Here is a 105,233-nt window from a genome sequence, read left to right as displayed (position 1 = left end):
TAGGACGCCGCCAAGCAGTTGCACGTTAGTGCAATTATGGAGGATTAGCTCAGCTGGGAGAGCATCTGCCTTACAAGCAGAGGGTCGGCGGTTCGAGCCCGTCATCCTCCACCATTCTTACTATACATAATATGTTTACATATGAGCCGGTGTAGCTCAATTGGTAGAGCAACTGACTTGTAATCAGTAGGTTGGGGGTTCAAGTCCTCTTGCCGGCACCACTTTTATATGATATAATATTCAAGTCTCTTGTAAGAAGAGCCATTAGCTCAGTTGGTAGAGCATCTGACTTTTAATCAGAGGGTCGAAGGTTCGAGTCCTTCATGGCTCACCATTTATATATATGTTGCGGATGTGGCGGAATTGGCAGACGCGCTAGAATCAGGCTCTAGTGTCTTTACAGACGTGGGGGTTCAAGTCCCTTCATCCGCACCATTTCTGCGGAAGTAGTTCAGTGGTAGAACATCACCTTGCCAAGGTGGGGGTCGCGGGTTCGAATCCCGTCTTCCGCTCCAACTATACCATCCACGCCGGGGTGGTGGAATTGGCAGACACACAGGACTTAAAATCCTGCGGTAGGTGACTACCGTGCCGGTTCAAGTCCGGCCCTCGGCATTATAATTTGCGCCCGTAGCTCAATTGGATAGAGCGTTTGACTACGGATCAAAAGGTTAGGGGTTCGACTCCTCTCGGGCGCGCCATGATCTACATGAAATCGGGAAGTAGCTCAGCTTGGTAGAGCACATGGTTTGGGACCATGGGGTCGCAGGTTCGAATCCTGTCTTCCCGACCATTCTTGGGGCCTTAGCTCAGCTGGGAGAGCGCCTGCTTTGCACGCAGGAGGTCAGCGGTTCGATCCCGCTAGGCTCCACTTGATTTCAATATATGATTTGGCGGTGTAGCTCAGCTGGCTAGAGCGTACGGTTCATACCCGTGAGGTCGGGGGTTCGATCCCCTCCGCCGCTACCAAAGGACCTTTAGCTCAGTTGGTTAGAGCAGACGGCTCATAACCGTCCGGTCGTAGGTTCGAGTCCTACAAGGTCCACCACAATACGGAGGAATACCCAAGTCTGGCTGAAGGGATCGGTCTTGAAAACCGACAGGGGTGTCAAAGCCCGCGGGGGTTCGAATCCCTCTTCCTCCGCCATATATATTCTTACATTTTATCATCTTTTATCATCGCGGGGTGGAGCAGTTCGGTAGCTCGTCGGGCTCATAACCCGAAGGTCGCAGGTTCAAATCCTGCCCCCGCAACCAAACAAATATATCTTTTTAAAAAGCGCCCGATGGGTGCAACTAATTAAAATGGTCCGGTAGTTCAGTTGGTTAGAATGCCTGCCTGTCACGCAGGAGGTCGCGGGTTCGAGTCCCGTCCGGACCGCCATTTAAATCATAAGGCTCGGTAGCTCAGTTGGTAGAGCAACGGACTGAAAATCCGTGTGTCGGCGGTTCGATTCCGTCCCGAGCCACCATTTACAAATATATATATATTTTGGCGGTTGTGGCGAAGTGGTTAACGCACCAGATTGTGGCTCTGGCATTCGTGGGTTCGATTCCCATCAATCGCCCCAAATAAAATTGCGGGTGTAGTTTAGTGGTAAAACCTCAGCCTTCCAAGCTGATGTCGTGGGTTCGATTCCCATCACCCGCTCCATTTCTATATCGTCATGGGCCTGTAGCTCAGCTGGTTAGAGCGCACGCCTGATAAGCGTGAGGTCGATGGTTCGAGTCCATTCAGGCCCACCATACCATGACTTTAACGTTCCACAGTAGCTCAGTGGTAGAGCTATCGGCTGTTAACCGATCGGTCGCAGGTTCGAATCCTGCCTGTGGAGCCATATGGAGAAGTACTCAAGTGGCTGAAGAGGCGCCCCTGCTAAGGGTGTAGGTCGTGTAAGCGGCGCGAGGGTTCAAATCCCTCCTTCTCCGCCATGAAGGCCCGTTGGTCAAGCGGTTAAGACACCGCCCTTTCACGGCGGTAACACGGGTTCGAATCCCGTACGGGTCATCCTGAAACCTTGCATATCCTGCAAGGTTTTTTTGTTCTCTAAAACTATATGATATGCATCTGATTTTGTTTTTTATTCTATATTAAATTTATAACAAAAAACGCCATATCTTTTGTTTTTCTTCAGAAAATGAAGTTTTATGTCAATAAATATAAGCGCTTTCTAGAAAGGGCTTTTTTTTATTTCTACGAATAAATAATATAAATGAAAACTATGATGTCAGAAAGGATGATTACATGGCCGCTGCCAGCCCAACAACACATGATGTTTATCTTTTTCACGAAGGCAGTCTGTTTAAAAGCTATCAGCTGTTTGGCTCGCATTATCGCGAGCTGAATGGCCAAAGCGGGTATGAATTTTGTGTGTGGGCGCCTCATGCGTCAGAAGTTCGAGTGGCTGGAGATTTTAACAGCTGGTCAGGTGAGCTTCATGTTATGCGAAAAGTTAATGATCATGGCATTTGGACGTTATTTGTTCCAGGTTTGAAAGACAAGGAACGATATAAGTATGAAATCGTGACAAATAGCGGAGAGACCATGCTGAAGGCAGACCCGTATGCTTTTTATTCAGAAGTAAGACCGAATACGGCGTCTCTTACTTACGATCTTGCAGGGTACAGCTGGCATGATCAAAAGTGGCAGAAGAAGCAGAAAGCTAAAGCAATATATGAAAAGCCGGTTTTTATTTATGAGCTTCATCTTGGTTCATGGAAGAAGCATCCCGATGGCACGCTTTACTCCTATGAAGAATTAGGCCAGTCTCTTGTTCCTTATATCAAAGAGCAGGGATTTACCCATATCGAGCTGCTGCCCCTATATGAACATCCTTATGATCGCTCTTGGGGTTATCAAGCAACGGGGTATTACAGCCCGACAAGCCGATTTGGCACGCCACATGATTTGATGAGATTTGTTGATGAATGCCATCAGGCAAACATCGGCGTCATACTTGATTGGGTCCCCGGACATTTTTGTAAAGATTCGCATGGGCTTTATATGTTTGATGGAGCGCCGCTTTACGAATATCAAGAAGAGCGTGACAGGGAGAACTGGCTGTGGGGCACCGCTAACTTTGATTTAGGAAAACCGGAAGTTCATAGTTTTTTAATTTCTAATGCGTTGTACTGGGCGGAATTCTATCATATAGATGGCTTTAGGGTCGATGCCGTGGCTAATATGCTGTATTGGCCAAATCAGGATAAACGCCATACGAATCTCTATGCAGTTGAATTTTTAAAAAAGCTAAATCAAACAATGCGGGAGGCATATCCGCATGTCATGATGATAGCGGAAGATTCCACCGAATGGCCTCAAGTAACAGGTTCTGTTGAGGAAGGAGGACTCGGCTTTCATTTTAAATGGAATATGGGCTGGATGAATGATGTGCTGAAATACATGGAGACGCCTGCTGAACAAAGGCGGCACTGCCATCAGCTTGTGTCTTTTTCCTTGCTTTATGCGTTTAGTGAACATTTTGTATTGCCATTTTCTCATGATGAAGTCGTGTATGGAAAAAAATCACTTCTTCATAAAATGCCTGGCGACTATTGGCAGAAATTTGCCCAATATCGGCTTTTACTCGGTTATATGACGGCTCATCCCGGAAAAAAACTCATTTTTATGGGATCGGAATTTGCTCAATTCGATGAATGGAAAGATACAGAACAGCTTGATTGGTTTTTGAACTCCTTCCCCATGCATCAAAAAGCAAGTGTTTTTACTCAAGATCTTCTCCGCTTTTATCAAAAAAGCAAAATCCTTTATGAAAATGACCATCGTGCTCAGTCATTTGAATGGATTGATGTCCACAATGAGGAGCAATCCATCTTTTCTTTTATTCGGTATGGCAGACGGCACGGTGAGGCGCTTATCATCTTATGTAATTTTACACCCTCGGTCTATCATCAATACGATGTTGGCGTTCCCTTTCTTACCCAATATATCGAAGTGTTGAACAGTGACAATGAAAAATATGGGGGCTCAGGTCAATTAAATAAAAAGCCGTTGGCAGCCAAACCTGGAGCTGTTCATCATAAACCGTGCTATATCACAATGACAATCCCCCCTTATGGCATTTCAATTATGCGGGCGGTGAAAAAAAGAGGAGAGATAAATGAATGAAAAAACAATGTGTGGCTATGCTCCTTGCCGGCGGGAAGGGCAGCCGTCTCAGCGGATTAACAAAACATATGGCAAAACCGGCCGTATCTTTTGGGGGAAAATACAGGATTATTGATTTTACGCTCAGCAACTGCTCGAATTCAGGCATAGACACAGTAGGCATCTTAACGCAATATCAGCCGCTGGAGCTGAATTCCTATATTGGCATCGGGAGTGCATGGGACCTTGACAGGCACAATGGCGGCGTTACGGTATTGCCTCCTTATGCCGAGTCATCCGAAGTGAAATGGTATAAAGGGACGGCTAGCGCAATTTATGAAAATCTCAATTACCTGAACCAGTACGATCCTGAGTATGTGCTGATCTTATCAGGCGATCACATTTATAAAATGGACTACGGCAAAATGCTTGATTTTCATATTGAAAAGAAAGCGGATGTGACCATCTCCGTGATTGAAGTGGGATGGGAAGAAGCGAGCCGGTTCGGCATCATGAAGACAAATGAAGACGGGATCATCACACATTTTGATGAAAAGCCTAAATTTCCAAAGAGCAATTTGGCATCCATGGGTATTTATATTTTCAATTGGCCGCTCTTGAAGCAATACCTTGAGATGGATGACAGGAATCCGTATTCGAGCCATGACTTCGGCAAAGATATCATTCCTTTGCTTTTGGAGGAGAAAAAGAAGCTTTCCGCTTATCCGTTTAAAGGATATTGGAAGGATGTCGGCACGGTGCAGAGCTTATGGGAAGCCAATATGGATTTGCTGAAAGACCAGTCTGAGCTGAAGCTGTTTGAACGCAATTGGAAGATTTACTCTGTCAATCCAAATCAGCCTCCGCAATTTATTTCGCCTGAGGCGCAGGTTCATGACTCACTTGTGAATGAGGGGTGTGTTGTTTATGGGAATGTGTCTCACTCCGTTCTATTTCAAGGTGTCACCGTCGGTAAGCACGCAACGGTGAAGCGTTCAGTGATTATGCCGGATGTGACAATCGGTGAGCATGTCGTGATTGAGAATGCTATCGTGCCCAAGGGCTTAGTGCTTCCGGATGGCGCAGTGATTAAATCTGAAAAAGACATTCAGGAGGTGCTGCTTGTTTCGGAGGAATTTGTAGAGAAAGAATTGATTTAATTACTGAAGAGGAGGCAGAATCAGTTGATCAATAATCAAATGTTAGGTGTTATAGATGAAACCACATATAAGCATTCTCTTCAGGATTTAACCGCACAACGGTCGCTTGGTGCGATTCCTTTTGCTGGCAGATACCGTTTGATAGATTTTATGCTGTCCAATATGGTGAATGCGGACATTAGGAGTGTGGCGATTTTTCCGAAATATCGCTACCGGTCTCTTATGGATCATCTTGGAGCAGGGAAGGAATGGGATTTGCACCGAAAAAAGGACGGCCTCTTTTTTTTCCGTCACCGCATTTGCATGATGAGTATAATGAATTCGGTTCATTTCGCCAGTTTTCTGATCATCTTGATTACTTTCACAGAAGCACACAGCAATATGCCGTCATCACCAACAGCCATACTGTATGCAACATTCAATTTCAATACGTGCTGAAAAGACATCAGGAGGCGGGCTGTGACATTACCGAGGTCTTTCAGGACGGTCAGTCGCTGCAAATCTATATCATGTCTTCTAAACTCTTGAAGGATCTGATCTACGGACATATTGAAAAAGGATACAGAACCATTCAGGAGGTTGTTGAAAAGGAAGCCTCCGCATTGACCATTTGCCCATATGAATATTCGGGGTATGCAGCTGTTATTGATTCTGTAGAAAAGTATTATACCCACAGTATGGAGCTTATTCAGCCGCGTTTTTGGCAGCAGGTGTTTTTGCCTCAGCAGCCGGTTTATACAAAAGTGAAGGATGAGCCCCCAACGAAATACGGGAAGAACAGCACTGTTAGAAATTCTTTAGTGGCAAACGGCTGTGTGCTTGAGGGGGAGGTCGAAAACTGCATCTTATTCAGGGCGGTGTATGTTGGGAAAGGCACGAAGCTGAAAAACTGCATTATTATGCAAAAAACACAGATTGGTGAGGATTGTTTGCTGGAGCAGGTGATTGCTGATAAAGATGTCAAAATCGGCAATACGACTGAAGCTGCTGGAACGAAGGAGCAGCCGCTCGTGTTAAAAAAAGGTTTGGTGCAAGGAGAGCTGATGAATTCTTGAAGGTGTTATTTGCTGTCTCAGAATGTACCCCGTTTGCAAAATCAGGGGGCCTGGCCGATGTGGCCGGCGCGCTGCCCAAAGTGCTTTCTCGTCTAGGGAACGACGTAGCGGTGATCATGCCGAAATACAGTCAAATTCCTGATCCCTGGAAAAAGCGTATGAAGAAAACAGCTGAATGTACGGTTGCTGTTGGCTGGCGTCAGCAATATTGCGGGATTGACCATTTGGCTGAAGATGGTGTGAATTATTATTTTATCGACAATAAATATTATTTCTCAAGGGATTCCCTGTACGGGCATTTTGACGATGGGGAGCGGTTTGCTTATTTTTCAAGAGCTGTGCTGGAAGCGGCAGAAGCAGTGAGTTTTCAAGCCGATATCATTCATACTCATGACTGGCATACAGCGATGGTCAATTACTTGTTAAAAGAGGAATACAGTAAGCGCCCTTTTTATAAGCAGATGAAAAGTGTGCTCACGATCCATAACTTGCAGTTTCAAGGTATATTCCCGCCTGAGGTGACACATGACTTGCTCGGTCTGGACATGAGTCATTTTCATTATGAAAGATTAGAATGCAATGGATTTGTTAATTTTATGAAAGCAGGGATTCTCGCTGCTGATCATGTAACAACGGTGAGCCCGACTTATAGAAATGAAATTTTAACGCCGTATTACGGCGAGCAGCTTGAGCCAGTTTTGCAGCATAGGGAAAAAGATTTAACAGGGATCTTAAACGGTATTGATGACTCTTTCTATCAGACAGAGAGCGATCCGTATATTGAGATGCATTACGACCCTGAACGTCTTGATTTAAAGGAAGAAAATAAAACGAAGCTCCAGCGGCGTATGGGCCTTCCGGAACGAAAAGATATTCCGCTGATCAGTATGGTAACAAGGCTGACCAAACAGAAGGGGCTTGATCTTGTTAAGAGAATGATGCACGAGCTGCTGGAGGAGAGAGACATACAGCTGATTGTGCTCGGTACGGGGGAGCAGGAATTTGAGGACTACTTCCGTTACATTGAATTTGCATTTCACGATAAATGCAGGGCGTATATTGGGTTTGATGAGCCGCTTGCCCATCAGATTTATGCGGGCTCGGATTTGTTTCTGATGCCGTCGAAATTTGAGCCGTGCGGTCTGGGGCAGATGATCGCGCTTCAATATGGCGCTATTCCGATTGTCAGAGAAACAGGCGGGCTCTATGACACTGTCCGTTCCTACCGGGAGGAAGAGGGCACAGGCAACGGTTTTACGTTCTCAGCCTTTAATGCTCACGATCTGAAATTTACGATCGAGAGGGCGCTGTCGTTTTATCGCCAAAAGGATGTATGGAAGAGCATCATGAAGACCGCAATGAATGCAGATTACAGCTGGAAACAATCAGCCAAACAATATCAGCGCATTTTCGAGCATGTGACAAGGAGTGGACGGGATGTTCTCGAGTAAAGAACGCTTTGCAGCCTTATTTTTAAAGCGTCTGGAAATGACGTGCGGGAAAAGCTTTAAGGACTCTTCCAGGCTTGATCAATATAAAACCTTAGGCAATATGATCAGAGAGTACATCAGCGCTGATTGGATCCAGACAAATGAAAGAAGCAGGTCCAATTCCGGAAAGCAGACATATTATTTGTCGATTGAATTTCTTCTTGGACAGCTTCTTGAACAAAATTTAATGAATCTCGGTATTCGGGATGTAGTGGAAGCGGGTCTGAAAGAGATTGGCATCAGTTTAGACGAGATCCTTTATATGGAGAGTGATGCAGGGCTTGGGAATGGCGGTCTGGGGCGATTGGCAGCTTGTTTCTTAGATTCCTTGGCTTCGTTAAACTTGCCTGGGCATGGGATGGGAATTCGCTATAAGCATGGCTTATTTGAACAAAAAATTGTTGAGGGGCATCAGGTTGAGCTGCCTGAGCAATGGCTGAAAAACGGGAATGTGTGGGAAGTAAGAAATGCTGATCAAGCGGTTGACGTGCCGTTTTGGGGCGAGGTGCATGTGACTGAAAAAAACGGCCGTCTGCATTTTCGTCATGAGCAAGCAACAATCATTACCGCCGTTCCTTATGATATCCCGATCATCGGATACGATACGGGCACAGTCAACACATTAAGACTTTGGAACGCCGAGCCTTATGCGCATTATCACGGCGGCAATATTTTGTCTTATAAACGGGAAACAGAAGCTGTAACTGAATTTTTATACCCTGATGACACGCATGACGAGGGTAAGATATTACGGCTGAAGCAGCAGTATTTTTTAGTATGTGCAAGTTTAAAAAGCATTGTGAACAATTACCGCAAAACGAATCAATCATTATATGGCCTGCATAAAAAAGTAAGCATTCATATTAATGACACCCACCCTGCACTTGCTGTGCCTGAACTGATGCGGATTTTGCTTGATGAAGAAAACATGAGCTGGGAAGATGCCTGGCATATCACGGTACATACAATTTCCTATACGAATCATACGACACTGTCAGAAGCGCTTGAAAAATGGCCGATTCATTTATTTAAGCCGTTGCTCCCGCGAATGTATATGATTATTGAAGAGATTAATGAGAGGTTTTGCAGAGCGGTTTGGGAGAAGTATCCCGATGACTGGAAAAGGATAGAGGATATGGCGATTACGGCGCACGGTGTTGTCAAAATGGCTCATCTCGCAATAGTGGGAAGCTACAGTGTAAACGGAGTTGCCAAAATTCATTCCGACATTTTAAAGGAACGGGAGATGCGTCATTTTCATTTGATGTTTCCGAATCGGTTTAACAATAAAACAAATGGGATTGCCCATAGGCGCTGGCTGTTAAAAGCCAATCCCGGCTTGTCCGCGATGATAACGGATGCGATAGGCGATGAATGGATAAAACAGCCGGAATCCTTGATTCGGCTGGAACCGTACGCTGCTGATCCCGCTTTTATTGAGCAGTTCCAAAACAACAAAAGCAGAAAAAAGCAAGAGCTTGCTGATCTGATTTTTTGCACGGCCGGAGTGGCTGTAAATCCGGACAGCATATTTGATGTACAGGTGAAACGGCTTCATGCGTATAAACGGCAGCTGCTGAATGTTCTTCATATTATGTATTTGTATAACCGCCTGAAGGAGGATTCGGGATTTTCTATTTATCCGCAAACCTTTATTTTCGGAGCAAAGGCTTCACCAAGCTATCATTACGCGAAGAAAATCATTAAACTGATTCATTCCGTTGCGGAGAAAGTAAATTATGACCCGGCGGTGAGGCAGCTGCTCAAGGTCGTTTTTTTAGAAAATTACAGGGTCTCTATGGCAGAGCAGATTTTTCCGGCATCAGATGTAAGTGAACAAATTTCGACTGCAAGCAAGGAAGCGTCCGGTACAGGAAATATGAAGTTTATGATGAATGGCGCGCTGACAATCGGCACGCATGACGGGGCGAATATTGAAATTCTGCAACGGGTCGGAGCTGATTGTGTTTACACATTTGGTTTGAAAGCGGATGACGTTCTTTCCTACCAGGAAAACGGAGGCTACAGATCAAGGGAGTATTATCAGCATGACCGCAGAATCAGGCAAATAGCGGATCAGCTGATCAACGGTTTTTTTGAAGGTGAAGCCGATGAATTTGAATCCATCTATGATTCGCTGCTGCCGCATAATGACGAGTATTTTGTATTGAAGGATTTCAGTTCATACGCGGATGCCCAGGAGCGTATTCAAGCCGATTATCAAGATCGGCGTAAATGGTCAGAGCGTTCGATTTTAAACATTGCCCATTCAGGTTATTTTTCAAGCGACCGGACGATTCAAGAATATGCGAAACACATTTGGAGAATTAAGCCGATGATGTAAAAAAGCCGCTGTTTGAGCGGCTTTTTTTGTTCAAAGATTCATTGAATAGATCGTAAAGGATAAGACAGTTGCAAAGGCACTCCATAAAAAATAAGGCACAAGAAGCCAGCTTGCGGCCCTGCTGTATACTTTTGCAATGATGATTACAACCAGCGCTGTTATGGCGACAAGCAGGCAGTCAATGGATGCGGCAAGGAGATTCTTTTGCGTAAACTGAAAATAACTGAATGCCTGATTAAGCACATAATTGATCAAAAACGCCAGCCAAAAGCTTTTGGCTTTTTTAAATGAACATTTGGCAAAAACAATGGCAGCTGAAAGAGAAATTAGCGCAAACAGGACGGCCCAGATGATGCCGATCGTTGACCCGCTTGGCGTCCAGTCTGGCTTTTTCAGTGAATGATACCAATTTTGGTCGATCGGAAATAGATAGTCTGCGGCTGAAAACAGTGCGTATGTAATGATAAAAACCACGATTGCGCCGATCATCTTTTTCATATATTTCCCTCCGGTATGTATTTATTTTACATATAGCTTTACCCTTTATCTTGGATAGATCAAACTCCTGATATGCGGGGGAGATGATGTAGAGAGCTGCTGTAATGCGGTCATTTATGAAAACACAAAAGAGAACCCCCTTTGCCTGGGGGTTCAATCTCCATGGAGATCGCCAAACGTCGTCATGATGCCTTCTTCATCCAGCTCTTCCTCATAACGTTCATGCGCCCTGCTTGGATACACTGTAATTTCTTTGCCGGTAATATCTGTGGCAATGAAATTCTCATATGATTCTGTATTGCCGATATTTTCTTCGGCATTCATCGTCATATCATCATAGCTGAGCGGCGGATTTTCCATGTCCTGCGGTGTTTCCGAGTTTCCGTATTTTTCAACGTCCTGGTAGGAATCTTCACTGTCGTAAGGCGCTCTGATTTCTTCATCATCGTCAAATTCAAATTGCCCGAAAGGTGTTTCTTCTTCGATCGGACGGTCTTTGGAAACAACATCCTGTGATGAATATTCCGCAAGCGTTGTAGCAGTCGGAAGCGCTTCTAGGCGTTCATAAGGAATTTCCTTTCCGCTGACCTCACAAATCCCGTACGTGCCGTTTTCTATCGCCTTCAATGAATGCTCAATGTCCCGGAGATGCTCCCGTTCATGCAAATCAAGAGCAATGTCTTTTTCGCGTTCATAAAGCTCTGTCGCCTGATCGCCTGGGTGATTGTCATAAGCAGAAAGCTCACCCCACGAATCATATGGAAAAGCGGAATTGAGCTGAAAATGGTCATTGTCTTTGAAGCGGTTCAATATATCTTCTTTCGTTTGTTCAAGTTCCTTTTTTAAATGCTGAAGCTGTTCGTTTGTAAGCAATATGATCGCCTCGTTTCTCTGTAATGCATACCTTTAGTATGGACAGATCGCCTGAGAACTTTCATAAATCCCTTGTGGAGGAATATAGGAGATTTTCCTTATATGGTAAGCGGATACAAGCTTTGCTATCAGTGGAGAAAGAAATTTAAGGTTTGTTTCTTTTTCATTTCTGCAATTAGGTTTATAATAGGTAAGGCAGGCCATTTGGACTGCATGATCTGTGTATTTGACACAATGTAGACACAGGTGTATGGTATTAAAAGCATTTTAAGAATTATGGAGGAATGTCTCATGGTGACAACGGTGCAGCGTACGTTCCGAAAGGAAGTTCTACATGCATTATATAAAGCCAAAGAAGTCAACCATGCTGTCTTAATAAGCTATTCGAGACAAATTGAGTCTCTTGACCCTCTATCATTTTTCAATTACGGAGCAAAAAAATATACAGGCAATCGATTTTTTTGGTCAGAACCTGAAAGTGAATTGACAATAGTCGGTCTTGGCAAAGAAGCTGTTTTCCAGACGAATCAAAAAAACGACGAGCGGTATCGCGAGGTTTTTGAACAATGGGAGCGCTTTAAAAAGACGGCTTTTCATATTTATGAAGAAGAAAAGCTGCAGCATTCTGCAGTGGGACCTGTCTTATTCGGAGGCTTTTCCTTTGACCCTTACGAAGAAAGAGGTACTCAATGGGACCATTTCTCGGAAGGGGATTTCTTTGTGCCTTCGCTTATGCTGACAATGTCTGCTGACGGTTCGTTTTTAACAGTCAACAGATGGGTCAGCGGAGAAGATGATGCAGAAGCTGTTTTGGAAGGCTTAAAAGCTTTTGCAGCGGAATTTATGGTCCCCGATTTAAATCAAGAAGATCAGGCTGTGATGACAGCATCTCAGGAGCTGGATAAGTCTGATTGGCTGAAAGCAATCGAAACGGCAACAAGCCAGATTAAAGAGAATCAATATGATAAAGTGGTTCTTGCCAGAGAGCTGCTGCTCACGTTTGACGGCCCGGTCAAAATGGAACCGGTGCTTAAAACGCTTTTGACCGATCAGCAGACAAGCTATGTTTTTGCAATCGAACAAGAAGGCAAAACCTTTGTCGGCGCATCCCCGGAAAGACTGATCAAAAGAGACGGCAACACTGTCATGTCTACTTGTCTGGCAGGTTCCATAAAGCGCGGCTCCGATGAAGAAGAAGACTGCCGCATCGGCCTTGAATTATTAAACGATGAGAAAAATCTGCTGGAGCATGATATTGTTGTAGGCATGATTTATAACGCTTTTGTATCAAGCTGTTCTGACGTTGAAAAGCCTGACGAACCTGTATTGTACAAAACGAAAAGCGTCCAGCACTTATTTACGCCGATTGTCGGACAGCTTCACGCGTCTGCTTCGCTTTTTGACTTAATTGAGAAACTGCATCCCACACCGGCGCTTGGGGGAGCACCTCAGAAAAAAGCTGTAGAAGTGATCAGAGAGATCGAACCGATGTCCCGCGGCTGGTATGCGGCTCCTGTCGGCTGGATTGACAGTCAGGATAACGGGGAATTTGCTGTTGCCATCCGTTCAGGGCTGATTGAAGGCAGCACAGCACGCCTGTTTGCCGGGTGCGGCATTGTGGAAGACTCTGAACCGCAATCGGAATACGAAGAAACACAGATTAAGTTAAAGCCGATGATCTCTGCACTGGGAGGTGAGAGACGTTGACAGTGAACCCGATTACTCATTACATCGGAAGCTTTATTGATGAATTCGCCCTTTCCGGGATTACGGACGCTGTCGTTTGTCCGGGCTCAAGATCTACACCGCTGGCAATTCTTGCTGCCGCGCATCCGGATATCAACGTCCATATCCAAATTGATGAAAGATCTGCCGGATTTTTTGCATTAGGGCTGGCAAAAGCACAGCAGCGTCCCGTGCTTCTGATTTGCACATCAGGAACAGCCGCGGCCAACTTTTATCCGGCTGTGATTGAAGCCCATTATTCAAGAGTACCGATTATAGTGTTAACTGCTGATCGGCCGCACGAGTTGCGTGAAGTAGGCGCACCGCAGGCCATTAATCAGCACTTCTTATTCGGTAACTTTGTTAAGTTTTTCACAGACTCTGCTCTTCCCGAAGAGTCGCCGCATATGCTGAGATATATCCGAACGCTCGCAGGCCGTGCTGCCGGGGAAGCGCAAAAGCGTCCAATGGGGCCTGTGCACGTGAATGTACCTCTTCGTGAGCCGCTGATGCCCGACCTTTCTGATCAGCCGTTTGAAAGAATGAGAACTGGGCGTCACGTGTCAGTGAAAACGGGTACGCAATCCGTGGACCGGGACTCTCTGTCTGACGTGGCTATGATGTTGAAAGAGGCCGAAAAAGGCATGATCGTCTGCGGGGAACTCCACAGTGATGCTGATCAGCAAAAAATTGTGGAGCTGTCAAAAGCGCTGCATTATCCAATTTTAGCTGACCCGCTGTCTAACCTGCGGAACGGCGTCCATGATAAAACCACCGTTATAGATGCGTATGACTCATTTTTGAAGGATGATGAGCTGAAGTCAGCACTGCGGCCTGATGTCGTGATCCGTTTCGGACCGATGCCTGTTTCAAAGCCGGTTTTCTTGTGGCTGAAGGATGACCCAGCCATTCAGCAGATTGTGATTGATGAGGATGGCGGCTGGAGAGACCCGACACAGGCAAGCGCACATATGATTCACTGCTGCCCGTCTAGTTTTGCCGAGGCGATCATGGCTGAACATACTGGAGTGGACCGAACTTTGGAATGGCTGGAAAAATGGCAGATTGTGAACCAGCGTTTCCGTGAGCATTTGCAAACGATCAGCAATGAAGAGGTTTCATTTGAGGGCAACCTCTACCGAATCCTCCAGCATCTTGTGCCCGAAAATAGCTCGCTGTTTGTCGGAAACAGCATGCCAATCAGGGATGTCGATACGTTTTTCGAAAATCAGGACCGCAATTTCCGTATCTATTCAAACCGTGGCGCAAATGGGATTGATGGTGTTGTCTCTTCTGCCATGGGCGTTTGTGAAGGAACAAAAGCACCTGTGACCCTCGTGATCGGGGATTTGTCTTTTTATCATGATTTAAACGGGCTGCTGGCGGCTAAAAAACTGGGCATTCCGCTTACTGTGATCCTCGTGAACAATGATGGCGGAGGGATTTTTTCATTTTTGCCGCAGGCATCTGAAAAGACACACTTTGAAGATTTGTTCGGCACGCCGACCGGGCTCGATTTCAAGCATGCGGCTGAGCTTTACGGGGGCACGTATTCATGCCCGGCTTCGTGGGATGAATTTAAAGCATCATACGCACCGCAGGCTGATAAGCCCGGCCTTCACATTATAGAAATCAAAACTGATCGCCAATCAAGAGTTCAGCTTCATCGTGATATGCTGAATGAGGCTGTGCGGGAAGTGAAAAAACAATGGGAACTGTAAGCATAACTGTTGCAGACGGCGTCCGCTATGCTGTGACAGATGATCGGCCGAATGCTTCTGATGCCATAGTCTGTCTGCACGGGTTTACCGGCAGCAAACAATCCTGGGCCTTTCTGGACCAGTTGCTGCCTGATTCTCGTGTCATCAAAATTGATTGCTTAGGGCACGGAGAAAGTGATGCCCCGTTGAATGGAAAAAGATATAGCACGAGCCGGCAAGTTTCAGACCTTGCCGAAATATTTGATCATTTAAAACTTCACAAAGTGAAACTTATTGGTTATTCTATGGGGGGAAGGCTTGCATATTCCTTTGCCATGACATACCCCGAACGGATATCAGCGCTTGTGCTCGAAAGCACGACGCCCGGCCTTAAAACCCTCGGGGAACGGAAAGAACGAATCTTGCGGGATCGGAAGCTTGCCGATTTTATTTTGCGTGACGGGATCAAAGCCTTTGTCGACTATTGGGAAGGTATCCCTTTGTTTTCGACGCAGCAGCGGCTTGCTGAAGACGTTCGGCAAAGGATACGGTCGGGCCGTCTGAGAAACAATAACATTGGACTGGCCAACAGTTTAATCGGTATGGGCACCGGTTCACAGCCTTCCTGGTGGAGCCGGTTAAAAGATATTGCGGCGCCTGTGCTTCTCATCTGCGGAGAATGGGATGAAAAGTTTTGCGCCATTAATCAAGAGGTGCATAAGAAGCTTCCATCTAGTAGAATAGAGATTGTTCCTGAAGCAGGCCATACAGTGCATGTGGAACAGCCGCGTTTTTTTGGTAAAATAGTGAGTGAGTATTTAACAAACTTATAACTCGTTCATATGGAAAAATAGAGGAGGTCATATCATGGCTGTAGAATGGAAAACTGAACGTACATACGATGAAATACTGTATGAAACGTATAATGGTATTGCAAAAATAACTATCAACCGCCCTGAGGTACATAATGCGTTTACCCCTAAGACGGTTGCTGAAATGATTGATGCATTTGCTCGCGCGAGAGATGATCAAAACATCGGCGTTATCGTGCTTGCCGGTGCCGGAGACAAAGCGTTTTGTTCTGGAGGAGACCAAAAAGTGCGCGGGCACGGCGGTTATGTAGGCGACGATCAAATTCCGCGTTTAAACGTCCTGGATCTTCAGCGTTTAATTCGCGTCATTCCGAAACCTGTTGTTGCGATGGTATCCGGATATGCGATCGGCGGAGGACACGTGCTTCACATCGTATGTGACTTGACAATCGCTGCCGACAATGCGATTTTCGGACAAACCGGCCCTAAAGTGGGAAGCTTTGACGCAGGTTACGGTTCAGGCTACCTGGCTCGAATCGTAGGACATAAAAAAGCTCGTGAAATCTGGTACCTGTGCCGTCAGTACAACGCGCAGGAAGCGCTGGATATGGGACTTGTCAACACAGTTGTTCCTTTGGAACAGCTTGAAGAAGAAACGATTAAATGGTGTGAAGAAATGCTTGAGAAAAGCCCGACCGCACTTCGTTTTCTTAAAGCTGCGTTTAACGCGGACACAGACGGACTTGCTGGAATTCAGCAGTTTGCAGGGGATGCAACCCTTCTTTACTATACAACTGATGAAGCAAAAGAAGGCCGTGATTCCTTTAAGGAAAAACGCAAACCGGATTTCGGTCAATTCCCGCGTTTTCCGTGATCAGCAGATACGTATGAAACGAACAGCTTGAGCCATTGCGGTCCAAGCTGTTTTCTTTTCAATAAAGTAATTTTACCTCGGAGATGATGACATGCTGACAGAACAGCCCAACTGGCTCCTGCAACGGGCACAGCTAACACCTGAGAGAATCGCTCTCATTTATGGAGATCAAACCGTGACATTTGCTGAATTATTTGCCGCATCCAAACGAATGGCGTCCCAGCTTTCCGCTCATTCTTTTCGAAAAGGGGACACCGCGGCTCTTCTGCTCGGAAACCGGGCGGAGATGGTATATGCCGTACACGCGTGCTTTTTGCTCGGCGTAAAAGCGGTGCTGCTGAATACAAAGCTGTCTAAACATGAAAGGCTGTTCCAGCTGGAGGATTCCGGCGCCCGCTTTTTATTGACGGATGAAAGTTTTGATATGCAGGATTATGAGCATATGATTGAAACCATTAATGTGGATGAACTGGTAAAAGAAGATGCACAGGATATTGAAATTGAGCCATACATGCAAATGGATGCAACGGCGACTCTTATGTATACCTCCGGGACAACCGGCAAGCCCAAGGGAGTTCAGCAAACGTTTGGAAATCATTATTTCAGTGCGGTGTCTTCTGCTCTTAATTTGGGTATAACAGAACAAGACCGCTGGCTTATCACGCTGCCGCTCTTTCATATCAGCGGACTCTCCGCATTATTTAAATCTGTGATTTACGGAATGACGGTCGTGCTTCACCAGCGTTTTTCCGTAAGTGATGTATTGGATTCTATCGACAGGCATCAAGTTACGATTATTTCTGCGGTTCAGACAATGCTGGCAAGTCTTTTGGCAGAAATAAGCTACTGCCCGTCATCCCTCAGATGCATCCTGCTCGGCGGAGGTCCTGCGCCGCTTCCTTTGCTGGAAGAATGCCGAGAGAAAGGCTTCCCCGTCTTTCAATCATACGGAATGACGGAGACATGCTCACAAATCGTTACTCTCTCGCCGGAATTCAGTATGGAAAAGCTCGGATCAGCAGGAAAACCGCTGTTTTCATGCGAAATCAAAATTGAGCGGGACGGAAAAGCGTGTGAGCCGTTTGAACACGGTGAAATTATGGTGAAAGGCCCGAATGTGATGAAAAGCTATTTCAACCGGGAAAGCGCAAATAAAGCATCCTTTCAAAATGGCTGGCTGAAAACAGGCGATCTCGGTTATTTGGACAGTGAAGGGTTTTTATATGTATTAGACAGGCGATCAGATCTTATCATTTCAGGCGGAGAAAATATTTATCCCGCTGAAGTGGAGTCTGTGCTGCTTTCTCATCCGGCTGTTGCAGAAGCCGGCGTTTCAGGCGCGGAGGACATAAAATGGGGAAAAGTGCCCCATGCTTATCTTGTGCTCCATCAGCCTGTCAGCGCTGAAGAACTGACCGTTTTTTGCAAAGAACGATTGGCGAAATATAAAGTTCCGGCAAAATTCTTTGTATTAGACCGCCTGCCGCGCAATGCGTCGAATAAGCTATTGCGAAATCAGCTGAAGGATGCGCGTAAAGGAGAACTGTTATGATCGAAATAGAAAAAATTACGCTTTATCATTTGAGCATGAATCTAAAAAAACCGTTCAAAAACAGTATTGAGACGCTTCAGGAGCGCAAATTTTTGATCGTGGAAGCCATCGATATATCCGGAGTTACAGGATGGGGAGAAGTGTCTGCATTCTCCTCACCGTGGTACACCGAGGAAACGATTGGCACTTGTCTGCATATGCTGAAGGATTTTTTTATTCCTAATGTCGTCGGACGTGAATTCAACCACCCTTCCGAAGTGCCGGACAGCTTGGCGCGCTATAAAGGTAACAGGATGGCAAAAGCGGGGCTTGAATCGGCTGTTTGGGATATTTATGCAAAAAAGAAGGGGATTTCTCTTGCGGAGGCATTAGGAGGGACAAGAGACAAAGTCCCTGCCGGAGTCGTTGTCAGCCTAGCGCCTCTTGAGGATATGCTGAAAGAAATTGAGGCTTATCAAAAAGAAGGCTATCAAAGAATAAAAATTAAAATTCAGCCAGGACAAGATGTGGAATTGGTAAAAGCTATCCGCACCCGATTCCCTGGCATCCCGCTTATGGCTGATGCGAATTCCTCTTATGAACTCAAGGATATCAGCCGCTTAAAGGAGCTTGACGAATATCATTTAATGATGATTGAACAGCCGCTCCAAGCTGATGATATTGTTGATCACCGCCACTTGCAGAAGCATATGAAAACGGCGATTTGCCTTGACGAAAGCATTTGCTCAGCTGATGACGCGAGACGGGCGATTGAGCTGGGAAGCTGCAAAGTAATTAATATCAAGCCTTCTCGTGTCGGCGGATTGACGGAAGCTCTGAAAATCCATGATCTGTGCAAGGAGCACAATATGCCGGTTTGGTGCGGAGGAATGCTGGAGACTGGCATTTCAAGAGCGCAAAACGTGGCGCTGGCTTCCTTGCCTCAATTTACGATACCGGGCGATATTTCGTCATCTTCAAGGTATTGGGATGAGGATATCGTGACCCCTGATATCCGTATCGATAACGGATTTATTTCTGTGTCGAAACAGCCTGGTTTAGGGGTTGAAGTAAATCAGGAAATCATGCGAAAATATGTGACCAAAATGGATGTTTTCACACAGCATGGATGAGAAAAAGGCATTTTATCAATTTGAGAGAATGTGAGTGTGCTGTTAGAGTAAAAGCGTTGAATACATCCCTTCTCGTTTGACCGGCTGCTGAACCAGCCGGTTTTTTTATGCGAAAATATCTTGACAGAAATGGACAAACGCGATAATTTTGCACTAAGGAAACTTTTTGTCCTATATAAACAAAACGTGCTTTTGTCTAATTAAATGTCACATGTCTAAGAAAATACAACATAAGATAAAACAACAGGACATCGATGACAAAGAGGAGGAAACAAATGAAAAAACGAGGAAGGATAGCGGCATTGATCCTTGCATGCCTTGCTTTAACGGGCTGTGGATCAGAGTCTTCCGGTAAAAACTCTGATCAGCGGCTGCAAGTGACGGCAACGACATCCCAAATTGCGGACGCGGCTGAAAAAATCGGCGGAAAGCATGTGAAGGTCACTTCTTTAATGGGACCGGGAGTAGACCCGCACCTTTACAAAGCGTCACAAGGTGATACGAGAAAATTGACATCAGCAGACGTTGTGCTGTACAGCGGCTTGCATCTCGAAGGGAAGATGGAAGACATTCTCCGTAAAATCGGTGAACAAAAACAAGCGGCGGCGGTTGCCGAAGCGATTCCGAAAAGCAAGCTTATGTCTGCGGGAAAAGGGAAGATGTATGATCCTCACGTCTGGTTCAGCATCCCATTATGGATTTACGCAATTGATGAAATCGAAGAGCAATTCAGCAAAGCGATGCCTGAGCATGCGGATGACTTTAAGAAAAACGCACAAGAGTACAAAGATAATTTGCAATATTTAGATAAATGGGCTCGTCAGGAGGTTGCGAACATTTCGGAGAAAAGCCGTGTGCTTGTAACCGCTCATGATGCGTTTGCGTATTTTGGGAAAGAGTATGGATTTAAAGTAGAAGGCCTGCAGGGTCTCAGCACAGATTCAGATTATGGTTTAAAGGATGTACAGGACCTGGTTGAGCTTTTGGCAGAAAAACAAATTAAGGCTGTTTTTGTAGAAAGCAGCGTGTCTGAAAAATCAATTAATGCCGTGGTGGAAGGGGCTAAAGAAAAAGGCCATTCGGTGTCAATCGGCGGTCAGCTCTATTCGGATGCAATGGGTGAAAAGGGGACAAAAGAAGGCACATACGAAGGCATGTTCCGCCATAATATCAACACGATTACCGAAGCGCTTAAATAAGGAATAGAGGTGAAAGAAATGTTTCCTGTTGAGCTGGAAAATGTCACAGTCGCTTATGATAAAAAGCCCGTTCTGCAAGAGATTTCGCTGCAGGTGCCGGAGGGGAAATTAATCGGTATTATCGGCCCGAACGGCGCTGGAAAGTCCACTTTGATCAAAACGATTCTCGGTCTTGTGCCCCGTGCCTCAGGAGACATCTCCATTTACGGCGAAACTTATAAACAACAGCGGACAAGAATCGGATATGTGCCGCAGCGAGGTTCGGTTGATTGGGATTTTCCTACCAGCGCTCTGGATGTCGTGCTGATGGGAAGGTACGGCCGAATCGGCTTGCTGAAAAGACCGAAAAAGGCAGACGCGGAAATGGCTGAAGCGGCTTTGGAAAAAGTTGGCATGCTCGATTATGCGAACAGGCAGATCAGCCAGCTGTCAGGGGGCCAGCAGCAGCGGGTATTCCTTGCCCGGGCACTCTGTCAGGACGCTGACATTTACTTTATGGATGAACCGTTTGCCGGCGTGGATGCAGCGACGGAGCGGGCAATCATGACTCTTTTGGCGGAGCTTAAGGAGAAGGGCAAAACCGTACTTGTCGTCCACCATGACCTGCAAACCGCCGAAGACTATTTCGATTGGATATTGCTGCCTCATTTAAGGAAAATCGCCTTCGGACCGGCGGAGAAAGTATTTACGATTGAAAACCTTCAAAAAACGTATGGAGGAAGGCTGACATTTCTGAAAGATAAAGTGCTGGCAGAAGGTAATAAGGGGTGAGCGCATTGATAGAAAGTTTGTGGCTGCAGCTCCAGCATCCGAATACACAGTGGGTGTTGGCCGGGACGCTTTTGCTCGGTGCAGCAAGCGGCGTGTTAGGGAGCTTTGTGCTGCTTAGAAAACAAAGTTTAATCGGAGATGCGATGGCCCATTCTGCCCTGCCGGGTGTGTGTCTCGCTTTTCTGTTCACCGGAGAAAAATCACTCCCTTTCTTTTTGCTCGGCGCAGCGCTTGCAGGGCTTCTCGGAACATGGCTGATTCAGCTGATACCGCGGCTGTCAAAAACAAAAGAGGACTCGGCAATCGGGATCGTTCTCTCTGTGTTCTTTGGCGTCGGTATTATACTGCTGACATATATTCAGCAGCTGGGGTCGGGAAGCCAAAGCGGACTTGATACCTTTCTGTTCGGCCAGGCTGCTTCATTAGTCAGACAGGATATCATTCTAATTGCGGGAGTATCCGCCGTTTTATTGCTGCTTTGTACTGTCTTTTTTAAGGAATTTAAAATTATCACCTTTGATATCGCATTTGCAAAGGGATTGGGATTGCCGGTACGTTTTTTAAACGGACTTTTGGCCTGTCTTATTGTCTGCGCTGTTGTGATAGGGCTTCAAACTGTAGGTGTCATCTTAATGGCAGCTATGCTCATTACAGCCGCGATTGCCGCAAGATATTGGACCGAGCGTTTAACGGGCATGATCCTGATTGCCGGGATGACAGGCGGGATCAGCGGCGTGTCCGGAACATTGCTGAGTACAACAATGGAGGGCATGGCGACGGGGCCTTTGATGATTTTATCGGCAACGATCATTTTTCTTTTTTCGATGATTTGTGCACCTAAGCGGGGACTGGCTGCTAAAGGGATAAGATTAATAAGGCTGCGTAGAAAAACAAACCGGGAGCAGGTGCTTTTGACGATTTTTGAGCAGTATGAACATAAGGAAATATATGTAACGGAGGAAAGTATACGAAAGAAAAGGCGGCTTTCACCTTCATCATGTCATAAAGTTTTGAATAATTTGGAAAAAGAGAGGTGCGTTGCACGGATTGAAAACGGGGTTTGGAAAGTGACTCAGGCTGGGATAGAAAAAGGTTATCTGACGGCTTTAAAATATCGGATGTATGAAATGTACCTCATGCATGAAATGGATATGGAAAAAGCAGGTGTGGATCAGGATGATTTTGTGCCGGACCGATTGCCGGAGGCTACAAGAGATAGGCTTCTTTCACTTTTGAAGCTGCATGGCAGGATGCCTGTGCTCCGTCAGCCATACCCTGAAATCGAGAAGGGGAAGATTGCCAATGAGCTTTGAAGCGTGGATTATAGTGACGGGCATACTAGTCGGTGTCAGCTGTGCGTTGATCGGAACATTTCTTGTATTAAGGAGAATGGCAATGCTGGCCGATGCCATCAGCCATACTGTTTTGCTTGGAATTATTGGTGCTTTTCTTGTGACAAAAAGCCTTGACGGGATTCCTATGTTCATCGGTGCAGCCGTGTCGGGACTGTTAACGGCATTTTTGGTACAGCTTCTTCACAGCAAAGGGGTTCAATCAGATGCCGCCATAGGCGTTGTTTTTACCTCCTTATTTGCAGTTGGTGTCATTTTGTTATCAGTATATGGAGCGAATGTCCATCTCGATATTGAACATTCATTGATGGGAGAAATCGCTTTTGTGCCATGGAATACGATCACGGTATTCGGAGTGGACATCGGGCCAAAAGCGTTTTGGATGCTGGTTGTTGTGCTGCTTTTCAATATAACGATGGTCAGTGTGTGCTATAAGGAGTTCAAAATTTCTTCGTTTGATCCGCAAATGGCTTTGGCCATCGGAATACCGGTCATGCTGATTCATTACCTCCAGATGGGGATGCTGTCGCTTACGACCGTTGCCTCCTTTGATTCGGTCGGCGCCATATTGGTTGTGGCGATGCTGATTGTTCCGCCTGCTGCCGCCCATCTATTAACGGACCGGCTGCTTTATATGCTGATTATCAGCGCGGCCATCGGAGGGCTGTCAGCTCTATTGGGCTATATCTGCGCAACATGGCTCAATGTTTCCATCTCCGGAGCGATGGCGGCAATGACAGGAGTTTTTTATGCAGGTGCCTTTTTATTTTCGCCGTCAAACGGAGTGATGACGAAAAAGATAAGAACGCTCAAAACAGAAAAAGAAAGAGCTGTTTGATGCCAGCTCTTTCTTTTGATTTTTACAAATCTTGCGGTTTAAACGTTTTGCAGTCTGTTTCCCGGCTGTTTTCGGCAGTCTCGCCAGTATGGCTGACAACATAAATGGCATCGGCTGTGCATCTGTTGCCTTTGTCCCAATAAGAACAGTTGTTGACCTCGCATAGGATTTTCTGGTCCATGCCATCCCCTCCTTATAAAGGTTCAAGCTTAGTATAGCCGGAGGGCTTGGGCCCTATTCTTCCTGCTGGCGGATATACCGTTTATCTTTCATAAACAGCTTCCAGAAGAAGTAGAAGCCTGGGAACAGGATAATGAATGCAACGATATATGTCATAAACAGCGCTCTGAACGTGGCGGGCTCGGTGAAACCGGACATGATCGTCACGTCAGGATAAATCATATAAGGGAGGTGGGCGCGGCCGTACGCGTAGCTTGCCAGGAAATACTGTATCGCAATCGCGACAAGCGCCAGTCTGGGTTTCCCTATCTTTTTGCCGAAGCTTTTGTTAGGCAGAAAAAGTGCTATGCCTGCGATGATGAATGTAATAAACGACGCAATAATCCAGGAAAAATCATTCATCATTCCAGTATAAAGCCAGTTTGCTTCATTCCGCATCGTAAGCATAATGCATACGGCAAATAGGAGCGAAATCGGGCCGGTGATTAAGGCGCTTTTTCTGTACGCCGTATAGGCATCCTGTTCCTCAGCCACATTCGAAACATCCGCCAGCAGCAGGGAGGATAAAAATAAAGTGCTTAAAATCGCAAACCCTATAAATGAATAGGCGTTTGGGCTTGTCAAAATGGTAGACATATTCAAGCTGTATACGCCGTCTGTGTTTTCGATAAATCCACCGTGTGTCACCGGGAGAACCAAAATCAGAACAGCGGGAATAATAAAACCGGAGATGCCGGAAATATATCTGAGCAATTTCCTTTCCTTCGCTGTGTTTGAAAAAACGAGAAATCCGCTTCGGATTGCTAAAAGCAATAAAATAATGCTGCCGGGAATTAATAAAACAGTTCCGAGCACAAACGTCGCACCTGGAAAAAAGCTGAAAAGCGCAACGACGATGGCCACGATAAAGACGTTAGTGACCTCCCAAGTCGGCGACAGAAAGCGGTTTGCGATATCAGTCGCCTTCATATGCTCCTTGTTTAAATAGATCATAGACCAAAATCCCGCTCCGAAATCCATTGTGGCCATGACGGCGTAAATAAACACAAAACCCCAAATAATTGAGATGGCGATCAGAGCGTCAGTTGAAATGTCCATTTGTCGATCTTCCTTCCATTTAGTTTCCTGCTTGCGAAGCTATTAAGACTCCGCCGTATTTAAATCCTCATCCACAGGGTGCTTTTTGAAATAGTAAAGCAGCACATAAACGACAGCTGCGCCCAACACGGCGTAAACAAATGTGAAAAACAGAAAGAGCACACCGATCGAGCCTGTCGTCGTGACGACATCAGATGTTTTCAGCAGATGATAGATGACCCACGGCTGTCTCCCCGTACAAGCGAAAATCCAGCCGAATTCAATTCCGATAATGCTGAGAGGACCGGCCGTCATGAAAATCAACAGCAGCCAGGTTGGAAAACGATCTTTCTTTAATACTTTTCTCCAGACGACACCGATAATGGAATAAAGAATAAGCAGCATTCCGACACCGACCATCGCATTAAATAACGTGTGGATAAAAAGCGGCGGCCATTCGTCTCTCGGAAACGCATTTAATCCTTTTACAACAGTGTCAAAACTGTTGGCTGCCAAAAAGCTTAATGCCCACGGAATCTCGATTGCCCATTTCACTTTTTCCTCTTCCGGATCGGTAAATCCGCCGATTGCAAGCGGGGCATGGGATCTTGTTTCAAACAGGCCCTCTGCTCCGGCGAGTTTTTCCGGCTGATATTCATGCAGCATCTGTGCTGATTCGTGGCCGTTTAAGGCTGTTATCAATGAAAAGATACCGCCGATCGTCAGCGCGAGCAGCAGGGCTTTCCGGTGAAAGCGATAGACGTTTTCTTTTTTTCTCGACCGGATCATTTTGTATGCGGCAACAGAAGCAACGATAAAGGCTCCTGTCATGAAAGCAGACAGAACGACATGGCCGGCGGTTACAAAAAAGCTTGGGTTAAAAAACGCGGCCCACGGATCAACATCAGTTATCTTTCCGTTTATAATTTTAAATCCGGCCGGGGTTCCTTCAAAGGCATGGACATTCGTGATCAGAATGGCAGACGCCGCGGCCCCGATCAGCACAAAGACAACAGCGATAATCCTCATGACCGGCGATAAGCGGTCTGCGGCATATACATAAATCGACATAAACAGGGCTTCGATAAAAAAAGCGTAGATTTCAATTTGGAATGGCAGGGACATGACCCGGCCGATGACTTCCATAAAACCCGGCCATAAAAGCGCGAGCTGAGTACCGGCAATGGTTCCGGTCGGAATGGCGACCCCCAGCAAAACAGCCTGTGCTTTTGTCCATCTTTTCGCCATGATGGCATAATGGTCATCCTTCGTTTTTTGATAGATCAATTCAGCTATTAAAATCATGAGCGGCAGACCGACTCCCAAGGTTGCGAAAATGATATGAAAGCCCATTGTCGTACCAAAAAGACTCCTAGCCAAAACTAAATCATCCACAATAATAAACCACCTTTCTCAAAACGATCTGTATGTAATATGGGTTTATTATTTGCTTCCTCGGTTAGATTATTCTTCCTGTTCTTAAAAGCATGAGGTTTATGAAGCGAAAGATCGGGAAACCTGTAAGGAGATTGACAAAATGTTTGTTAGGATATAAAATAAAACGTAATTATTACGATTTAATAAGGAGAGATAGACATGAAGGAAGGAATTCATCCGAAGAATCACAAAGTAATATTTCAGGATGTAAACAGCGGATACCGCTTTTTGAGCAGGTCTACCAAAACATCGGAAGAAACAGCGGAGTGGGAAGATGGAAACACATATCCGGTTATTAAAGTAGAGGTAAGCTCAGATACTCATCCGTTTTATACAGGCCGCCAGAAATTCAATGAAAAAGGCGGAAGAGTCGAGCAGTTCAACAAAAGATATAACATGGGAAAATGAGGCAGCCGCAGGGCTTGTCTTTTTTTCTGTTCTCAACATCATGCCGATAGGATGACGAAAGGCAGAGGCTGTGATATATTGAAGAAAAAAGACCGGAAAGGAATACCGCTATGAGTCTTCTAAATGATATTCTTGACTTTAATAAAACTTTTATTGAACAAAAAGATTATGAAAAGTATCAGACTTCAAAATTCCCGGATAAAAAAATGGCGATTCTTTCTTGCATGGACACTCGTTTGGTTGAATTGCTGCCGCATGCGATGAATATGCGAAACGGTGACATCAAAATTATAAAGAGTGCCGGTGCGCTTGTTACACACCCGTTCGGAAGCATTATGAGAAGTTTACTGGTTGCAGTGTACGAGCTGAACGCAGATGAAGTCTGTGTAATCGGACACCACGATTGCGGTATGAGCAAAATCAGCAGTGAAAGCATGCTTAATAGAATAAAGGAAAGAGGAATTCCGGAAGAACGCATCGAAACATTGAAGTACTCCGGAGTTGACTTTGACCAATGGTTTAAAAGTTTCGATTCAGTGGAAGCGAGCGTAAAAGACAGCGTGGACGTCATTAAACATCATCCGCTGTTCCCGGAAACTGTGCCTGTCCATGGTTTAGTCATTGATCCTGAGACAGGAAAACTGGATGTTGTCGTAAACGGCTATAACGCTTAATCTTTGCGCTTTTTTTCAGGGACGGGGTCGACACCGCCCGGATGAAATGGATGGCATTTCAAAATCCGTATGAGAGTCAGCCATCCGCCTTTAAGGGCGCCGTGCGTTTTAATGGCTTCGATTCCATATTGTGAACAAGTCGGATAAAAGCGGCATGTTGGCGGCGTCAGCGGCGAGATGAATTTTTGGTACCCTCTGATCAGAGCAATAAATATGGTTTTCATGTGTCTTCAGCTACCTTTCTGATGCAAGTATAAAAAAAATAACGCAGTTTGAAAAGTTATTCGATAATTCTTATCGGAAAGGTATGTTATAATAAAAATACATTTTTAAAAAAGGGAGAGTGCCATTATGCCTTCAGTAGAAAGTTTTGAACTTGACCATAATGCGGTTGTTGCCCCATACGTAAGACATTGCGGTGTGCATAAAGTAGGAACAGACGGTGTTGTAAATAAATTTGATATTCGTTTTTGCCAGCCGAATAAACAGGCGATGAAGCCTGATACGATTCATACACTTGAGCATTTGCTCGCGTTTACGATTCGCACTCATGCTGAGAAATATGATCATTTTGATATTATTGATATTTCGCCAATGGGCTGCCAAACCGGCTACTATCTTGTTGTCAGCGGAGAGCCGACTCCTGCGGAAATCGTTGATCTGCTTGAAGACACAATGAAGGAAGCTGTAGAAATTACCGAAATTCCGGCTGCCAATGAAAAGCAGTGCGGCCAGGCGAAGCTTCATGACCTGGAAGGCGCAAAACGTTTGATGCGTTTCTGGCTGTCACAGGATAAAGAAGAATTGCTAAAAGTATTTGGCTAAATCGAAAAAAGACCTTTTTGCCCGAAAGCAAAAAGGTCTTTTTTGTGACGTTACAGATTTTGTATACCATTTGCTGTAAGCGTTTGCTACTATTGAGGTAAACGACGAAAAGGGTGATGGAATGAAAAAGATGGTCGCTGCAGTACTTTTTTCTGCTGTTTTTTTACTGAACGGGTGCGGATCTGAGGAGAATAAAGCACAGACAGCAGCTGAAACGCCTGAGGTATTAGATGTAAAACTCACCGGACCGGAAAAAGTGAAGACGGGAGAGAATGCTGCTTATGAAGCGGCGGTTTCTTACGGAGATGAAGCGGTGACAGACGCTGATGAAGTGGAGTTTGAGGTATGGAAAGACGGAGAAAAAAACGACAGCAAGATGTTTAAAGCCAAACAGGAAGATGGCGTATATCGATTTGAGACAGAGTTTAAGGAAGATGGCGTATACACTGTGCAATCTCATGTAACTGCAAAAAAACAGCACAGCATGCCGACCTTAAAAGTCCAAGTCGGAGACGCCGATGCTGCCACCAAGCAACCTGAAGAAGATCAATCACACCATCATTGACCTTTTGGGTCTGAACCGGGAGCATTTCCTTCTTGAGGAGGGTCAATCGTGTGTTTCACATTATAGGCTTTTACAGTCGTCCAAACACTTACGAGCAAAACAGCCAGCACAATCAAAATACTTATCGTAATGAGAAGCGTCATGATTCCACCTCCGTTTTCAATAATTGTAACATAGTGGAAGACATTGTGACAGACGGGTAAAATAAAGGTTTTAGCGTACGATATGAAGGGTATACACCTAATATAAACAAGGAGGAAGATAATATGTCAGAACAATTGATTCAAGCCGTGAACAAACAAGTAGCCAACTGGACGGTCATGTATGTGAAACTACATAATTATCACTGGTATGTAAAAGGGAAAGATTTTTTTACACTCCATGAAAAATTTGAGGAGCTTTATAACGAGACAGCAACTTATATTGATGATTTGGCAGAGCGTCTTTTGGCTTTGAACGGAAAACCGATCGCGACAATGAAAGAATCTTTGGAAACAGCTTCTGTAAAAGAAGCGAACGGAAACGAGACAGCAGAACAAATGGTTCAGAGTGTGTATGATGATTTTACAGTCATCGCGGAAGAACTGAAAAGCGGCATGGACTTAGCCGATGAGGTCGGAGACGAAACAACAGGGGACATGCTTCTTGCCATTCACCAAAATATTGAAAAACATAACTGGATGCTGAAAGCTTACCTTGGATAATAGAAAAGAAAGGCCGGATATCTGTGAAGATGTCCGGTTTTTGTTTTGCCTCGCAAAAATAGGCGACAACTAGTCCATTTTTCTGAAAAATCCAATCCGTTCGGCATGCTTTCCATAGAATATGGTAAGGCCGTTTCTGTGAAAGGATGTTGGGATAAATGGATAGAGACTTTGGCATCTTTTCGTTTTTTGCAGTCAGCGTTTCAGCAGCGGGGTTTTTCTTCGGAGGTTTTCAGTACTCACTCCTCATTCTGCTGTCTCTTATGGCAATTGAATTTATCAGTACGACCTTGAAGGAAACGATTATTCACAAACTGGCGTTCAAGAAGGTTTTTGCCCGTTTCGTCAAAAAATTAGTTACGTTGGCTCTGATCTCTGTCTGCCACTTTTTTGACCAGCTGCTGAATACACAGGGATCAATACGTGACTTGGCCATTATGTTTTATATTCTTTATGAATCTGTGCAAATTGTCGTGACAGCCAGCTCTCTCGGTATACCTGTTCCGGAAATGCTTGTGGATCTATTAGAAACGTTAAAAAATAAATTCAGGCGCAAACCGTAACTTTTATCTGTTCGCGGGTCATAATAAAGCCCAGAGCGTCAGTCATTTACATTTTGACAAGAGCTGCGGCCAAAAGCTGTACGAGCTGGTCTATCGTTTCAGATCCGGATGGCGTGCTGGGTTTCCCTTATTTTTTGATAAAAAGCTTCCGAAGAAACGTAACTGTGGTATGATGTATGGAAGATAGCTAGGAACGGATTTGAGGGATAAACATGTACGAGTTTAAAGATTATTATCAGAATACTGTTCAGCTCTCCTTTGACAATCAGCCCTTTTCGGACAGCCCGAAGCATGTCTGGGTCATCTGCCGTTTTGGTGACAAATGGCTTTTGACAGAACATGAGGACAGAGGCTTTGAATTTCCGGGCGGGAAAGTGGAACCGATGGAGTGCGCGGAAGAGGCGGCGCTTCGAGAAGTAAAGGAAGAAACAGGGGCGAGAGTGAAAAGCCTCAAGTATCTCGGACAGTATAAAGTTCTCGGAAAAGAAAAGGTTATTGTGAAAAATATATATTTTGCAGATATAGAGAAGCTTGAAAAGCAAAGCGATTACTTTGAAACGAAAGGGCCGGTTCTGTTTCATGAACTTCCGGAAAACCTGCCCCGCAATAAAAAATTCAGCTTTATTATGAAGGATTCCGTGCTTCCCATCAGTTTGAAAAAACTGAAAGAAGCGGGATGGATCAACTAAAGACCCGGCTATCCGCCGGGTTTTTTATGTTCTGCCCTTCGTCCATTTCTTTTCTAACAGTTCTACGCCCTGATACATCAGGGTGGCAAATACAGCAATGATCAACAGGCTTAAGAAGACGAGTGTAAAATTGAAGACTTGGAATCCGTAAATAATCATGTATCCTAATCCGACCTTTGAAACAAGAAACTCGCCTACGATAACACCGACCCACGATAAACCGACGTTTACCTTCAGTGTTGAAATAATAGCGGGCGAAGATGCGGGAAGAATCGCTTCTTTAAAAATAACCCACTTGTTTGCGCCGAATGTTTTCATTACTTTAATATAGTTTTCATCCACCTCTTGAAAGGCGGTATAAACGACGATGGTTGTGATGATGACACTGATGACCGCTCCCATCGCGATGATGCTGACAAAGCCGGGACCGAGCGCGACAATCAGAATAGGTCCGAGCGCCACTTTCGGCATTGCATTTAAAATGACCAGATACGGATCTAATATCCTGGCAAGCCGGCTGGACCACCATAACAGCGCGGCAAGACACGTGCCCAGGAAAGTCCCCAGCAAAAAGCCAAGCACCGTCTCAAATAAAGTAACCCCGATATGCGATAGCAATGAGCCGTCAGCAAGCTTTTCTATCAGTAAACGCCATACGGCTGACGGCGAGCTGAAGATCAGAGGATCAATCCAGCCCTGTCTGCTTGCGATTTCCCATCCGGAGAAAAAGAGGATAAATATCGCAAGCTGAAAAGAATGCACATTCCATTTCTCTTTTTTCTGTTTCAATTGAAATTGCTCATGCAGCAGATCGATTGTTTCTTTGCTGTTTCTCAAGAGAATTCAGCTCCTTCCATATCGTTTGAAACAGCGTCTGGAAGGATGGCTCCTGCCGGGCGTCAAAAGGCATCATCGCAGCCAATTCTCTAGGGATTGTAAAAATTTGATGAATGGTGCCCGGCTGATTAGAAAATAAAAAGATGGTATCACTCATCGCAATCGCTTCCCCTATATCATGAGTGACAAGCACCGCTGTTTTTTGATATTCCTTTAATGTGCGGAAAACGAGGTTTTCCAAAGACAGTTTCGTTTGAAAATCAAGCGCGGAAAATGGCTCATCCAGCAACAGCAGACTTGGATTTGGGGCTAGAGTTCTTGCAAGCGCGGCCCGCTGCCTCATCCCGCCTGACAGCTCCTTAGGATATTTCTTTTCAACATCAACGAGACCCAGATCCGGCAAAAGACCAAGTGCTGCGGCCTTGTTTTCTTCAGTAAGCGTGTCGGCAATTTTTAAACCGAGGAGCACATTTTCCTCAATGGATTTCCAGGGAAATAAGTAATCCTGCTGAAGCATGTAGCCAATGTTATGTTCTTTTTGATTCGGCTCGCGGCCTTCAATCAGAACTCTGCCTTCCGAAGGTTCAATTAAGCCTGCAATTATGGAAAGCAGTGTTGTTTTTCCGCAGCCGCTCGGACCGAGAAATGAGATGAAATCGCCTTTTTCGGCATCGAAATGAATGTCCTGTACGGCGGTGGTTTTTTCTTTAATAGAAAAATAAGTATGAGTTACATGGTCGACATGTAAAAAAGACATAGATGGCGCCTCCTATTTTTCCGAGGTGACTTTTTCGGCGATGTGTTTGTTCACAAGCTGACTGTATGGTATATGCTTTGGCAGTTCACCCGACTGATCCATAATCGTTTGGAGCAGTTCCCATTCTTTTTCGTTGAGGAGCGGGTCTGGAGAATACGAATTTTGTTTTTTGTAGCGTTCAATGGACGTTTCGATGACATCTGGATCTGTATCGTCAAATTCATTTTTTATCGCTTCTGTGATGTCCTTCGCTGAGTGGTTTTCCACCCACTGCTGCGCTTTATAAATAGCTCTCGTGAATTTGACGGCTGTATCCTCGTTTTTCTTTAAATAGCTTTGTTTTGCCATAAAAGTTGTATAAGGAACCTGGCCTGATTCTTCTCCGAACGAAGCAACGATGTGGCCGATGCCTTCTTTCTCAAAGAGTGAAGCAGTCGGTTCAAAAAGCTGGACATACTCACCGGTTCCGGAAGCAAAGGCATTGGATATATTGGCGAAGTCTATGTTTTGGATGAGTTCAATATCCTTATGCGGATCAATGTGGTGTTGGTTCAGCACATACTCGCCGACCATTTGCGGCATACCGCCTTTTCTTTGGCCGAGAAAAGTCTTTCCTTTCAGCTGATCCCAGCTGAAATTTTCGGCATCTTCTCTTGCGACAAGAAACGTTCCGTCTGTCTGAGTCAGCTGTGCGAAGTTAATGACAGGGTCTTTAGCCCCTTGCGATTCGACATAAATGGATGTTTCTGAACCGACAAGAGCAATGTCCGAGCCGTTTGAAAGAAGTGAAGTCATCGTTTTATCGCCGCCCCAGGTCGTATTGACGTCGACATCAAGGCCTTCATCCTTGAAAAAGCCTTTAGATTCTGCAACATATAAAGGTGCATAAAAAATGGAATGGGTCACTTCGGCTACTTTTACTTTCGTGAGTGTTTCTTCCTGCTTGCAAGCGCTCAGGGCAATGATGAGAAACACACTGCAAACGCAGAAACAGCCCAGCCTTAACCATTTGTTCACATGACAACCTCCTTATTTAGCATCAAGTTAATATCCTTTTTTGCTTTACATATCGTATGATGGGTATAAAAATGTGTGAATGCCTAATCCGGGTTACAGGATTTATTTTTAAAGACAGGAAAGAATAAAGAAAAAAGGAGGCGGAAGCATTGATTGTTGAGAAAAGAAGATTTCCGTCGCCGAGCCGGCATGTGCGCTTGTTTACCATCTGCTACCTTTCAAATGGCTTAAAAGTGAAAGGGCTGCTGGCGGAGCCGGCGGCACCTGGGCAATATGACGGATTTTTATATTTGCGCGGCGGTATTAAAAGTGTTGGAATGGTCAGACCGGGCCGAATTATCCAGTTTGCGTCCCAAGGATTTGTTGTATTTGCCCCCTTTTATAGAGGGAACCAGGGAGGAGAGGGCAACGAGGATTTTGCAGGAGAAGACAGAGAGGATGCTTTTTCCGCTTTTCGCCTGCTCCAGCAGCATCCGCAAGTGAAAAAGAACAGAATTCATATTTTCGGTTTCTCCAGAGGCGGCATCATGGGAATGCTTACTGCGATTGAAATGGGACGGCATGCGGCTTCGTTCGTTTCGTGGGGAGGCGTCAGTGATATGATTCTTACATATGAAGAGCGGCAGGATTTGCGAAGAATGATGAAAAGAGTGATTGGGGGAACGCCGAAAAAGGTGCCTGACGAATACAAATGGCGAACGCCTTTTGACCAAGTGAACAAAATTGAGGCACCCGTTTTATTAATTCACGGAGAAAAAGACCAAAACGTTTCCATTCAGCATTCGTATTTATTTGAGGAGAAATTAAAACAGCTGCACAAGCCTGTAGAGACGTGGTACTACAGTACATTCACACATTATTTTCCGCCGAAGGAAAACCGGCGTATTGTGCGGCAGCTCACGCAGTGGATGAAAAACCGCTGACGGTGAAATATGTTATGATATAGAAAAAAGAGAACGAAAGGGGATTTCAATTTGGGAATGCCTGTTGAATTTAATACATTGATTGTGACAAAAGGAAAAGAAGTTCGCATAGATGAAAATATATTCAGATTAGAGAAAGACGGGTATCGCATTTATCCAATGGAGATTCCGATGGATGTCAGCAAAACAAAATTTGGTGAAAAGTCAGGCACAGCCGAAGTGCAGAAGCTTGAATGGACAGACGGGCGGACAATCATTACGTACAAGCTGACATCCTTGCATACAGTCAATTAAAACAAGCCAAGAGCTTAATTGCTCTTGGCTTTTGCTTTTTTATACGAGAGGCCCGCCTGCTTGAGCGATGGCATCTGTATTTGTGAACTTTTTGAAGTTTTCTTTGAATTCGTTTGCCAGATACACAGCCTTTTCTCTGTATTCCTCTTTGTTATTCCACGTGTTTTCCGGCTGTAGGATATGATCGGGAACATCCGGAACATGAACCGGGATGTGCAGGCCGAAAATATCGTCAGTGGTCATTTGCACTTTTTCTAATTTGCCTTCAATCGCTGCTTTTACCATCGCCCGTGTGTATGAAAGCTTCATGCGTTCGCCTGTGCCGTAGCCGCCGCCGGTCCAGCCTGTGTTGACCAAGTAAACGTCTGCGCCGTGTTCGTCGATCTTTTTGCCGAGCATTTCCGCATATACATGGGCCGGGAGCGGAAGGAACGGTGAACCGAAGCATGTGGAGAATGTCGTCTCAGGAGACGTGACGCCGCGTTCGGTTCCAGCTAGTTTACTCGTATAACCGCTTAAGAAGTGGTACATAGCCTGCTCCTTCGTCAGCTTGCTGATTGGCGGCAGAACGCCGAATGCATCAGCCGTCAGAAATACAATCGCTGACGGGTGGCCCGCAATGCTCGGAGACACAATGTTGTCGATCATATGAATCGGGTAAGCGGCACGTGTGTTTTCTGTAAAGAAGGAATCATCGTAATTGGCTTCACGTGTATCTTCATCTACAACAACATTTTCGAGAACGGATCCAAACCGAATCGCTTTAAAAATCTGCGGTTCCTTTTCTTCGCTTAAATGAATGCACTTGGCATAGCATCCGCCTTCGATATTGAAGACACCGGTATCCGACCAGCCGTGTTCATCATCACCGATCAGTTTCCGGTCAGCATCCGCCGAAAGGGTGGTCTTTCCTGTTCCTGACAGGCCGAAGAAAAGCGCGACATCGCCTTTTTCACCGACATTAGCGGAGCAATGCATGGATAAAATATCTCGCTCAGGCAGCAGGAAATTCATGATGGAGAAAATTGATTTTTTCATTTCTCCGGCATACTCCGTTCCGCCGATTAAAATCGTGCGCTTTTCGAAAGAAACAATAATAAAGGTTTCTGAATGTGTGCCGTCTGTTTTTGGATCCGCTTTGAAATGCGGAGCGGAAAGAATGGTAAACGGCTGTTCGACTGTTTTTTTATCATTGTCTTCAGGGCGGATAAACAGCTGTCTGGCAAATAAATTGTGCCATGCAAATTCATTAACGACGGTGATCGGCAGTCTGTATTTTTCATCGGCACCGGCAAATCCTTCGAAAACAAACAGCTCATCTCGCTGTTTCAGATAGCTGACAACTTTCGTGTACAGCCGGTCAAACGCTTCCTCGGAAATAGGCTGATTCACCGGACCCCAATCAATCTTACTCTTTGTGCTTGCTTCTTCTACAATAAATTTATCCTTCGGCGAACGTCCCGTGTAAGCGCCTGTGGTCGCCCGGACGGCACCCGTGGATGTCAAAATGCCTTCGCTGCGGGAAAGTACTCTTTCTGTAAGCTGAGCTGCAGATAAATTATGCTGCACATTAGGACTTGTTAATAAGGCTTGCAAATCAGCGGTTAAATCAACTGAGTTCATAAGAAACCTTCCTTTATCATTTTATTTGTGTTTTGCTAATTGTGAATTAGTATAACATATATTTTCAAATAGTCTATACTATTTATCGTTTTTTGTGTGTGCATTTCCATTGTTTTCCCTCAATATAGGTGCCTATTTCTTCTGAATCATATTGACATTGCAAACCCTTTTACGATAAGATATTTCATTGAGCGGATACTCTTATCCCGAGCTGGCGGAGGGACAGGCCCTATGAAGCCCAGCAACCGGTTTCTCTATTATTCATTATGTTTAAATTGTGTGAGACAACCAAGGTGCTAACCTGATGCAAGGTTGAATGATTCCTTGAGCGATAAGAGTGAAAGGCACAAAGACCAAACCCTTTCCTCGAACGGAAAAGGTTTTTTTATTTCATAAATATGCCAATTAACATCTCTAATATAAACGTAACATTGTATAAGAGGGAGCGAGTTCCGTATCATATATATAAGGTCTTTCGGGAGGCCTTGTGCAGGAGGAAGCAAATCATGAGTAAAAATCGTCGTTTATTTACATCAGAATCTGTTACGGAGGGGCATCCGGATAAAATCTGTGACCAGATTTCTGACAGCATTTTAGATGAAATTTTAAAGAAAGACCCTAACGCGCGTGTTGCTTGTGAAACGTCTGTGACAACTGGTTTGGTTCTTGTCAGCGGAGAAATCACAACTTCTACGTATGTTGACATTCCAAAAACGGTTCGTGAAACGATTAAAGAAATCGGATACACACGTGCAAAATACGGATTTGATGCGGAAACTTGTGCGGTTTTAACATCAATTGACGAGCAGTCTGCTGATATTGCGATGGGTGTAGACCAAGCGCTTGAAGCCCGTGAAGGCACAATGAGCGACGAAGAAATTGAAGCAATCGGAGCTGGTGACCAAGGTTTAATGTTCGGTTATGCGTGCAACGAAACGAAAGAGCTCATGCCTCTTCCGATTTCACTTGCTCATAAATTAGCCCGCCGCTTGAGTGAAGTGCGTAAAGAAGATGTTCTTCCTTACCTTCGCCCTGACGGCAAAACACAGGTAACGGTTGAGTATGATGAAAATAACAAACCTGTCCGAATTGACGCGATTGTTATTTCAACTCAGCACCACCCTGAAATTACGCTTGAGCAAATTCAGCGCAACATTAAAGAACATGTCATCAATCCGGTTGTTCCTGAAGAATTAATTGATGAAGAAACAAAATACTTCATTAACCCTACAGGCCGTTTCGTCATTGGAGGACCTCAAGGGGATGCGGGGCTTACAGGACGTAAAATCATCGTTGATACGTACGGCGGCTACGCACGTCACGGCGGCGGCGCGTTCTCTGGTAAAGATGCGACGAAAGTAGACCGTTCAGCTGCTTATGCTGCAAGATACGTTGCGAAAAACATCGTTGCGGCTGAGCTTGCAGATTCTTGCGAAGTGCAGCTTGCTTACGCGATCGGTGTTGCACAGCCTGTGTCTATCTCAATCAACACATTCGGTTCCGGAAAATCTTCGGAGGAAAAACTGATTGAAGTTGTGCGCAATAACTTTGATTTACGACCTGCCGGCATTATCAAAATGCTTGATTTACGCCGTCCGATCTACAAACAGACTGCCGCGTACGGCCACTTTGGACGCCACGATGTTGACCTTCCGTGGGAGCGTACAGACAAAGCGGAACAGCTGCGTAAAGAAGCGTTAGGAGAATAATTTTATAGCCGCTTACTGGTTAAGCGGCTTTCCCTTTTTTATCGATGTATCCATGTTTATTTTTTTACATAACTGTGAAACCAAACACTGTTCACAGCGTCTATAAATAGGGGTTCAATGATGACAATTTTAAATATGGAGGCAATACTATGTGTGGATTTGTCGGGGTTTTTAACAAGCATCCGTTAACTCAAACCGCTGATCAAGAAGAACTAATCAAACAAATGAATCAAATGATCGTTCACCGCGGTCCTGACAGTGATGGATATTACCATGATGAGCACGTTGGATTCGGATTCAGACGGCTCAGCATTATTGATGTAGAGAATGGCGGACAGCCTTTATCATATGAAGATGAAAAATATTGGATTATTTTTAACGGGGAAATCTATAACTATATCGAACTGAGAGAAGAGCTTGAAGCAAAGGGATATACTTTCAACACAGATTCTGACACAGAGGTTCTTCTTGCGACTTACCGTCACTATAAAGAAGAAGCGGCTTCCAAGCTGCGCGGCATGTTTGCCTTTCTGATTTGGAATAAAAACGATCATGTTCTTTATGGAGCAAGAGATCCATTCGGCATTAAGCCGTTGTATTACACAACGATCAATGATCAGGTTTATTTTGCCTCAGAGAGAAAAAGTTTAATGGCAGCCCAAAATGATATTGAAATAGATAAAGAAGCATTACAGCAGTATATGTCTTTCCAATTCGTTCCTGAGCCAAGTACCCTTGATATTGATGTGAAAAAAGTAGAGCCGGGTTCTCAGTTTACAATCCGTCCTGACGGTGATATCACATTCAAAACGTATTTCAAGGCGCGCTTCCAGCCTGTTCAGACGGAGGAAGATAAACTTGTCAAAGAAGTCAGAGACGCTATTTATGACTCTGTAAACGTTCATATGAGAAGTGATGTGCCTGTCGGTTCATTCCTATCAGGCGGAATCGATTCTTCGTTTATTGTATCCGTTGCGAAAGAATTTCATCCCAACCTGAAAACATTTTCTGTCGGATTTGAACAGCAGGGCTTCAGTGAAGTTGATGTAGCGAAAGAAACTGCCGCTGCACTGGGCATTGAAAATATAAGCAAAGTCATTTCACCTGAAGAATACATGAACGAGCTTCCTAAAATCGTATGGCACTTTGATGATCCGCTTGCAGACCCGGCTGCGATTCCATTGTATTTCGTGGCGAAAGAAGCGAAAAAACACGTAACGGTTGCGTTATCTGGCGAAGGTGCGGACGAGCTGTTCGGCGGCTACAACATCTACCGTGAACCGCTTTCTCTTAAACCGTTTGAACGCATTCCGTCCGGCTTGAAAAAGATGCTTCTGCACGTAGCGGCCGTTATGCCTGAGGGAATGAGAGGAAAGAGCCTGCTTGAGCGCGGCTGCACTCCGCTTCCGGAGCGTTATATCGGCAACGCGAAGATCTTTGAAGAATCCGTGAAGAAACAGCTGCTGAAGCACTATGATCCGAGCCTTTCGTATCGTGATGTGACGAAGCCTTACTTTACAGAAAGCAGCTCATACAGCGATATTAACAAAATGCAGTATGTCGATATCCACACTTGGATGCGAGGCGACATTTTGCTAAAAGCGGATAAAATGACGATGGCGAATTCTTTGGAATTGCGTGTGCCATTCCTTGATAAAGTCGTATTTGACGTTGCGTCTAAAATTCCTGATGAATTGAAAACAAAGAACGGTACGACAAAGTATCTCCTTCGCAAAGCTGCTGAAGGCATTGTGCCGGATCATGTATTGAACCGCAAAAAGCTCGGTTTCCCTGTACCGATCCGTCATTGGCTGAAAAACGAAATGAACGAATGGGTGCGCAGCATTATTCAGGAAAGCCAAACGGACGCTTATATCCATAAGGATTACGTTCTTCAGCTTCTTGAAGACCATTGTGCCGACAAGGCTGATAACAGCCGTAAAATTTGGACAGTGCTCATCTTTATGATCTGGCACAGCATCAATATTGAAAAACGGTATATGCCTGAAGAGCTGAGCCATCAGCCTAAAGAAGTCATCTTTGCCTAACAGATAAGGCTTTCGATTCGTCGAAAGCCTTGTTATTATACCAGTATTTCTCCATCATCATTGATTACCCTGCACATTCGTGTGAAATATTCAGAAAAATGATGTAATGATATTTTTTTCTAGGGGAGAAGGGAACATGCAAAAACAAAAACAAGAATTGCATCGCGGTCTGGAAGAAAGGCATATTTCTTTGATGTCTTTAGGGGCTGCCATAGGAGTGGGACTTTTCCTTGGCTCCGCATCAGCTATTCAATTAGCAGGGCCGGGTATTTTGGTGGCATATGCCTGCAGCGGCCTGGTTATGTTTTTTATAATGAGGGCGCTTGGGGAAATGGCGATTCAAAAGCCGGTCGCGGGCTCCTTCAGCAGGTATGCGCGTGACTACTTAGGTCCGCTCGCAGGTTACTTAACCGGGTGGAATTACTGGTTCTTATGGGTTGTAACCTGTATGGCGGAAATCACTGCTGTCGGAATTTATATGGGATACTGGTTTCCGGATGTGCCCAATTGGATTTGGGCATTGTCGGCGCTGGTGATTATGACTGGTGTTAATTTCCTGGCCGTAAAGGCGTATGGAGAGCTGGAGTTTTGGTTCGCATTGATTAAAATTGTCGCGATCCTTTCTATGATTGCTGTCGGTTTATTAATGATCATTGCAGGAGTCGGCAATGGAGGCATTGCGACTGGCATCAGCAACTTGTGGAGCAACGGCGGATTTTTTCCTCATGGAATAAAAGGGGTTTTATTGTCACTTCAAATGGTGATGTTCGCGTATTTAGGCATTGAGATGATAGGGGTGACGGCCGGCGAAGTCAAAAACCCGCAAAAATCATTAGCGAAAGCAATTGATACGGTATTTTGGCGTATCTTGATTTTTTACGTCGGTGCTTTATTTGTTATCATGTCCATTTATCCGTGGCAGGAAATCGGATCGCAAGGAAGCCCTTTTGTACTCACGTTTGAAAAAGTGGGGATTCCATATGCGGCAGGCATCATTAACTTTGTCGTTCTGACGGCAGCGTTGTCTTCTTGCAACAGCGGCATATTCAGCACCGGACGTATGCTCTTTAACCTAGCGGAGCAGAGCGAGGCGCCAAAAGCATACGGTAAGCTGACCAAAGGCGGCATTCCGGGTAAGGCCGTACTGGCTTCTGCGGGTGCATTATTAGTCGGTGTGCTGTTAAACTATGTCGTGCCTGCGAAGGTATTTACTTGGGTCACAAGCATTGCGACGTTCGGGGCGATTTGGACATGGGCGATCATCTTACTTTCTCAGATCAAATACCGTAAAGGCATGCAGCCAAAGGATCAAAAACAATTAAAATACAAAATGCCTTTTTACCCATTCACGTCATATTTATCTTTGGCCTTTTTAGCATTTGTCATTATCCTGATGGCTTATAGCCCGGAAACAAGAGTCGCCGTAATTGTCGGTCCGATTTGGTTTCTGATTTTGATAGCCGTTTATTATGGCAAAGGCTTTCATAAGAAAAACGCAGCTGTGTCAACTGAACAACAGATCAGCTGACAAAAAGAGCTCCCGGCGGGCTCTTTTTTGTTTAAGTAAAGCTGCTCATAGAGAGCAGAGAATAGGAATAAGTTTTTTGCAGAGACTGCTTACAGTGGCGTCTTGTTTTTTATGATAAGATAAAAGTCACACAGTTATTTTGACATGTGAACGTTTTATGGAAAATTAAAAACCCGAACTGCATTTGGTTCGGGTCAGCGAAGGTTATCGCTTAAATAATATTTTGAAAAATGGTAAAGTAAAACGAAGATGGTCTTACATTTATTGAAGTGATTTATAATATTGACCCTTTGTTACATATTCAGACCGTATTCTCTGCATGTCTTTTCGGTCTTCATCCGTCAAAGGACGGATGACTTTTGCCGGGCGGCCGAAGGCTAGATGGCCTGGCGGAATGATTTTTCCCGGAGGAACAAGGCTGCCGGCACCGATAAATGCGCCTTCACCGATTTCGGCTCCGTCTAAAATGATTGAACCCATGCCGATTAAGGCGTTCTTGCGGATCACGGCGCTATGGAGTGTAACCTGGTGGCCTATCGTGGCGTCATCTTCAATGAGTAGCGTTCGGTTCGGGCTTTGATGGAGGCAGCTTAAATCCTGGATATTGACTCTGTTACCGATTCTGGTCGGGGCTACATCTCCTCTTATGACAACTGAGAACCAAATGCTGGATTGTTCCCCGATGACCACATCACCGGTAATTGTTGCATTATCGGCTACAAAAGCCGTTGGGTGGATTTCTGGCGTGTATTCCTTATAAGGGTAAATCATATATCTTTCATCCTTCTTTCTCTATTTAATTTTTGTATGAGGTGAACCGCATGTGGACCTGGAAAGCAGACAGACCTGTGGCAGTGATTGTTATGATCCACGGGGCAAGTGAACATCATGGACGGTATAAATGGCTGAGTGAAATGTGGAGATCTTCGGGTTATCACGTTGTAATGGGTGATCTGCCGGGACAAGGGACAACCACCCGGGCCAGAGGTCATATTCGCTCATTTCAAGAATACATTGATGAAGTAGATACTTGGATAGATAAAGCGCGAACCTTTGAGCTGCCTGTTTTTCTTCTCGGCCACAGCATGGGCGGCCTGATTGCGATTGAATGGTTTAAACAGCAGAGAAACCCCCGCATTACGGGAATTATTTTATCATCACCGTGTCTCGGGCTGCAAATTAAAGTCAATAAAGTGCTTGATCTTGCATCAAAGGGGCTGAATGTCATTGCTCCGTCGCTTAAAGTTGATTCAGGATTATCGATTGATATGGCGACACGCAATGAAGATGTCATCGAAGCAGGCCAGAACGATCCCCTCTTTGTGAAGAAGGTTTCTGTCAGATGGTACAGAGAGCTGTTAAAAACTCTCGAGTCTGCCATGGTGCCGACAGAGGCTTTTCTGAGGGTGCCGCTTTTTGTCATGCAGGCCGGAGATGACAAGCTGGTCGATAAAACGAAGGTCATCAAGTGGTTTTCAGGGGTTGCTTCCCACAATAAGTCATATAGGGAATGGGAAGGGCTTTATCATGAAATTTTTAATGAACCGGAAAGAGAAGACGTTTTTAAAGCCGCAAGAGCATTTACTGATCAATATATATGAACTAGGGGGGTGCATGTGTTGACAGTACCGGAACATCCTTTTGGACTGATGGCAAAAGTATATCGTGATATTTTTCCGCTCGTTCATCAAGAGCTGAACATATGGAAGCAAAAATCAGAAGCAATTAAAAACAGTGAATTAAAAGCACAGGCAACCGCAAGCATTCGAGATAAAACGTTTCACTGCGAAGGCGGCGGCATATTGGCCTTATTGTCAGGAAATCATAAGCAGAAATGTGTTGAGTTCATCATCGCATACCAAACGATCAGCGATTACCTGGACAATTTGTGCGACCGCAGCACATCACTTGACCCGGAAGATTTTCGAATGCTTCACACCTCTATGCAGGACGCATTGACAGTGGGAGCTGAACCGCAACATTATTATCAATTCAGGGACGAGCAGGATGACAGCGGATATTTGCAGGAATTGGTGAAAACATGCCAGCGTGTCCTCGGATCTATTGAACACTACGAAATGATTAAACCTTATCTGCTTGAGCTTTGCGGCTATTATTGCGATTTGCAGGTGCATAAGCACGTTGTTGAGCATGAGCGTGTCCCGCGCCTTGAAAAGTGGTTTACCCAATATGAAACAGAGCTTCCCGAGATGGAATGGTATGAATTCTCAGCTTGTGCAGGCTCCACGCTAGGCATTTTCTGTCTTGTCGCATATTCGTTTCAGCCCGATTTTACTGAAAGCACCGCAAAAAAATCCGCAACAGTTATTTTCCTTACATACAAGGTCTTCATATTCTGCTTGATTATTTGATTGACCAGGAGGAGGACTTGCTTGAAGGGGACTTGAATTTCTGCTCGTATTATCAGTCGCATGAAGAAATGATGAATCGGCTGCAGCACTTTATTCAGAAAGCCGATGAACATCTGCACGGCATTCCGCACGAAAACTTCCACCGCTTAATCAACCGCGGCTTGCTGGGTGTCTATTTGTCTGATGATAAAGTGGCGGGCCAGAAGGAAATGGGCCGGCTCGCGAAGAAGCTGATCAAAGCAAGCGGAAAAACCTCCTTTTTCTTTTATATCAACGGCAGAGCCTACAGAAAGTTTCAAAAAATGGCCTGGATGAAAAACTCAAAGAAAAAAGCTCAAATCATTTGCTGATTTGAGCTTTTTTTTCGATAGCAATAATAAACGGCGGGTCATTTTGCTGATTGATAAATCCGTATGTTAAGACGCGGGCTGTTTGCTGATCCAAGTCCCGGCAGAAGTCGAGCACGTCGTTTTTTTCAGCTTTGCCTTCCGGGTGGCCATGATAGACGACCAAAACAATCAGGCCTTCATCTTTCATGATGCTGAGAAGCTGTTCAATTGCTTTGATGGTTGAATTGCCGCTCGTCGTAATCGATTTGTCCCCGCCTGGCAGATAGCCGAGGTTAAACACAGCGGCCGCCACTTTGCCGTGTGTTTCCTGCGGAAGGGATTCAGCAATTTTGTCATGGCTTTTATGAAATAAAGTTGTCCGGTTTTGATAGGTGTCACCGAGCCGCTCCTTCGTATTGGCCACTGCTGATTCTTGTATATCAAATGCGTATACATGGCCGTTTTCACCGATAAGCTCAGCTAAAAACAGGGTGTCGTGCCCGTTCCCCATTGTGGCGTCAACAACGATGTCTCCATCCCCTGCGGCCATTTTCAGCAGCTCTTTACTGTAGGGAAGAATTTTTTTCAGAATCATAAGGCCGATTCCTCCTGAAGACGCTGAAAGAACTTACCTTGGTAGCTGCCGCGGTTTTCAAGTTCTTTATTGATAGCGCCAAGCACTTCCCATTTGTTCACACTCCACATCGGCCCAATCATTAATTCAATCGGCCCGTCACCAGTGATACGGTGTACGATCATTTCTGGCGGGATGATTTCAAGCTGGTCACAGACGAGCTGCACATATTCGTCTTGAGAGAGAAATTCCAGCTTTCCTTTTTCGTATTGTTTCACCATCGGCGTGCCCTTCAGCAGGTGAAGCAAATGGATTTTAATACCCTGGACGTCCAAATCTGCCACTGCTTTTGCCGTTTCCATCATCATATCGCGGTCTTCCAGAGGAAGTCCGTTGATTATATGCGAGCAGACGCGTATGCCGTGTTTTCTTAGCTTTTTCACACCTTCAACGTAGCAGTCAAAGTCATGTGCCCGGTTGATCAGAAGAGCTGTGCGTTCGTGAACTGTCTGAAGCCCAAGCTCCACCCAAAGATACGTGCGTTCATTCAGTTCTGCCAAATACTCAACAACGTCATCCGGCAGGCAGTCCGGACGTGTGGCGATTGAAAGTCCGACCACATCGTCGAGCGCGAGAACAGACTCGAATTTCTCTCGAAGCACGTCAACCGGAGCATGCGTATTGGTGAAAGCTTGGAAATAAGCGATATATTTCCCGTCCTTCCATTTTTCGTGCATGCGGTTTTTAATGTCGTGGAATTGTGTCATTAAATCATCGGCCCGGTTTCCTGCAAAGTCACCGGAGCCCGCAGCGCTGCAAAAGGTACAGCCGCCGTGAGCGACAGTGCCGTCCCGGTTCGGGCAGTCGAAGCCGCCGTCAAGCGCTACTTTAAATACCTTATGCCCGAAATGATCTCTGAGATGATAATTTAATGTATGATAGCGTTTTTCCGTATTTGAATAAGGAAAAGGATTGTTCTGAATCACGATTAATATGCCTCCTTGCGTACAATTGCATCCTAAAATTGTAGCACGCATTTCATATGAGAACAAATGAATATCGACCATAAATTTCTTTATTGAATCATGTCTGATGAGGCTACACTATGGATGATGGATTGTTTCCATTACCAAGAGGAGGGGTTACTGTGGCAACAAGACAATCAGTAGATGAACATCTCCAACAATGTATGCAGGCGTATGATTATGCTGAAGAACAGCTGAAAATCGCTTCTAAACAAGAGCATTATAACGACCAAGAATACAGTGATGCGCAAATGCAGATTGAAAATGCGGTAAATGCCTTGAATAAACTATGGCTGTCATCAAATGATCAGCAGAGAGAACAGCTGTACAGAATGAGACTTCAGCTTCAAGCTTTGCAAAATAATATGATACTGCAGCACCCTCTTGATGTGTAAGAAACGGACCCTTTTGATAAGGGTCCGTTTTTTTGTAAAAAAAGGATTGACTTTGTGCGTCAAAGTATTTATTGTATTAAGTGTACTAATTGAAGTAATACACTATAGACACTGATGAAAAGTCATTTATATATTGAAATTAAGGGAGGCAGTTATGAAACATAAAAAACAAAACAAACGTAACGTGCCAATGCTGATCGCGGCATCTGTGATCGCTTGTTCTTTTTTTCTTGTTCTTGTAATGATCGGTTTTGAATGTCAAAAAAGTATAATTGATCAGTTTTATCTATAAAAGGTTCAGATCGTATAGAAAGTAGGGAAGTAAATGATTCAAATCGATCCAAGAAGCTCAACGCCCATTTACGAACAAATTATTCAACAAATGAAAGAGCTTTGTTTGAAAGGGATCATGAAGCCTGGTGATAAGCTTCCTTCTGTCAGAGAATTGGCGACGATCATTATTGCGAATCCGAATACTGTCAGCAAAGCGTACAAAGAGCTTGAGCGAGAGGGTATTATTGAAACGCTGCGTGGCAGAGGGACCTATATATCGGAAAATGCAAAAACGACACTGGTTGAAGGGAAGATGACGATGATTAAAGAGCAACTCAAACAGCTCATCATCGATGCACATTATGCGGGGGTTGAGCTGGATAAACTGCAAGAATGGATAAAAGAAATCAGCGCTGATGTGAAAGGGGGCAAGAGCGATGATTGAATTAAGACAGCTGTCAAAAACGATTGACGGAAATCAAGTATTAAAAGATGTTTCATTAACAATTGAAAAAGGAGAAATCTTCGGGCTGCTCGGCCGCAATGGGTCAGGCAAAACGACAATGCTTCGCTTAATCCAGCAAATCATTTTCGCCGACAGCGGGACGATTTTATTTGACGGCGTAGAAATCAAAAAGCATCCGAAAGTCAAACAGAATATCATCTACATGCCTGTTCAAAATCCTTTTTACGACAAGTATACATACAAGCAGCTAGTCGATATCCTAAGAAGAATTTATCCGAAATTTGATGTCACGTACGCGAATGAGCTGATGAACAGATATGAAATTCCGGAAACGAAAAAATACCGCGAGCTGTCGACAGGTTTGAAAAAACAGCTGTCGCTCGTTCTGTCGTTTGCAGCGAGACCGGCGCTGATTCTCCTTGATGAGCCGACGGACGGCATTGACGCGGTGACAAGGCATGATGTGCTGCAGCTGATGGTCGATGAAGTGGCGGAGCGTGATACGAGCATTCTGATCACTTCCCATCGCCTTGAGGACATTGAACGGATGTGCAATCGAATTGGTTTTCTTGAAGATAACAGACTGACGAATGTGATGGATCTTGATGAGCTAAAAGAAGAATACATCAAAATTCAAATGGCGTTTGATACAGATGTCAATTTGGCCATCAGAGAGCAAAACATTCCGATGCTCGATCAGGCCGGTGTGTTTTACACGGTGCTGATCCCGAAAAGCGATGAGAAGAACAAGAGCTTTTTGAGAGAGCTGAAGCCAAAAGTGTGGAATGAGCTTCCTGTCAACCTAGAAGAAGTATTCATTGCGAAGTTTGGAGGGAAGCGGAGATGGTAGACCGAGGTCTCCTCTATCGAGAGTGGAAGCAGAATCAAGTGGTGATTGTGTTAAGTATTGTGTTTTTGGTGCTGGCAAATCCTTTAACGATTTATCACTCATATTCTTTAAACGAGTCATGCCTAGCACATTCAGATCCAAAACTGTGTGCATTTTTTGTAGATTACCACATAGACAGCATGATTCAAATCAATTGGGTGATAGGGATTATACTGGCAGTATGTTTGGTCGGGCTTGAACGTTCGAGAGGTACGATGGACTTTTTGTTAGGTCTTCCATATAAAAGAAGCCAAATTTTTCAAACGAAATTTTGGCTAGGCGCAGTTGTCCTTGTGCTTTCGCAATTAGTCGGATTTTTATTAGCATGGCTGCTGATTCTTTTCTTAAAACCTGAACAAGTAAACTTTTTTGAACATGGAAGCATCGGTGTTATGATCACCAGCATTATGTTTTACTCATTAGTAATGGCCGCTGGGACGTTAACTGGAAACGCTTTTGCTCAGTTGTTGACAGCTTTTGCAACTTCTGTATTGCCATATTTGATTATCGTTTTGCCTTTTTCAAATATAGAGATTATCTCAGGGATTCAAATTTGGAAAATGTTACCCAATGTTGAATATTACTTCGATTTTGAAAATAATTTGATGGACTTTTCCCCGATTGCTTATGTGGATTCAAGTTGGGTGGCGGAAAGTAAATACTTATTACTAATCCCTGCAGTGATGAGTATTCTCTTTTATTTCATTGGCTATATAAGTTTTATAAAACAACATAATGAGCGTAATGGATACTTTTTCTTATGGAAAACATTAGATCGACCTATCCAAATCCTTGTCATCGTGTTAGGAATCCTGGGTTTTGGTATAGTGGGGCATTCTGCTGGTGAATCCATAGCGGGTTACATTATCGGAATGATTATCGGAGGAATTGTCGGATTTTTGATCAGTTATTTTTCCATCTTTAAAAAAGTAAGACATTAAGATAACGGCTTAAAGTTTGGAGGGAAGTAAAATGCCGGATTCCGGTCTGCTTTATAAGGAGTGGAAACAAAATAAAGTCGCCTTAGTTATCACCATTTTGGTTTTTATACTAGGTAATCCTTTATCGATTTTAAATATGTATCTTACCTATCAAGGCTGTGTTACTGGAAAAGAAAATTGGGTCGGCCCCTGCGTATTCAGCGTTGATTATTTAAACAGCACATTTATCTCAGTATTTTGGATTTGGGGAGTCGTTTTGGCGGTCAGCCAGCTGGGGATTGAACGAAGCAAGGGCTTGTTTGATTTTACTTTAAGCCTTCCATATACACGCGGGCAGATATTTAACGCAAAGTTTGTGCTCGGCGGAATGATGATTGTGGTTCCGCAATTCATAGGATATGTTTTATCCGTTCTGCTGCTATTGCTTTTGAAACCTGATCAGGCCGTTTATTTTCACAACTACAGCTTGGGAATGATCATTGTCAGCATGCTGGCTTATTCTTTGGTTATGGCTGGCGGAGCTCTGACGGGCAATACTTTTGCACAGCTTTTGGTCTCATTTACCGTGGCCATTTCGCCGTTTTTACTCATCAGCCTGCCTGCGATCAACATCGAGATCCTTTTGGGCGGATCAATAGAGTTTATCCATGGTCCAATACCCAAATGGGTGCAGTATTTCATTCCAATAACCTTTGTAGATACGAATTGGGTTGAGAATTCACCACATTATTTAGTGATTCCGGCTATCATGACTATCATCTTCTATATCATCGGCTATATTAGTTTTGTCAACCTGGCTAATGAAAGAAACGGGTATTTCTTCTTATGGAAGCCGCTTGACCGTCCGGTGCAGATCATCGTCATTATTATAGGAATCATGGGCTTCGGTTATTTTGGTTTTTCTGCAAGCGAGAGCTTTAGCGGTTATGCCATCGGAATGGCTGCAGGAGCGTTAATTGGTTTTTTCATCAGCTATTTTGCGATTTATAAAAAAACAAAACATTTATAAGGGAGAGAGAAAAGATGATTGATGTTCAGCATATTAACCATTCTTTCACGATCGGAAAAAAGGGCCGTGAGAATGAAGTGCCTGTCTTAAAAGATGTCTCGTTGACTGTTGCGAAAGGGGAAATCGCCTGTATCGTCGGACGAAGCGGATCAGGAAAATCAACGCTTCTGAATTTAATATCCGGCTACATCTCACCGACAAAAGGGCGTATTGTGATTAACGGAACTGATGTCACGGGCTTTAATGAAAAGGAATGGGCTACGTTCCGCCTAGAACACTTTGGGTTTATATTTCAAAGCTTTCAGCTCATCCCGGGCTTAACGACGTATGAAAATGTGGAAATGCCGCTGGCGTTAAAAGGGATCAAGCCGTCTGAGCGCAAGCAAAAGGTACAGGATATGCTGAAGCGCGTCGGTCTTGAAAACCATGCTGCTCATTATCCTAATGAACTGTCAGGCGGACAGCAGCAGCGTGTCAGCATTGCGAGAGCGCTGATTTTAAATCCGTCGATTATTTTAGCGGATGAGCCGACGGGAAGTCTAGATTCAGAAACGGAACAGGAAGTGCTTGAATTGATTCAGCAGTTGAACCGTGAGCGGGGCATTACATTTGTGATTATTACCCATGACGATGAAGTGGCTTCAATCGGACACTCAAAATTCCAGCTGCATGACGGTGTGTTAAAAGGGGGTATTACTGTTGAGATTTAAGGATCAGGTTCATTTTATCAGAAGAAACATGAAGAAAAACAGACTTCGCGTCTTTATGACAATTCTTGCGACAACAATGGCGTGTGCGTTTTTGGTTGTGCTGTCGTCGGTTGGATTCGGGATTCAAAAGACAATCACAGATATGACGATGAGCCAGCAAATTGTGACTAAAGTCAGTGTAATGGGCAAGGAAGGGGATAAGCCTATTAAAAAAGCTGATTTAGAGAAGTATGATCATGTAAGGTCAGTTGTAGAAAGAACGCAAGTGTATGAGCCAAACAAAGCAACTTTAGGCAATCGCACAAATGAAAGCTCTAATCTTATCTTTACCAATATGAATGATGAATTAAAGGCCAATATGGAATTAGAAAAAGGAAGAGTCGCAAAGTCGGAAAATGAAATCGTAGTAGGATACGACTTTGCAAAGAGATTATTGACGAAAAAAGAATCTGAAGCATATAACAAAAAAATCGAGGAAGCAAATGGAAACCCCGAAGATATAGAAGAACCAAAGGGTTATACGAAAGACATCCTGAACAAAACGATTGAATTAAGTGTATCGAAAACAGATCCTAAAACAGGGGATGTTACGAAAACAAAAACATATGACTTTAAAATTGTCGGTATGACAAAAAAACCATCTCAAGACTGGATGGAAGATTCAAACATCTTTATTAGTGATCAATTCAAGAAGGATTTTTCGGAATTTTTGGACTTCAAGGGCGGGAATGTTGAAAAAAATGTTGGCGTTTTTGCTGATAAATTTGAGAATGTGGAACAGCTGACAAATGATCTGACAGATGACGGATACTATGTCACATCAGTTACTACCGAGCTTGAAGGAGCCAACACCTTCTTCATGGTCTTCAAAATCGGCCTGATCTTTGTCGGGTGTATCGCGGTTATCATTTCAGCCATTGGAATATTTAACACGATGACGATGGCGGTTACAGAAAGAACGCAGGAGATCGGGATTATGAAAGCGATCGGGGCGAGTCCGTCAATCATTCGCCGAATGTTCTTGATGGAAAGCGCGTATATCGGAATTTTAGGCTGTGTGATTGGAATTATCATTTCTTACGGCGTGAGCTACCTTGTCAACCTGGCCGTTCCGATGATTCTCGCGGCGACAAGCGGAGGCGAAGCGGGCGATCTGAATTATACGTTTTCTTATATTCCGCTCAGCCTTGTCATCATTGCGGTTGTGATTTGCGGCGGTGTCGCTGTGATATCGGGTATGAACCCAGCCCGAAAAGCAACAAAAACCAACGTGCTGACAGCATTAAGAAGAGAGTTGTAATCAGAAAAAGCCGGCTGAACCAGCCGGCTTTTCTGTATAGCGCATCAACAAGATTTGCTATACACTTGATAAAAAAGGAAAAAGTGCGGTGAGTCCATTGTTTAAACTTTTGCTGATAGAAGATGATAAATCGCTGTTTCATGAAATCAAGGAGCGCTTAACGGGATGGTCCTATGATGTATACGGCATACAGGATTTCAGCCAAGTAATGCAGGAATTTGCGTCAATCAAACCCGATTGCGTCATTATTGATGTTCAGCTCCCTAAATTTGACGGGTTTCATTGGTGCCGGCTGATTCGTTCCCGGTCAAATGTTCCGATTCTCTTTTTATCCTCTCGTGACCACCCTGCTGATATGGTCATGTCGATGCAGTTGGGAGCGGATGACTTTATTCAAAAGCCGTTTCATTTTGATGTGCTGATTGCGAAAATCCAAGCGATTTTCCGGCGCGTGCATCATTATAATACGGAGCCGAGCACGATCAAAACATGGTGCGGGGCTGCCATAGACGCGGAGCAGAACCTCGTCAGCAATGACGAAGGCTCTGTTGAACTGACTAAAAATGAAATGTTTATTCTAAAACAGCTAATAGTACAAAAAAACAAGATCGTCAGCCGGGAAGAGCTGATCAGAAGCTTGTGGAATGACGAGCGTTTTGTCAGCGATAATACGCTGACCGTCAATGTCAACCGCCTGCGGAAAAAACTGGACGAACTGCAGCTTGGAACATATATCGAGACGAAAGTCGGCCAAGGCTACATGGCGAAGGAACAGGATCATTTCTATGATTAAAGCATTCCTCATCGAAAGACGAAGCTGGATTGCCGCATTTTTGCTGCAGCAAATTCTGATTTTGCTGATTGCTTTTGTCGATCCGTCTATTCCATTTAAAAATGTTCTTTATATTGTTTATTTGTGTGTCATGATCTTTGTTGTGTTTGTTATTATCCGTTTTCGGAAAGAAACCGCATTCTATAAAAGCCTCGAAGAATGGGAAAATAATCTTGATGTCACAGCCATAAGTGAACCGGAGACGCCGTTTGAAGTGATGATTGAAAATAGCCTCACCGGACAAACGGAACAATTGAAGCAATCTGCATTGCGGAATCGCTTGGCATTAGAAAATGAAAAAGATGAACTGATGGCGTGGATACATGAGGTCAAAACGCCATTAACAGCGCTGCATTTAATCATCGATCGTATGGAAGACCCATCATTAAAATCCCAGCTATCGTATGAGTGGCTGCGCATCCATCTGCTTCTTGATCAGCAGCTTCATCAAAAGCGCATGTCCTTTATCGAAAATGATCTGTCTTTAGAGATGATCAAGCTTAAGCCCTTGATTATCAAAGAGATCAGAGACTTGCAATCGTGGTGTATACAGAAAGGAATCGGTTTTGACATTCAGCTGGAGGCAGAGGAAGTCTTAAGCGATGCGAAATGGCTGGCCTTTATCATCAGGCAGTTGCTGACCAACGCCGTAAAATACAGTGAAGCCGCTGATATTGTGATCAACAGCTATGAAAAAGACGAACGGAAGGTTCTTGAGGTGAAAGATTTTGGACGGGGCATTGACAGGAAAGATGTCTCACGAATTTTTGATAAAGGGTTTACATCTACAACCGATCATCATAATCAGTCTTCTACAGGCATGGGGCTGTATCTGGTGAAGAGAGCCGCAGGACCGTTGCTGATCGATATCGATGTCCATTCAGAGCTTGGGGATGGAACAACCTTTACTTTAACCTTTCCGAAACGAAATCAATTCGAACGTGTTATTAGCGTGTGACGAAAATGTCACATGCTTTTCTTTTTTGTTCGCCTAATCGAAGGAAAAGCCCGGCAATCCTTTTTATAATAACAGTATCCAATATAAAGGAGACTACGGAAATGATGATTTTAGAAGCGAATAAAATTCGAAAAAGCTATGGTAACAAGCTAAATAAACAGGAAGTGCTGAAGGGCATCGATATTCACATTGAAAAGGGCGAATTCGTCAGTATTATGGGTGCTTCAGGGTCAGGCAAAACGACTTTGCTTAACGTTCTGTCCTCGATTGATAAGGTCAGCCAAGGAACGATCAATATTAACGGAAACGAAATGACGTCCTTGAAGGAAAAGCAGCTGGCTGAATTTAGAAAACAGCACTTAGGCTTTATCTTTCAAGATTACAATTTGTTAGACACATTAACAGTGAAAGAAAATATTCTTCTGCCGTTATCGATCACGAAAATATCAAAAAAGGAAGCAAACCGCAAGTTTGAGGAAGTGGCCAAGGAATTGGGAATTTATGAATTGCGGGATAAGTATCCGAATGAAATTTCCGGCGGCCAGAAGCAGAGAACATCCGCCGGGAGAGCGTTTATTCATGACCCGAGCATTATATTCGCTGATGAACCGACCGGCGCGCTTGATTCGAAATCGGCCTCTGATCTATTAAACAAGCTGAGCCAGCTCAATCAAAAACGCAGCGCCACCATTATTATGGTTACCCATGATCCCGTTGCAGCGAGCTACTGCGGCAGAGTCATTTTTATTAAGGATGGCCTGATGTATACGCAGCTGAATAAAGGGGGCCAAGACAGGCAGACGTTTTTCCAGGATATCATGAAAACACAAGGCGTGTTAGGCGGGGTGCAGCATGAATATTAATCAGCTCATTCTGCGAAATCTGAAAAAGAATATCAGGAATTATTATCTCTATGTGTTTGCTTTAATCTTTAGTGTGGCGCTTTATTTCGCATTTGTCACACTCCAATATGACCCGGCCATTAATGAAGTAAAAGCTTCCATTAAAGGCGCGGCGGCTATTAAAACCGCTTCAATTTTGCTTGTGGCTGTTGTATCAATCTTTATTTTGTACGCCAATACCATTTTTATTAAAAGGCGGAGTAAAGAGATCGGGCTGTTTCAATTAATCGGAATGACAAAGCACAAAATCTTTCGTATCTTAAGTGCGGAAAATATCATGCTGTATTTCGGCTCGTTAGCCATCGGGGTTTTTGCCGGATTTTCAATCTCAAAGCTTGTGCTCATGATCTTGTTCAAAATCGTCGATGTCAAAGCTGATGCGAAACTGCATTTTTCTGGGCAAGCTTTGGTTCAAACAATCATTGTGTTCTGCGGCATTTACCTTTTGATTATGATCATGAATTATACGTTTATCAAAAAACAAAGCATTTTATCTTTGTTTAAAGTAACATCTTCCACTGAGGATAAAGTGAAGAGAATCTCTTTTTTTCAGATGCTGATCGGGGCGCTGGGCATCGTGTTGATTTTAACGGGATACTACGTGTCTTCCGAGCTGTTTAGCGGAAAATTCAAGACTATAAATGAACTGTTTTTCGCAATGAGTTTTATCTTAGGGTCCGTCATTATCGGGACGTTTCTCTTTTATAAAGGATCGGTTACGTTTATCTCGAACATCATTCGGAAAAGCAAGGGCGGGTACTTGAATATCTCAGAGGTTCTGTCACTGTCATCGATTATGTTCAGGATGAAATCGAACGCTTTGCTGCTGACAATTATCACAACCGTTTCAGCGCTGGCCATCGGGCTGTTATCCCTTGCCTATATTTCGTATTACTCGGCAGAAAAGACTGCTGAACAAAATGTAGCGGCGGATTTTTCATTCATGAATGAGAAAGATGCCAAACGATTTGAAAGCAGTTTGAGTGAAAATGACATGTCGTACGTCAAAAAAGAAATGCCTGTCCTGCAATCGTCTTTTGATCTCACAAATATCATGGATGGAACCCAGAAAGAGATGCAGGGCGATCCCGGTAACACACAGCTCGCTGTTGTTAGCGATAAAGATGTAAAAGGAGTCGATGTGGCGGCTGGGGAGGCGGTTTTCTCAGGATACACTGATTTGCTGCAAAAAATAATGGTATTAAAAGACTCCGGCAGCATTAAAGTCAAAAGCAAGAATGAGACACAATCATTACACTATAAAGGATTAAGAGAAGAGTTTCTTGTATCCTACACGTTTACAGCCGGGGGAATGCCCGCAGTCATAGTGGATGACAACCTGTTTAAACAGCTGAATAAAGATAAAGACCCTCGCATTCAGCTGGCGCAATCTGAATTTATCGGCATCAATATGAAACATGGAGATCAGCTTGAAAAAGCAAATGAGCTTTTTCAAAAGGTCAACAAGAAAGACCTGCATTTATCAAGGCTGGATACAAGTATAGCGCAAAAATCTCTTTTTGGTATGGTCATGTTCATCGTTGGTTTCTTAGGATTAACATTTCTCATCACCTCGGGGTGTATCCTTTACTTTAAACAAATGGGTGAAAGTGAAGAAGAAAAACCGAATTATACCATCCTAAGAAAACTCGGTTTTACACAGGGAGACCTGCTGAAGGGGATACGCATCAAGCAAATGTATAACTTCGGCATTCCATTGGTGATCGGCCTCTTTCACAGTTATTTTGCCGTTCAATCCGGCTGGTTCTTATTCGGATCAGAGGTATGGTCGCCGATGATTATGGTGATGGTGTTATATACTGCACTCTATTCTATTTTCGGTATTCTGTCGGTTCTTTATTATAAAAAGGTGATTAAGTCGGCATTGTAAAACAGTAAAAGCTCCAGAAAAACTGGAGCTTTTTTGTTTATCGTTTCGGCGCCCGATACCCGGCTGCCTCAGCCTCTTTAACTGAACAAAACATTTCAGCAGGGTCTGTCGTCCGGTCATAGTATGTACTGCCCGGCGTATGATAAATGCCGTTTTTGCTGCCTTTGATAAGACAGCCTTCTGCTGTATCAGCTGAGCTGGTTTCGTTGCTTTTATTTGTGCTGGTTGAAGAATGTTCACTGTTTTCTTTTGTGCTGGCTGTTCGGTTTTGTGCCTCTTTTAATTGCTTTTCAAGTTTTGTTTTATCTTGTTGAAGGGTTTCATTTTCAGCCTTTGCTGTTTTGGTATCATCTTTGAGCTGTTTTTGTTTTTCTTGAAGTTCTTTATTTTCTGCTTTTAATGATTTCTGAGTCTTTTTTAGTTCACTATTTTCTTTCTCCAGCTGCTTGAGCTTATCTTGATCTTTTGTGTCGTCTTTCAGTTTCTTTGCTTCAGAGCTGATGGCTTCATACTCTTTCTCAAGTGCTTCATGCTCTTGTTTAAGACTTTTATATTCAGTGTTTAGTGCTGAATATTTTTTATCGGCATTTGCTGCGGCAGCGTCAGGTTCTGACAAAGCTGCTCCGGTGAAGAGCAGAATGAGACCTCCAATAAAAAGCGGCCAAAAGAGTTTTTTAGAGAATCGTTTTTCTTTTTTCAGCACATATCTGACGAGATGGTACACTCCATAGCCAAGCGAAAAGAGAAATACAAAAAAACCGAGGAATGCGAATGCCATTTCCATGAAAATTACCCCTTTTTCTATTTATTTTACAATTTTCGAACAATATTTGTTAGATTTTTTCACACTCATCTGTTGAAAAATATGAGATAGACAGATAGAATGAATGTGCTATGATAACTGGATTCGTACGGAGCCTGTTGAGGTTTCCGTTTTTTCATGAGCTTTTATAGATAAGAAAGGGGGATCAGTATGCCGCGCGCATTGAAAATTTTAGTGATAGGGATGTTTATTAATGTGACAGGGGCATCCTTTTTATGGCCGCTTAACACGATCTATATTCATAATCATTTAGGAAAGTCGTTAACGGTCGCGGGGATTGTCCTTATGCTGAATTCCGGCGCCAGTGTGGCAGGGAATTTATGCGGCGGGTTTTTGTTTGATAAAATCGGCGGGTTCAAATCCATCATGCTCGGAATTGCGATTACGTTAGCAAGTCTGGTGGGTCTCGTCTTTTTTCATGATTGGCCGTTTTATATTGTGCTGCTTACGATTGTCGGGTTTGGTTCTGGTGTTGTTTTTCCGGCCAGTTACGCAATGGCTGGATCAGTGTGGCCTGAAGGGGGAAGAAGGGCATTTAATGCGATTTATGTCGCGCAAAACGCAGGTGTTGCCGTCGGTTCTGCGCTTGGCGGCGTGGTGGCATCTTTCTCGTTTTCATACGTATTTTTGGCGAACGCTGCGCTGTATGTGGTCTTTTTCTTTATTGTATATTTCGGATTTCGAAACATTCAGACGAAGGATGTGTCTCAAACGTCTGTGCTTGATTATGACGCTGTAAGCAGCAAAGCGAAATTTACGGCTCTGGTCATATTGAGCAGCGGGTATGTGCTCGGATGGCTCGCATATTCTCAATGGTCTACCACCATTGCATCGTACACGCAAAGCATCGGAATGTCTCTTTCTTTATATAGTGTGCTGTGGACGATAAACGGAATTTTAATTGTGGTTGGACAGCCGCTTGTCAGCTTTTTTGTGAAAAAATGGGCTGAGTCGCTGAAAGCGCAAATGATCATTGGTTTTGTCATTTTTATTGTGTCTTACAGCATGCTGCTGACTGCGAAGCAATTTCCAATGTTTCTGGCTGCCATGGTGATCTTGACCATCGGGGAAATGCTTGTTTGGCCTGCCGTGCCGACGATTGCCAATCAGCTTGCGCCTAAAGGGAAAGAAGGGTTTTATCAAGGGTTTGTGAACAGCGCTGCGACAGGTGGCAGAATGATAGGGCCTTTGTTCGGAGGAGTGCTCGTCGATCATTCCGGCATTCACGCTCTTGTTTTATCACTTTTGGTTTTGCTTATGATCAGCATAGCCACGACGATTTTATACGACAAACGGTTAAAATCAGCTGATAAAGCGAATAAGCAAGCTTCAGTTTCTTCATAAGAAAGATCCCGCCGGATGAGCGGGATCTTTTTACATAATCGGAAGCACGTTCACGGCATCCTTTACATTAGAATATGTTTTCAGCGATGAGAAATTGGCATCCAGTTTATTCATCTTCATGGCCAATTCGGGCTTAATGCCGGTAATGATTAATTCGGTTCCGGTCAATTTCAGCAAATGGCTCAGCTTGAAAATCTGGTCGGCGGTTTGTTCATTTACTTGTGCCAATCCTGATAAATCAATGATCAAATAATCATCTTTGGATGTTGATAAGATATTCGTCAATGTGCTGACGATGGAATTAAATCGCTCCTCTGTCAGGTTGCCGACTAGCGGAAGAGCCGAAATGCCGTTGCGAATCGGCACAATAGGAGTTGAAAGTGCAGTAATTTCTGTGAGGGAATCCTCGAGAAGCTTTTCATACTCTTTTTGCTTGGTGATGTCTTTTTGAATTCCGACAAAATAGGTTTTGTCTTCTATTTCCAGCGGATCAATATTTAACTCATTCCAGAACATCGTTCCGTCTTTTTTGTAGTTTTGAATCTGAACTGTAACCGGTTCTTTATTTTGTAAACCGGCTCTGATGCTGTCCACTTCACCAGCGTCTGTATCTTTTCCCTGTAAGAAGCGGCAGTTCTTCCCTAAAATTTCCTCGGCCTCATAGCCGGTCATTTGAACAAAGCCTTGGTTTACGTAGACAATCGGATTATCTTCAAGTGAAGGATCTGTAATCACTACGCCGACTCGCGCGTGATCAAGCGCTTTTTTGATGACGTCCAGCTGTCCTTTTATTCCGAATGATTGAAAACTAGCCATATAATTCCCCCTTAGGCCGCCAGCTTGCTATGCGAAAGCCTGATATTCCCCTTTTTTTAATGAATTCTACAGTAACCGTAGCACAACACATGTTCTGATTCAAGCAAGCGCAGTTTGCTGTTTGTCATTAGGGCTTGTCCTCGTATACACTAAAAATAAGAACAGACTTTGAACATATGAACGGAAAGGTTTCTATATGCTAACTAGGTGACTAGGTCAATGTCACTGGGTGAAAAATGAATCTAATGCATCAAGCTTACCGATCATGTGTTCACATATAATGGAAGAAACAAGCTTTTTTCAGATTTGCCAGTATGTAGATATCGAAAATCATCGGAATCGTTTAAGGGGGCTGGATGGCCTGAAGTCGCTTTACGAAATAAGGGCTTTAGGAAGGTGATGATGAAGATGCTGCATCAGGTACTTATTGCTTGTGTAATTGGAGGAATCATGGGGATTCTCGGTCATGTGAAAAAGAGAGGCAGGCTGGAGAAGCCCAGAATGACGAAGCGGTTTATCTACCTTGGATTTTTGGAAGATTGGTTTATCGGCATGACAGCTTCCATTTTACTTGTATTATCCGCTGACCCCGATTCAGGAATTCAACTTGTCATCTTATCCATTATCTCAGGCTACGGCGGTGAAGCTGTTCTCAGAAGCTTTGATTTTGTAAGAGAAATGAACAGCGGCGGCGAACCGGCCGAGTCGAAACGTCAAACCAAAACTCCACCAGAATAATTGTCCTCAATCTTCGCCCGTTCAGGGTACATTCCCATTGTATACAAACCTGCTTGCACTTATGAACAGAATTCTATAAAATACAGTTAAGATTACGGTTGCGATAAGAACAATGAAGAGGAGCAGTAAGAAGCAGATATTGTTTCAGAGAGTTGACGGCTGGTGAAAGTCAATCAAGTTTGTTTCCGAACTCACCTCAGAGTTGCAGCGGTGAAAAGCCGCTGACGCATAACTGCGTTAAAAGTATCAAGTGAGTGCGGCGTCTGCCGCGCTAACGAGGGTGGTACCGCGGGAAAACGAAAGTCTCTCGTCCCTTTTAGGGATGAGGGAGTTTTTTTTAGTTTGGGAATATTCTGAATATAATTGTCCCTTTCGCGTCAATACTTGAACCATAAAACGCCGTATTCAATCAGAAGGAGGTTTTTACTTTGAGTTTTCAGCACAAAGAGATAGAAAAGAAATGGCAAAATTATTGGCTGGAAAACAAAACATTTGCCACTCTTGATCATAATGAGAAACAAAAATTTTACGCGCTGGACATGTTTCCTTATCCGTCTGGAGCGGGTCTGCACGTCGGACACCCTGAAGGCTATACAGCGACGGATATCCTCTCCCGCATGAAGCGCATGCAGGGGTATGACGTTCTTCATCCGATGGGCTGGGACGCATTCGGTCTGCCGGCTGAGCAATACGCTCTCGACACCGGGAATGACCCGGCAGTGTTTACGAAGCAGAATATTGATAATTTCCGCCGCCAAATTCAGGCGCTCGGTTTTTCATATGATTGGGATCGTGAAATCAACACGACAGATCCTGAATACTATAAATGGACACAATGGATTTTCTTAAAGCTTTATGAAAAGGGCCTTGCTTACGTTGATGAGGTGCCGGTAAACTGGTGCCCTGCACTCGGTACGGTTCTTGCTAATGAAGAAGTCATCGACGGAAAGAGTGAACGCGGCGGCCATCCGGTCGAAAGACGCCCGATGAAGCAGTGGATGCTGAAAATCACAGCTTATGCGGACAGGCTTCTTGATGACTTGGAAGAGCTTGATTGGCCGGAGAGCATTAAAGACATGCAGCGCAACTGGATCGGCCGTTCTGAAGGTGCGCACGTTCATTTTGGCATAGACGGACATGATGAATCATTTACGGTGTTTACAACAAGACCTGATACATTGTTTGGCGCTACATACACTGTACTTGCTCCGGAGCATGCATTGGTAGAAAAAATCACAGCTGCTGAGCAAAAAGAAGCTGTTGAAGCTTATATCAAAGAAATTCAATCAAAGAGTGACCTTGAGCGCACGGATCTCGCGAAAACAAAGACAGGCGTCTTCACGGGAGCTTATGCGATCAATCCTGTAAACGGTGAAAAACTGCCGATCTGGATCGCAGATTATGTTCTTGCTTCATACGGAACAGGTGCAGTCATGGCTGTTCCCGGTCACGATGAGCGTGATTTTGAATTCGCCAACACATTTGGCCTTCCAGTCAAGGAAGTTGTGAAAGGCGGAAATGTTGAGGAAGAAGCGTACACAGGCGACGGAGAGCACGTAAACTCTGACTTCCTGAACGGACTTAATAAACAGGAAGCGATTGAAAAAATCATCGCTTGGCTGGAAGAAACGAAAAACGGTGAAAAGAAAGTCACTTACCGTCTGCGCGACTGGCTCTTCAGCCGCCAGCGTTACTGGGGCGAGCCGATTCCGATCATTCATTGGGAGGACGGAACGTCAACAGCAGTGCCGGAGGAAGAACTGCCGCTGATTCTGCCGAAAACAAACGAAATCAAACCGAGCGGCACCGGCGAATCACCGCTTGCGAACATTAAAGAGTGGGTTGAAGTAACAGACCCTGAAACAGGGAAAAAAGGAAGAAGAGAAACGAATACAATGCCGCAATGGGCGGGAAGCTGCTGGTATTTCTTGCGCTACATTGATCCGCACAATTCGGATCAGCTGGCATCACCTGAGAAAATGGAAAAATGGCTTCCGGTTGATATGTATATCGGCGGCGCGGAGCATGCTGTGCTTCACCTTCTGTATGCCCGTTTCTGGCACAAGTTCCTTTATGATATCGGTGTAGTGCCGACGAAAGAACCGTTCCAAAAGCTGTATAACCAAGGAATGATTCTCGGTGAAAACAACGAGAAAATGAGTAAGTCAAAAGGGAACGTTGTCAACCCTGATGAAATCGTTGCATCTCACGGCGCTGATACACTGAGATTGTACGAAATGTTCATGGGACCGCTTGATGCTTCAATTGCCTGGTCTGAATCAGGCTTAGACGGCGCACGCCGCTTCCTTGACCGCGTATGGCGCCTGTTTGTTGAAGACAGCGGTGAGCTTAATGGCAAAATCGTTGAAGGCGCCGGTGAAACATTGGAGCGCGTCTATCATGAAACAGTCATGAAAGTGACAGACCACTATGAGGGTCTGCGTTTTAACACAGGTATTTCTCAGCTGATGGTCTTTATCAACGAAGCCTATAAAGCGTCAGAGCTGCCGAAGGAATATATGGAAGGCTTTGTGAAGCTTCTTTCTCCTATCGCGCCTCACCTCGCGGAAGAGCTGTGGGAGAAATTGGGCCATAGCGGTACAATTGCATATGAGGCTTGGCCTGTATATGATGAAGCAAAACTTGTTGACGACGAAGTTGAAATCGTTGTTCAGCTGAACGGAAAAGTGAAAGCGAAACTACAGGTACCTGCAGATGCGACGAAGGAACAGCTCGAACAGCTTGCTCAAGCAGATGAAAAGGTCAAAGAGCAGCTTGAAGGCAAAACCATTCGTAAAATCATCGCGGTGCCTGGCAAGCTTGTCAATATTGTGGCAAACTAATCCTGGAAAAATCCCCTTTGTCAAAAAGGGGATTTTTTTCATCAGTCTCTGAATAGCAATCGTCCAGCTGACTTTGATATACTGAACATGATTATTGGTGAATAGGAGTGTTTTCTTTGGAAATAAAAGAAATCAGCACAGCTGCTTTGAAAGAAAAAATCGAGGCGGATGAAGAATTGTACTTGATTGATGTCAGAGAAGATGAAGAGGTTGCGGAAGGCATGATCCCGCAAGCGGTTCATATTCGCATGGGGGATATTCCTGAAAAAATGGACACCCTCGATAAAGACAAAGAGTACACTTTTATCTGCCGATCAGGGATGCGCAGCATGAATGTCTGCAGGTATTTGGATGAGCAAGGCTTTAAAACAGTCAACGTAGAAGGCGGCATGATGGCCTGGGAAGGCGAAACGAAACCGAAAAACTAGGGGAGAGATCACCCCTAGTTTTTTTATTTGTATGCTGGAAGCCAATCGCCGTGCGCTTCAAATAAATCATCACACATAGAAATAATGTCATTGATGGACAGCTCCGCACTTGTATGCGGGTCAAGCATGGCTGCCTGGTAGACAGCTTCTTTTTTTCGTGTAACAGCAGCTTCAATGGTCATCAGCTGTGTGTTGATATTCGTTCTGTTTAATGCTGCGAGCTGCTCAGGCAGTTCTCCGGCAAAGCACGGGGTTATTTTTTTTCTGTCGGCGACGCATGTCACTTCGACTACCGCTTTGGAAGGAAGGTTTGTGATGAGTCCGGTATTTAAGACGTTTCCTCCGAAGGTGAACGGCTGATTCGTTTCCATTGCTTCTATTATTCTTGAGCCATATTCCTTTGAGCGTTTATGGGGGAGGTTTTTATTGTTAACAATGTCATCCCTCATTTTCTCCCAATCTGCTATCTGTTTTACGCATCTTCTTGGATATTCGTCCAGCGGGATCTGCAGCTCGTTGATCAATTCAGGATAATTCCGCTTAATAAAATAAGGATGGTATTCTGCGTTGTGCTCTGATGATTCCGTGACGTAATAACCGAACTTATCCATCAATTCAAATCGCACCATGTCATGATGCTTTGTTTTTTGCTTTTCTCTCGCTCTCTTTTTGATTTCGGGATATAAATCAGCGCCGTCCTTTTTCACTTCCAACAGCCATGCCATATGATTGATGCCTGCGATTCGTTCTTCAATCCCGTCGTGCTCCATACCGAGAGATCTAAATAAATCTCTTGTGCACACTTGGACGCTGTGGCACAGCCCAATCGTTTTCACATCCGTATAGCGAAGCATAGCGCCAGTCAGGGAGGCCATTGGGTTTGTATAGTTTAAAAACCAGGCGTCAGGACACATTTTCTCAATATCTCTTGCGATATCAAATAACACGGGAATTGTCCTGAGTGATCTGAATATCCCGCCGATGCCCACCGTGTCGGCAATCATCTGACGCAATCCGTATCGTTTAGGAATCTCAAAATCGATGACTGTGCTTGGTTTATAGCCTCCAACCTGAATGGCATTAATCACATAGCCCGCTTGCTGCAAAGCCAGTTTTCTGTCGTCATAGCTGTTGATAACCACGCTCGGATTATAGCGGTCTCTCAAATTTTCGAGCATAAGCTGAGATTCCTGCAAGCGTTTTGGGTCAATGTCGAAAAGCGCAAATTCAAATCCATTTAACGCCTCCGTTAACAAGCAGTCTCCTAAAACATTTTTTGCGAAAATTGTGCTCCCTGCACCGATAAATGTGATTTTTTTCATGTCGGTTCCTCCTTTAATTCATTATCCTTTTACCGCGCCTGATGACAGCCCGGCAATAAAGTATTTTTGCAGCGCCAGAAACAGAATGACCATCGGCAGCATTGCCATGATGGCAGCCGCGGCGACCAAATGCAGATTGTTGGCGTTTTCTCCGAAAAAACCGGCCATTGCGACAGTAAGTGTCTGCACCTTCTGATCCTGTAAAAAGAAAATCGCAAATTGATAGTCATTCCATATAAAGACACAGGAAATAATACAGATGGTGGCAGTGATCGGCTTCAGCAAAGGAAATACGATCGTAAAAAAGATTTTCAGCATTCCCGCTCCATCCATTCTTGCCGCTTCTTCAAGCTCTTTTGGAATGGTTGAACGGATAAAGCCGGAATACAAAAACACGGTTAATGGCATATACGCCGCTGTATTGATCAAAATGGCGACTGCGTGTGTATTGACCATGCCGGCGTCCACGACCATTCTGTACAAAGGCACCATGGACGTTAACGGAGGGATGATCATAATTGAAATCAGCAGCGCGAAAACGGCTTTATTCAGCTTGGTTTCCCGCCGGGCAAGAGGGTAGGCGGCCAGTGAGCCGAATATGATTAACAACAATGCCGAAACGCCTGTGATGATGATTGTGTTGATAAACGAGTTGCCAAGTGAAGCGCGCTCCCATGCCTCAGAAAAATTTTGAAAGGAAATATCAGCTGGAAACAGCCATTTGGAACTGTAATCTCCTTTTGCTTTCAATGAAGTGGTCAGCAGAATGTAAAAAGGAATGAAATGCGCACAGGCTACAATGCCAGCGAGAAGTGTAATAAAACGCAGTTTGTTTGAGTGGGCGGCTCTCATGACATTTCCGTCTCCTTTCTTTTAAAGTACGCAAGCGCGCAAAAGCTGATGATCAAAATGACAAATGCCATAAATATGCCTTGTGTCGCAGCATAGCCGGCATCCTGCCGTTTAAAATACAGGTCATACATAAACGTTGACATCGATTGCGACGCGTTTCCGGGTCCGCCTGCAGTGAGCGCAATTATCACGTCAAACAGCTTTAAGCCCCCAATAATGTTAATGACCATATTGATCGTGATCGAGGGCATTAACAGCGGCAGGGTGATGCCGAAAAACTGCTGGCGCCGTGTCGCGCCATCCATTTCCGCTGCTTCGTAGTAATCTTTCGGAATGCTTTGCAGGCCTGCCAAATAGACAATCATGGCGATGCCGACATATTGGTACGTGTTAATCATGACGATGATCCATGGGTTCGAAGACGGACTGGCGAGCGCGTTGATCGGGGTGATGCCGAAAACGCCAAGCAGGTCATTAAGCGCGCCTCCGTCATAAGAAAAGAAAAAGTACCAAATGTAGCCCATAATGAGCGGACTGATCATAACCGGCAAATACACAATGGTTCTTGTTATCGCTTTCATTTTTATGCTTTGATTTAGCAGCAGGGCGTACAGAAGCCCAATGACGTTTTGAAAAAAGGTGCTGCCGAGTCCGTATAGCAGCGTGTTTTTTAAGATATGCCATGTGTCGGGATCAGCAAACAGCCTTTCATACTGAGCGAAACCGACCCACTGATAAACTTGAGAAAATCCGTTCCAGTTTGTGAAAGTGATAAAAGCGCCTTTTACAAACGGATAAATCATGAAGATCAAAACGGAGAGCAGAGCCGGAACATACATCCACCAAAGTGAGGATTGTTTTTTCGGCTTGACCTGTTTCACATGAACATCTCTTGCGATCTCACTCATTGTTTTCAGCTCCCTGTGTTTCAGATTGCTCCCGGAGTCGTTTATATTCTCTTCCCAGCTTTTTAGAAATCTCGTTGGGTGTCAAAATGTCTGCCGCAAGCTCCTGGCCGACCGTTCCCATCACATCCCACATCCCGTTCGGCAGGTACAATCGGTCGAAATAGGGCTCGACTTTCATATTCTGATAATGCTGATAGTCTTTGGCATAGAAAATATCAGCTTTTACATTGGTCAGCCCTGAAGGAAGCGATGTGGCTTCAGCCATTTCTTTCGCATGGGCGGGACGAGCCATAAAGGCGATAAATTGCTTTGCTTCCTTTAAATGAGGCGAGTCTTTCCATGCTGCCAGGGTATAGCGTTCGCCTCCAATCCATATCGGGTCATCACCGGAGTGAATAGCTGGTGTCGGAATAATCCCAACCTTTACATTCGGGTTAATTTGGGCGACGTCTTGGCCGAGGGTGCCGCCCTGCATGGTAAAAGCAATTTTGTTTTGAGCCATTAACTCAATGAGCTGTGATTTTTTTGCTGTTACGGCATCGATATTGATGAGCTTTTCTTTCTGCATTTGTTTAAGGATATCTGAAAGATAAGTAAATTTGCTCCAATTGAAGGTGCCGTCAATGAGCTGTTTCTTTTCATTATGGGCAGGGTCTGTGATGAGAAGAGGTGTTGCGAATTGGTCATAATATTGGGCGAAAGAGCTTTTGTCATATCCGGCGAACCAGAAAGGAACGATTTCTCCATTGCTTTTTTCTTTAATCGTTCTCAGTGCTTTTATAAAGTCATCCATCGTTTCCGGCGGATCAATGCCGAAACGGTCTAACATATTGCGGTTGTACGCCAGGCCGTCCTTTGCCTGGTTGACCGGATATGCGTATACCTTTCCGCTTTTATTTTTAAGGATGCTGTTTAAATTTGGATCAAGATTCTGAGTCCAGTCCATATCCCGGAGATCGGCTGTATACTCCCCGTACCTGATTTTCCCCCAGCCATGAGTATCAAAGAGATCAGGCAGATCATTGGCGGCCATTCTGACACGCATCATATTTTCATAGTCATTGCCTGGGAAATGAATGCTGACGCGAATGCCGCTTTCCTTTTCGAACGCTGAGGCTATTTTTCTGAATGTGTTTCTTTCACTGTCCGTTGACATCGTAGAATAAATGGTTAACGTCTTTTTGCCCGTATCTGCAGCGCTTTCTTCAGATGAGCAGCCCGGCAGAATCAGCAGAATAAGAGAGAGAAATAAAACAAATATGTGTTTCATCTTTTCCTCCTTATGATCTTGATGAACGTTTGTCTTGCGTCACCTCCTTAGCTGTGTATCCGCAGCTTTGCCTGATGATCAGTGTTGTCGGCAGGGTGACTTGATGAGGAATTGTTCGGCCGTTAAAGCGGTCGAGAAGCTGTTTTACGCCTGTTCGGCCCATTTCCTCTGTATGCACTTTCACGGTGGTTAAAGGTGTGCTGGCAAACTCGGCCTCTTCAATGCCGTTAAAGCTGACAATGGCTGTATCCCGCGGCACATGCAGATCGGCTTCCTGAAGGGCTTTCAATGCGCCGATGGCCATAGAATCACTTGCGATAAAAAAGGCTTCCGGCAGCTTGCCTTGAGTGATGGCTTTTTTCATCAGGCGATAGCCCTCGCGCATGCTGTAATCGCCGACCAGTACGTGTTCAGGCTGAGGATGGGCGGACTGCAAAAAGGCAGTCTGGCGTTTGTCTTCAATTGTTCTGCGAATGCTTTGGCCGTCCCTCAGTGTATGCTCCTTCTCCTGCCCGCCGATATAGCCTAATCGTTGGTAACCTAAATCGAAAAGGTGATCAATTGCCTGGCGTGCGGCGGCTTCAAAATCAATCCCAATCGAGTCGTATATCTGCGGATCGGGAGAATGATTGATAAATACGGCATGCTCCAATCGGCCGCTGATATGCTGAACGGCTTCGTCATGGACACGGCCGATAACAATAATACCGTCTAATTCCCGAAAAATATGCTCCTGGAAGGAACCGAGATGGATGGAGTTTGTAATGAAAATTTCCTGTTCAAAGCATTCTTTTTCAATTCCTTTGCGAATAGAAGAAAAATAAGGATCCTGCCGTTCTTCATCGGGAGATAAGCAGCTCAGCACCCCGATAAGCGGCTGGGCGCGCTGTTTTTGTCCGCGGGCTTTTCGGCGTTTAGCGACAGTTTGATAGCCTAGCTCTTCAGCGATACTGATCACTCTTTGTCTCGTTTCACCAGCCACAGAAAGCGAATGATCTTCATTTAAAATTCTCGAAACAGTAGCATTTGAAACGTTCGCTTTTAAGGCGATATCTTTTATACGAACCATGGTTACTCCCTTTCATTTGAATGAGATTTACTAAAACAAAAGAAATATTTTACTCATACGTTTTTGATAAATTGATACTATCATATGAAAGTAAGCGGTTACAATAATGAATTTCAGAATATTTTGTTATGTTTAGTAAAAGTTTAGTAAACTGCGATTTTTGTTTCTGTATGCTGTGTGAAAAATAAAGGGAATAACAAATCCGTCTCGTACATTGAAGATAAGCGAAAAAGGAAGGGTGATGGGATGAGTAACGAAAAAAGAGAGCTGCTGTTTCGATTGCTTGGTGATTTGCCTGATCGGAAGCATACGGGGGCGGAAACGCTGCGTATTGAGGAAAAAGAGGGATATATAATTGAAACGCTGCTGCTTGATATAAATGGGCTTGAAAAGGTGCCTGCATATTTTGTGAAGCCGAAAGCCGCAAAAGGACGGTGCCCGGTTATATTATTTCAGCACTCGCATGGCGGGCAGTATGAGCGGGGAAAAAGTGAACTGCTTGAGGGAGCGGATTATTTGAAAGCGCCTTCTTTCGCTCGGGAGCTGACTTCTCTCGGATATGGCGTATTGGCAATCGACCATTGGGGATTTGGAGACAGACGGGGCAAATCAGAAAGCGAGATTTTTAAAGAGATGCTTCTGACGGGCAGGGTGATGTGGGGCATGATGATGTACGACAGTATAAGAGCCATTGATTATGTGCAGAGCCGCCCTGATATTCAGCCTGACAGAATCGGAACGATCGGCATGTCTATGGGGGGCTTGATGGCTTGGTGGACAGCGGCGCTTGATGAACGGATTAAGGCATGTGTGGATTTATGCAGTCAGGTTGACCATCATGTACTGATTGAAACACAGAACCTTGACCGGCATGGCTTTTATTATTACGTTCCGTCTCTTGCCAAGCACTTTTCTGCATCAGATATCCAAAGCCTGATCGCACCGCGCCCGCACCTTAGTCTTGCCGGCATACATGATCGGCTGACACCCGCTGAGGGAGTGAACAAAATCGAAAAAGAACTAACAGCCTTGTACGCTGAAAAAGGGGCTTCTGATTGTTACCGTATGGCGCGCTCCGCTTCAGGGCATTTTGAGACAGCTATGATGAGGCATGAAGCTCTGCGGTTTTTGAAACAGTGGCTGTGACAGTGAAAAAAGGCAGGCTTAAAGTGTTTTTCTGAAATGGTTCTAAACAGGTAAGGAGGCGAGCATCTGCCCGTCTCTTCTTTTTCTAGTGGAAATACAGTTATCAGGAATATACATGATAAATAGATTTTGTTTATGAGGAAATGGCGTTCTGATATTGACAGAATTGTGTATACATAATAGTATTCTATTTGTTAACCTTAATTTATAAATGGTTAACAAATAGTCTGCTTTCTTCTGTAATCAAAGCTGAAAGGGCGAGAAGGTATGCAAGAAGAAACATTTTACAGTGTCAGAATGAGAGCTTCTATGAATGGGTCTCACGAAGATGGAGGAAAGCATATATCCGGCGGAGAACGGCTCATCACGTTTGATAATATGAAACGTACGGTGAATGCCTTATTAGAAAAAGGGTTATCTCACTCTAGAGGAAAACCGGATTTTATGCAAATTCAATTTGAAGAGGTTCATGAGCCGGTTAAGAAGATTCATCCATTACCAATGAAGACAAATGAAGTGGAATCCCCGGAAGAGGGACAAAGTCTTGCCCGATTCTTATTGGAGAGAGCGGGTGTTCCAAGAAAAGTGATTGAAAAAGCATATCAACAAATTCCTGAATGGTCAGGTATCAGGGGAGCGGTGGTGTTTGATATTCACACTGGCAAACGGGTTGATCAAACACACGATAAAGGTGTACGGGTGTCCAGAATGGATTGGCCCGACCTCAATTTTGAACAATGGGCACAACGCTATGGCGCACCATCAAACCCAAGGATAAAAGAGGCCCTTGCACTTGCTTCAAAGGTGAATGAGCATCCGGCAACTGTTGCAGAATTATGCTGGTCAGATGACCCTGATTACATAACAGGCTACGTCGCGGGTAAAAAATTGGGCTATCAGCGTATTACAGCAATGAAAGAATACGGGACTGAAGAGGGCTGCCGAATCTTTTTTGCTGACGGCTCTGTAAATGTAAACACATACATAAATGATCTCGAGAAGCAGCCTATTTTGATAGAGTGGGAGGAAGATGATGACTCAAAATGTGATAGAAAAAAGTAAAAAACATCTTTGGCTGCCTTTTACTCAAATGAAAGACTATGATGAACATCCCTTGATCATCGAAAGCGGCAACGGAATCAAAGTAAAAGACATAAACGGCAAGGAATATTATGACGGCTTTTCCTCCGTTTGGCTTAATGTGCACGGGCACCGCAAAAAGGAATTAGATGAGGCCATCATAAAACAGCTTGGAAAAATTGCTCACTCCACATTATTGGGCATGACCAACGTTCCGGCGACTGAACTTGCCGAGACATTAACCGAGATCAGTCCGGAGAAGCTGACGCGTGTTTTTTATTCAGACAGCGGTGCAGAAGCGATGGAAATTGCTCTAAAAATGGCGTTTCAATATTGGAAGAACATCGGAAAGCCTGAGAAACAAAAATTTATTGCAATGAAAAATGGGTATCACGGCGATACGATCGGTGCCGTCAGTGTCGGTTCAATTGAACTGTTCCACCACGTCTATGGCCCGTTAATGTTTGATAGTTATAAAGCTCCGATCCCTTATGTATACCGCTCGGGAAGCGGCGATCCTGTGCAGACCCGTGATGAGTGTCTCTATGCGCTTGAACAGCTGCTGAAGGAACACCATCACGAAATTGCGGCGCTTTCGATTGAATCAATGGTTCAAGGAGCATCCGGCATGATTGTGATGCCGGCAGGATACTTGGCAGGTGTGCGCGAGCTTTGTACAGCTTACGATGTCTTAATGATTGTTGATGAAGTTGCCACTGGTTTTGGGCGTACGGGGAAAATGTTTGCATGTGAGCACGAAAATGTTCAGCCTGATCTAATGGCTGCCGGCAAAGGCATTACAGGAGGCTATTTGCCGATAGCCGTCACCTTTGCCACCGAAGACATCTACCATGCATTCTACGATGAATACAAAGAACAAAAAACCTTTTTCCACGGTCACTCCTATACAGGAAACCAGCTTGGCTGTGCGGTTGCTCTAGAAAACCTGAGATTATTTGAATCTGAAAACATCGTTGAACAAGTCGCGCAAAAAAGTAAAAAGCTCCATTTACTTCTTCAAGACCTGCATGCTCTTCCTCACGTTGGGGATATTCGGCAGCTCGGCTTTATGTGCGGCGCAGAGCTTGTTCAGTCAAAGGAAACCAAACGGCCTTATCCTGCTGATCGGCGGGTAGGGTACAAAGTTTCGTTGAAAATGAGAGAGCTCGGGATGCTGACGAGACCGCTCGGCGATGTAATTGCATTTCTTCCTCCGCTTGCCAGCACAGCTGAAGAGCTCGAAGCAATGGTGTCTATTATGAAAGAAGCGATCCAAGAGGTAACCAGCCTTGAGCATTGACAGCTGGTTAAGCCGCCGGTTAGACAAAGCGAAGGGAGCCGGCGTATATCGTACACTGCGAACAATGAACGGGCCTCCAATTCCGGAGGTGACGATTGATGGCAAAAATCAAACGGTCTGGTCGTCAAACAATTATTTAGGTCTCGCAAACCATAACCGCTTGGTCTCTGCAGCTCAAGAAGCACTGCAGCAATTTGGAGCAGGAAGCACCGGCTCGCGTTTAACGACTGGCAATTTGATCTGGCATGAAAAACTCGAAAAAAAGATTGCCGGCTTTAAACGGACAGAAGCGGCTTTACTGTTTTCAAGCGGCTATTTAGCCAATGTCGGTGTCCTTTCTTCTTTACCTGAAAAAGGGGACGTCATTTTAAGTGATCAATTAAATCATGCAAGTATCATCGATGGCTGCCGCCTGTCTAAGGCTGATACGGTCATTTATCGCCATATCGAAATGGCTGATCTTGAAGAAAAACTGAAAGAAACACAGCGGTACCAGCGCCGTTTTATCGTAACAGACGGGGTATTCAGCATGGATGGCACGATTGCCCCTCTTGATCAGATCATCTCCCTTGCTAAACGGTGCAATGCTTACGTGATCGTTGATGATGCGCATGCAACAGGTGTTTTGGGCGAATCAGGAGGAGGGACGAGTGAACATTTCGGTGTTTGTCCTGACATTGTCATCGGCACGTTAAGCAAAGCTGCCGGAGCGGAAGGGGGGTTCGCTGCAGGTTCAGCGGTATTCATCGACTTTCTGCTGAACCATGCCAGAACGTTTATCTTTCAAACCGCTATTCCGCCGGCAAGCTGTGCAGCTGCCCATGAGGCGTTAGACATCATTGAAGCCAGCAAGGAAAAACGGCAGCTTTTATATTCTTATATCCAGATGATCAAAACGAATCTGAAGCACATGGGCTATGTGGTGAAAGGGCATCATACACCGATTATTCCGGTGGTCATCGGCGATACCCGAAAAACCGTCACGTTTGCTGATAAACTGCAGGACAAAGGAATCTATGCCCCTGCCATTCGTCCGCCGACCGTTGCGCCAGGAGAAAGCCGTATCCGATTAACCATCACTGCTGGGCACAGTATGAGGAATATTGATCATTTGCTGGAAGCATTTCGTTCAATCGGAAAGGAGCTGAACATCATTCCATGAGAGGTTTTTTTGTAACCGGAACAGATACAGAAGTGGGGAAAACGGTGATATCCAGCGGTCTAGCAGCCTTATTGCGGGAAAATAAGATGGATGTCGGAGTATTTAAACCATTTCTAAGCGGAATCTCCCCTCATCATCCAGAGAGCGATACAAGCCTGCTGAAAGAGATGTCGCAAACGAGTCTTTCACATGAAGAGATTACGCCTTTTGCATTCAAAGAGCCGCTAGCTCCATATGTTGCCGGAAAGCTAGAGGGAAAGGCTGTCAAAATGGAAGAGGTCTTACGCCATTGGGAGCGGATAAGAGAAAAACATGAATGCTTCATCGTAGAAGGTGCGGGCGGGATTTCTGTGCCATTGGGAGAGGATTTTTTAGTCAGTCATGTTATAAAAGCGTTACAGCTTCCAGTGATTATTGTGGCACGCCCTCATCTTGGAACGATTAATCACACCTTTTTAACTGTTCAATATGCCAAAAGCATGGGCCTTCCAATCGCCGGAATCGTCATCAATGGAATCAGTGATTCTCCAGATCGTGATGAAAAAACCAATCCTGAAATGATTGAGAGCCTATGCGGTGTGCCGCTATTAGGAGTGACGCCAAAGCTGATAAACACAACAAAAGAAACGATTCAGAATATGGTGAAGAACCATATAGATTTATCATTACTGATCAATCGAGTGGGGGCATGAAAATGAATCAATGGATGGAACTTGCAGACCGGGTGCTGGGCGGAGCAGAGGTGACCAACGAAGAGGCGCTTTCGATTTTAAACTGTCCAGATGAAGACATCTTGCTTTTGATGCATGGAGCTTTTCACATCAGAAAACGGTTTTATGGAAAAAAAGTAAAGCTCAATATGATTATGAATGCAAAATCAGGGCTCTGTCCGGAAAATTGCGGCTATTGTTCCCAGTCTGCCATTTCAAAAGCGCCGATTGAGAGTTACCGGATGGTGAATAAGGAAACCCTTCTGGAAGGCGCAAAGCGGGCGCATGATTTGAACATAGGTACATATTGTATCGTAGCAAGCGGCAGGGGGCCGTCCAACAGAGAAGTGGATCAGGTCGCAGAAGCGGTACAGGAAATAAAAGATACGTATGGACTGAAAGTTTGTGCGTGTCTCGGATTGTTAAAGCCGGAGCAGGCGAAGCGGCTGAAAGAAGCCGGAGTAGACCGCTATAATCATAATGTCAATACATCACAGAGAAATCATTCAAACATTACCACGTCACATACGTATGAGGACAGGGTCAATACGGTTGAGATTGCAAAAACCTCCGGCATGTCTCCATGTTCAGGCGCCATTATCGGAATGAAGGAAACGAAACAGGATGTCATCGATATCGCACAAAGCTTGAAGGCCCTTGACGCTGATTCCATTCCGGTGAATTTTTTGCATGCGATTGACGGCACACCATTAGAAGGCGTAAATGAATTAAACCCGCTGTATTGCTTAAAAGTGCTGGCGCTGTTCCGTTATATCAATCCGTCAAAAGAAATCCGCATTTCTGGTGGAAGAGAGGTCAATCTCCGTTCATTGCAGCCATTGGGGCTGTACGCCGCCAACTCCATCTTTGTCGGAGATTATTTAACGACTTCCGGACAGGAGGAGACGGAGGATCATAAAATGCTGAGTGATTTAGGATTTGAAGTAGAATCGGTCGAAGAAATGAAAGCCAGTTTAAGTGCAAATAGCTGAAAGCAAGAATAGAAGCAATCGGTGTCATGTCGATTGCTTTTATTTTTATGGAGTCAAAATGATGATGTCAGAATCATGAGAGGGAGCATATGACAAATTCAATTTCACTTACACCTTCTGCATTTTTTAAAAACCCTTATCCTTTTTACGATACATTACGTTCTGCACACCCTTTATATAAAGGGAATGTTTTGAAGTATCCAGGCTGGTATGTCACGGGATATGAGGAAGCGGCAGCAATTCTGAAAGATACCAGATTCAGAACACGTGTCCCGCTGCCTGAGACCTCTATAAAATATAAGGATTTGAATCATGTCCAGAAGCAGATGATGCTGTTTCAGAATCAGCCTGATCACAGGCGCCTGCGTATGCCGGTCAGCGGGGTATTTACTCCGAGAATGACAGAGGGCTATCGCCCATTTATAAATGAAACTGTCCATCATTTGCTTGATCAAGTGCAAGGGGAAAAAAAGATGGAGCTGATTTCTGACTTTGCTTTTCCTTTGGCAAGCAGCATTATAGCTAAGATCATAGGTGTGCCGGCAGAAGGAAGGGATCAATTTAAAGAGTGGGCGTCAAGCCTTGTTCAAACGATTGATTTTACCCGATCAAGAAAGGTGTTAACAGATGGCAATCAGATCACTGTAATGATGAGGGAGTATTTTAGAGAGCTTATTCAAAAACGAAAACAAAAACCGCAGCATGACGTGATCAGCATGCTGCTGAAGGAAGGACAGGCTGATAAGCTGACGGAGGAGGAAGTGGCATCAACGTGTATATTGCTTGCGATCGCCGGACATGAAACAACAGTGAATCTCATCAGCAACTCACTTCTTTGTCTGCTGCAGCATCGAGAACAGCTTTTGCAGCTCAAAGAAAACCCAGCTCTGATTCATACCGCAGTTGAGGAATGTTTACGTTATGAAAGCCCCACACAAATGACAGCCCGTGTTGCGTCAGAAGATATTGAAATGAATGGCGTAACGATTCGACAAGGGGAGCATGTCTATATTCTGCTGGGGGCTGCCAATCGAGACCCAAAAGTATTCGCGCATGCCAATGAATTCGATATCACCAGAAGCCCTAATCCCCATCTTTCATTCGGACAGGGCCACCATATTTGTATAGGTTCCTCGCTGGCACGGCTAGAAGCACAAATTGCAATCAACACTCTTCTGCAGCGCATGCCCGGCCTGCAGCTCGCTGTTTCTGAAGTGCGATACCGGAAGCTAATTGGTTTTAGAGCGCTTATGGAGCTGCCGGTTATTTTTTAATGAAGGCTAAAGGAAGCCATGTGAATGCTGAAAACGTGTCATCCCCGGCGAAAATGGGCAATCTATAAAAAAGGGGAGTGAACATATGAGAAAAGTGCTGATCGCCGGCGGAAATGGTGTGATTGGGAGAATATTGGCTAAAGGGCTTAAGTCTGAGTACGAGGTGACGGTGCTGGATAAAGACCGCTACGAAGGCTTAGGACCCGCTATTCAGGCAGATGCGTCAAACTATGAGGATCTATTGAAAAAGATTCCGAGAGATACAGACGTGATCGTGAACTTACTCGCTGTCAAAATCAAATACGATGTCATGGACACAGCTGAATTTGAAAAAATGACGGATATTTTTTATAGAGCAAGCTACTATTTGTGCCGCGCGGCAGCAGAGCTCGGCATCCCAAAGGTTGTTTTCGCCAGCAGCAATCATGTGACAGATGTGTACGAAAAAGACGGGCGTTCGCTCTTAGGGCGGGAAATCACAACCGACGATTATCCGCTGTCAAAAAATCTATACGGCGTCCTAAAGCTGACCTCGGAACATATCGGCCACCTGTTTTATCTGGAAAATAAGCTCTCTGTCATCAACCTTCGAATCGGAACGGTCGTCACAGATGAAATGGCTACACTGCATGAGAACGACCGGACGAAAAAAACGCTTCTTTCCCATCCGGACTTGCTGTCGATTTTTAAAGCAGCCATTGAAACGAATATCCGTTACGGCACTTATTACGCCGTCTCTAACAATCCCGGCAAGCCGTGGTCGATAGAATCCGCGGTTCAGGAGCTTGGGTTTGCGCCTCAAATGAATACTGCTGAGCTTCTGAAAGAGGAAGAGAACGGCAATAACAGAGCATAATCATTTTCTAAGATTATGCTCTTTTTCTTTTATGATCGGTTTCAAGCCAGTTCCGATGCCGCCGGGCAAGGGACAGTGTTCAAATGATTATAGACATGGCAATCGCACATTTGCTACATTTTAGACACGATATCGTCACAAGCTGCAGCTCGTTTATTAAAAAATAATGATAACGCTTACAAAAGGGAGGTGGGAATGATCGCACATTCACTGAAAAATCGCCTGTTTGATATGTTGATTTACGGATTTTTGCTGATGTTCGCTTTAATATGCGTACTTCCGTTTATTCATGTCATTGCAGCATCCTTTGCCACAGTAGAGGAAGTGGTTTCGAAAACATTCATTTTAATACCGACCACTTTTTCGCTCGATGCCTATCGTTACATTTTTTCGACAGATATCATTTATAAAAGCTTGCTCGTTTCTGTGTTTGTGACAGTTGTAGGCACGGCGGTCAGCATGTTTCTTTCTTCATTGATGGCTTACGGTTTATCCCGCCGCGACTTAATTGGGCGGCAGCCGCTCATGTTTCTCGTCGTATTTACGATGCTCTTCAGCGGCGGAATGATTCCGACTTTCCTGGTAGTCAAATCGCTTGGATTGCTCGATTCTTACTGGGCCCTTATTTTGCCGACAGCGATTAATGCCTTTAACTTGATCATTCTGAAAAACTTCTTTCAAAACATCCCGGCGAGCCTGGAAGAGTCCGCAAAAATTGACGGCTGCAATGACTTGGGGATTTTCTTCAAAATTGTGCTGCCTCTGTCTCTTCCAGCGATCGCAACGATTTCACTGTTTTATGCGGTGACGTACTGGAATACGTATATGACGGCGATCTTGTACTTAAATGATTCAACTAAGTGGCCGATTCAGGTGCTTTTGCGCCAAATCGTGATTGTATCAAGCGGGGTGCAAGGGGATATGTCGGAAATGGGCTCGGGCAGCCCGCCGCCTGAGCAAACGATCAAAATGGCAGTAATAGTCGTAGCAACCATTCCGGTTCTGCTGGTCTATCCATTTATTCAAAAGCATTTTGCAAAAGGGGCTTTGCTGGGGTCTGTCAAAGGATAAAGAATATGAAACGGAGGGATATCATGGGAAACAAATGGAGGGTGCTTCTGATTGTGCTTGTATTTGCTCTCGGAGGAGTGATGGCGGGCTGTAAAGGGGCTGATCAATCATCAGGCAAGGCGGACTCGGATTCAAAGGTAAAGCTGTCTATGATGGCGATTTTGTATCACCAGCAGCCGCCGAAAGACAGGGCGATCAAAGAAATTGAGAAGCTGACAAATACAGAACTGGACATCACGTGGGTTCCTGATGCGGTAAAAGAAGACAGACTGAATGCGGCGCTTGCAGCCGGCAATCTCCCGCAAATCGTGACGATTCAAGACATTAAAAATTCGTCTGTCATGAATGCCTTCAGATCGGGAATGTTCTGGGAAATCGGCGATTATATCAAAGATTATCCGAATTTAAACAAGATGAATAAACTCATTAATAAAAATGTCACAATCGATGGCAAGCTTTACGGGATATACAGAGAGCGTCCCCTCTCGAGACAAGGCATCGTCATTCGGAAGGACTGGCTGGACAATTTGAATTTGAAAACGCCGGAAACGCTGGATGATCTTTATGAGGTTGCCAAAGCGTTTACAGAGAACGACCCGGACAAGGATGGAAAAGATGATACATTCGGATTGACTGACCGAAATGATCTGATTTACGGCGCTTTTAAGACGCTTGGCTCATATGAAGGCATGCCGACAGACTGGAAGGAATCAAACGGCACATTTACGCCTGATTTCATGACGAAAGAATACAAAGACACGATGGATTACATGAAAAAACTGCGTGATAACGGCTACATGAATAAAGACTTTCCGGTCACAAGCAAAACCCAGCAGCAGGAGCTGTTTTCTCAAGGAAAAGCCGGCATCTATATCGGGAATATGGTGGACGCTGTCAATTTGCGTGACAATGCCTCCGATAAATCAATGGAGCTGGAGATCATCAACCGCATAAAAGGCCCTGACGGAAAAGAGCGTGTATGGGCGTCAGGTGGGCATAACGGTGTATTTGCTTTCCCGAAAACGAGTGTGAAATCAGAAAGCGAGCTGAAACGGATCTTGGCGTTCTTTGACCGAATATCCGAAGAGGACGTCTACAGCCTGATGACATACGGCATTGACGGGGTTCATTATAATAAAGGCAAAGGCAAAACATTCACAAGAAAAGAAAGCCAGGTAAAAGATTGGCAGATGGATATTCAGCCGCTGTCCGCCTTAATCGCTATCGATAAAGCCTACTTAAAAAACACCGGTGATCCGCTGCGGACAGCGTACGAGGAGCTCACGGAAGACAATGAAAACATCATCGTCTCCAATCCGGCAGAGAGTTTGTATTCCGCCGCGGAGTCTGAACGCGGAGATGAACTGAAAAAAATGATAGACGATGCCACCTATAAATATATGATCGGAGAAATTACAGAAAGCCAGTTTGATAAAGAAGTTGAAAAATGGGAAACAAGCGGAGGAAAGCAGATTATTCAGGAATACGAGGAAGCGTTTAAAAAAACAAAGTAATATTGAAAAAACCCAAAACGTGCAAGCGGTTTTGGGTTTTTATATGCTTCTTTTTTGCTGGCGGTAGCTGCCCGGTGTGATGCCTTCCAGCTTTTTGAAGGATCTGATAAAGTTTTGCGAGTTTTTGTATTTGAGCTTTTCAGCTATGTCTTTCACCGCCATGTCGGATTCAGCCAGCCAGCTTTTTGCCATATGGTGGCGGTAATTTGAGACATACTCGCTGAATGAAATGCCCATTTCTTTTTTGAAAATACTGCTTAAGTAGTTCGGGTTGTAATGCAGCCTGCGGGCAATTTCGTCCAGCGTTAAATCGGATTCAAACTCATGGTGGATGATATGGATTATGTTGTCGGAAATATTTTTGTACTGTGCATCGGCCCGGGCATTTACTTTGTCTGTCATCGGATCAATGAATTCTTGCTTCAGCCAGTTTTCAGTATCCTCGAATGTTTTCAATTCAAAAATTTGGTCATACAGCATTTTGTTTTCTTCAAGCTCAAATAGTTCAATTCCGAGTACATGCATCAGTTCAATGACATGATTCAGAAAACGGGCGATTGCGATCTGAAATTGGTACGGGTTGGTGTTGTGTGTAAAAATCGACTGTAAAATCGCGTGCAGGCATTTGTCTGCTTTCTCCTTGTCACCGGCTTTTACAGCATCGAACAGTTCATGCTGAAGCTGCTTCGGAAAATGGGTTTTGAACGTTTTTTTCTGATCCAGGTCTTCATAAAAGATAATCGATTTGTTTTCTGCTTTCAGCCGGTATTTTAACGCTTCTAAGCCTTCCGCATAGGCGTTTTTCGCCATTGCTAATGCATCAAACGGCTGGCTGACGCCGATGCTGACAGACAGGTGCAGTTCAGCTTCAACTGTATCCTGAATCATCCGGGCAGTATCATTCAGCTCGGCCATAAATGCCTCTTTTGTTCCGCTCTCATTCATCAATATGGTTGCCTGCTGTTTATCGACTACCGCTGGTGCGAGGCGTTTTTCCGCGGGGATGTTCCGCTCAATCAGGCTGTTGACGGCAAACAACAGCAGATCCATATCTTTTTTCTCATACGGTGTCTGATTCAGCGTGTCAATTTGGAGCACCAGCAGGGCGAGATGCCGCCATTTTTGTTTTAAGCCGAGGCTTTCAAAGCGGTTATTGACCTCCTCTTCCGTCAGCTTTCCAAGCATAAGCCTGACCATAAAATATTGCTGAAGATGAGTGGCCTGCTGCCTCATTGTTTCTTCAAGGTCGTCGTTTCTGTTTTTGAGCTGCTTGAAGCTTTGCTCAATTAATTCAAACTCATTTTGATGAGGCTGTTTTTCTGGAAAGGCTCCGTGCCGCGCAAATGATTCATAAAGCAGCCGGATCGGCTTATAAAAATGGCGGGAACCCAGCCAAGAGAATAATAATGAAAGCGTTAACAAAACGAAGCATACCGTAAAGGTGATCCAGCCGATCGACTTGGCTTCTTTTTTTAGTTCGGGCAGGGAAACGAGAGAAAAATAAGTCCACGTGTTATAGTCTGATTTTTGATAGGTCACTTTATAATGAATGCGGTCAATGACTGTTTCAAACTGGCCGCTTTTGGAGCTTTGCGTCAGCATTTTTTTGACAAAATCGTCGTTCTGAAGAGAATCGCCTATATCAGACATGTTGTTGTGAAGGATGATACGGCCCTTTTCATCAATGATAAACACGCTGTTTGCCCTTGAATAATCAGGCATATTTTTAACGAGTGAACAGCTTGGGATGCTTGCGGCTGCCAGTCCCTTCGTGTTTGTGCTGTTCAGCGGGAGCTGCTTAATCAAATTGATATTATACCGGCAGCTTTCTGAAGTGCCTTCCTTTGTGGAGATCATACGGTTGTTTTTTTCCAGCGTCCAATAGGACCGGCTGGCTTGTTTTTTCGAATACGCCTCGGCTGCTTTATGAAGGGAGTCCGTATTCATGCGGTACAGACCGGAATTGTTCATGTACCAATTTTTCATATAGCTGACAAGTGTCATGTTGGACAAATCGGTATCAAAGCTTTGCAAATAGTTGAGCTCTCGGTTCACTTGGTCATAGATTTGAAATTGGTCAGAGTGCAAAGGCTCGGACAGTGTGCGGAGGAGAGGCGGCGAACTCACATAGTGGGTTAAAGAATGATCGACGGTTTTTAGGATGTGCTCGATGCTTAGCTGGGTCTGCTGGAGCGTGTCGAGTTTTTCCTCCGAAACGTTGGAGATGGCCGTTTTCTGAGAGTGCTCGTACGAAAACAAACCGACCAAAATGACGGGAATGGTGCTGAGTAAACAAAAAAACGTGATGAGTTTGTAATAAAACTTGTATTGGCTTCTTTTCATAAAACCCCCCATTTCATAACACCTTAATACAATTAATCCAAAGATTGATAGATACTGTCAATAATCATTTTCTAATATCGGTGTCTTTTTTTCAGATAGAGGCGCGAAATTCTTGATGACAAAGGGCTCAGGCAGAATGTGATCATATGATTGTAGACGGACTTTTGTACGCTGCGCTACAGTGAAAACAAGAACCCGTGAAAGGAGGCTTTGAAAAAGATGAAAACAGCAGAAGCGCAAGCGCCGGCTGTAGACGCAGTCATTTTAAAAAAAGAAAAAAGAAAGCGCTTACTAAATAAGCTGCTGCAGCAAAAGTTTTTGTACTTTATGATTTTGCCGGGATGTATTTATTTTTTGCTATTTAAATACGTTCCAATGTGGGGAATCGTGATTGCGTTTCAGGATTATCAGCCGTTTCTCGGTATTTGGGGCAGCGAGTGGGTCGGGCTGAAGCATTTTATCAGGCTGTTTACAGAGCCTACATTTTTTGTCCTGTTAAAAAATACGCTCGTGCTCTTTGCCTTGAATCTGGTCATTTTTTTTCCGGTGCCGATTTTATTAGCGCTTCTTCTAAACGAAGTGCGGATCGCACTCTTTAAAAAATTCGTTCAGACGCTGATTTATATTCCGCACTTTATGTCCTGGGTCATTGTTGTATCGCTGTCATTTGTGCTTTTGACAGTAGACGGGGGCCTGATTAATGAACTGATTACGTTTTTTGGCGGTGAAAAAATCAATTTTCTGCTGAATGAAGAATGGTTCCGTCCGCTGTATATTCTGCAAGTCATCTGGAGAGAAGCGGGCTGGTCAACGATCATCTACCTGGCCGCAATGACGGCGGTTGATCCTCAGCTTTATGAAGCGGCGAAAATGGACGGAGCGGGACGGCTGCGGCAAATGTGGCATATTACGCTGCCGGCTATCAAAAGCGTCATCGTCGTTTTGCTGATTTTAAAAATCGGGGACACGCTGGAACTTGGCTTTGAGCATGTATATTTGCTGTTAAACGCCACAAACAGGGAAGTCGCGGAAATTTTTGATACGTACGTTTATACTGCAGGGCTGAAACAGGGCCAATTCAGCTACAGTACAGCGGTCGGCGTATTTAAAGCGGCGGTCGGGCTGATTTTGGTCATGCTTGCGAATCGTTTGGCGAAGAAATTTGGCGAGGAAGGAATCTATTAAGAAAGGGATGGTATCAATGGATCAATCAATCGCTGTAAAGTCGCCTCTTACGTATGCGGAGGCATTGGCAGAAACGATTATGAACACGTATACAGTTGAAGAGCTGCCGCCTGCAAACCGCTGGCACTATCATCAGGGCGTTTTCTTATGCGGGGTTTTGCGTCTTTGGGAAGCAACCGGACAGGAACGGTACTTTGATTATGCGAAAGCTTATGCGGATCTCCTAATTGATGATTATGGAAATCTATTATTTAAAAGAGACGAACTCGACGCGATTCAGGCGGGCCTTATTCTTTTTCCTTTATACGACAAGACGAAGGATGAACGCTATGTAAAAGCGGCAAAAAGGCTGCGGGGCTTATACGGAACGCTGAATCGAACGTCAGAGCAGGGGTTCTGGCATAAGGACGGCTATCCATATCAAATGTGGCTTGACGGTTTATATATGGGCGGGCCGTTTGCACTGAAATATGCCAATTTGAAGCACGAGCCGGAGCTGTTTGACATGGTTGTGCTTCAGGAAGGCCTGATGAGAAAGCATACGAAGGATCCAAAGACCGGGCTCTTCTATCATGCGTGGGATGAAGCGAAAAAAATGCCTTGGGCCAGTCAAGAGACAGGCTGCTCTCCGGAGTTTTGGGCGCGTTCAATCGGCTGGTACGTCATGTCACTCGCAGACATGATTGAAGAGCTGCCTGAGAAGCACCCAACCCGTCATGTCTGGAAAAAAACACTGCAGGACATGCTCGAAAGCATCTGCCGCTGCCAAGACAAGGAAACAGGATTATGGTATCAGATCGTTGACAAGGGCGGCAGATCTGACAACTGGCTGGAAAGCTCGGGATCGTGCCTGTATATGTATGCCATCGCTAAAGGAATTAATAAGGGATATCTCGACAGATCCTATAAAACGTCTTTGTTAAAAGCGTATCAAGGGCTGATTCAGCATAAAACTGAAACAACAAAAGACGGTGCGTTTCTCGTCAAAGATATATGTGTCGGAACGTCGGCAGGATTTTATGATTATTATGTCAGCCGCGAACGGAGCACAAACGACCTTCACGGGGCGGGAGCGTTTATTTTGGCGATGACAGAATTGGAAGCGCTTCTCGGGTCAGACGAAAAATGAAAAGATCTCTATGTGCGGCTGTATGTGTGATCGTCTCGGTGCTGTTTTTGGCTTCGTGCTCAAGCAGACCGGACGGCATTCATGTCATCCTGTTTTCAGATATGCAGGCAGGCGTACAGAATAACATAAAAGAGGCCGCTGAAAAGAAGGCAGGCAGGGCAGAAATCTTTCCCGCTTTGCCGGAAAAGCTGCTGACTGAAATTACGGCTCGCGAGGGAGACGTCTTTATCGTGCCTGAAGACTTGTTTGCAGCATACGATGATCCGGGAAATTTTCAGCCGTTAGACGGATTGTCACTGAAACATTCATCGCCTTATACAGCCGTAAATCAAAAAACGGGAGAAAAAACAGTCTATGCCGTTCTGATTGAGAAAGGGGATAAACAGCTGAACGGCTATTCTTTTCGGCTGAATCGAAATATGGCAGCGTTTATCCCTGTATACTCCGAAAAAACAGAGGAAGCGCTGCAGCTGATTTCCCAATTAACAGAAGTCCGATAGGGGTGGGGACCATTGAAAAGCATCGTCATTTGCGGATTAAGCAGCAGAGCCCTCAGCATGTTTATCAAACCGCTGCTCAAACAGTTTACATCCACTTATCAAATTACGGGATTGCTGGATGCCGATCCGAAACGATTCGCCGTCTGCAAAGAGGCATTTCCGGAGCTTGCACAAGTACCGGAGTATAAAGAAGAAGATTTTGATAATATGATGAGCGTTTCGAAGCCAGACATTGTGATTGTGACGGGAAGGGATGACACCCATATCACCTATATATTGAGAAGCCTTCAGTGGGATACGGATGTCATAACGGAAAAACCGATGGTCACGACGGTGCAGGATGCAAAGCGGGTGCTTGAGGCAGAAGCGAAAAGCAAAGGGAAGGTTACTGTTGCGTTTAATTACCGCTACAGCCCGTATCATCGGAAAATCAAAGAAATGATTTTAGAAGGAAAAATAGGAAGGGTCACCTCTGTTGATTTGAATTGGTATATTGATACCTATCACGGCGCCAGCTATTTTAAACGCTGGAACCGATCCAGGCAATTTTCCGGCGGCCTTTCTGTCCATAAATCCACACATCATTTCGATCTGGTGAATTGGTGGCTCGGCCAAAACCCGGCGGAGGTATTTGCTTACGGCGAGTTGAATTACTACGGGCCGGACAGTGAGTGGAATCCGCTGCCGGAAGAAGATGGGCGTTTTTGCGGCACATGCCGGGTCAAAGAGAAATGCCATTACTATGCGAGATGGCACCCCCGTGCCTCTAAAGCTTCTGTAAAGGATGATCATCTCAAGGCGGATGCAGACCAGTCAAGCTTATATACCGCATATCGCCCTGACGCGTGCATTTTTGACGAGGAGATCGACATTGAGGATACGTATGTGGCGGCTGTCAAATATGACGGCGGTGCGCTTTTAAGCTACTCGATCACATTTTCCGCTCCGTACGAAGGCTACCGCCTTACGATAAACGGCACAAAAGGACGCATTGAATCAAATGAATTCCATGAGCCTTCCAGAATTCCGTTTGCTTTTCCCGAGCAGACGATTGAGTATTATCCGCTTTTTGAATCGAAGCAGACCATTCAAGTCGTCAAAAACGAGGGAGGACACGGCGGAGGTGATCCGCTTTTGCTTGCTGATCTATTTATAGGCAAAGATCCGCTGCGCCAGTATGACATTTTGGCCGGAGCCGAAGCCGGAGCCTATTCTATCGCGGTCGGTGAGGGAATATGGCGCTCCGTTGTTGAAAAGAAACCAATTGATATTAAACAGCTTTTTCATATGCAAAATGTATAAAAGCGAAGAGGAGGGGCTTTCGTGGAACATGACGGATCAATGGCGCGGGTGCTGCGTTTTTGCGAGTGGATCATGAGGTTTGCGTATACCAATTTGCTTTGGCTGCTTTTTACGATCATCGGTCTCGGAGTGCTCGGTGTCATGCCCGCGACTGCCGCTTTATTCGCTGTTATGCGAAAATGGATTCAGGGTCAGGATCACGTTCCGGTGCTGCCGACATTTTGGCGGGAATACAAAGCTGAATTTCTCCGTTCCAATCTGATCGGTGCTGTACTGGTGTTAATCGGTTTGATCATTTATATCGATTTGGCCTTTATTTACCCAAGCCACTTTTTATTGCATATCCTGCGCTTTGCTATTATGATATTTGGCTTTCTGTTTGTATCAATGCTTTTTTATGTGTTTCCGCTGCTCGTCCACTTTGATTGGAAAAAGCGCCTGTATTTTAAGTTTTCCCTCTTGCTGAGTGTGGCGTACTTACAATATACCCTCGTCATGCTTGCGCTGACGGTCGCGCTCTTTTTCCTGCTGGCTTATCTGCCGGGAATTGTCCCTTTTTTCAGCGTCAGTCTCATCAGCTACTGCCACATGAGGATCGCTTTTGCCGTCTTGGTGAAGCTGGAGCAGCAGGACCATGAACCGGCAAAGAAGCATCCTAAACCAGAAGCTTTTTATCCGGAGACGAGGTAAACATTTCTCTATCATATATTGATTCCAAACGGAATAGATTGATAGAGAAAGGAGAGCGGATAAATGCTGAAGGTAGCAGTGTTTGATGAAGAGCATGAAAAAGATTTGCAAACGGAGATCAATTCATTTTTAAAAGGAATATCGGAAGAGCAGCTGGTTGATATCAAATATACGGTTTCAGCGGCATGTGACCCTGAAGGCGAGCAGCTCTACTGTTTTTCCGCACTCATTCTATATCGAAAATAAAAAAAAGATCTTCCCGCGGACTGCGGAAAGATCTTTTTTATGGTTAAGCCTTTTTCACTCTTGGGCTTCTCGGTTTCTGGAATTTCTCTGCTGCTCTGATTTCTCTTCGTTCTCTTGCCAATGCTTTATAAAGAGCAGCAATCATGAGCAGGATAACAATTGAAAACGGCAGTGCCGCCAGAATCGCTGTGTTTTGCAAAGCGGCAAGTCCGCCGGAATACAAGAGCGCAGCTGCCATAGCAGACTGAATGATACCCCAGCTGAATTTGACTGAATTAGCCGGGTTTAATGAACCGTATGTCGTCTGCATACCAAGGACAAATGTCGCTGAATCAGCTGATGTGATAAAGAACACGGCGATCAGGATCAATGCCAGGATAGACGTGATCATCGTCAGCGGATAGTGATCAAGTGTTCCGAACAGCATCGTTTCGGAAGACTGCTTTGCCACATTAAAGATACCTTTTTGCTGAAGGTCCATTGCGGAAACACCGAAAATGGAGAACCATAGGAAAGCCAAAATACATGGTGCCACCAGGACGCCGATCAAAAATTCACGGATTGTCCGGCCTCGGGATACACGGGCGATGAAAATGCCGACAAATGGAGACCAGGAAATCCACCATGCCCAATAGAAAATCGTCCAGCCGTTGATCCATTCACGTTTGCCTGGATCGTTCGGCGCCAGTCTGAAGCTCATTTGAACAATGTTTTGAATATACTGCCCAATTGAATCTGTAAGTGAGTTCATGATCAAAACGGTAGGTCCGACAACCAGCATAAACAGCATCAGCAATCCGGCTAGCACCATATTGGTGTTGCTTAAATACTTAATGCCTTTTCCGAGTCCGCTCCAAGCCGATAGTAAAAAGAGCACTGTTACAATGATAATCAAAATCAATTGAACGATAAAATGATTCGGAATTCCGAATAGGTAATTCAATCCGCCGTTAATTTGAGTTGCGCCGATCCCCAGACTCGTTGCAACGCCGACAACTGTTGCAAAAACAGCAATACAGTCAATCAGTTTACCGATCGGGCCGTTTACTTTATCGCCGAGAATCGGAGTCAGTGTGCTGCTGATTAATCCAGGCGCGTCTTTGCGGAATTGAAAATATGCGATACATAATGCCACGACGGCATAAATGGCCCAAGCGTGCAGTCCCCAGTGGAAAAACGTGTACCGGAGCGCATCTCTGAAGGCTTGGGGGGTTTCTGTTTCACCTGATGGAGAGCTAATTGCGTAATGGCTGATCGGTTCAGCCGCACCATAGAATACTAAGCCGATTCCCATGCCTGCACTGAACAGCATGGCAAACCAAGATAATAACCCGAATTCCGGTTTTTCATCCGGTTTCCCCAGTTTGATTTTTCCGATCGGGCTGACAATTAAAAAGAGACAGAACCCGACAAACAAAGAGACAACTAATAGATAATACCAACCAAATGAATCTGTTATAAACGATTGTGCCGATTGAGACACGTTTTGCAGGCTGTCAGGAGAAATAACGCCCCACAAAACGGCTGCGGCTGTGATGACAATCACAATCCAAAATACACTAGATATATTCTTCAAACATTCTCACCCTCTGATTTTTTTGTGTACGCCTATATCTTCCTCGCAGGCTTAGTATGGTCGTACGATGGCAGATCATTCCTTCCTGTAAATTACCCCGCAATCAGGTGAAACAAAACAAATCTCACCCTAACATTTTTGCGGGAATTTTTCAAATGCCCGGCATGCTGTAAGAATTTGAAAAGTCTAATGTTTACATACGGGAAAAGCGTCCGGCATTCAGTCCGGCGAGTCTGCCTGTGACGAGCGCAGATGTGATATTGTATCCGCCTGTATAACCGTGAATATCTAAGATTTCTCCGCAAAAATACAGGCCGTCCATTTTTTTAGACGCCATCTTTTTCGGGTCAATCTCCTTTACCGATACACCGCCTCCTGTGACAAATGCTTTGTCTAGAGACAGCGTGCCGTTTGCGAGAACGGTAAATTGCTTGCAGTCTTTGACAAATTGTCTGAAAGGCTCCTTCGGCAGCTCAGAAAATGATATGTTCGGTGAAATGCCGTTTTTTTCGAGCAGGAAAAGAAGGTAGCGTTCCTGCATCCAAGGCTTCAGCACATTTTTTAACGCTTTTTTCGGCGCGTCTTTCAGCTCCTTGTGCATCTTTTGGAATAGCGTTTCTTCCTTGATATCCGGAAACAAATCAATTCTGACGGGCACTTCCGGCTGTTTTTTCAGCTCTTTCACGATAAACTGGCTGCACCTGAGTATGGCGGGGCCTGAGAGGCCGAAATGAGTAAACAGCATGTCCATCTTATGTGTGATAATGGCTTTGCCTTTTTTGTTTAATACACTGACGGCGACATCTCTGAGCGATAAACCCTGCAGTGTTTTTTTCTTAATAAACGGCTCGGCAGATGTGACGGGCACCTCTGTCGGGAACAGCTCTGTTATGGTGTGGCCTGCGGCTTCGGCCCATTCATAGCCATCACCCGTGCTGCCGGTATGGGGAACGCTTTTTCCGCCAACCGCGATAATGACTGCCTGACTATGAATCATTTCGCCATTATTCGTCACAATGCCTGCCGTATGACCATCTTCGTATGTAACAGATTTGATTTTTTCGTTCGTTCTGATCGTCACACGCAGCTGTTTCAGCCTGTTTAACAGCGCGTCGACAACACTTTGCGCTTTGTCTGTCACCGGAAACATCCGGCCGTGATCCTCTTCCTTCAATTTGATCCCGAGATTTTCAAAAAACTTGATAATATCTTCGTTATTAAATTCAGAAAACGCACTGTATAAAAAACGGCCGTTGCCGGGGATGTGCTTAATAATTTCTTCGACAGGAAGGCGGTTTGTCACATTGCAGCGGCCGCCTCCGGATATGGCAAGTTTACGGCCTAACTTAGTTCCTTTATCTATTAACAAAACATCAGCACCCTGTTCTCCGGCTGCAATGGCAGCCATCAGACCTGAAGGGCCTCCGCCGATTACAATTACGTCATACTGCTTCATTTTTATCATCAACTTTCTTTTTACATTTCGTGTGCGGAACGCTGTCCGCAGTACTATTATAGCGAAAGACAGGTTCTGCTTAAACGTATTTTGCCGCAAACTTGCATTGTTCCTGAGATTGCTTTTGTATTTATTACCGTCTATATGCCCAGTTGTGTTAAAATAGAAAAGTTGAATCTTCGTAGAAAATGGTGATGAAGAAACATGTCAAGCAAACTGTTAAGAGGCACGTTTGTGTTAACGCTCGGTACATATATTTCACGGATACTGGGAATGGTTTATTTAATTCCTTTCAGCATCATGGTCGGAGCGACAGGCGGTGCGTTATTTCAATACGGATACAATCAATATACTTTATTTTTGAACATTGCCACAATGGGCTTTCCGGCCGCCGTTTCTAAATTTGTTTCCAAATATAATTCCAAAGGGGATTATGAAACAAGCAGAAAAATGCTGAAGGCGGGCATGTCGGTTATGCTTGTAACGGGAATGATTGCCTTTTTCATACTATATTTATCTGCTCCGTTTTTTGCGGAAATATCGCTTGGGGGCAAAGATAATAACGGTTTGACGATTGATCATGTCGTATATGTCATCCGCATGGTCAGCTTAGCGCTTTTAGTCGTGCCGATTATGAGTCTTGTGCGCGGATTTTTCCAAGGTCATCAAATGATGGGGCCTACGGCTGTCTCTCAAGTTGTTGAGCAGATTGTCCGCATCATCTTTTTATTGAGTGCGACCTTCTTGATTTTGAAAGTCTTAAACGGCGGCCTTGTGATCGCTGTCGGTTATGCAACCTTTGCAGCGCTGATCGGTGCCTTCGGCGGGCTGATCGTATTGTATATTTATTGGAACAAACGAAAAGGCAATCTGCTGGCGATGATGCCTAATACGGGGCCGACAGCAGATTTAAGCTACAAGAAAATGTTTTTCGAGCTCTTCAGCTATGCCGCTCCCTACGTGTTTGTCGGACTAGCCATCCCTTTGTATAACTATATTGATACAAATACGTTTAACAAAGCCATGATTGAAGCGGGGCATCAAGCTATCAGTCAGGATATGATGGCCATTCTGACACTTTACGTGCAGAAGCTCGTAATGATCCCGGTTTCTCTTGCGACGGCATTCGGGCTGACCTTAATTCCGACGATCACAGAATCGTTTACAAGCAGAAACTACAAGCTGTTAAATCAGCAGATCAACCAGTCGATGCAGACGATCCTGTTTTTAATTATTCCGGCTGTTGTCGGTATATCGGTATTAGCAGGCCCTGTGTATACGTTCTTTTACGGATCAGAGAGCCTTCATCCTGAATTGGGGAAAGACATCCTGTTTTGGTATTCGCCAGTTGCGATCTTGTTCTCTTTGTTTACTGTCAACGCCGCCATATTGCAGGGCATCAATAAGCAAAAATTTGCGGTTGCCAGTCTTGTGATCGGTGTCGTGATCAAACTTGTGCTGAATGTCCCGCTGATTAAGCTGATGCAGGCTGACGGCGCTATTTTAGCTACGGCACTCGGGTATACTGCTTCACTTATATACGGATTTATCATGATCAAACGGCATGCCGGCTATTCGTATAAAATATTAGTGAAACGGGGCGTTCTGATGCTGCTCTTGTCAGCAGTGATGGCGATAGCCGTTAAAATCGTCCAGTGGGTGTTAAGCTTTTTCATCTCCTACGAGGATGGCCAGCTGCATGCTGCGATCGTCGTGCTGATTGCTGCTGTGGTCGGCGGAGCTGTCTACCTGTATTGCGCTTATCGTTTAGGGTTTTTACAGAAAATATTCGGCCGCCGTTTACCGGGGTTCTTAAAGAAAGGCAGACATGCCGCTGATTAACAGAATATGTTGAAACAGAGGGCTCGCTTGATGCGGGCTTTCTTTTATAGGAAGGAGAGATTGGCATGAGACTTGATAAGCTGCTTGCCAACAGCGGGTATGGTTCGAGAAAAGAGGTCAAATCGATTGTGAAAGCGGGAGCCGTCATGGTCGACGGAAAGCCGGCAAAAGATGTCAAGGCGCACGTGGACCCTGATGCGCAGGAGGTGACCGTTTATGGCGAGCCGATTGATTACCGCGAGTTTATTTATATCATGATGAATAAGCCGCAGGGCGTGCTGTCAGCGACTGAGGACAGCCGGCAAAAGACAGTGGTCGATTTGCTGACGCCGGATGAACTTAGATTCGAGCCGTTTCCTGCCGGCCGACTTGATAAGGATACAGAAGGATTTCTGCTGCTGACAAATGACGGTCAGCTCGCTCACCGGCTGCTATCGCCGAAAAAGCATGTTCCGAAAACGTATGAGGTCCACTTAAAGTCGCAAATTTCGCCAGAAGACATCACCAGCTTAGAGACTGGGGTATTTATTGAAGGCGGCTACAAAACAAAGCCGGCACAAGCAGAAATAAAGGCAAACGATAAAGGGCATACCGTGATATACCTGACGATAACAGAAGGAAAATATCATCAAGTCAAACAGATGGCAAATGCTGTCGGCAATGAAGTCATTTATCTGAAGCGGCTCTCAATGGGACGCGTATCCTTGGATCCTGCTCTGGAGCCGGGAGAATACCGTGAGCTTACAGAAGAAGAACTTGAAAGGCTGAACGAGCCGCAAGTATGAAAAAACCCCGCATTACACATGCGGGATTTTTTATTATATATAAGCACACAAAAACAAGGCTAAGAACGTTCCTCGCCCTGTATCTATCAGGCCGCTCACAGGGCGGCCCTATGTAATTTTTAATGTTATGAGGTAATCTTTACTTTTTTTCTCGTTGTCTCCCATTTGCCACGGCTTGGACTATGAACAAGATCATTATATGCTAACACATTTAAGTCTCTTTGAATCGTTCTAGGTGTAATGCCGAATTCGTCAACCAGTTCCTGTGTTGTCACAAGGCCTTTCTCTTGAATAAACATGTAAACTGATTTGATTCGAGTTAGCATACGGTTTGTTGAAGGTTTCAAAAAACCACTCCCTATCATAAGATCGGATGGACTTGACTAACCACAACTCACGACTATCAACTGCGTACGAAATAGCAACTAAGGCAGACATCTGTAATATTTAAATAATTCGCCTTCATTATACACGATTTCGCCGCGGTGAATCTAGGAATAAGTATTATAAATTTTTTCCAATTTGAGTTTGGCCGCCATCCTTGTTGGATTACTATGTATTTCAGCACAATATTATTATGGATAAAGAAACTTTTTTTATTCTGTTTCGTATGTGATTAAGGGGGTGAGTGAGATTGAGAATGTTGTTGGAAGCATCGATAGAGCAAGCAGGGTATACAAGCCGAAAAAAAGTGCTCACCGATGTTTTATTGGAAGTCAGAGAAGGGGAGCTTGTCGGGTTGATTGGAGCGAACGGCGCTGGAAAAAGTACAGCCATCAAGGCGATACTTGGCCTCTCGCAAGACTTTAAAGGGACTATCGCTTGGAATGATTGCTCGTTTGCTTATATTCCGGAGCACCCGTCCTTTTATGAGGAATTAACGCTGTGGGAGCATCTTGATCTGATCAGCACTTTGCACGGCATTGGTCAGAGTGAATTCGAATATCGGGCTCAAAGTCTTCTTGAAACATTTTCGCTTGATCATGTCATGCATGAGCTGCCGGTGACGTTTTCGAAAGGCATGCAGCAAAAGCTGATGCTGATTCAGGCTTTTCTTTCTAAGCCTGATATGTATGTGATTGATGAACCGTTTATCGGCCTTGACCCGATATCGACAAAACGCTTTGTGGACATGCTGAAGGCTGAGAAAGATAGAGGAGCCGGCATTCTCATGTGCACACACGTACTTGATACCGCGGAAAAAATCTGCGACCGGTTTTACATGATTGATAAAGGTTCTTTGTTTCTTCAGGGAACGTTAAAAGATATTCAAGAGCAAACAGGGTTAGACGGGCAGTCATTGCTTGACTGTTTTTATACGGCGATTCAAGGAGAAAAGGCATGAACGGGCGGTCTCTCTTTTTTCGAAGGTGGCTGGATTTTTACCGATATCAGTTTAAGGTGCTGCATGCTGTCATTGATTGGACGGTTGCGCTCTACATTGTCCTGCCGGCGCTTGCTTTTATGATTTATCAGTATGTGGAGTGGACAAACGGAAGCGGCCTTCTTTACGAGTGGTCTGAGAGGGTCGAATGGAGATGGTTATACGCTGTCGGTATACTGATTGTTTGCACAGGCTCCATACATACTTTTTTACTGGAAGCGGACCAGGTGTTTTTGCTGCAAAAGAAAGCGATCATTCGCCAGATGAAACAATACGCATTGGTGTATTCTATATTGTTCACGTTCGCCAAATGGCTGTTGCTCTTTTTTCTTTTTCTTCCCTTTATCATTGATTCTGTTCGCGTCACTATTCCAGAAAGCGCTGCTCTATTGATCTATGCATTCGGTCTTCATACGCTCTTTTTATCCTTGAAGCAGGACAGGGTCAGAAAACCAAGATCTATTTGGAGACAGATTGCGGACTTTTTTCTCAAGGCTGTGCTTTTGGCGTGTTCTTTTCTCTTGATTACCTTTATCGAGTGGCACTTGCTCTCGCTTGCCGGTGTTTTGTTTTTTATTTTTGCTTTCATACGCAGTTTGAAAAAGACGGCTTCATTTTCGGCTTTTGAGGCAGAGGTGCTTGAGGAGAAAAAAATCAGGCTCACTCTTGCAGGTCTTGTAATGATGATGAGCCAAGATGTGAGAATGCCGAGAGTAAAGGACAGGATGAGGAGAAAACCGCTATTATTCCGGAATTCTAAAAGGATATTTAAGAAACGGACAATGTATACAATTTATAAAGAATTGTTTTTTAAAGTCATGCTGAGGAATGGGGAGTATGCGAGGCATCTGTATATGCTTTTGTCGGCTTTTACGGTTTTAACAGTCGTTTCCCCGGTCTTTCTTAAGGTGATTGCGCTGCTGGTTTATACAGGGGTTTGCCGTTATGTGCTTTCGCTTATTTTTGACAAAGTGATGGATGCGCCGATCTTAATTGGGGCTGATAAGGAAAGTGATGAATATTACCGGGCCAGAAAAAGCTGTGTGAACACGCTGCACTATGCTTGTGTTGCCTGCTGCTTTTTGGCGGCCGCTATCTCTTTTTTGGTGAAATAAAACCCAAACGGATGCCGTTTGGGTTTTCTGTATGTTATAGAATAAATAGCTGGATGAAAAACAGAACGGCAAATACGAGGACGAGCGGATGAATGTCTCTCCATTTTCCCCGTGCTGCTTTCACAATCGGATACGAAATAAAGCCAAGCGCAATTCCTGTGGAAATGCTTGATGTAAGAGGCATGGTCAGAACAACGAGAAATGCCGGAAATGCCTCGTCCATCTCCTTCCAGTTAATATTCGACACCGAGCCCATCATCAGGCTGCCGACAATAATCAAAGCCGGTGAGGTGATGGCGGATATGCCGGATAAGGCGCTGACAAGCGGACTGAAAAACATCGAAGCTGCAAACAATACCGCGACAGTTAAAGACGTAAGACCTGTTCTTCCCCCGGCTGCGACGCCAGCTGAAGACTCGACAAACGCGGTTGTCGGACTTGTTCCGAATACAGCACCAACTGTGGTCGCTGTTGAATCAGCAAGCAGCGCTTTTCGCACGTTCGGGAGCTTGTTGTTTTTCATCAATCCGGCTTGCTCGGCCACACCGATCATCGTACCGGTCGTATCAAAAATCGTTACCAGCAGAAATGAAAAGACGACAGCGTACAGGCCGTGATGGATCACATCGCCAAAAGCGGCGAACGGATTTGAAATAATCAATCCCTCAGGCAAATGGGGAAAAGACATAAAGCCTTTAGGGAAATGCAGCTGGCCGGTAAAAAACGCGATCAAAGCGGTGGCTGCCATTCCGATAAATAACGCTCCGTTTACATTCAGCACCATCAGGATCACACTGATCAATAAGCCGATCAGCGTTAAAATAACCGCTGGCGAATGAAGGTTGCCGAGTGTGACCAGATTTGATTGATCAGCCGTAATCATTTCCGCCTGCCGTAAACCGATAAACGCAATAAAAAGCCCGATCCCTGTGGTGATCCCGTATTTTAAATTGTTTGGAATCGCTTCTATCAGTTGTTTTCTTAAAGGCGTTAACGATAGAATAATGAAGAGAACCCCTGCTGTGAATACTGCGCTGAAAGCTGTTGCGTACGTGATGCCGCCGCCGCTTGCGCCTACAACGTGATAGGCTAAGTAAGCGTTTAAGCCCATGCCGGGCGCAATGGCAATCGGATAATTTGCAGCCAGGGCCATCCACAGTGTTCCGACAATGGAGGCGATAATCGTTGCGGTAAAGACCTGGTCAAAAGGAACTCCGGCATTAGCTAAAATGACCGGATTCACCACTACAATATAGACCATTGTAAAAAAGGTCGTCAATCCAGCTATGATTTCTTGTTTAATCGATGTTTGCTGCTCTTTTAGATGAAACATAGTAACCTCCAATTACGAACGTTTTAACAAAACACCATTAATATTATTCGTTTTATTTAGTTTTTGCAAGTGATTTATTGCAGAAAGGGGATCATTATGAACTGGGAAGTCGAAGTGATCAGAAAAAAAGATGATTTGATTCGCGATACGCAGGAATTCTTGAGAATCAACAGTGTAATGGACGAAACCACAGCCGGGCCCGGCAAACCATTCGGAGAAGGGGTAAATGCCAGCTTGACCTCTTTGCTTGAGCTTGGAGAAAAAGAAGGATTTTCCGTAAAAAATCTTGACGGATTCGCCGGTCATATCGAATGGGGCGAGGGTGAAGACATTGTCGGCGTTCTTTGCCATGTTGATGTTGTACCGCCCGGAGACGGCTGGACAAGTGATCCGTTTTCAGCGGACATCCGAAACGGGCGGATTTATGCAAGGGGCGCCATTGACGACAAAGGCCCGACGATGGCGGCGTTCTACGCGCTGAAAATCGTCAAAGACATGAATCTGCCGCTTTCTAAGCGCGTCAGAATCATTATAGGAACAGATGAAGAAAGTGATTGGAGATGTGTGGAGCATTATTTCAAGCACGAAGAAATGCCGACTCTCGGTTTTGCGCCAGATGCTGATTTCCCGATTATTAACGCGGAAAAAGGGATTATTGATGCTTCACTGCTCATCTCGCACCGCGCAAACGAAGCCGCTTCAGAGACAGTTCTTGCCTCGTTTACATCAGGTCTCCGTTTAAACATGGTGCCAGACGCTGCGGAAGCTGTTCTCGAAGGATCAAATATAGAAGAGGTTCTTGCCTCATTTAAAGACATGCTCCGCGCGACAGATCAAAAAGGTGAAGCTGAGATTGAGAATGGGCAGCTGATCTTGCGCATGCACGGACTTTCCTGCCATGCGATGGAACCGAACAATGGAGTGAATGCCGGCATCAAACTGGCAGAATTTTTGTGCCAGACTGAGCTGGATGCAGCAGGACAGCGTTTTGTTCAAGTCGTGACAGACAAATTTTCAGATGATACGAGAGGAAAGAAACTGAATATTGACTGTGAGGATGACATTAGCGGAGAGCTGACATTAAATGTCGGAACACTGCGCTATACAGAAGGGCAAGGAGGCGAGCTCGGAATCAATATCCGCTATCCGGTAACGGCGGAAAGCAAAATGATTCGCGATGCGTTTGAAAGCGCCGCTGAATTTGAGCTTGGAGAATGTAAAGACAGCAAGCCGCATCATGTATCAGCAGACCATCCGCTAGTCAAAACACTGCAAAAGGTATATGAAGGCCAATTGGGCAAAAAAGCTGATTTAATTTCAATCGGCGGGGGAACGTACGCAAGATCTTTGAAAGCGGGCGTCGCATTCGGACCTCTGTTCCCCGGACGTCCCGACAGTGCGCACCAAAAGGACGAATATATTGAAATTGATGATCTCCTCAGAGCGACTGCTTTATATGCGCAGGCCATCTACGAACTTGCAAAATAAAAGGACCGGCTTCTTCTGAAGCCAGTCCTTTTTTTACACAAATGACCATAAATCAGTTGATAAATAGCGTTCTCCGGTATCAGCTGTCATACAGACAACGACTTGATCAGGAGAGAGACGTTTGGCTGCTTCAATCGCCGCGAAGCAGGCAGCGCCTGAAGAAGGCCCGACGAGAATTCCTTCCTCCGCAGCAAGGCGTCTGGTTGTCGTATAAGCATCCTCATCAGTGATTTTGATAATTTCATCATATACATCTTGATTTAAAACTGGAGGAATGAAACCTGGGCTTGTTCCAACCAGCTTATGCGCACCCGGTTTTCCGCCTGATAATACCGGAGACCCCGCAGGCTCGACAACATGAACCAAAATATCCGGGAAAAGTTCTTTTAGCGCTTCACCGGTTCCTGTAATGGTCCCGCCAGTACCGGAAGAAGCTACAAAAGCGCCTAGCGGTTTTCCGATTTCTTTTATTGCCCGGGCAATTTCAAGAGCAGTTGTTTTTCGATGCGCGTCAGGATTTGCGGTATTATCAAACTGCATCGGAATGAAGCTGTTCGGAATTTGTTCGGCGAGCTCTTTTGCTTTTTTAATGCTGCCCGGCATTCTTTCCGATCCGGGAGTTAACACAACCTCTGCACCATAGGCTTTGAGGAGGTTGATCCGCTCCTTCGTCATTGTATCCGGCATGACTAAAATCGCTTTATAGCCGCGGGCCGCCGCATTCATAGCGAGTCCGATTCCGGTATTTCCGCTGGTCGGCTCAATGATAACTGAGCCAGGCTTGAGTAAGCCGTTTTGTTCTGCTTCTATGATCATATTGTAAGCGGCTCTGTCTTTCACACTGCCGCTTGGATTGAAAAATTCAAGTTTTAAATAGACTTGTGCTGCGTTTTCCGGCTGAAGCCGATTCAATCTCACAAGCGGTGTATCTCCTATAAGATCAGAAGTGTTTTCAACGATTTTCAACATTGTCATTCCTTTCTGAATAAAACAAGTGTCATATAATATCCTAACATAATAAACGTTTGCGCGAGAGTGTTTTCATATGCGGTTCCTCTATTCGCGCAGCGTCTTTATTGATAAAATAATAGCAGTTAAAGAAGGGAGTGTCAGACGGATGTCAGATATCCGGCCTCATTATTTCATCGGCGTGCCCATTCCGCCGGAAATTGCAAATCCGATTTACCAGGCTGCGAAAAGCGAGCCGGCGCTCACGTTTCAAAAATGGGTGCACCCGCTTGACTACCATATCACGTTAATTTTTCTCGGTGCGGCGGATGAAGCGCAAATCAAGCAGCTTGAAGGCTCGCTTGCCGAGATAGCTGTAGATGCCAATCCGTTTACAATTGAGTTTGACAAAATAGATGTGTTCGGAGACCGCAGGCAGCCGCGCGTGTTACATGTGGAGCCGAAGAAGAATACGGCGCTCGAAACACTGCGGGAGCATACAAAACAAGCTGTTCTTCAAGCAGGCTTTAAAGTGGAAAAGAGAGCGTATCATCCCCATATGACGCTGGCAAGAAAATGGACAGGCCAAAAGGGATTTCCGGCGCATGTCCCGTTTAAAAGCGGTGAGGTTTCAACGGCTATTGAACGATTTTCACTTTTTCAGACACACTTAAATCAATCACCAAAATATGAGGAAAAATACAAATTTCATTTAACTTAATTCATGCGGAGTGGAGAAACAAAATGGCACAAATCATCAAAATACATGATTATATATCGAGATATGAACTTGATCCGTACCATTATATGAATCAGTTTATACGGCTGAAAAAAGAGCGCTGGCTTTCACTATTAGAAGCAGCGGAGCGCCAGCATGAAGAAAGACAAGACAGTGCTGAACAGCCGGAACCGGTGCAGAAACGGAAAAAATTTTCATTGAAAAGAAGAAAAGAAGAGATAGAAGCCGATATACAAGAAGAGAGACACCAATGGTTTGAGGAAGAAGACGATCTGAACGTAAGGCTGCCGAAGAGCAGGATGGCGCTTGCTTCCTTTTATAAAAGACATTTATATGAATTTCAGCTCAAATGGGCAAGCTCTACTCTTTCCGAGATGTCAAATCTGTCAAACCAGGTGAAGCAGGACCGCATTTTGCGTTTTCTGGCCCAGCAGCTTCCTGATTCTTATTTTATTATGTATAAGCCTGTGCTCAAAATTCAGCAGGCGGCAGTAGAGTTAAGCATAGTGATCATTTCACCTCTTGACATTTTTTGCGTTTCTTTTATAGAGGCAGAGGAAGACAGTGTGTACATAGGATCTAAACATCGTTTTTGGGAGAAGAAAACAGGCTCTCAGACTGAATCGGTGTTAAACCCGGCGTTGAGTCTGTTTCGGACGGGATCTGTTGTGTCGAAGATCGTAAAGGAAAAAGGCGCTGATATTCCAGTCTCGAAATTACTCCTGAGCAGAACGTCATACATCGATTACCCCGAGCCGCCGTACGGTCTGGAATTAGTGGACAAACGGGGCTTGGCGGAATGGATGGAGAGGCAGAAGAAAAACACTGCTCCGATAAAACATCATCAATTAAAGGCTGCAAAGGCTTTGTTGTCTTATTGCCTGTCAGACTCCTATCGCAGACAAGAGTGGCTGGAGTAAAGCAGAACGATTTGAGCGGTTTTCTCATAACATAAGCAGGTGAGAAAGATGAGCCAATGGTTTTTTATTATTAATCCGGCAGCAGGGCATCGAAAAGGCCTGCGTGTTTGGAAGTCGATACAAAAAGAATTACTGAAACGAAAGATTGAGCACCGCTCATTTTTAACTGAACATCCGGGACACGCCGAGGTTCTCGCCCGGCAGATTTCAACGATTCAGGAACATAAGCTGAAACGCCTGATCGTTATCGGAGGAGACGGAACGATGCACGAAGTCGTCAACGGGCTGAAAGATGTCGACGATATCGAACTGAGTTTTGTGCCGGCTGGCGCGTACAATGATTTTTCCAGAGGATTCTCCATTAAGAAAATAGATCTGATTCAGGAAATCAGAAAGCTGAAGCGTCCGTTAACGCGAACGTTTCATTTAGGAAGCATTAATTTGCTTCAAGATAAATCGCAGGTTCTTTATTTTTTAAATCATATCGGAATCGGCTTTGACGCATATGTCAATAAGAAGGCGATGGAATTTCCATTAAAACGGGCGGTCCAGTTTCTGCGCCTCCGCTTTGTTGTCTATCCGCTTTCCCATTTGTACGCGTCGGCTACCTTTAAGCCGTTTTCGTTGGCTTGTACAATTGAAGGAGAGACACAGGAATTTCATCATGTCTGGTTTGCGGTCGTCTCCAATCATCCGTTTTACGGAGGCGGCATGAAGGCGGCCCCGCTTGCGAATCCGCGCGAACAGGCATTTGATATCATCATTGTTGAGAATCTGCCGTTTTTGAAAAAGTATTGGTTTTTATGCTTGATGACATTTGGAAAACACACCAAAATGGACGGCGTGACGATGTTTAAAGCGAAAGACATTACGTTTTACACGAAGGGCAAAATTCCATTCCATGCTGACGGAGAAATCATGGGTACAACCCCATTCCGTCTGGCATCGAGTCCCTCACCCTTACGGATCAAAACATAAACGTTTTTGGAGGAGAGAGATTCTGATGGTCAGTATCCAACGCAGCTTTGAAGCGTATGCCGATGAAATGAATATTATTACGGTTCTGATTCCTGCTGATCAAAAAGATACCTTTACGCCGCCTTTTCAGCTTGAGACAGATACAGCGGAAATTCCTCTGACAGTCAGTCAGGAATGGCAAATAGAAGGGAAATGCAAGTATGTATGTGTAGCTGAACAGCCGGTGACTTTCGGAAAAACGCATCATGTCAAAGCATCCGGCGGCGGAAAAACGGATCTCCAAATCGGGGCGGTTGTCAGGACGGATGCGTTTGATGCTGCATTTTATTATGACGGAGAGCTCGGAGCTGTTTACACTTCGGATTATACTGAATTTAAGGTATGGGCGCCTGCTGCGACGTCAGCTGCCGTCAAACTGTCACATCCCGAGAAAAGCGGGCACACGCTTCAAATGACACGAATGGAAAATGGAGTATACGCTGTTACAGTGGCTGGAGATCTGCACGGTTATGAGTATGTGTACCGGATTTGCAACAATTTAGAATGGACAGAAACGGTTGATCCGTATGCAAAAGCTGTGACGGTCAACGGAGAGAAGGGTGTTGTGCTGCGCCCTGATCAAGCAAATTCGGCTCCTTCGCTTGCACCATTTTCAGATCCCGTTGATGCCATTATTTATGAGATGCACATCCGAGACTTCTCCATTCATGAAAACAGCGGTATGAAGAACAAGGGGAAATATGCGGCGCTTGCTGAAACGGACACCAAAACGAAAAATGGCAGTTCTACAGGACTTTCTTATTTAAAAGAGCTTGGCGTTACACATATAGAACTTTTGCCGTTAAACGATTATGCCGGAGTTGATGAAGAAAACCCACTTGCCGCCTACAATTGGGGCTATAATCCGCTTCATTTTTTCGCCCCGGAGGGAAGCTATGCCTCCAATCCTCACGACCCTCAGACAAGAAACACAGAAGTAAAACAAATGATTCACACCCTGCATCAGCATGGCCTGCGTGTCATTCTGGATGTTGTTTATAACCATGTATACCAAAGAGAGCACTCGCCCTTTGAAAAAACGGTGCCCGGTTATTTCTTCCGGCATGATCAATTCGGGATGCCTTCAAATGGCACCGGCGTAGGGAATGACATCGCCTCAGAAAGGCGGATGGCAAGGAAATTCATTACGGATTGCGTCATGTATTGGCTGAAGGAATACGATGTCGACGGCTTCCGCTTTGATCTGCTCGGCATTTTAGATATTGAAACGGTTCTTCATATGAAAGAAAAAGCATCTGAGGTAAAGTCCGGAATCCTTCTCTTTGGGGAAGGCTGGGATTTGGCAACACCGCTGCCGCCTGAACAGAAAGCGACATTGGCGAATGCATCGAAAATGCCGGGCGTCGGTTTTTTTAATGATTCGTTTCGTGACGCTGTTAAAGGGAATACCTTTCATATCGCGGCGGCGGGTTTTGCCCTTGGGAACGGCGAACAAACGGAAACAGTCATGCGCGGGATTGCCGGATCTTCAGGATGGAAAGAGACAGCCCCGCTTGTGTCTGCGCCGAGCCAGTCCATCAATTATGTCGAGTCGCATGACAACCACACATTTTGGGATAAAATGAGCCTCGCGCTTCCTCAAGAAAGTGAGAGCCGAAAAAGAAGCAGGCAAAAGCTGGCGTCTGCAATCATTCTGCTGGCCCAGGGAGTGCCGTTTATTCACAGCGGACAGGAATTTTTCCGGACGAAGCAGGGGGTGGAAAACAGCTATCAATCCAGTGACAGCATCAACCAGCTGGACTGGTCGCGGCGTGAAACATTCAAGCAGGATGTTGACTATGTCCGCAGGCTGATTTCGCTCAGAAAAGCGCATCCGGCATTCCGTCTTACGTCATCAGCCGATATTCAGCGCTGCCTTGAATGTCTGGCTCTCAAAGAGCACCTTATTGTATACCGGCTGTTTAACCTCGGCGCAATCGACGAATGGGAAGAAATCATTGTCATCCATCATGCCAGCCCTGATTCTGTTACATGGCAGCTGCCGAAAGATAAGGCTTACCGCCTTCTATGTGATACTGACGGGTTTCGTGCTGATCCTGGAGAAATCAAGAAAGCGGTTGCTGTAAACGGCATTGGAACGGTTATCTTATATTTAGCACGAGATCTTACGAGTTTTGCTTGACGAAGTTTGTGCTATAGCGCTAAAATTTAAAAGACGGCTATTGATTAGCATATGAGACTCTCAATAGCTGTCTTTTTTATTTTTCATACGATTCGTACGAAAAAGGCATTCGCTTTATAGACTGAAGACGAATAGGCCTTTATTCTAAAATATTTTAAGAAATGATGGGTTGAACATTGATATGAACTGGTTGGGACAATTACTAGGTAGCGATTGGGAGATCTTCCCCGCCGGAGGAGCTACAGGAGATGCATATTATGCGAAACATAACGGGTAGCAGCTTTTTTTAAAACGTAATAGCTCACCTTTTTTAGCTGTTTTATCCGCCGAAGGCATTGTTCCTAAGCTGGTTTGGACAAAACGGATGGAGAATGGGGACGTCATAACGGCCCAGCATTGGATGACCGGCAGAGAGCTGAAGCCGAAAGACATGAGCGGACGGTCCGTTGCTGAATTGCTTCGTAAAATACACACATCAAAAGCCTTGCTGGACATGCTGAAGAGACTTGGAAAGGAACCGCTGAATCCAGGGACTCTGCTGTCTCAGCTTAAACAGGCTGTATTTGCTGTGCAACAATCTTCGCCGCTGATTCAAGAAGGGATTAAGTATTTAGAAGATCATCTGCATGAGGTGCATTTCGGTGAGAAAGTCGTTTGCCATTGTGATGTCAATCATAATAACTGGTTATTGTCTGAAGACAACCAGCTGTATTTAATTGACTGGGACGGCGCCATGATCGCTGATCCGGCGATGGATTTGGGGCCATTGCTGTACCACTACGTCGAAAAGCCAGCTTGGGAGAGCTGGCTGGGCATGTACGGTATTGAGTTAACGGACGGCCTTCGGTTAAGAATGGCATGGTATGTGCTATCTGAAACAATCACTTTCATTGCCTGGCATAAATCCAAAGGAAACGATAAAGAATTCCATGATGCAATGGAAGAACTGCATATGCTGATGAAGCGGATTGTTCAATAATCAGGAATACGAATCCATTTCCTCTACCCATTGAGACAAGCTGCTCTGATGCTCTTGTATGTGTGAGTCGATGGATTTGGATGATATTCCTGATTGGCTGTATCGGTACACATCTTCCAGCACGTTTTTTAAGTGTGAATCGAGCTCGGTGTTTGCCATCAGCGATTTAATCACACGTTCAAGCTGTTCGTACTCTGCGACGGTTCCGCAGCAGTCCAATTGATGGTCAGTCAAAATGTCCTTCAATAGATCAACTTGATTCTCGTAATTTAAACCCATAAAACGGTACACATCCCTTCAGTATCTTACGGGTTAAATTGTTCAAAACAGGATGGTTTTATGCATGAGACACGAGTGTTCCGACAGACGGGAACCTCTTTTTTTATGTGAAGGCACACCTTTAAAAAC

General features: G+C 44.8%; 96 protein-coding genes, 21 tRNA genes, 3 pseudogenes, 1 riboswitch and 1 other annotated feature. Of the genes and pseudogenes, 92 read left to right on the top strand and 28 right to left on the bottom strand.

From position 1 onward, the window contains the following. Nucleotides 1-38: 38 nt before the first annotated feature. The 26 genes and pseudogenes from AU387_RS10855 (at nucleotide 39) to glgP (ending at nucleotide 10,157) form a co-directional block, all read left to right on the top strand. A tRNA-Val gene (locus tag AU387_RS10855) sits at nucleotides 39-114 on the top strand. Between the two features lie 31 nt (nucleotides 115-145). Continuing rightward, nucleotides 146-221: transfer RNA gene (locus AU387_RS10850), tRNA-Thr, on the top strand. Between the two features lie 37 nt (nucleotides 222-258). Continuing rightward, nucleotides 259-334, top strand: a tRNA-Lys gene (locus AU387_RS10845). Nucleotides 335-348: 14 nt separating this feature from the next. Next, a tRNA-Leu gene (locus AU387_RS10840) sits at nucleotides 349-435 on the top strand. Nucleotides 436-440: 5 nt separating this feature from the next. Beyond that, nucleotides 441-515, top strand: a tRNA-Gly gene (locus tag AU387_RS10835). A gap of 14 nt (nucleotides 516-529) precedes the next feature. Next, nucleotides 530-615, top strand: a tRNA-Leu gene (locus AU387_RS10830). Between the two features lie 9 nt (nucleotides 616-624). Further along, nucleotides 625-701 (top strand) — tRNA-Arg (locus AU387_RS10825). A gap of 15 nt (nucleotides 702-716) precedes the next feature. Continuing rightward, a tRNA-Pro gene (locus AU387_RS10820) sits at nucleotides 717-793 on the top strand. Between the two features lie 5 nt (nucleotides 794-798). Then, a tRNA-Ala gene (locus AU387_RS10815) sits at nucleotides 799-871 on the top strand. A gap of 21 nt (nucleotides 872-892) precedes the next feature. Beyond that, nucleotides 893-969: transfer RNA gene (locus tag AU387_RS10810), tRNA-Met, on the top strand. 2 nt (nucleotides 970-971) lie between these two features. After that, nucleotides 972-1,048: transfer RNA gene (locus AU387_RS10805), tRNA-Ile, on the top strand. Nucleotides 1,049-1,054: 6 nt separating this feature from the next. Then, a tRNA-Ser gene (locus AU387_RS10800) sits at nucleotides 1,055-1,147 on the top strand. A gap of 33 nt (nucleotides 1,148-1,180) precedes the next feature. Beyond that, nucleotides 1,181-1,257 (top strand) — tRNA-Met (locus tag AU387_RS10795). A gap of 50 nt (nucleotides 1,258-1,307) precedes the next feature. Continuing rightward, nucleotides 1,308-1,384, top strand: a tRNA-Asp gene (locus AU387_RS10790). A gap of 12 nt (nucleotides 1,385-1,396) precedes the next feature. Beyond that, nucleotides 1,397-1,472 (top strand) — tRNA-Phe (locus tag AU387_RS10785). 23 nt (nucleotides 1,473-1,495) lie between these two features. Then, nucleotides 1,496-1,571, top strand: a tRNA-His gene (locus AU387_RS10780). Nucleotides 1,572-1,580: 9 nt separating this feature from the next. Then, nucleotides 1,581-1,654 (top strand) — tRNA-Gly (locus AU387_RS10775). 15 nt (nucleotides 1,655-1,669) lie between these two features. Then, nucleotides 1,670-1,746, top strand: a tRNA-Ile gene (locus AU387_RS10770). Nucleotides 1,747-1,763: 17 nt separating this feature from the next. After that, a tRNA-Asn gene (locus AU387_RS10765) sits at nucleotides 1,764-1,838 on the top strand. A gap of 3 nt (nucleotides 1,839-1,841) precedes the next feature. Next, nucleotides 1,842-1,932, top strand: a tRNA-Ser gene (locus tag AU387_RS10760). A 4-nt stretch (nucleotides 1,933-1,936) separates the two neighbouring features. After that, nucleotides 1,937-2,008: transfer RNA gene (locus AU387_RS10755), tRNA-Glu, on the top strand. A 237-nt stretch (nucleotides 2,009-2,245) separates the two neighbouring features. Beyond that, nucleotides 2,246-4,129, top strand: a complete 1,884-nt coding sequence (glgB, locus tag AU387_RS10750; RefSeq protein ID WP_059335654.1) for a 1,4-alpha-glucan branching enzyme — start codon at nucleotides 2,246-2,248, stop codon at nucleotides 4,127-4,129. Next, nucleotides 4,126-5,268: a glucose-1-phosphate adenylyltransferase gene (locus AU387_RS10745; protein WP_059291768.1), complete on the top strand. Its 1,143-nt coding sequence runs from the start codon at nucleotides 4,126-4,128 to the stop codon at nucleotides 5,266-5,268. Before glgB ends, AU387_RS10745 begins: the two co-directional genes overlap by 4 nt. 24 nt (nucleotides 5,269-5,292) lie before the next feature. Next, nucleotides 5,293-6,323, top strand: a pseudogene (gene glgD, locus AU387_RS10740) (glucose-1-phosphate adenylyltransferase subunit GlgD). Beyond that, a complete protein-coding gene (glgA, locus tag AU387_RS10735; RefSeq protein WP_059335653.1) occupies nucleotides 6,320-7,774 on the top strand; it encodes a glycogen synthase GlgA in 1,455 nt (484 codons plus the stop codon). The pseudogene glgD and the gene glgA overlap by 4 nt, the downstream one beginning before the upstream one ends. Next, complete coding sequence (gene glgP / locus AU387_RS10730) at nucleotides 7,761-10,157, top strand: glycogen phosphorylase GlgP (RefSeq protein ID WP_059335652.1); 2,397 nt, start codon at nucleotides 7,761-7,763, stop codon at nucleotides 10,155-10,157. Before glgA ends, glgP begins: the two co-directional genes overlap by 14 nt. A gap of 30 nt (nucleotides 10,158-10,187) precedes the next feature. On the opposite strand, the gene AU387_RS10725 is transcribed toward glgP, so the two are convergent. Further along, nucleotides 10,188-10,655 carry a TspO/MBR family protein gene (locus AU387_RS10725; RefSeq protein ID WP_059335651.1) on the bottom strand — a complete coding sequence of 156 codons (468 nt, stop codon included), beginning with the start codon at nucleotides 10,653-10,655 and terminating at the stop codon, nucleotides 10,188-10,190. Nucleotides 10,656-10,808: 153 nt separating this feature from the next. Beyond that, the gene (locus AU387_RS10720) at nucleotides 10,809-11,528 is read right to left on the bottom strand and encodes a yteA family sporulation protein (protein WP_059335650.1); all 720 of its coding nucleotides are present in this window, start codon (nucleotides 11,526-11,528) and stop codon (nucleotides 10,809-10,811) included. A gap of 291 nt (nucleotides 11,529-11,819) precedes the next feature. Here AU387_RS10720 and AU387_RS10715 point away from each other — a divergent pair, with 291 nt between their 5' ends. From AU387_RS10715 to AU387_RS10670, 10 genes are all read left to right on the top strand, one after another. Beyond that, nucleotides 11,820-13,235: an isochorismate synthase gene (locus AU387_RS10715; RefSeq protein WP_059335649.1), complete on the top strand. Its 1,416-nt coding sequence runs from the start codon at nucleotides 11,820-11,822 to the stop codon at nucleotides 13,233-13,235. Then, nucleotides 13,232-14,974 (top strand): 2-succinyl-5-enolpyruvyl-6-hydroxy-3-cyclohexene-1-carboxylic-acid synthase, encoded by a 1,743-nt coding sequence (gene menD, locus AU387_RS10710; protein ID WP_059335648.1) that lies wholly within the window; start codon nucleotides 13,232-13,234, stop codon nucleotides 14,972-14,974. The genes AU387_RS10715 and menD overlap by 4 nt, the downstream gene beginning before the upstream one ends. After that, on the top strand, nucleotides 14,962-15,786 hold the full coding sequence (menH, locus tag AU387_RS10705) for a 2-succinyl-6-hydroxy-2,4-cyclohexadiene-1-carboxylate synthase (RefSeq protein WP_059335647.1): 825 nt from the start codon (nucleotides 14,962-14,964) through the stop codon (nucleotides 15,784-15,786). The genes menD and menH overlap by 13 nt, the downstream gene beginning before the upstream one ends. Nucleotides 15,787-15,820: 34 nt before the next feature. Further along, the gene (gene menB / locus AU387_RS10700; RefSeq protein WP_010331603.1) at nucleotides 15,821-16,639 is read left to right on the top strand and encodes a 1,4-dihydroxy-2-naphthoyl-CoA synthase; all 819 of its coding nucleotides are present in this window, start codon (nucleotides 15,821-15,823) and stop codon (nucleotides 16,637-16,639) included. A 91-nt stretch (nucleotides 16,640-16,730) separates the two neighbouring features. Further along, nucleotides 16,731-18,191 carry an o-succinylbenzoate--CoA ligase gene (locus AU387_RS10695; protein WP_044153665.1) on the top strand — a complete coding sequence of 487 codons (1,461 nt, stop codon included), beginning with the start codon at nucleotides 16,731-16,733 and terminating at the stop codon, nucleotides 18,189-18,191. After that, nucleotides 18,188-19,303, top strand: coding sequence for an o-succinylbenzoate synthase (gene menC, locus AU387_RS10690; RefSeq protein WP_059335646.1), 1,116 nt, complete (start codon nucleotides 18,188-18,190; stop codon nucleotides 19,301-19,303). Before AU387_RS10695 ends, menC begins: the two co-directional genes overlap by 4 nt. 275 nt (nucleotides 19,304-19,578) lie before the next feature. Next, nucleotides 19,579-20,502 (top strand): metal ABC transporter solute-binding protein, Zn/Mn family, encoded by a 924-nt coding sequence (locus AU387_RS10685; RefSeq protein ID WP_059335645.1) that lies wholly within the window; start codon nucleotides 19,579-19,581, stop codon nucleotides 20,500-20,502. Nucleotides 20,503-20,520: 18 nt separating this feature from the next. Next, nucleotides 20,521-21,273, top strand: coding sequence for a metal ABC transporter ATP-binding protein (locus AU387_RS10680; RefSeq protein WP_059335644.1), 753 nt, complete (start codon nucleotides 20,521-20,523; stop codon nucleotides 21,271-21,273). Between the two features lie 5 nt (nucleotides 21,274-21,278). Continuing rightward, nucleotides 21,279-22,586, top strand: coding sequence for a metal ABC transporter permease (locus AU387_RS10675; protein WP_059335667.1), 1,308 nt, complete (start codon nucleotides 21,279-21,281; stop codon nucleotides 22,584-22,586). After that, entirely contained in the window at nucleotides 22,576-23,463 is an 888-nt protein-coding gene (locus AU387_RS10670) for a metal ABC transporter permease (protein WP_059335643.1), read from the top strand. The genes AU387_RS10675 and AU387_RS10670 overlap by 11 nt, the downstream gene beginning before the upstream one ends. Before the next feature lie 22 nt (nucleotides 23,464-23,485). Here AU387_RS10670 and AU387_RS20575 read toward each other — a convergent pair whose 3' ends face one another. Genes AU387_RS20575 through AU387_RS10660 form a run of 3 tightly spaced genes read right to left on the bottom strand, consistent with a single transcriptional unit; the run spans nucleotide 23,486 to nucleotide 26,115 of the window. Next, nucleotides 23,486-23,644 (bottom strand): DUF1540 domain-containing protein, encoded by a 159-nt coding sequence (locus AU387_RS20575; protein WP_010331596.1) that lies wholly within the window; start codon nucleotides 23,642-23,644, stop codon nucleotides 23,486-23,488. A 53-nt stretch (nucleotides 23,645-23,697) separates the two neighbouring features. Further along, nucleotides 23,698-24,741, bottom strand: coding sequence for a cytochrome d ubiquinol oxidase subunit II (locus AU387_RS10665; RefSeq protein ID WP_024122596.1), 1,044 nt, complete (start codon nucleotides 24,739-24,741; stop codon nucleotides 23,698-23,700). A gap of 42 nt (nucleotides 24,742-24,783) precedes the next feature. Next, nucleotides 24,784-26,115 (bottom strand): cytochrome ubiquinol oxidase subunit I, encoded by a 1,332-nt coding sequence (locus AU387_RS10660; RefSeq protein WP_044153676.1) that lies wholly within the window; start codon nucleotides 26,113-26,115, stop codon nucleotides 24,784-24,786. A gap of 201 nt (nucleotides 26,116-26,316) precedes the next feature. Between AU387_RS10660 and AU387_RS10655 the strand changes: the two genes are divergently transcribed. Together AU387_RS10655 and AU387_RS10650 are read left to right on the top strand one after the other, a co-directional pair. Beyond that, complete coding sequence (locus tag AU387_RS10655; protein ID WP_010331593.1) at nucleotides 26,317-26,565, top strand: type B 50S ribosomal protein L31; 249 nt, start codon at nucleotides 26,317-26,319, stop codon at nucleotides 26,563-26,565. A gap of 110 nt (nucleotides 26,566-26,675) precedes the next feature. After that, nucleotides 26,676-27,239, top strand: a complete 564-nt coding sequence (locus AU387_RS10650; protein ID WP_024122594.1) for a beta-class carbonic anhydrase — start codon at nucleotides 26,676-26,678, stop codon at nucleotides 27,237-27,239. Here the strand turns inward: AU387_RS10650 and yidD are convergent. Further along, nucleotides 27,236-27,463, bottom strand: coding sequence for a membrane protein insertion efficiency factor YidD (gene yidD / locus AU387_RS10645; RefSeq protein ID WP_010331591.1), 228 nt, complete (start codon nucleotides 27,461-27,463; stop codon nucleotides 27,236-27,238). The two genes, AU387_RS10650 and yidD, sit on opposite strands and share 4 nt — an antisense overlap. Before the next feature lie 127 nt (nucleotides 27,464-27,590). On the opposite strand from yidD, the gene AU387_RS10640 reads away from it, so the two are divergent. Both AU387_RS10640 and AU387_RS10635 read left to right on the top strand, forming a co-directional pair. Then, a complete protein-coding gene (locus AU387_RS10640) occupies nucleotides 27,591-28,064 on the top strand; it encodes an S-ribosylhomocysteine lyase (RefSeq protein WP_010331590.1) in 474 nt (157 codons plus the stop codon). Nucleotides 28,065-28,185: 121 nt separating this feature from the next. Continuing rightward, nucleotides 28,186-28,629 (top strand): FixH family protein, encoded by a 444-nt coding sequence (locus AU387_RS10635; RefSeq protein WP_059335642.1) that lies wholly within the window; start codon nucleotides 28,186-28,188, stop codon nucleotides 28,627-28,629. On the opposite strand, the gene ytzI is transcribed toward AU387_RS10635, so the two are convergent. Then, nucleotides 28,623-28,772, bottom strand: a complete 150-nt coding sequence (gene ytzI, locus AU387_RS20570) for a YtzI protein (protein WP_044153683.1) — start codon at nucleotides 28,770-28,772, stop codon at nucleotides 28,623-28,625. The two genes, AU387_RS10635 and ytzI, sit on opposite strands and share 7 nt — an antisense overlap. A gap of 123 nt (nucleotides 28,773-28,895) precedes the next feature. On the opposite strand from ytzI, the gene AU387_RS10630 reads away from it, so the two are divergent. The 3 genes from AU387_RS10630 to ytkD all read left to right on the top strand — a co-directional run bounded on the left by AU387_RS10630 (nucleotide 28,896) and on the right by ytkD (nucleotide 30,585). Then, complete coding sequence (locus tag AU387_RS10630; protein WP_010331587.1) at nucleotides 28,896-29,333, top strand: Dps family protein; 438 nt, start codon at nucleotides 28,896-28,898, stop codon at nucleotides 29,331-29,333. 158 nt (nucleotides 29,334-29,491) lie between these two features. Beyond that, the gene (locus tag AU387_RS10625; protein WP_024122591.1) at nucleotides 29,492-29,896 is read left to right on the top strand and encodes a phage holin family protein; all 405 of its coding nucleotides are present in this window, start codon (nucleotides 29,492-29,494) and stop codon (nucleotides 29,894-29,896) included. A 212-nt stretch (nucleotides 29,897-30,108) separates the two neighbouring features. Next, the gene (gene ytkD / locus AU387_RS10620; protein WP_024122590.1) at nucleotides 30,109-30,585 is read left to right on the top strand and encodes an RNA deprotection pyrophosphohydrolase; all 477 of its coding nucleotides are present in this window, start codon (nucleotides 30,109-30,111) and stop codon (nucleotides 30,583-30,585) included. A gap of 24 nt (nucleotides 30,586-30,609) precedes the next feature. Here the strand turns inward: ytkD and AU387_RS10615 are convergent, their stop codons facing one another. From AU387_RS10615 to AU387_RS10605, 3 genes are read right to left on the bottom strand one after another with little or no spacing between them, the layout of a single operon-like run. After that, on the bottom strand, nucleotides 30,610-31,422 hold the full coding sequence (locus AU387_RS10615; RefSeq protein WP_059335641.1) for an ABC transporter permease: 813 nt from the start codon (nucleotides 31,420-31,422) through the stop codon (nucleotides 30,610-30,612). Beyond that, entirely contained in the window at nucleotides 31,385-32,179 is a 795-nt protein-coding gene (locus AU387_RS10610; RefSeq protein ID WP_059335640.1) for an ABC transporter ATP-binding protein, read from the bottom strand. The genes AU387_RS10615 and AU387_RS10610 overlap by 38 nt, the downstream gene beginning before the upstream one ends. Before the next feature lie 12 nt (nucleotides 32,180-32,191). Continuing rightward, nucleotides 32,192-33,196 carry an ABC transporter substrate-binding protein gene (locus tag AU387_RS10605; protein WP_059335639.1) on the bottom strand — a complete coding sequence of 335 codons (1,005 nt, stop codon included), beginning with the start codon at nucleotides 33,194-33,196 and terminating at the stop codon, nucleotides 32,192-32,194. Nucleotides 33,197-33,345: 149 nt separating this feature from the next. Here AU387_RS10605 and AU387_RS10600 point away from each other — a divergent pair, with 149 nt between their 5' ends. Continuing rightward, on the top strand, nucleotides 33,346-34,119 hold the full coding sequence (locus tag AU387_RS10600) for an alpha/beta hydrolase family protein (protein WP_024122586.1): 774 nt from the start codon (nucleotides 33,346-33,348) through the stop codon (nucleotides 34,117-34,119). 51 nt (nucleotides 34,120-34,170) lie between these two features. Next, nucleotides 34,171-34,413 (top strand): DUF2584 domain-containing protein, encoded by a 243-nt coding sequence (locus tag AU387_RS10595; protein WP_024122585.1) that lies wholly within the window; start codon nucleotides 34,171-34,173, stop codon nucleotides 34,411-34,413. A gap of 39 nt (nucleotides 34,414-34,452) precedes the next feature. On the opposite strand, the gene pckA is transcribed toward AU387_RS10595, so the two are convergent. Continuing rightward, nucleotides 34,453-36,036 (bottom strand): phosphoenolpyruvate carboxykinase (ATP), encoded by a 1,584-nt coding sequence (pckA, locus tag AU387_RS10590; RefSeq protein WP_059335638.1) that lies wholly within the window; start codon nucleotides 36,034-36,036, stop codon nucleotides 34,453-34,455. Between the two features lie 198 nt (nucleotides 36,037-36,234). After that, a riboswitch (SAM riboswitch) is annotated at nucleotides 36,235-36,374 on the top strand. A gap of 168 nt (nucleotides 36,375-36,542) precedes the next feature. On the opposite strand from pckA, the gene metK reads away from it, so the two are divergent. From metK to alaP, 3 genes are all read left to right on the top strand, one after another. Next, entirely contained in the window at nucleotides 36,543-37,745 is a 1,203-nt protein-coding gene (gene metK, locus AU387_RS10585) for a methionine adenosyltransferase (RefSeq protein WP_059335637.1), read from the top strand. A gap of 149 nt (nucleotides 37,746-37,894) precedes the next feature. Continuing rightward, nucleotides 37,895-39,793 carry an asparagine synthase (glutamine-hydrolyzing) gene (gene asnB / locus AU387_RS10580; RefSeq protein ID WP_059335636.1) on the top strand — a complete coding sequence of 633 codons (1,899 nt, stop codon included), beginning with the start codon at nucleotides 37,895-37,897 and terminating at the stop codon, nucleotides 39,791-39,793. Nucleotides 39,794-39,929: 136 nt separating this feature from the next. Further along, the gene (gene alaP, locus AU387_RS10575) at nucleotides 39,930-41,321 is read left to right on the top strand and encodes an alanine permease AlaP (RefSeq protein WP_024122582.1); all 1,392 of its coding nucleotides are present in this window, start codon (nucleotides 39,930-39,932) and stop codon (nucleotides 41,319-41,321) included. A gap of 261 nt (nucleotides 41,322-41,582) precedes the next feature. Here the strand turns inward: alaP and AU387_RS10570 are convergent, their stop codons facing one another. Beyond that, nucleotides 41,583-42,092 (bottom strand): gamma carbonic anhydrase, encoded by a 510-nt coding sequence (locus tag AU387_RS10570; RefSeq protein WP_059291785.1) that lies wholly within the window; start codon nucleotides 42,090-42,092, stop codon nucleotides 41,583-41,585. Nucleotides 42,093-42,142: 50 nt separating this feature from the next. On the opposite strand from AU387_RS10570, the gene AU387_RS10565 reads away from it, so the two are divergent. Then, nucleotides 42,143-42,922 carry an alpha/beta hydrolase gene (locus AU387_RS10565; RefSeq protein ID WP_059335635.1) on the top strand — a complete coding sequence of 260 codons (780 nt, stop codon included), beginning with the start codon at nucleotides 42,143-42,145 and terminating at the stop codon, nucleotides 42,920-42,922. A gap of 48 nt (nucleotides 42,923-42,970) precedes the next feature. Beyond that, nucleotides 42,971-44,043, top strand: a pseudogene (locus AU387_RS10560) (tetraprenyl-beta-curcumene synthase family protein). Here the strand turns inward: AU387_RS10560 and mnmM are convergent. Both mnmM and mnmL read right to left on the bottom strand, forming a co-directional pair. Then, nucleotides 44,033-44,617 carry a tRNA 5-(aminomethyl)-2-thiouridylate-methyltransferase MnmM gene (mnmM, locus tag AU387_RS10555; protein ID WP_059335634.1) on the bottom strand — a complete coding sequence of 195 codons (585 nt, stop codon included), beginning with the start codon at nucleotides 44,615-44,617 and terminating at the stop codon, nucleotides 44,033-44,035. The pseudogene AU387_RS10560 and the gene mnmM sit on opposite strands and share 11 nt — an antisense overlap. Further along, nucleotides 44,614-45,582 carry a tRNA modification radical SAM protein MnmL/YtqA gene (mnmL, locus tag AU387_RS10550; protein WP_059335633.1) on the bottom strand — a complete coding sequence of 323 codons (969 nt, stop codon included), beginning with the start codon at nucleotides 45,580-45,582 and terminating at the stop codon, nucleotides 44,614-44,616. Before mnmL ends, mnmM begins: the two co-directional genes overlap by 4 nt. Before the next feature lie 161 nt (nucleotides 45,583-45,743). On the opposite strand from mnmL, the gene AU387_RS10545 reads away from it, so the two are divergent. From AU387_RS10545 to bceB, 12 genes are all read left to right on the top strand, one after another. Next, entirely contained in the window at nucleotides 45,744-46,016 is a 273-nt protein-coding gene (locus tag AU387_RS10545) for a YtzC family protein (RefSeq protein ID WP_010331570.1), read from the top strand. Between the two features lie 154 nt (nucleotides 46,017-46,170). Then, complete coding sequence (locus AU387_RS21615) at nucleotides 46,171-46,308, top strand: hypothetical protein (RefSeq protein WP_063623039.1); 138 nt, start codon at nucleotides 46,171-46,173, stop codon at nucleotides 46,306-46,308. 33 nt (nucleotides 46,309-46,341) lie between these two features. Beyond that, nucleotides 46,342-46,734 (top strand): GntR family transcriptional regulator YtrA, encoded by a 393-nt coding sequence (ytrA, locus tag AU387_RS10540; RefSeq protein WP_024122575.1) that lies wholly within the window; start codon nucleotides 46,342-46,344, stop codon nucleotides 46,732-46,734. Continuing rightward, entirely contained in the window at nucleotides 46,727-47,605 is an 879-nt protein-coding gene (ytrB, locus tag AU387_RS10535; protein ID WP_044153718.1) for an ABC transporter ATP-binding protein YtrB, read from the top strand. Before ytrA ends, ytrB begins: the two co-directional genes overlap by 8 nt. Beyond that, nucleotides 47,599-48,585, top strand: a complete 987-nt coding sequence (locus AU387_RS10530; protein WP_059335632.1) for an ABC transporter permease subunit — start codon at nucleotides 47,599-47,601, stop codon at nucleotides 48,583-48,585. The genes ytrB and AU387_RS10530 overlap by 7 nt, the downstream gene beginning before the upstream one ends. A 31-nt stretch (nucleotides 48,586-48,616) precedes the next feature. Continuing rightward, a complete protein-coding gene (gene ytrD, locus AU387_RS10525) occupies nucleotides 48,617-49,594 on the top strand; it encodes an ABC transporter permease YtrD (protein WP_059335631.1) in 978 nt (325 codons plus the stop codon). Between the two features lie 14 nt (nucleotides 49,595-49,608). Next, entirely contained in the window at nucleotides 49,609-50,304 is a 696-nt protein-coding gene (gene ytrE / locus AU387_RS10520) for an ABC transporter ATP-binding protein YtrE (RefSeq protein WP_059291790.1), read from the top strand. Further along, nucleotides 50,294-51,604 carry an ABC transporter permease YtrF gene (gene ytrF, locus AU387_RS10515; protein ID WP_059335630.1) on the top strand — a complete coding sequence of 437 codons (1,311 nt, stop codon included), beginning with the start codon at nucleotides 50,294-50,296 and terminating at the stop codon, nucleotides 51,602-51,604. The genes ytrE and ytrF overlap by 11 nt, the downstream gene beginning before the upstream one ends. 97 nt (nucleotides 51,605-51,701) lie before the next feature. Further along, entirely contained in the window at nucleotides 51,702-52,397 is a 696-nt protein-coding gene (gene bceR, locus AU387_RS10510) for a two-component response regulator BceR (protein ID WP_059335666.1), read from the top strand. Continuing rightward, complete coding sequence (locus AU387_RS10505; RefSeq protein WP_059335629.1) at nucleotides 52,390-53,394, top strand: sensor histidine kinase; 1,005 nt, start codon at nucleotides 52,390-52,392, stop codon at nucleotides 53,392-53,394. The genes bceR and AU387_RS10505 overlap by 8 nt, the downstream gene beginning before the upstream one ends. A 101-nt stretch (nucleotides 53,395-53,495) precedes the next feature. Continuing rightward, nucleotides 53,496-54,257, top strand: a complete 762-nt coding sequence (gene bceA, locus AU387_RS10500; protein ID WP_059335628.1) for a bacitracin ABC transporter ATP-binding protein BceA — start codon at nucleotides 53,496-53,498, stop codon at nucleotides 54,255-54,257. Next, nucleotides 54,247-56,187 carry a bacitracin ABC transporter permease BceB gene (gene bceB / locus AU387_RS10495; RefSeq protein WP_059335627.1) on the top strand — a complete coding sequence of 647 codons (1,941 nt, stop codon included), beginning with the start codon at nucleotides 54,247-54,249 and terminating at the stop codon, nucleotides 56,185-56,187. Before bceA ends, bceB begins: the two co-directional genes overlap by 11 nt. A 37-nt stretch (nucleotides 56,188-56,224) precedes the next feature. Here bceB and AU387_RS10490 read toward each other — a convergent pair whose 3' ends face one another. Further along, entirely contained in the window at nucleotides 56,225-56,971 is a 747-nt protein-coding gene (locus AU387_RS10490; RefSeq protein WP_059291793.1) for an LMBR1 domain-containing protein, read from the bottom strand. 189 nt (nucleotides 56,972-57,160) lie between these two features. Between AU387_RS10490 and AU387_RS10485 the strand changes: the two genes are divergently transcribed. Then, on the top strand, nucleotides 57,161-58,354 hold the full coding sequence (locus AU387_RS10485) for an MDR family MFS transporter (protein ID WP_044153739.1): 1,194 nt from the start codon (nucleotides 57,161-57,163) through the stop codon (nucleotides 58,352-58,354). A gap of 30 nt (nucleotides 58,355-58,384) precedes the next feature. Here AU387_RS10485 and ytvA read toward each other — a convergent pair whose 3' ends face one another. After that, the gene (ytvA, locus tag AU387_RS10480; RefSeq protein ID WP_044153740.1) at nucleotides 58,385-59,170 is read right to left on the bottom strand and encodes a YtvA family blue-light photoreceptor; all 786 of its coding nucleotides are present in this window, start codon (nucleotides 59,168-59,170) and stop codon (nucleotides 58,385-58,387) included. Nucleotides 59,171-59,572: 402 nt separating this feature from the next. Here ytvA and AU387_RS10475 point away from each other — a divergent pair, with 402 nt between their 5' ends. The 3 genes from AU387_RS10475 (at nucleotide 59,573) to AU387_RS10465 (ending at nucleotide 63,179) form a co-directional block, all read left to right on the top strand. Then, the gene (locus tag AU387_RS10475) at nucleotides 59,573-59,908 is read left to right on the top strand and encodes a DUF4257 domain-containing protein (protein ID WP_003223352.1); all 336 of its coding nucleotides are present in this window, start codon (nucleotides 59,573-59,575) and stop codon (nucleotides 59,906-59,908) included. A gap of 103 nt (nucleotides 59,909-60,011) precedes the next feature. Beyond that, nucleotides 60,012-60,226: a binding site (T-box leader), on the top strand. Nucleotides 60,227-60,336: 110 nt separating this feature from the next. Further along, nucleotides 60,337-62,751 (top strand): leucine--tRNA ligase, encoded by a 2,415-nt coding sequence (gene leuS, locus AU387_RS10470; RefSeq protein WP_059335626.1) that lies wholly within the window; start codon nucleotides 60,337-60,339, stop codon nucleotides 62,749-62,751. 116 nt (nucleotides 62,752-62,867) lie between these two features. Beyond that, entirely contained in the window at nucleotides 62,868-63,179 is a 312-nt protein-coding gene (locus tag AU387_RS10465; protein ID WP_044153745.1) for a rhodanese-like domain-containing protein, read from the top strand. A gap of 23 nt (nucleotides 63,180-63,202) precedes the next feature. Here the strand turns inward: AU387_RS10465 and melA are convergent, their stop codons facing one another. Genes melA through AU387_RS10440 form a run of 5 tightly spaced genes read right to left on the bottom strand, consistent with a single transcriptional unit; the run spans nucleotide 63,203 to nucleotide 68,600 of the window. Next, nucleotides 63,203-64,501, bottom strand: coding sequence for an alpha-galactosidase MelA (gene melA / locus AU387_RS10460; RefSeq protein ID WP_059335625.1), 1,299 nt, complete (start codon nucleotides 64,499-64,501; stop codon nucleotides 63,203-63,205). Nucleotides 64,502-64,522: 21 nt separating this feature from the next. Then, nucleotides 64,523-65,353: a carbohydrate ABC transporter permease gene (locus AU387_RS10455; protein ID WP_059335624.1), complete on the bottom strand. Its 831-nt coding sequence runs from the start codon at nucleotides 65,351-65,353 to the stop codon at nucleotides 64,523-64,525. Continuing rightward, nucleotides 65,350-66,261: a carbohydrate ABC transporter permease gene (locus AU387_RS10450; protein WP_059335623.1), complete on the bottom strand. Its 912-nt coding sequence runs from the start codon at nucleotides 66,259-66,261 to the stop codon at nucleotides 65,350-65,352. The genes AU387_RS10455 and AU387_RS10450 overlap by 4 nt, the downstream gene beginning before the upstream one ends. After that, nucleotides 66,254-67,531 (bottom strand): ABC transporter substrate-binding protein, encoded by a 1,278-nt coding sequence (locus AU387_RS10445; RefSeq protein WP_059335622.1) that lies wholly within the window; start codon nucleotides 67,529-67,531, stop codon nucleotides 66,254-66,256. The genes AU387_RS10450 and AU387_RS10445 overlap by 8 nt, the downstream gene beginning before the upstream one ends. Nucleotides 67,532-67,541: 10 nt before the next feature. After that, nucleotides 67,542-68,600 carry a LacI family DNA-binding transcriptional regulator gene (locus AU387_RS10440; RefSeq protein WP_059291799.1) on the bottom strand — a complete coding sequence of 353 codons (1,059 nt, stop codon included), beginning with the start codon at nucleotides 68,598-68,600 and terminating at the stop codon, nucleotides 67,542-67,544. A 246-nt stretch (nucleotides 68,601-68,846) separates the two neighbouring features. Between AU387_RS10440 and AU387_RS10435 the strand changes: the two genes are divergently transcribed. The 10 genes from AU387_RS10435 (at nucleotide 68,847) to AU387_RS10390 (ending at nucleotide 79,705) form a co-directional block, all read left to right on the top strand. After that, nucleotides 68,847-69,746 (top strand): dienelactone hydrolase family protein, encoded by a 900-nt coding sequence (locus AU387_RS10435; protein ID WP_059335621.1) that lies wholly within the window; start codon nucleotides 68,847-68,849, stop codon nucleotides 69,744-69,746. Between the two features lie 267 nt (nucleotides 69,747-70,013). Continuing rightward, on the top strand, nucleotides 70,014-70,808 hold the full coding sequence (gene bioW, locus AU387_RS10430) for a 6-carboxyhexanoate--CoA ligase (RefSeq protein ID WP_059335620.1): 795 nt from the start codon (nucleotides 70,014-70,016) through the stop codon (nucleotides 70,806-70,808). Further along, nucleotides 70,780-72,126, top strand: coding sequence for an adenosylmethionine--8-amino-7-oxononanoate transaminase (gene bioA, locus AU387_RS10425; RefSeq protein ID WP_059335619.1), 1,347 nt, complete (start codon nucleotides 70,780-70,782; stop codon nucleotides 72,124-72,126). Before bioW ends, bioA begins: the two co-directional genes overlap by 29 nt. Continuing rightward, nucleotides 72,116-73,288, top strand: coding sequence for an 8-amino-7-oxononanoate synthase (gene bioF, locus AU387_RS10420; RefSeq protein WP_059335618.1), 1,173 nt, complete (start codon nucleotides 72,116-72,118; stop codon nucleotides 73,286-73,288). Before bioA ends, bioF begins: the two co-directional genes overlap by 11 nt. Next, the gene (bioD, locus tag AU387_RS10415; RefSeq protein WP_059291804.1) at nucleotides 73,285-73,980 is read left to right on the top strand and encodes a dethiobiotin synthase; all 696 of its coding nucleotides are present in this window, start codon (nucleotides 73,285-73,287) and stop codon (nucleotides 73,978-73,980) included. The genes bioF and bioD overlap by 4 nt, the downstream gene beginning before the upstream one ends. Before the next feature lie 2 nt (nucleotides 73,981-73,982). Then, a complete protein-coding gene (bioB, locus tag AU387_RS10410) occupies nucleotides 73,983-74,990 on the top strand; it encodes a biotin synthase BioB (RefSeq protein ID WP_044153769.1) in 1,008 nt (335 codons plus the stop codon). Between the two features lie 89 nt (nucleotides 74,991-75,079). After that, nucleotides 75,080-76,264: a biotin biosynthesis cytochrome P450 gene (gene bioI, locus AU387_RS10405; RefSeq protein WP_059291805.1), complete on the top strand. Its 1,185-nt coding sequence runs from the start codon at nucleotides 75,080-75,082 to the stop codon at nucleotides 76,262-76,264. Nucleotides 76,265-76,349: 85 nt separating this feature from the next. Next, complete coding sequence (locus tag AU387_RS10400) at nucleotides 76,350-77,120, top strand: NAD-dependent epimerase/dehydratase family protein (RefSeq protein WP_059291806.1); 771 nt, start codon at nucleotides 76,350-76,352, stop codon at nucleotides 77,118-77,120. Between the two features lie 210 nt (nucleotides 77,121-77,330). Beyond that, on the top strand, nucleotides 77,331-78,191 hold the full coding sequence (locus AU387_RS10395; protein ID WP_082687887.1) for a carbohydrate ABC transporter permease: 861 nt from the start codon (nucleotides 77,331-77,333) through the stop codon (nucleotides 78,189-78,191). A gap of 23 nt (nucleotides 78,192-78,214) precedes the next feature. Beyond that, nucleotides 78,215-79,705: an extracellular solute-binding protein gene (locus AU387_RS10390; RefSeq protein ID WP_059335617.1), complete on the top strand. Its 1,491-nt coding sequence runs from the start codon at nucleotides 78,215-78,217 to the stop codon at nucleotides 79,703-79,705. 39 nt (nucleotides 79,706-79,744) lie between these two features. Here the strand turns inward: AU387_RS10390 and AU387_RS10385 are convergent, their stop codons facing one another. Next, on the bottom strand, nucleotides 79,745-82,060 hold the full coding sequence (locus tag AU387_RS10385) for a helix-turn-helix domain-containing protein (RefSeq protein ID WP_082687878.1): 2,316 nt from the start codon (nucleotides 82,058-82,060) through the stop codon (nucleotides 79,745-79,747). A 207-nt stretch (nucleotides 82,061-82,267) separates the two neighbouring features. Between AU387_RS10385 and rmgP the strand changes: the two genes are divergently transcribed. The 6 genes from rmgP (at nucleotide 82,268) to AU387_RS10355 (ending at nucleotide 87,100) form a co-directional block, all read left to right on the top strand. Further along, nucleotides 82,268-83,233, top strand: a complete 966-nt coding sequence (gene rmgP, locus AU387_RS10380) for a polygalacturonan/rhamnogalacturonan ABC transporter permease (protein ID WP_059291809.1) — start codon at nucleotides 82,268-82,270, stop codon at nucleotides 83,231-83,233. Nucleotides 83,234-83,240: 7 nt separating this feature from the next. Continuing rightward, the gene (locus tag AU387_RS10375) at nucleotides 83,241-84,362 is read left to right on the top strand and encodes a glycoside hydrolase family 88/105 protein (protein WP_142350271.1); all 1,122 of its coding nucleotides are present in this window, start codon (nucleotides 83,241-83,243) and stop codon (nucleotides 84,360-84,362) included. Then, entirely contained in the window at nucleotides 84,359-84,862 is a 504-nt protein-coding gene (locus AU387_RS10370; RefSeq protein ID WP_082687877.1) for a lipoprotein YteS, read from the top strand. Before AU387_RS10375 ends, AU387_RS10370 begins: the two co-directional genes overlap by 4 nt. 12 nt (nucleotides 84,863-84,874) lie before the next feature. Next, nucleotides 84,875-86,164: a Gfo/Idh/MocA family protein gene (locus AU387_RS10365; RefSeq protein WP_059291811.1), complete on the top strand. Its 1,290-nt coding sequence runs from the start codon at nucleotides 84,875-84,877 to the stop codon at nucleotides 86,162-86,164. 21 nt (nucleotides 86,165-86,185) lie between these two features. Continuing rightward, nucleotides 86,186-86,854 carry a YesL family protein gene (locus AU387_RS10360; RefSeq protein ID WP_059335614.1) on the top strand — a complete coding sequence of 223 codons (669 nt, stop codon included), beginning with the start codon at nucleotides 86,186-86,188 and terminating at the stop codon, nucleotides 86,852-86,854. 63 nt (nucleotides 86,855-86,917) lie between these two features. Beyond that, a complete protein-coding gene (locus tag AU387_RS10355) occupies nucleotides 86,918-87,100 on the top strand; it encodes a sporulation protein Cse60 (protein ID WP_003325003.1) in 183 nt (60 codons plus the stop codon). A 43-nt stretch (nucleotides 87,101-87,143) separates the two neighbouring features. Here AU387_RS10355 and opuD read toward each other — a convergent pair whose 3' ends face one another. Continuing rightward, nucleotides 87,144-88,676 (bottom strand): glycine betaine transporter OpuD, encoded by a 1,533-nt coding sequence (gene opuD / locus AU387_RS10350; RefSeq protein ID WP_059335613.1) that lies wholly within the window; start codon nucleotides 88,674-88,676, stop codon nucleotides 87,144-87,146. A gap of 193 nt (nucleotides 88,677-88,869) precedes the next feature. Continuing rightward, nucleotides 88,870-90,132: a BaiN/RdsA family NAD(P)/FAD-dependent oxidoreductase gene (locus AU387_RS10345; protein WP_059335665.1), complete on the bottom strand. Its 1,263-nt coding sequence runs from the start codon at nucleotides 90,130-90,132 to the stop codon at nucleotides 88,870-88,872. Nucleotides 90,133-90,336: 204 nt separating this feature from the next. Between AU387_RS10345 and murJ the strand changes: the two genes are divergently transcribed. Together murJ and AU387_RS10335 are read left to right on the top strand one after the other, a co-directional pair. Beyond that, nucleotides 90,337-91,974 (top strand): lipid II flippase MurJ, encoded by a 1,638-nt coding sequence (gene murJ, locus AU387_RS10340; protein ID WP_024122540.1) that lies wholly within the window; start codon nucleotides 90,337-90,339, stop codon nucleotides 91,972-91,974. A 65-nt stretch (nucleotides 91,975-92,039) separates the two neighbouring features. Then, on the top strand, nucleotides 92,040-92,759 hold the full coding sequence (locus AU387_RS10335; RefSeq protein ID WP_059335612.1) for a pseudouridine synthase: 720 nt from the start codon (nucleotides 92,040-92,042) through the stop codon (nucleotides 92,757-92,759). A 125-nt stretch (nucleotides 92,760-92,884) separates the two neighbouring features. Here the strand turns inward: AU387_RS10335 and AU387_RS10330 are convergent, their stop codons facing one another. Continuing rightward, nucleotides 92,885-93,106, bottom strand: coding sequence for a DeoR family transcriptional regulator (locus AU387_RS10330; RefSeq protein WP_003152337.1), 222 nt, complete (start codon nucleotides 93,104-93,106; stop codon nucleotides 92,885-92,887). A gap of 287 nt (nucleotides 93,107-93,393) precedes the next feature. Between AU387_RS10330 and AU387_RS10325 the strand changes: the two genes are divergently transcribed. Next, the gene (locus tag AU387_RS10325; RefSeq protein ID WP_095532958.1) at nucleotides 93,394-94,104 is read left to right on the top strand and encodes an ABC transporter ATP-binding protein; all 711 of its coding nucleotides are present in this window, start codon (nucleotides 93,394-93,396) and stop codon (nucleotides 94,102-94,104) included. After that, complete coding sequence (locus AU387_RS10320; protein ID WP_059335611.1) at nucleotides 94,101-95,258, top strand: ABC transporter permease; 1,158 nt, start codon at nucleotides 94,101-94,103, stop codon at nucleotides 95,256-95,258. Before AU387_RS10325 ends, AU387_RS10320 begins: the two co-directional genes overlap by 4 nt. A gap of 34 nt (nucleotides 95,259-95,292) precedes the next feature. On the opposite strand, the gene AU387_RS10315 is transcribed toward AU387_RS10320, so the two are convergent. Next, nucleotides 95,293-96,591, bottom strand: a complete 1,299-nt coding sequence (locus AU387_RS10315) for an NCS2 family permease (protein ID WP_059335610.1) — start codon at nucleotides 96,589-96,591, stop codon at nucleotides 95,293-95,295. A gap of 96 nt (nucleotides 96,592-96,687) precedes the next feature. Between AU387_RS10315 and pepV the strand changes: the two genes are divergently transcribed. After that, nucleotides 96,688-98,079: a dipeptidase PepV gene (pepV, locus tag AU387_RS10310; protein ID WP_059335609.1), complete on the top strand. Its 1,392-nt coding sequence runs from the start codon at nucleotides 96,688-96,690 to the stop codon at nucleotides 98,077-98,079. A gap of 33 nt (nucleotides 98,080-98,112) precedes the next feature. Here pepV and cysK read toward each other — a convergent pair whose 3' ends face one another. Next, nucleotides 98,113-99,048: a cysteine synthase A gene (cysK, locus tag AU387_RS10305; protein ID WP_029441392.1), complete on the bottom strand. Its 936-nt coding sequence runs from the start codon at nucleotides 99,046-99,048 to the stop codon at nucleotides 98,113-98,115. Between the two features lie 148 nt (nucleotides 99,049-99,196). Here cysK and thpR point away from each other — a divergent pair, with 148 nt between their 5' ends. The 5 genes and pseudogenes from thpR to AU387_RS10280 all read left to right on the top strand — a co-directional run bounded on the left by thpR (nucleotide 99,197) and on the right by AU387_RS10280 (nucleotide 104,825). Further along, the gene (thpR, locus tag AU387_RS10300; RefSeq protein ID WP_059291818.1) at nucleotides 99,197-99,748 is read left to right on the top strand and encodes an RNA 2',3'-cyclic phosphodiesterase; all 552 of its coding nucleotides are present in this window, start codon (nucleotides 99,197-99,199) and stop codon (nucleotides 99,746-99,748) included. A 23-nt stretch (nucleotides 99,749-99,771) separates the two neighbouring features. Further along, nucleotides 99,772-100,686, top strand: coding sequence for a hypothetical protein (locus tag AU387_RS10295; RefSeq protein ID WP_059335608.1), 915 nt, complete (start codon nucleotides 99,772-99,774; stop codon nucleotides 100,684-100,686). A 48-nt stretch (nucleotides 100,687-100,734) separates the two neighbouring features. Next, on the top strand, nucleotides 100,735-101,664 hold the full coding sequence (locus AU387_RS10290; protein ID WP_044153820.1) for a YegS/Rv2252/BmrU family lipid kinase: 930 nt from the start codon (nucleotides 100,735-100,737) through the stop codon (nucleotides 101,662-101,664). Between the two features lie 25 nt (nucleotides 101,665-101,689). Next, nucleotides 101,690-103,846 carry a type I pullulanase gene (pulA, locus tag AU387_RS10285; RefSeq protein ID WP_059335607.1) on the top strand — a complete coding sequence of 719 codons (2,157 nt, stop codon included), beginning with the start codon at nucleotides 101,690-101,692 and terminating at the stop codon, nucleotides 103,844-103,846. Nucleotides 103,847-104,027: 181 nt separating this feature from the next. Then, a pseudogene (locus AU387_RS10280) lies at nucleotides 104,028-104,825 on the top strand (phosphotransferase family protein). Here the strand turns inward: AU387_RS10280 and AU387_RS10275 are convergent. Continuing rightward, nucleotides 104,826-105,104: a YtzH-like family protein gene (locus tag AU387_RS10275; protein WP_024122528.1), complete on the bottom strand. Its 279-nt coding sequence runs from the start codon at nucleotides 105,102-105,104 to the stop codon at nucleotides 104,826-104,828. Between the last annotated feature and the right edge of the window lie 129 nt (nucleotides 105,105-105,233).

It is taken from the genome of Bacillus halotolerans (genome assembly GCF_001517105.1).
Lineage (GTDB): Bacteria > Bacillota > Bacilli > Bacillales > Bacillaceae > Bacillus > Bacillus halotolerans.
Note: the sequence above shows the minus strand (reverse complement) of the source record. Positions and strands in the feature narration are given on the sequence as shown.

Bases quoted from the DNA above. Each gene is read 5' to 3' on its own strand.
- ytkD (WP_024122590.1), top strand. From the start codon at position 30,109: ATGTACGAGTTTAAAGATTATTATCAGAATACTGTTCAGCTCTCCTTT.
- AU387_RS10335 (WP_059335612.1), top strand. From the start codon at position 92,040: ATGAGACTTGATAAGCTGCTTGCCAACAGCGGGTATGGTTCGAGAAAA.
- AU387_RS10390 (WP_059335617.1), top strand. From the start codon at position 78,215: ATGGGAAACAAATGGAGGGTGCTTCTGATTGTGCTTGTATTTGCTCTC.
- menH (WP_059335647.1), top strand. From the start codon at position 14,962: ATGGGAACTGTAAGCATAACTGTTGCAGACGGCGTCCGCTATGCTGTG.
- asnB (WP_059335636.1), top strand. From the start codon at position 37,895: ATGTGTGGATTTGTCGGGGTTTTTAACAAGCATCCGTTAACTCAAACC.
- AU387_RS10745 (WP_059291768.1), top strand. From the start codon at position 4,126: ATGAAAAAACAATGTGTGGCTATGCTCCTTGCCGGCGGGAAGGGCAGC.
- AU387_RS10695 (WP_044153665.1), top strand. From the start codon at position 16,731: ATGCTGACAGAACAGCCCAACTGGCTCCTGCAACGGGCACAGCTAACA.
- glgP (WP_059335652.1), top strand. From the start codon at position 7,761: ATGTTCTCGAGTAAAGAACGCTTTGCAGCCTTATTTTTAAAGCGTCTG.
- AU387_RS10370 (WP_082687877.1), top strand. From the start codon at position 84,359: ATGAAAAGATCTCTATGTGCGGCTGTATGTGTGATCGTCTCGGTGCTG.
- ytzI (WP_044153683.1), bottom strand. From the start codon at position 28,772: ATGACGCTTCTCATTACGATAAGTATTTTGATTGTGCTGGCTGTTTTG.
- AU387_RS10680 (WP_059335644.1), top strand. From the start codon at position 20,521: ATGTTTCCTGTTGAGCTGGAAAATGTCACAGTCGCTTATGATAAAAAG.
- melA (WP_059335625.1), bottom strand. From the start codon at position 64,501: ATGAAAAAAATCACATTTATCGGTGCAGGGAGCACAATTTTCGCAAAA.
- AU387_RS10295 (WP_059335608.1), top strand. From the start codon at position 99,772: ATGGCACAAATCATCAAAATACATGATTATATATCGAGATATGAACTT.
- pepV (WP_059335609.1), top strand. From the start codon at position 96,688: ATGAACTGGGAAGTCGAAGTGATCAGAAAAAAAGATGATTTGATTCGC.
- AU387_RS10570 (WP_059291785.1), bottom strand. From the start codon at position 42,092: ATGATTTACCCTTATAAGGAATACACGCCAGAAATCCACCCAACGGCT.
- AU387_RS10400 (WP_059291806.1), top strand. From the start codon at position 76,350: ATGAGAAAAGTGCTGATCGCCGGCGGAAATGGTGTGATTGGGAGAATA.
- AU387_RS21615 (WP_063623039.1), top strand. From the start codon at position 46,171: ATGAAACATAAAAAACAAAACAAACGTAACGTGCCAATGCTGATCGCG.
- ytrB (WP_044153718.1), top strand. From the start codon at position 46,727: ATGATTGAATTAAGACAGCTGTCAAAAACGATTGACGGAAATCAAGTA.
- AU387_RS10625 (WP_024122591.1), top strand. From the start codon at position 29,492: ATGGATAGAGACTTTGGCATCTTTTCGTTTTTTGCAGTCAGCGTTTCA.
- bioA (WP_059335619.1), top strand. From the start codon at position 70,780: ATGACTCAAAATGTGATAGAAAAAAGTAAAAAACATCTTTGGCTGCCT.
- alaP (WP_024122582.1), top strand. From the start codon at position 39,930: ATGCAAAAACAAAAACAAGAATTGCATCGCGGTCTGGAAGAAAGGCAT.
- AU387_RS10490 (WP_059291793.1), bottom strand. From the start codon at position 56,971: ATGGAAATGGCATTCGCATTCCTCGGTTTTTTTGTATTTCTCTTTTCG.
- AU387_RS10670 (WP_059335643.1), top strand. From the start codon at position 22,576: ATGAGCTTTGAAGCGTGGATTATAGTGACGGGCATACTAGTCGGTGTC.
- AU387_RS10630 (WP_010331587.1), top strand. From the start codon at position 28,896: ATGTCAGAACAATTGATTCAAGCCGTGAACAAACAAGTAGCCAACTGG.
- AU387_RS10650 (WP_024122594.1), top strand. From the start codon at position 26,676: ATGAGTCTTCTAAATGATATTCTTGACTTTAATAAAACTTTTATTGAA.
- metK (WP_059335637.1), top strand. From the start codon at position 36,543: ATGAGTAAAAATCGTCGTTTATTTACATCAGAATCTGTTACGGAGGGG.
- AU387_RS10640 (WP_010331590.1), top strand. From the start codon at position 27,591: ATGCCTTCAGTAGAAAGTTTTGAACTTGACCATAATGCGGTTGTTGCC.
- cysK (WP_029441392.1), bottom strand. From the start codon at position 99,048: ATGTTGAAAATCGTTGAAAACACTTCTGATCTTATAGGAGATACACCG.
- menB (WP_010331603.1), top strand. From the start codon at position 15,821: ATGGCTGTAGAATGGAAAACTGAACGTACATACGATGAAATACTGTAT.
- rmgP (WP_059291809.1), top strand. From the start codon at position 82,268: ATGAAAACAGCAGAAGCGCAAGCGCCGGCTGTAGACGCAGTCATTTTA.
- bioW (WP_059335620.1), top strand. From the start codon at position 70,014: ATGCAAGAAGAAACATTTTACAGTGTCAGAATGAGAGCTTCTATGAAT.
- ytrE (WP_059291790.1), top strand. From the start codon at position 49,609: ATGATTGATGTTCAGCATATTAACCATTCTTTCACGATCGGAAAAAAG.
- ytrA (WP_024122575.1), top strand. From the start codon at position 46,342: ATGATTCAAATCGATCCAAGAAGCTCAACGCCCATTTACGAACAAATT.
- AU387_RS10635 (WP_059335642.1), top strand. From the start codon at position 28,186: ATGAAAAAGATGGTCGCTGCAGTACTTTTTTCTGCTGTTTTTTTACTG.
- AU387_RS10725 (WP_059335651.1), bottom strand. From the start codon at position 10,655: ATGAAAAAGATGATCGGCGCAATCGTGGTTTTTATCATTACATACGCA.
- AU387_RS10290 (WP_044153820.1), top strand. From the start codon at position 100,735: ATGAGCCAATGGTTTTTTATTATTAATCCGGCAGCAGGGCATCGAAAA.
- glgB (WP_059335654.1), top strand. From the start codon at position 2,246: ATGGCCGCTGCCAGCCCAACAACACATGATGTTTATCTTTTTCACGAA.
- AU387_RS10610 (WP_059335640.1), bottom strand. From the start codon at position 32,179: ATGTCTTTTTTACATGTCGACCATGTAACTCATACTTATTTTTCTATT.
- AU387_RS10715 (WP_059335649.1), top strand. From the start codon at position 11,820: ATGGTGACAACGGTGCAGCGTACGTTCCGAAAGGAAGTTCTACATGCA.
- thpR (WP_059291818.1), top strand. From the start codon at position 99,197: ATGTCAGATATCCGGCCTCATTATTTCATCGGCGTGCCCATTCCGCCG.
- pckA (WP_059335638.1), bottom strand. From the start codon at position 36,036: ATGAACTCAGTTGATTTAACCGCTGATTTGCAAGCCTTATTAACAAGT.
- AU387_RS10655 (WP_010331593.1), top strand. From the start codon at position 26,317: ATGAAGGAAGGAATTCATCCGAAGAATCACAAAGTAATATTTCAGGAT.
- AU387_RS10445 (WP_059335622.1), bottom strand. From the start codon at position 67,531: ATGAAACACATATTTGTTTTATTTCTCTCTCTTATTCTGCTGATTCTG.
- AU387_RS10275 (WP_024122528.1), bottom strand. From the start codon at position 105,104: ATGGGTTTAAATTACGAGAATCAAGTTGATCTATTGAAGGACATTTTG.
- AU387_RS10435 (WP_059335621.1), top strand. From the start codon at position 68,847: ATGAGTAACGAAAAAAGAGAGCTGCTGTTTCGATTGCTTGGTGATTTG.
- mnmM (WP_059335634.1), bottom strand. From the start codon at position 44,617: ATGATTCTGAAAAAAATTCTTCCCTACAGTAAAGAGCTGCTGAAAATG.
- AU387_RS10665 (WP_024122596.1), bottom strand. From the start codon at position 24,741: ATGGACATTTCAACTGACGCTCTGATCGCCATCTCAATTATTTGGGGT.
- ytvA (WP_044153740.1), bottom strand. From the start codon at position 59,170: ATGGCTAGTTTTCAATCATTCGGAATAAAAGGACAGCTGGACGTCATC.
- AU387_RS10685 (WP_059335645.1), top strand. From the start codon at position 19,579: ATGAAAAAACGAGGAAGGATAGCGGCATTGATCCTTGCATGCCTTGCT.
- pulA (WP_059335607.1), top strand. From the start codon at position 101,690: ATGGTCAGTATCCAACGCAGCTTTGAAGCGTATGCCGATGAAATGAAT.
- bceB (WP_059335627.1), top strand. From the start codon at position 54,247: ATGAATATTAATCAGCTCATTCTGCGAAATCTGAAAAAGAATATCAGG.
- AU387_RS10505 (WP_059335629.1), top strand. From the start codon at position 52,390: ATGATTAAAGCATTCCTCATCGAAAGACGAAGCTGGATTGCCGCATTT.
- AU387_RS10375 (WP_142350271.1), top strand. From the start codon at position 83,241: ATGGTATCAATGGATCAATCAATCGCTGTAAAGTCGCCTCTTACGTAT.
- bioD (WP_059291804.1), top strand. From the start codon at position 73,285: ATGAGAGGTTTTTTTGTAACCGGAACAGATACAGAAGTGGGGAAAACG.
- murJ (WP_024122540.1), top strand. From the start codon at position 90,337: ATGTCAAGCAAACTGTTAAGAGGCACGTTTGTGTTAACGCTCGGTACA.
- AU387_RS20575 (WP_010331596.1), bottom strand. From the start codon at position 23,644: ATGGACCAGAAAATCCTATGCGAGGTCAACAACTGTTCTTATTGGGAC.
- AU387_RS10530 (WP_059335632.1), top strand. From the start codon at position 47,599: ATGGTAGACCGAGGTCTCCTCTATCGAGAGTGGAAGCAGAATCAAGTG.
- AU387_RS10320 (WP_059335611.1), top strand. From the start codon at position 94,101: ATGAACGGGCGGTCTCTCTTTTTTCGAAGGTGGCTGGATTTTTACCGA.
- AU387_RS10485 (WP_044153739.1), top strand. From the start codon at position 57,161: ATGCCGCGCGCATTGAAAATTTTAGTGATAGGGATGTTTATTAATGTG.
- AU387_RS10345 (WP_059335665.1), bottom strand. From the start codon at position 90,132: ATGAAGCAGTATGACGTAATTGTAATCGGCGGAGGCCCTTCAGGTCTG.
- bioB (WP_044153769.1), top strand. From the start codon at position 73,983: ATGAATCAATGGATGGAACTTGCAGACCGGGTGCTGGGCGGAGCAGAG.
- yidD (WP_010331591.1), bottom strand. From the start codon at position 27,463: ATGAAAACCATATTTATTGCTCTGATCAGAGGGTACCAAAAATTCATC.
- ytrD (WP_059335631.1), top strand. From the start codon at position 48,617: ATGCCGGATTCCGGTCTGCTTTATAAGGAGTGGAAACAAAATAAAGTC.
- AU387_RS10475 (WP_003223352.1), top strand. From the start codon at position 59,573: ATGAAGATGCTGCATCAGGTACTTATTGCTTGTGTAATTGGAGGAATC.
- AU387_RS10385 (WP_082687878.1), bottom strand. From the start codon at position 82,060: ATGGGGGGTTTTATGAAAAGAAGCCAATACAAGTTTTATTACAAACTC.
- bioI (WP_059291805.1), top strand. From the start codon at position 75,080: ATGACAAATTCAATTTCACTTACACCTTCTGCATTTTTTAAAAACCCT.
- AU387_RS10315 (WP_059335610.1), bottom strand. From the start codon at position 96,591: ATGTTTCATCTAAAAGAGCAGCAAACATCGATTAAACAAGAAATCATA.
- AU387_RS10440 (WP_059291799.1), bottom strand. From the start codon at position 68,600: ATGGTTCGTATAAAAGATATCGCCTTAAAAGCGAACGTTTCAAATGCT.
- AU387_RS10355 (WP_003325003.1), top strand. From the start codon at position 86,918: ATGCTGAAGGTAGCAGTGTTTGATGAAGAGCATGAAAAAGATTTGCAA.
- AU387_RS10565 (WP_059335635.1), top strand. From the start codon at position 42,143: ATGTGGACCTGGAAAGCAGACAGACCTGTGGCAGTGATTGTTATGATC.
- bceA (WP_059335628.1), top strand. From the start codon at position 53,496: ATGATGATTTTAGAAGCGAATAAAATTCGAAAAAGCTATGGTAACAAG.
- AU387_RS10450 (WP_059335623.1), bottom strand. From the start codon at position 66,261: ATGAGTGAGATCGCAAGAGATGTTCATGTGAAACAGGTCAAGCCGAAA.
- menC (WP_059335646.1), top strand. From the start codon at position 18,188: ATGATCGAAATAGAAAAAATTACGCTTTATCATTTGAGCATGAATCTA.
- AU387_RS10455 (WP_059335624.1), bottom strand. From the start codon at position 65,353: ATGAGAGCCGCCCACTCAAACAAACTGCGTTTTATTACACTTCTCGCT.